The organism is Flavobacterium sp. (assembly GCF_027531705.1).
Taxonomy (GTDB): domain Bacteria; phylum Bacteroidota; class Bacteroidia; order Flavobacteriales; family Flavobacteriaceae; genus Flavobacterium.
This window is the reverse complement of sequence record NZ_JAPZSP010000018.1, coordinates 115,343-230,685: the sequence shown is the minus strand read 5'-3', so window position 1 is coordinate 230,685 and position 115,343 is coordinate 115,343. Positions and strand designations below refer to the sequence as shown.

Here is a 115,343-nt window from a genome sequence, read left to right as displayed (position 1 = left end):
TGGGCTGGATATGATTATTACCAAAACAATACGGGTTTTACTATTCAAGGAACAAAAAGCTCTCCAGTACATCCAGAAATACTCACAGAAGAGTTTAAGAATTATTGTGAGAAAGAAGAATATGAAAAACCATTTGATAATGAGTTGCAAAATCTTCAATATAGAGATTTGTTTTACACCAAAATTCCCCGTGCTTTGCGATTTAATGACAGAATAAGTATGATGTATAGTACAGAATTGCGTGAGCCTTTTTTAGATTATAGATTGGTTGAGTTAGCTTTTGCTCAACCCAAAGAAATGAAAATTAAAGATGGAAAAAGTAAATGGATGCTTAGAGAAATTGTAAAAGATTTATTAGGAAATGAAGTTGCTTTTGCACCAAAAAGACCTTTACAAACACCTCAAAGAGAATGGATTGCTGTGGAATTGCATCAGTATATGAATGATAAAATTAACGAATTTGCTAAAAATGAATTTGTTAAGCATGACGAAATAATTCGACTTTGGGATGAATATCAAAAGGGTAATCAAGAAAATAGTTTCTATCTTTGGCAGTGGATTAATTTGAATGAGATTTTAAAATGAAAAAGAACGAAGATTGGGATTTAATAATCGAAGGTAAAGCATCGCTTTTTGACTTAAAACTAGATGATGTTTGGCGTTATAGAGATTTGCTATTGATGTTTGTAAAACGTGATTTCATATCTTTTTATAAACAAACTATACTTGGGCCGCTTTGGTTTTTTATTCAACCAATTTTTACAACTATCGTTTTTACTTTTGTTTTTGGAAATCTAGCAGGAATAAGTACAGACGGTTTACCTAAATATTTATTTTATCTTTCTGGTATAACAACTTGGAATTACTTCTCAGATTGTATTACAAAAACGAGCACAGTTTTTAGGGATAATGCTAATATTTTCGGCAAAGTGTACTTCCCAAGATTGATAATGCCGTTAAGTATTGTTGTTAGTAATCTTGTTAGATTTGGAGTTCAGTTTTTACTATTTATTGCAATGATGTTGTATTTTGGAATAAAAGGAGCCAATTTTCATATGACAAATGCTGTTTTTTTATTTCCTGTTCTTATTTTGTTGATGGCATTGCTGGGCTTAGGCTTAGGTCTTATAATAACTGCTATGACCACTAAATATAAGGACTTAACTTTTTTAGTTACATTTGGAGTACAGCTTTTAATGTATGGTACAACCGTAATATATCCTTTAAGTGCTGCGCCAGAAAAATACAAATATTTAATAGAGTTAAACCCAATGACTTTTGTTATAGAAACTTTCAGATATGGATTTTTAGGAACAGGTCAATTTACCATCAACGGATTGATATATTCAAGTATAGTTACAATTACAATCTTCATTTCTGGAGTAGTGGTTTTTAATAAAACTGAACGAAATTTTGTTGATACAATTTAAAATATCTAAAGTTAATTTTAGCTAATGAGCACTGTAATAAAAGTCGAAAATCTTTCAAAAGCCTATCAATTAGGACAAATAGGAACGGGAACTATATCAAAAGATATTGAACGTTTTTTTGTGACTAAAGTGATGGGTAAAGAAGACCCATTTTTAAAAATTGGTCAAACAAATGACAGAACTATCAAAGGTGACTCGGATATTGTATGGAGTTTAAAAGATATAAATTTTGATATTCAACAAGGAGATGCAGTTGGAATTATAGGCAGAAATGGTGCAGGGAAAAGTACTTTATTGAAATTACTTAGTAGGGTTACTTCGCCAACTACAGGGAATATTAAGATTAAAGGCAGAATTGCAAGTTTACTAGAAGTAGGAACTGGCTTTCATCCTGAACTCTCTGGTAGAGAAAATATTTTTCTTAACGGTGCTATTCTAGGGATGAGAAAAAACGAAATTAAACGTAAGTTTGATGAAATAGTAGATTTTTCGGGTGTTGAAAGATACATTGATACACCAGTAAAACGCTATTCTTCAGGAATGTATGTTCGTTTGGCTTTTGCAGTAGCAGCTCACCTTGAAAGTGAAATTTTGATAGTAGACGAAGTATTAGCTGTTGGAGATGCCGAGTTTCAGAAAAAATGCCTAGGTAAAATGGGCGATATCAGTAAAGGAGAAGGTCGAACAGTGCTTTTTGTAAGCCACAATATGGCTGCAGTGCAAGGCTTATGTACTAGTGGTATTTTACTTAACAATGGATTGGTAGAGATTGCAGATAAAATTGATAATTGTTTAAAACATTACTTACAAAGTAATCTTGTGCCTTCAATTTATAAAACAGAAAAAGTTAATAAAATTAATTATTTTTCTGAAATATTTTTGTCTGATAATGAGGGCAATATAATAGATAGCAGTGTATACAAAGCGAAGGAAACTTTTTTAAATTTCAAAATTAATGTATCTGATAATGTAGGACTAAAATTTGGATGTACGTTACTCAATCATATGAATGATAATTTAATTTCTTTCCCTTACTCTGAAAATAATGGATTTAAAGAGAAAGGTAATTACCATTTGAAAATAAAATTGCCAATACAACTTTTTAAAGGAGGAAATTATCATATCGAAGCTGCTTTGTGGAAAAATGGTCAAATCTTTGATCAATGTGATGAATATATTTCTTTCGACATTATTGGCTCAACTATATTTGAACAAAATGGAGAAGGAATAAAGGGACTAATAATTAATAATGAACAATGGACAGTAAAGCAATTTTAGTTGTTGGATCAGGTTTTAGCGGATCAGTTATTTCTCGAAAGTTAGCTGAAAATGGTTTTAAAGTAGTATGTATAGATAAAAGAAATCATATTGCTGGAAATTGTTACACTGAAAGACATGAAAATGGAGTTATGGTTCATAAATATGGACCTCACATATTTAATACAAATGATAAATCTATTTGGGAATATGTAAATAATTTTGGAGAATTCATGCCTTATAAAAACAAAGTAATAGCAAATACTCCAAAAGGTATTTTTTCTATGCCAATGAATTTGCTTACAATAAATCAATTTTTTAATAAAAAGCTTACACCTTCTACTATTGTTGAATTTTTAAATGAATTGAGCATAAAAATTGAAAACCCTAAAAACTTTGAAGAACAAGCATTAATGTTTTTGGGTGAAGATTTATATAAAAATTTCTTTTATGGTTATACAAAAAAACAATGGGGATGTGAACCAAAAGAATTACCTGCTTCCATTTTAAAGCGAATACCAATTCGATTTAATTATGATGATAATTATTATAATTCTTTTTTTCAAGGTATTCCAAAAGAAGGTTATACAAAAGTTATTGAAGAAATATTAAATCATAAAAATATTCAAGTTCAATTAAGCACTGAGTACAATAAAAAAATGAATTCAAATTTTGAGCATGTTTTTTATACAGGAGCTTTAGATAAATATTATGATTATAAATTTGGAATGTTGGGATATAGAACAGTTTTTTTTGAAGAAAAAACCTATAAAGGTGATTATCAAGGAAATGCCGTAATAAATTATTGTGATGAAAAAGTTTCTTACACAAGGGTTCATGAACATAAACATTTCTCACCATGGGAAAATCATGAAAATTCTGTAATACTAACAGAGTATAGTAAAGAAACAACCAGAAACGACGAACCCTACTACCCAAAACGATTGGAAAAAGACATAGAAATTCTTGAATTATATAAAAAGCAAGTCTATATCGATGATGAAAATGTATCATTTGTTGGAAGACTTGCAACCTATCGGTATTTGGATATGGATAAAGTAATTAAAGAAGCTATAGATTATGCAAACTATTTTATAGAAAACATTAATAAAAAAGTCCAATACAAATTTTCAGATTTTCAAGAATGATTAGCAACAAAGTTTTATTTTTTTGTAATTACCCAATTGTCCAAAATGCAGGTGGACCTGTAGGTTATTATAATAAATGTATACAAGATAATTATCCTGAAAATGTTGAACTACTCAATAACGTTCCTTTACTCAAAAAAATATCTTTTTTTAAAAGAGTAAAGTTGCATTATGATAGATTTTTTGTAAATACCGATAAGAACAAATTTCCTCATGCTATTGTTTCGAACACTTTTATAAAAAAAGATATTCAAGAATATAAGTATCTTTATTTTCATGAGATTTTCTCATTATATAATGTGTTGCATCTTTTGAGTAAAGATCAAATAGTAATTCTACAAAGTCATACACCCGAATTGCCTTCGGTCGAAGCTTTAAATGAAGGAATATCTTTAGATAAATATAAAAAGATACAAGTAATAGAAAAAGAAGCATTTAAAAGAGCAAACTATATAGTTTTACCAACGTTAGAGTGTTTACCAATTTATCAGGCTTTAATTCAAAAGGATAGTAAAATAAAAACATTAATAACGGGAATAAAACCAATAAAGAATTTAGTTGAATATCCACTAAGTCAAAATTCTATAAATATTCTTTTTATTGGTAGAAGAAATGAAGTTAAGGGTTTTGATTTTTTAATAAATGCTTTTAAAGAAATTTCAGACTCAAGAAAAGACATCAATCTTTTTATTGCAGGAAAAGGCACAAAAATTATTCATGATAATATTTTTGATTTGGGTAGTACTGAAACGCCTTTTGATTGGATAAACTCGGTCGATTTTGTTTTGTCATTAAACAAAAATAGTTATTTTGATTTAAACGTTGTTGAAACAGTTTCAATTGGTACACCACTGATAATGACAACAACTGAAGGACATAATTTTTTTAAAAATAGACCAGGAATTGTCGATGTTACTTATGATAATTTCAAAGAATTTATATTGAATTCTTCTGATTTTTCTAAAGAATATAAAATTAAGAATAGAGAGCATCTATCAAAATTTTATGAAAAAGAATTGAATAATAGTGTTTATAGACAAAATCTAAAAGAATTATGTAATTCTATAATTTCTGAAAATTCATGAATAATTCAACGCCATTAATTTCAGTAATTCTTCCAGTATATAATGTTGCTAGTTATATTAATGAAGCTATAGATTCTATTTTAAAACAAACTATTCAAGATTATGAAATACTAGTAATAGATGACTGCTCTACAGATAATACTATTTCAATAATTGAAGCAATCAAAGATAGTCGAATAAAAATAATAAGAAAAGAGAAGAATAAAGGGTTAATTGATAGCTTAAATTTTGGTTTTAAAATTGCGCAAGGAAAATATATTGCAAGAATGGATGGAGATGATATTTGTTATCCAAATCGTTTTGAAGAGCAAATATCTTTTTTAGAAGATAATTCTCAATATATACTTTGTGGTAGTTGGGCAAAAGTTATTGGATTTGATAGTGTAATGAAAGTTAAAGAAAAACATGATGAAATCGTTACAGATTTTTTATTGACTAATTCAATTATTCATCCCACTGTTATGATTAGAAATAAATCATTAGAGAAATTTGAATTTGACCAATCAATGATTGCTGTAGAAGATTATGATTATTGGACAAAATTATGTTTTGAAGGTAAATTTTATAATATTCCAAAACCATTGTTATTATATAGGATTCATGATAATCAAGTTTCAACCAAATATAAAGACATTCAAATAAAAGGTGATATAAAAATCAGAATGAATTTATATAAAAAATTAATGTATGATGAAACAATTTATAAAGATTCAATTTTAATAAAAATTCTTTATTCAAACAACTACTTTAATAAAAATGAATTTGAATTACTCTTAAAATGGTTTAATGAATTGTCTATCAAAAATAAAAAAATAAAATTATTTAACGATTATTTTTTTGAGAAAACATCTAATAAAATTATTAGAAATTTAGTTTTCAATGTTTTTTTTACAAATCAAAAAAAAAATATAAATCAAAAAGATAGAATTCAAATATTCAAATTACTTCCTGTTAATGAGAAATTATTTGTATTGCGATTGAAAATAAAAGAAAAAATAAAATATCTAAGTAAATCGAAGGTCTGAATGAAATTACAAGAAAAAAGAGTTTTAATAGTTTTACACGAAGGAGCTTTAGGCGGAGCTGAGAGGCAAGCACTTGGTCTTGCAAAATATTTAACTACCGAAAAAAAATGTTATGTTGATTTGTTATTGACATTTTCAAAAGATACAACTGTTGAGTTTGATGATTTTATGAAAGAATGTGGGATATCAAATTTGATATATGTAGAAAATCCTTATTTATTTTTTAATTCTGAATTTACAATAAAAAATGTTAAAAGATTAAAATGGTCAATTGAATATTTGTATCAATTAAGAAAAAAGTTGAAGCCCAATAAATATGATATATTAATACCATATTTAAACAATACATCCAAAATCTCTTATTACATATATAAACTTTTGCCAACTGTTAAATTTACTTTTTGGCATCAACTCGGATTAGATGTTTTAGTCTATGATTATTTTGAAAAGCATGCAGCTTATAATATCCCATGTGTTATAGGAAATGCTTCTAATTGTTTTGATATATTTAAGAAAGATTATGTTTTGCCAGAATATAAGCTTAATTTACTTCCACAATATATAACTTTGAATAAAGTTCTAAAAGACAAAACACTACTCAAAAAACAATTTAATATTGATGAAAATAAAATAGTTATTGGCATGATTGCTCATTTTAGAGTTGATAAATATCAAGAATTATTAATTACCGTTTTTGCAAAATTAATAAAAAGTTTTCCTAATATTCATTTAGTAATTTTAGGAAATAGAAAAAATAGTGACGCATGCAATGATAAGTTTTTAAGTTTGCAAAAATTAATCAAAGAAAATAGTATTATTGATAATACAACACTATTAAGCAATGTTGATGTTACTGATGTATTAAATATTCTAGATATTGGTGTATTAGTATCAATGATTGAAGGTACTCCAAATTCGGTAATGGAATATATGCTCTATGGTATGCCGGTTGTTGCATCTGACCATCCTGGTTGTATAGGATTGCTTAGAGAATCTCCTTTTTTGGTAAAAAACGATGTTGACATTATTTACAATAAACTTTCCCTACTAATTGAGTCTGATGATTTAAGAATTCAGGAAGGAAATAAAAATTTGGAACGAATTAAAGAATATGATTTACCCGGATATGTTGAGAAACTGGAAAAAATAATTACAAAATATTCTAAACATGAATGAGAACCCTTTAATATCTATAATCATTCCTTGTTACAATGATGCTCAATATATTGAGCAGTCAGTACAATCTGCTTTAGATCAAACATATCATAATAAAGAAATAATAGTTGTTGACGATGGTTCTAACATAAAAACTAAAGCTGTTTTAAAAAAGCTAGAACCTAAAATCGCAAAATTAATAACTCAAGAAAATCAAGGTCAAAGTAAAGCAAGAAATGTTGGGATTAATGAAGCGAAAGGAAACTATATTTTAGTTTTAGATAGTGATGATTTTTTTGAACCTACATTTTGTGAAAAAGCCATTGCTTTTTTTTTAGAAAATAAAGATGTACAATTAGTAACCTGTGAAGCTAATTTATTACATATTGACGGTTCTGTAGAAATTTATAAGCCAAAAGGTGGAACAATTTCAAATTTTATGTATGCTAATGATGCTCTAGGAACATCCTTATTTGTAAAGGAGGATTGGCAAAAAATTGGTGGTTATGATGAAAGTATGAGAAAAGGATTTGAAGATTGGGAATTTTTTATTCGACTTTTGAAAAATGGAGGAAAGTGTTATGTCATTCCAGAAATTTTGTATAGTTACAGAAAAAGAGATGATTCAACAACAAGTAAAGCAAACAATAATAGATATACCTTACTGAATTATATTTATTTAAAACATAAAGAAATTTATATAGCAGATTTTGATAATTTTGTTGCTAAATTATTAGAATTATCTAGTCTGCAAGAGAAAAATAGATTAAAAATATTAAAAAAAATAGATTATAAATTGGGTAACATGATTTTAAAACCTGTACGTTTTATAAAATCACTTTTTTGATAAATTAAAGCTTATTATAATTTAAAATAAAACTATATCCATTACAAAACTTTAATGAAAAACTATATAATTGGATTAAATGGTATAAGAGCATTAGCAGTTTTTTTGGTCATTATATCCCATAGATTTCCAGAAAATCATATTTTACAATCATTCCCATTAGGAGCGTATGGTGTAGATGTTTTTTTTGTATTAAGTGGTTTTTTGATTTCAAGAGGGCTCTTTTTTCAATTAAACTCAAAGGAAATGATTTTCGCTCAAAAAGTAAAAATATTAAAGAACTTTTTCATAAATAGGTCTTTAAGAATATTTCCTATCTACTATTTACTATTATTGTTTTTGTTTTTAACAAAAGGAATTATTGGTAATGATTTTAGAGAAAATATATTGTGGTACCTTTTTTACGGAGCAAATTATCTAAATTATAATCAGAATAAATGGTTTGGTTCTCTAGGTCATTTGTGGTCTTTGTCAGTTGAGGAACAATTTTATATCCTATTTCCACTTTTGTTGGTTTTTGTTTTCAGAAGAAAGATTTTTATTTTTTTAATAATCTTAATCATTTCAGGAACTTTATATCCTTTTTTTATGGATGGTAAAAGTGGCATTCTGACCTTAAGTTGTATTAACGCATTTGGAATTGGAGGCTTATTTGCTTACCTAGAAGTGTATAAAAAAAATTATGTTTCTGGCTTTTACAAATGGACATTCTTTTTAAGTATTCCAATTTTGATTTTGTTAATTGTACATAACTTGTACAGTTCGATTCCGTTTTTCCCAGAGAGGTTGGCTATTTCAGTCTTAGCCATACATATTATTGCTTTATGTTACTTAAAACCAAATTCTTTTGTGGTAAATAAAATATTTAATAATAAATTTTTGAATTTTGTAGGTATCATTAGTTATGGTGTTTATTTGTATCACAATATTGTTCCAAAATATTGGAATTTTATACTATCAAAACTAAATGTTTTTTCAATCTTGAATTCAAATACTGAATTTTCATATATCGAGTTTTTATTGCAAACAGCTTTTATTATTATTCTTAGCTATTTTTCATGGATTGTTATAGAAAAACCAATTTTAAAATTTAAAAAACACACGCTTTAAAATGATTATAAACCCCACAGTAACTATCATAATGGCTACCTACAATAGAGCCCGTTATATTAAAGAAACACTTGTTTCTATACAAAATCAAACGTATGAGAATTGGGAATGTATCATTATCGACGATGGAGGAACTGATAATACTAAAGATGTTATTGCTCTGCTACTAGAAAAAGATACTCGATTTCAGTTTGTAAAACGTAAGGATTCTTATAAAAAAGGTTTGCCTGGCTGTAGAAATTACGGATTAGATTTAGCAAAAGGTGAGTATATCATCTTTTTTGATGATGATGATATTGTGCATCCACAAAACTTAGAGATAACTGTTTTGGAATTGTCTAAAAATGATGTTTCTTTTTGTAGATATATTAGAGAAGGTTTTTATGATAATTTTAATTACGATTTTGATTTTTCAAAAAATTACACCAGTTTTTTTATTGATAAACATGATGTTTTTAAACTCTTGAATCAAGAATTGCCTTTTAACTCTTGTCAAGTTTTATGGAAAAAAGAGTGTTTTAAAGATAACAAATACACGGAGTATTTATTACATGCTGAAGAATGGGAATTATATTCAAGAATTTTATCTACTGGAATAAGAGGTATTTCTATTGATAAAACTTTATTTTTTGCCCGTAGACATAGTGATTCAATGACAGGTCAATATTTTAGATTAGATACTAAAAGAACTAAATCAAATGTCGATGCTATATTATTGGTAATTCAAAATTTGCAACAAAAAAGTTTGATAACAAATAGCCTATTAAGATATTTTATTCAGATTTCTTTAGAATATAAAGAATATAAATTATTTGAAAAGATATTAGAGACCGCTAAGTTATCTTTTGTAAATCAAATTAGATTAAAAATATTTTATGTCTTTTTACCTTTAAGATTATATCTTTACCGTATTAAGAAAAAAATCGTTGCATGAAAATCCTACTGTGTTTTGGTACTAGACCCGAAGCTATAAAGATGGCTCCTTTATGTGTTGCTTTGAAAAAAACTAATTTCGATGTTAAAATTTGTATAACAGCTCAACATCGTAAAATGCTTGATCAAGTTCTCGACTTTTTTGAAATTCATCCAGATTATGACTTGGATTTAATGAAAGAAAATCAAACATTAAATCAACTTAGTTCCAAAATAATTTTTGAAATCGACAAGGTTTTAACTAAAGAAACTCCTGATTTGGTTATTGTTCATGGTGACACAACAACATCAAGTATGGTAGCTTTGGCATCTTTTCATAAAAGCATAAAAGTGGCTCATGTCGAAGCTGGATTAAGAACATACAATAAAAATGCTCCATTTCCTGAAGAAATTAATAGGCAATTAACAGGTAAAATTGCTGACTATCATTTTGCTCCAACTAGTTGGGCAGCTGAAAATCTTTACAAAGAAAATATTTCTAAAGATAATGTAGTAGTAACCGGAAACACCGTCATTGATGCTCTGTTTTTAGCTTTGCAAAAAATTAAAGATAATGAAAGTTTAATTAATGAAGATTTGCAAAAAATATTTTTAAACAACAAAAATGTTATTTTAACAACCATTCATAGAAGAGAAAATTTTGGTGCTGGCTTTGAAAACATTTGCAATGCTTTAAATACTTTAGCTTTAAATAATGATGTGAAAATTGTCATTCCTGTTCATTTAAACCCCAATGTACAAGAACCAGTAACCAGAATATTAGGAAAAAATAAAAATATTCTACTTATGGAGCCGCTTAACTATCCAAATTTTGTTTATGCTCTAAATAATGCTAAAATAATAATAACTGATTCAGGTGGAGTACAAGAGGAAGCTCCATCATTAGGAAAGCCTGTTTTAGTTGTTCGTGACACAACAGAAAGACCCGAAGCTGTAGAAGCAGGTACTGTAAAACTAGTTGGAACTGATTCTGAAAAAATAATTAGTGAGGCTCAAAAATTATTACTCAATAAAGAATATTACAATACATTTTCTAGCAAAAGTAATCCGTATGGAGATGGCAATTCTAGTGAGAAAATAATTGATTTTCTAAAAAGGATAATATGAAGTTAAAAAAAATAGTGTCTAGAATTGTTATGTGTTTGCCCACAAGCTCTCTAAGGGTTTTTTGTTATAAAAAAATGTTTGGATACCAAATTGGGAAAAATGTAAAAATTGGAAAAAGTTATATAAATTGTAACAAATTAATACTAGAAGACAATGTAATAATTGGTAGTAAAAATGTAATTTCTTGCAATGAATTTAGTATTGGAAAGAACAGTAAAATTTTTTCTCATAATATAATTACAGGATTATCTAATTTCTATTTAGGCAAAGATTCTAGGATTATTGACCATCATTTTTTTGATTTATGGAATCCAATAAAAATTGGAGACAGTACTTGGATTGCTGGTAGAAACAGCCAATTTTGGACACACGGTTCATTAAAAACAAAGCTAAATGAAGATCTTTCAATAGTTATAGGTAATGATGTATATGTGGGTTCTGGAGTTAAATTTTCTCCGGGAGTAAAGATTGCTTCAAATAACTTAGTTGGTTTAGGAAGTACTGTAAGTGGTGTTTTTAGTGAAGAAAATTCAATAATTGCAAGTAATAAATCAGTTGTAATAAAAAGCAATGTAAACTGGAAGCAAAATTGGTAGAAATGAAAATATTAGTAATTGCTGAGGATATAAGGGTCAATTCGACTTCTGCAGGTATTTGTAATTCAAATTTTATTGATGGGTTGTTGCAGTTAAATCAAAAAATAGATTTGGTTTATGATTTTTCCGAATCTGATGATTTGTCATGGTTTCAAAATCAAGAAAATCTTACTTCGTATTCTATTCACCCGATAAAAAAAGATACACTTACTAGCAAATTGGTTGATGTAGTTCCAAAAATGAATTCAGTTTTTGCCAAGATTACAGGTTTTGGTTACTCAGATTTATTGAAAATTAAAGCATGGACCAAAAAAATAAAATATTTAGTAAACAATCAGGATTATAAATGTGTAATTTTTTTAGGAGCAGGAAATTCAATGCTTAATTATTTTTCCATTTTGAAAATAAATTTTAACGTACCAATATTGGTGAATTTTCATGATCCATATCCAGATAATCAATACCCTTTTCCATATACCAAAAACAATAATGTAGCTAATAAGATTAAGTCAAAAAAAACGGATAAAATTATTACCAAAGCTACCTTTGTTAGTTTTCCGTCACAAAGATTATATGAATGGATGTCAAATTTCCATTCTCAGCTTATAAATAAAACAATAATTATTCCTCATATTAATGCTAAGTTAGTTGGATTACCATCATTAATCGAGGATGATTCTGTCAATCTAAAGCCAGATTCTTTTAATATTGTTCATGGAGGTTCTTTGTTAGGTCATAGAAATCCAGAGTTTTTAATAAAAGCATTTACAAAATTTATTGATGAAGATATTGAAAGAAAGGAAAAAGCATTTCTAAATATATTCGGAAGAATAGTTGAAGAAAATCACTTGAATAAAAAGTATATAGATAATTGTTCAAATATTGTAATTGTAAACAAACGAATTAGTTATAAAAAAAGTAAAGAGATTTTTTCTAAATCGGATGTCTTGTTGGTTTTGGAAACAGTTTCTAATGATAGTCCTTTTCTTCCAGGTAAATTTATTGACTATTTAGATGCAAATAAAAATATACTAGCACTTACTTCGCCAAATTCGGAAATTGCAAGGTTGCTAACACCTCAATATCCATATTTGTCAGAAATTGATAATATTGAAAAAATATATAATATTCTCGTAAATTTGTGGAATAATTGGAAAGAAAGTAAACTAGTTAACCAAGTGCCAAGTTATTTGAATGAATATGTTAGCATACAACAACTACAAAAATTTATAAAAAAAATCGACACTAAATGATAAAGAAATTCCTTTATGTGAAATGGATTGAATATAAAAGAAGGCAGTTTTTAAAAGAAATTGCCCAAAGAGGTTGCGTAGTATCCAATAAGTCTGCAGGTTATTGGAAGGTTAAATATGAAGGAAAAAATCTAATACCAGAAAGATGTCAGTTTCTTTCAGATGCTATTTCGATAGGTTATGCAACTACTCTTGGAGTTAATAATATTATAAGTGGAGAAGTTATAATTGGGAAATATTGCCAGTTAGGTGCTGATATTGCTATTCATGCTTCTAATCATCCAACTAGTTTTTTAACTACTTATATCAATCACAATTTATTTGAAGGAGAACTAAAAAAAAATGTGCAACATAACAAAATTATAATAGGTAACGATGTTTGGATTGGTCATGGAGCCATACTTCTTGGAAATATAAAAATTGGAAATGGAGCAATTATTGCAGCTGGCTCTGTAGTAACAAAAGATGTTGAAAATTATTCAATCGTAGCTGGCGTTCCTGCAAAAAAAATAAAAATGCGATTTTCTGAATCTGTTATTTCTGAAATTGAAAATTTAAAATGGTGGGACAAACCGTATTCTGAATTAATAGAGATGAAAGAACTTTTTTTTAAAAATTTAGAAGATAAAGAAAGTATTTACCAAGAATAAAATGAAGAAAAAAGTTTTAGTACTGTTACCAGATGGCGTTGGATTGAGGAATTTTGTTTACTCAAAGTTTCACGAATTAGGTTCGGAAGAATTTCATATTATTTATTGGAACGCAACTAATTTTAATCTTGATGAAATTGGATGTGAAGAAATAAAAATTAAAAATAAGAAGATAAATGTTTTTACTGATTTTTTTAAAAATGCCAAAACACATATCGAACTAAACTTAAATACCAAAAACGATTCTAACAAGGTCTATCAAAAATACAAGTTTCCATTTCCTAAAAATTCTTTAAAGTCTTTCCTTAAAAGTTTATTTAGTAAACTTCTAATTTTCTTATTCAATTCTGAAAAAGGATTAAAAATTATAAGAAAAATAATTAAAGCATTAGAAACTAAGACTGATTACTATAAAGACTGCATTGCAACATTAAAAAGTAGTAATCCAGATTTTGTATTTTGTACAAATCAGAGACCAGTTATTGCAATAGCTCCAATATTGGCAGCACAAAAGCTTGGTATTCCAACTGCTTGTTTCATTTATTCATGGGACAATCTTCCAAAAGCAACATTGTTATTAGAAACTGATTATTATTTTGTTTGGAGTAAGCACATGTTTAATGAGTTAAAAAAATATTATCCATTCATCAAAGAAAATCAAATCAAAATAACTGGAACACCTCAGTTTGAAAAACATACTGACTCAAATTTGATAATTGAAAAAGAAGTTTTTTTTAGAAATTATAATTTAGATGTTTCCAAAAAATACATTTGTTTTTCAGGTGATGATAGTACCACTTCTCCAAATGATCAGCTATATTTGAGAGATATTGCAAAAAATATAAAAAATCTTAACAATCTCGGAAATAATATTGGTGTAATTTTTAGAAAGTGTCCAGTAGATTTTTCCGATAGATATGATTCAGTTTTAAATGATTATAAAGATATAATAATTCCAATAGAACCAAAATGGAAAAAAATATCCGAAATGTGGGATACTGTTTTCCCTCAAAAAGAAGATTTGGAATTATTAGTAAATACAATTTACTACACCGAATATGTAGTCAATGTTGGTTCGTCAATGGTCTTTGACTACATAACTTATAACAAACCTTGTTTTTACCTAAATTATGAATTGCAGGATAAAATAGATAAAGAACATTATATAACTAAACTTTATGACTTTATTCATTTTGGTTCAATGCCAGATAAAGACAGTGTTATTTGGTTAAATTCTAGTGATGAACTCGAACAAAAATTGTTGAAAGGATTTGAGGAAAATTTGAATGTTATTAAAAATGCCTATGAATGGTTTAATGTTATTAACACGCATCCTATTGAAGACTCTTCTAAACGAATTGTTTCAACTATTAAAGATTTAATTAGATGAAGATAGCTTTTTTGACTTCAGAATATCCTCATCCAAAAACTAATTCGTCTGGAGGTATTGGAACTAGTATAAAAAATCTTGCTGAAACTCTAGTAAAACTTGATTGTAAAGTGATGGTGCTAGTTTATGGTCAAGATAAGGATGAACAGTTTACTGATAATGGAATTGTCATCAAGAAAATAAAAAATGTTAAATTCAAGGGATTGTCTTGGTGGCTGACTGCCAAAAAAATAGAAAAAACAATCAATGTTTTAGTAGACGAAAATAAAATTGATCTAGTTGAAGTACCAGATTGGACAGGTATAAGTTCATTTATAAATGTAAAATGTCCTTTGGTAATGAAGCTTCATGGTTCGGATACTTATTTTTGTCATCTTGACAAAAGACCTGTGAAATGGTGGAATAAGTTTCAAGAAAAAAGGGCCTATAAAAATGCAACTGCTATTGTTGCAGTAAGTGATTTTGTTGGAAAAATGAGCAACAAATTATTTGGCATAGAACGTAAATATGTGGTTATACCAAATGGGATTAATGTTGATAAATTTGTTTCCAAAAGCATAAAATCTGAAAATATTATTTTATATTTCGGAACAATTATTAGAAAAAAAGGTGTTCTTGAGTTGCCGCTAATTTTCAATAAAGTAGTCGAATCAAATCAAGAGGTTAAATTGGTAATTATTGGAAGAGATACATCTGACATTATTACTGGATCAAATTCTACATGGGAATTAGTACAGTCATTATTTTCTGAAAAGGCAAAAAAGAATGTTGAGTATAAAGGAAGCATTTCTTACGATAACATTAATGAAGAGATAGAAAAATCGGCTGTTTGTGTTTTTCCTTCTTTTGCAGAGGCTTTTCCAGTTTCATGGCTTGAAGCTATGGCTATGCAAAAACCAATAGTTGCTTCTAATATAGGTTGGGCAAATGAGATGATTGATAATAATCTTAATGGTGTTTTAGTAAGTCCAATAGATCATTTTGTTTTTGCACAAAAAATCATAAATCTATTAGAAAATAAAGAGTTGCAGGCAAAAATGGGATTAAATGCAAGAATGAAAGCTGAGCAAAATTTTAGTAATTTAGTTATAGCAAAAAGAAATATCGAATTTTATAAAAAGTTAACCGTTTAATGAATCTTTCTCTTGTCATTTGTACATATATGCGTCCAAAGCCTTTAGTAACGCTTTTGGATTCTATTGTTACGCAGACTAAAAAACCAAACGAAATTATCATAGTTGACGGGTCGATTAATGATGAAACTAAAAAGATACTAAATGATAGTAATTATAATCTATCAATAAAATATTTTTTGATCGAAAAAGAGCAAAGAGGACTTACAAAACAACGAAATTTTGGTGTTTCTAAAGTTAGTGAGGACATTGAAATCATTTCTTTTTTAGATGATGATATTATTTTAGAACCAAATTATTTTGAAGAGATTAGTAAATCATTTCAAGATAACAAAAATGCCATAGGTGTCGGTGGAATTGATTTAAAGGAAAATATCTATTTCGAAATTGAAGAAGATAAAAAATATAATGAAGCTGATTATTTTATATTCGACGGATGGGTTTGTAAAGAATCTGCTAGAAATAAAATAAGAAAAAAAATGGGATTAATGTCTAGTCTTCAGCCTGATTTAATTCCTGAATTCTCGCATGGACGGAGTGCATTGCCACCAAATGGTAAAACCTATAAAGTTGACCATTTTATGGGTGGAATAGCTACTTATAAAAAAGATATTTTCAATTCAATTACCTTTTCAACTTTTTTTGAAGGTTATGGTTTGTATGAAGATTTTGATTTTTGTGTTCGAGCTTCTCATTTTGGTGACTTATTAGTGAATACAAATGCTAAAGTTTGGCATTATCATGCTCCATCAGGAAGGCCAAATCAGTTTAAATATGGTAAAATGGTGGTGCGAAACGGATGGTATGTATGGCGTGTGAAGTATCCTAATCCTTCGTTTAAGGCAAAACTAAAATGGCATGCAATTACTTTACTACTAATTTTTATTCGTTTTTTTAATATCTTTACTACTTCAGAAAAAAAGTCAGCTTTGACCGAAAGTACGGGCAGATTTATTGCTTGGTTATTGCTATTTGTTATAAAGCCAAAAGAAAAAAAATGAATACTTTTAGACTTATCCAAAGTGATTATAAAAAATATATAAAATACGGAAATAACTTTTTCTCAACATTTTTTTTAACTCAAGGGTTTTGGGCTGTTTTTCATTACAGAATAGCACATTTTATCTCTACTTTAAAAGTGCCTATTGTAAAACAGTTTCTTCAACTATTATGTGTTTTTGGCCAAAAAATAATTGAAATCACAACTGGAATTTCAATACCAGCATCAGTCAAGATTGGTCATTCTTTTTACATAGGACATTTTGGAGGAATCATAATTAATTCAAATACAATAATTGGAAACAATTGTAATATTGCTCAAGGAGTCACTTTTGGAGTTTCTGGTGTAAATGAAAATAGAGGAACACCGGTTATTGGTGATAATGTTTATATTGGTGCAAATTCTGTTATAGTTGGAAAAATCAAAGTTGGAAATAATGTTCTAATTGGCGCATGTTCTCTTGTTAATTCAGATGTTGAGGATTGTTCTGTAATGTTGGGAGTGCCAGCAAAAAAGGTTTCAAACAAAGGTTCGGAAGGATATATATAAAGAGGATAAATGAAGTTATTAGTTATTTCTGCAGCACCATTAATTATTTCAGATTCGAAATGGAAGGCATATGATCCTTACATTAAAGAAATGTCAATTTGGGCTAAATATTCCGATTCTATTCAATTTTGTTGCCCGATATGGAAAGACGAAAAAAAACTTTTAGTTTCTCAAGTGCCTTTTAATTTTGAAAAACCAATTGAGTTATTTGAATTCAATATAAAATCTTTTCAAAATGCTATTCACTCTATTTGGTATTCGTTAAAAAACATAGTTATTATTTATAAAGCAATGAAAAGTGCTGATCATATTCATTTGAGATGCCCTGGAAACATTGGATTATTGGGTTGTTTTGTTCAAATATTATTTCCCCATAAAAAGAAAACAGCCAAATATGCTGGTAATTGGATTTCTCAAGATAAACAACCTTTTAGTTATAAACTTCAAAAAACAATTCTTGAGAATACTTTTTTGACCAAAAATATGAATGTTCTAGTATATGGAACGCCTAAAAATTATTCAAAAAACATAAAACCGTTTTTCACAGCTACCTATTTTGAATCTGATAAAATTGAGTTTATGTCAAAATCATTTTCTGATGGAATTAAGTTTTTATTTGTTGGAACTTTATCTGCGGGTAAAAGACCATTTTATGCAATTCAAATTGTCGAAAAGATACTGTGTCTTGGATATAAAGCTACTTTAGAGTTGTATGGTGAAGGAATGGAAAGAGACAAATTAACCAGTTATTTAAAGTCAAATAACTTAGAGAAAAATATTTTTCTAAAAGGAAATCAAACTGCCGAAATTATAAAGAAAGAATATCAAAAAGCTCATTTTATGATATTGCCTTCTAAAAGTGAAGGCTGGCCAAAAGCTGTAGCAGAAGCAATGTTCATGGGATGTTTGCCAATTGCTACAAAAATATCTTGTGTGCCGAATATGTTGAATGATGGTGAAAGAGGATTGCTGTTAGAAATGAATATAGATAAAGATGTAGATTCAATTGAAAAATTAATTAACAACGATACTAACTATAATGCTAAAGTAAGAAAAGCTCTTGAATGGTCGCAAAACTATACTATCGATAGATTTGAAGAAGAAATTAAGTTACTTTTACAGCCATGAAAATAATTCAATTGGTAGATTCTTTAGAAGTTGGTGGTGCTGAGCGCATGGCGGTCAATTATGCCAATATTTTAGCTAAAAAAATTGAAATTTCATCTTTAGTAGTTACAAGAAAAGAAGGTGATTTAAAAAAACAGCTTGAAAAAAATGTTGATTATTTGTTTTTAAACAAAAAAAATGTTTTCGATTTTAAGGCACTAATGCTTCTGAGAAATTATGTAAAGAAAAATAAAATTGATTGGATTCATGCTCATAGTAGTTCATTTTTTCTAGCAGTGTTACTAAAATTAGTTTGTCAAAATATTAAAATTATATGGCATGATCATAATGGGAATAGGTTAAAAAGTAAATCAAATATTTACTTAATTATTTTTTCTGTTTTTTTTAATAAGGTAATCACTGTTAGTGAAGAATTAAAGCAATGGTCCAAAAAGAAATTAATGACAAAAGATGTTGTTTTTTTTCCAAACTTTATTTTTGATAGCAATTCTGCCAACAAAACTTTACTTAAAGGAATTGACGGTAAGCGAATTATTTGTATTGCTAATTTAAGAAACCCTAAGAATCATTTTTTTTTATTAAAATCATTTTTTGAAAGTAAAATTTATAGACAAGATTGGACATTACATTTTGTTGGAAAAATGCATGATGATGAGTATTCAAATCAATTATTAGATTTTGTAAAAATTAATAATTTGCAACAAAATGTTTTTTTTTATAATATTTGTCAAGATGTTTTGAATGTATTAAAACAATCAGAAATAGCTGTTATAGCTTCTTATTATGAAGGATTGCCAGTTTCTTTGATAGAGTATGCAGCTTCTAAAAAAGCTGTTATATCTACTAAAGTAGGGCAAATACCAAATATAATTACGCACCAAGAAAATGGACTGCTTATAGATGTTAATGATGAATTACAGTTCAAAAGTGCTTTGCTAACATTATCCAATGATTTAGATTTAAGACAAAAATTAGGAAATAATTTATTTAAAACTTACAATCAACTATTTTCTGCAACAACAACTATTGAAAAATATATTAATTGGATAAAAAAATGAAAACCATAAATAAGGATTATTATTTTTTGCTTCTAATTATTCATGTATTAATTGGATTTGTTATTTTTCAGTTTCCTTTTACTGCAAAAATTTATAGCCTTTTAATAATTGCTATAGGATTATTTCATGTTTTTACGACTAAAGATAAAAACAATGAAGTATTGATAATCTGTTCTTATATAACTGGTGCAGAAATATTATTAAGAATGACTGAAGGTTCTGTTTTTGAGTTTGGTAAGTACTCAATTATATTGTTTTCTTCTATTGGAATTTTGTATCACAGAGTATCAAACAGATCAATAATTTATATTATTTATTTCTTTTTATTGATGCCTGGGGTTTTATTAGCTTATACCAATTTTGCTGAGAATACAGATGCTCGTTTAGCAATAGCATTCAATATTTCTGGACCAATTTGCCTAGCTTTTGCATCGGTTTATTGTATTGATATGAAAATTTCTCTTGAAAGAGTATTTGATGTTGTAAGAACTGTTTCCTATCCAATAGTCTCTACAGTTGTATATTTGTATCTATATACTCCAAGTATAAAAAACATTGTAACGAGCACTGGATCTAATTTTGAAGCTTCTGGAGGTTTTGGGCCTAACCAAGTTTCAACCATTTTAGGTTTAGGGATTTTTACTTTCTTTGTGCTTATTTTATTTAAGTCAAAAAATACACTTCTATTAATAACTAATCTCTTAATCCTTGTTTTTATTGCTTTTAGAGGTATAATCACTTTTTCGAGAGGCGGTATTTTTACAGCATTAGTAATGATTTTGATTATGTTAGTTGTTATATTTAATAGAGTTAATAAAATAACTAGAGTAAAGGTCGTTTTTCTTTTATTATTTGGTTTTATTATCGGTCTAGGTGTATGGACTTACAGTTCTTCGCAAACAAATGGATTAATTGAAAAAAGATATTCTAATCAAGATGCACGTGGAAGGGTAAAAGAGGATAGGCTAGGTGGAAGAGAAGTGTTGTTTGAGTCAGAAATTGATATGTTTCTTCAGAATCCTTTCTTAGGAGTTGGTGTTGGTAGAGCAAAAGAAGTTAGATTAGAAAATATTGGAATTGAAGCATCTTCTCATAATGAACTCTCAAGAGTTCCGGCTGAACACGGAATAGTGGGTATTATAATGTTAATATTGTTACTTGTTACACCACTCATTTTTTACATGAATAACAAGCAAAATATATTTCTTCTTTCATTTTATTTATTTTGGCTTTTAACTATCAATCACGCTGCCATGCGATTAGCCGCGCCAGCTTTTATTTACGCTTTATCATTATTAAAAGTTACTATTGCAGATGAAACCAAAACTCCTATACATAGGGAACAAACTCTCTAAGCACGGTTTCAATGTAACAACAATTGAAACTTTAGGAAAATCTTTTGAAGATGAAGGATTTTCTATGGTTTATACTTCTGATAAGAAAAATCAATTTATCAGATTAGTAAGTATGTTTTTATCTACGTTGGTTAATGCTAGAAAAGTTGATTATATAATCATTGACACCTATAGTACTTCAAGTTTTTGGTATGTTTTTTTTTGTAGCCAAATAGCAAGAGTTTTCAAAACAAAATACATCCCAATTCTACATGGTGGAAATTTACCCAATCGGCTTAAAAATAATACTGCCTTAAGTAAAATGATTTTTGCAAATTCCTACTCAAATGTCGCGCCATCAAAATACCTTCAAAGTGTTTTCTTAGAATATGGTTTTGATAATACAATTTATATTCCAAATGTTCTTGAAATTGCCAATTATAAATTTAAAGAAAGAAATTCTTTTGAACCCAAAATTTTATGGGTTAGAGCTTTTGCATCTATTTATAATCCCAAAATGGCAATTGATGTTTTTAATTTTATTAAATCTGATTATCCAAATGCAACTTTATGTATGGTCGGACCAGATAAAGACGGCTCTTTGGAAACCACAAAAAAATATGCTGAAGAGTTAGAGCTAAATGTAAATTTTACTGGTAGATTGTCCAAAGAAAAATGGTTAGAACTATCACATAACTACGATATCTTCATAAACACAACTAATATCGACAATACTCCAATAAGCGTAATGGAAGCAATGGCTATGGGATTACCAGTAATTTCAACAAATGTTGGTGGAATTCCTTATTTATTAGATGATAAAGTTGATAGTTTATTAGTGACAGATTGCGATAGCACTGCAATGGCAAATTCTATAAAATATATAATTAAAAACCCTGAAATTGCATCCAAAATCGCCTATAACGCTAGAACAAAAGTTGAATCTTTCGACTGGAATTCTGTAAAAAAGTTGTGGAATAATCTTTTAAAATAACCGTTAAAAATCTAAAAAAGCTGTTACTTTGCAAAATAAATTAGATTAGATAAATGCAAAGCAATAAAAAGATACACTTTGAAGTTTCTGAAAGAAAAATTCTTCTCAGAGTTTTTGATGTATTATCTGTTTTGTTTTTTCTGTATTTGATTTCTCAAGTGTTTGATTTTGAGTATTTCAATATTTCAAAAAGAAATTTTTATTGGACAATAGTTCTAGGGTTATATCTGAATGTTATTGGAACTGTATTTGAAATGTATAATTTGCAAGTTGCAAGTAATCAATTTCAAGTTATTAAAAGTATAATTCTAACAGCTTCAACTACTGTTCTAATTTACTTGTTAACCCCAATTTTAACGCCAACGTTACCAAGTAATCGTCTTCAAATTATTTATTTTTATCTTGCAGTTTTAATTGCACTCTTTCTTTGGAGACTTTTTTATGTAAAATTTCTGGCTTCTGATAGATTTGTCAAAAAAGTAATCCTGATTTGTGATAAAGAACAACTGGAAGAGTTAGTTCTTGGTCTAGAAAACGCTGATCCTCATTATAAAATTGTTGGCTACATAAATTCGGATGTTTCAAATGAAAAAATGAAATCTGAAAAGAGTTTTGTAGAAAATATAAAGATTGATAATTTAGAAGATTTCGTAAAAGAAAACTCTGTTTCTGAAGTTGTAATTGCGTCCCAAAAAACAGACGGAATTACTGTAAATTTATACAATCAACTAATACATCTTTTAGAAAATGGTTTCATAATTAGAGAATATACACAGGTTTATGAAAGCATCACCCAAAGAATTCCAGTACAATATGTAGCTAGAGATTTTTACAGGTATTTCCCTTTTAGCCGAAGTAATCAAAATCGATTGTATTTGTTAGGCGTTCGTATTTTTGAAATCATAATTTCATTGATTGGATTATCCGTAGGTTTGCTAATTCTTCCATTAATTCTATTAGGAAATCTTCTTGGTAATAGAGGAAAATTATTCTACACCCAAAAACGGGTTGGGAAAAACGGAAAAGTTTTTAAAATACTGAAATTCAGAACAATGATAAAAAATGCCGAAAAAAATGGAGCTGTTTTTAGCAAAAAAAATGATGCCAGAATTACAGCTTTCGGAAAGTTTCTTCGCAAATCTCGTTTGGATGAGTTTCCTCAGTTTATAAATATATTAAAAGGAGATATGGCAGTTATCGGTCCAAGACCAGAAAGACCAGTTTTTGTTAGAGAAATTGCCGAAATAATGCCTTTTTATGAAACACGCCATGTAATAAAACCTGGACTTACAGGTTGGGCTCAAGTCAATTATTCTTATGGAGCAACCATTGATGATAGTTTGATAAAATTGCAATACGATTTATATTACATCAAACACCGAAGCATTTTTATTGATATCAATATTATCGTTAAAACTTTAAGTACGGTCGTTTTTTACAGAGGTCAATAAACTCTTTTGTTGAATCCATTTTTTTACCAAAATATAAATGGCGGTTAGCATAAAAGGTAATACCAAATTCAAATGTGGTTTTGATAGCATCATCAACAAATAGACTAGCAACATTCCAAAACTTGCTAACAATAAACCTTTTAGAATTCTACCACCTTTTATAAATGGAATCAAGAGAAAAATAGGATTGAACAACAATGCATTGTAATTCAATAATAATTCTTTGTGAAGTGAATAACTTCCAACCCAAATAAAGAAAACTCCCAAAATCCCTAAAATAATCAAGTAGATATTAAATAAAAATCGCTTATTTATCAAGATGATTACTAGTAATATACTCGAAATAAAGTAGATGCTATTAAAGAAATTAAAAGTAAATTTTGGTTGCTCAGCTTGTACAACAGTTTCATTTGAAGCTACCAATGGTTTTCCATCAACACTAATTTTGTTCAAACTATTTAATAATTCTATCGGAAGAAAAAGTTGGGTAGCTCTATCATCAACTCGTTGTCCAAATATGATGTTGATTCCCAATTTATACCAAAAATAATTTTCAAAATAAGGATACAAAGTTTCTCGATAAGTCACATCTGTATTAGAGGATTTCTTAATTTGGTTAGTATCGCCCAAAACAGTGTTGAGTTTGTCAACAACCATTGTTGTACAGTTTTTATCAATAAATTTATAGGTATAATATTTCTCTTCCGAATAAAGTGAAGTAGTCAAGAGTTCTAATAAATTCTGCTTTTGCTGTTGCGAAAGATTCAGCTTTTGCTCAATAACTTCTCGTTTTTCTAATTGATATTCATATAAAAATTGATCGTAAGAACTTGCTGCAACATAATATTTTAAATCACCTTTGACAAATTTTAAATAAAAATTTCCTTCACTAAAATCAAACATTCCATAGTTGAAAACAACATCTAAACTATTGGAAACATCTTGAATTCTTATAGCTGTATGACCAAAAGTTGTGTATAATTCTTCTCCATTTCCGCATGTTAAAACACTTATTTTGGCATTTTCAGATAAAGGCGCCATTTGCGAAAAAGCAACAATCGAAAAAAGAAAGGAAAGGAATAAGAAGGTTTTTTTCAACATATAATTCTATCTAAAAATACTTAAATCAACTTTCAGCGAAAAAACATTCGAATACAAAGCGGCACTTTGGTTACCCAAATCAGTCAAAGCATAATCAATCTGAATACCTTTATACCTGAACCCTAAACCTATATTTGGCTGAAAACCAAGCTTTTTGCTTCCATCAATTTGAGTCAAATTTTGAAAATTACCAAATCCTGTTCGTAAAAAAACCATGTCTTGATAACCACCTTCAAAACCAATGGCCGGATCAATACTTACTAATTCACTCGAAATTATATCATTGGTTTGTGTAAATTGCATATTCAAATTGGCTGCAGCCAAAAGACTCATTTCGTTGTGAAACTCATATTTTTTTGACATTCCCAATTGTGCTTTTGGTGCGGTAATTTCGGTACTTTCAGGTAACTCTTGGTTTTCTCCTGGAATTGCATTTTTAATTTTGGCATATTCATCTTCGTCAATATTCCAAATATTATAGGTTGTAGTAATGTCTCTAACCATCAAACCAAAATACCAATTATTTCGTTCAAATTGAATTCCGGCATCAACACCAAATCCCCACGAATTGGCAAATTTTCCAATTATTCTTCGAATCACTTTGGCATTGGCACCATAATTCAAACCTTCTAAACGTGTTTTTCTGGCATACGAAAAGGTAAAACCATAATCGGCAGTTGAAAATTTGCTTATTCTGTTGTAATCAATATTTCCTTCACTATCAATAAGTTGTGTGGTGTTCAAAATATCATCAACACCAAATCGTATCATCGAAATTCCCCAAGCACTTCGGTCATCAATTGGTTTTGCATAAGCAGCATAATCATATTGTGCAATATTCGCAAAATAACTTGCGTGCATCAATCCAAGTTGACTGTCTTCCATGTCAACCAATCCAGCCGGATTCCAATAACCCGAATTTACATCGTGTGTGCTTGCTACCATTGTATTAGCCATACCAAGTGCTGCAGCATCAACCCCAATATTCATAAACTCGTTTGAATATTTACGAACGGATTGCGCATTTGAGGAGAAAAACGCCAATAAAAGCAATAAAAAGGTGTGTTTTTTCAAGTAATTTTATTTTTTACAAATATCATATAAAAATCTATAATAAAAAACGCACTTGTCTTCAAGTTATTGTATTAAATTTGTCAACTACAAATAATTTTAAATTTTTAAGATGAATATCAAAAAACATATTCCCAATATACTAACGCTTCTCAACTTATTTTGTGGTTGTGTAGCCATCGTTTTTATTGCTATTGGTCGCCCGGAAAATGCTTTTTTTATGGTAGCTTTGGGAATCTTTTTTGACTTTTTTGATGGTTTTTTTGCTCGAAAGTTTGGTGTTGCTGGACCATTAGGAGTGCAACTTGATTCTTTAGCTGATATGGTTACAAGTGGTGTAGCGCCAGGTTTTTTGATGTATAAAATGATTACAAGTTTAGCATATGATACGGATATATTTTCTCCTTTTGCTTCAATTGGATTTGTAATAACTCTTGGTGCTTGTTATCGTTTGGCTAATTTCAATATTGATACACGTCAATCGGATTCTTTTATTGGTTTGCCAACGCCTGCCAATACTTTGCTTATAATGAGTTTACCACTTATTGAAAACGAAATGATAACTGCTTTTTTATCCAATCAGTGGACTTTAGTCGTTATTTCATTTATTAGTGCTTATGTAATGAATGCTGAAATTCCGTTATTTTCTCTAAAAATTAAAAACTTTAGTTTCCAAAAATACAAACTTCAAATTGGTTTTTTACTAGCTTCTATAGTAATGCTTCTGACTTTACAGTTTCTTGCAATTCCTTTAATAATAATTACTTATGTGTTATTGTCGGTTGCTAATAATTTAATGGCTAAGAAATAAATTTTAGATAATTTAAAATTATTAATGGCAAAAACCACCAGAAAAACTCCAACACGTAGACGAACTTCTAAAAAGAAAAGTGGTTTTATATCTGCTAAAATCATTTTTATTTTAGTAGCATTTTTTGCATTTTCATTTGGAGTTTATCATTATCGCGAGGCTTTGTTGTTTTATTTTAGTTTCAAAACCAATAAAGTTTATAAAGAAGATAAAGTTGCTAAGGCTAGAATTTTTCAAATATTAAGCAATAACAAAGACAAAGTTGTCGGATTTGATGTATCTCAATTTCAAGGTGAAATCAATTGGTCAGAAATCGATTCGGTTGAAGGTTTTAAACTAGATTATGTTTTTATAAGAGCAACAGCTGGAAGCGATAAATTAGATTCAAGATTTGAAGAAAATTGGTCAAACGCCAGAAAGCATAAATTCATTCGTGGTGCTTATCATTATTATCGTCCAAACGAAAATTCACTTGAACAAGCTAAAAATTTTATCAATAATGTTAAACTTCGAAAAGGAGATTTTCCACCAGTTTTAGATATTGAAAAATTGCCCGAAAGCCAATCTGTCGATAGTTTAAAAGTTGGATTGAAAAGATGGCTCATTGCCGTTGAAAACCATTACAAAGTAAAACCTATAATATATTCAGGAGAAAAATATTATGAAGATTTTCTTAAAGAAGAATTTGAAGGTTATACGTTTTGGATTGCTAATTATAACTTTTGGGTGGAAGGAATTAAGGATGATTGGCAGTTTTGGCAGTTTACAGAAAAGGCTAGAATTAATGGTGTTTCTGAAAATGTTGATATAAATATTTATAATGGTTCGTTAAAAATGTTGTTTTATTTGACAGTTTCAAAATAAAGAATTACTTTTGTTTAACTTATTTTGAAAAAAGATGAACAATATAAAATCTGTTTTTAGTATCAAAGACCTCGAAAACCTTCCAGGAATCAAGGCTCACACTATTCGTATATGGGAAAAAAGATACGATGTATTAAAGCCAATGCGAACAGATACCAACATCCGTTTGTATGATACAGATAATCTTCAGAAACTTTTGAATATAACTTTACTTCATAATTATGGTTATAAAATTTCAACTATTTCAAAATATACTGATGAAAAAATTCCCGAGTTAGTCAGAGAAATTATCAATAAAAAAAGTGTAAAACATCATGCTATTAGCGAGTTTAAAATGGCAATGATGAACTTTGATCAGGTTCAATTTACCCTAACTTATGATAAATTATTGTCTGAAAAATCATTTACAGATGTTTTTTACGAAGTATTTATTCCTTTAATGACAGAATTAGGTTTGTTGTGGCAATCTGATACAATAACGCCTGCTCACGAACATTTTATTACCTATTTAATTAAACAAAAAATAATAGCTAATACCGAAAAAATTCAATACCTTGAACCAACGAAAACTAATAGGGTTTTTGTTCTTTATTTACCTGACAACGAAATCCATGAGCTAGGTTTGTTGTATTTGAATTACGAGATCATTTCTAATGGTTATAAATCTATATATTTGGGTGAGAGTGTTCCAATTGATAGTTTAAAAGAAGTTTGCAAGAATTTTGATAATATAACTTTTATTGCTTACACCACTGTAAAACCTGAACCTGATGAGATTAACGAGTATGTTACTCAAATTAAAAATGAAGTTTTAAACGAAGATGCTGAAGTTTGGTTTATTGGAAGAATGGTTGAAAATATTTCTCCCAATAAATTATCTAATAATGTGAGAAAATTTGAAACTATCAGCTCTTTAGTAAACGAATTATAAAAAAGTAAATGCAACAAGCAAAAAAAATAGCGATTATAGGTTCAGGTTTTTCTTCATTAGCAGCTTCATGTTATTTGGCTAAGGCTGGTTTTGATGTTACTGTTTATGAAAAAAATGCAACTGTTGGCGGAAGAGCACGTCAGCTAAAAGGAAACGGTTTTACTTTTGACATAGGACCAACATGGTATTGGATGCCAGATGTTTTTGAAAAATTCTTCAATGATTTTGACAAAAAACCTTCTGATTATTTTACTTTAGAAAAGCTTTCTCCTGCTTACAAAGTTTATTTTGGCGAAAATGATTCGATTGATATTGCTGATAATCTTAACGATATTGTAACCACTTTCGAATCTATTGAAAAAGGAAGCGGTAAAAAACTTGAAAAATTTATCGGTGAAGCCAAAACCAATTATGACATTGCTATAAAGGAATTGGTTTATCGTCCAGGTGATTCTATAATAGAGTTGGTCACTTTGGAAACTGCCAAACGAGTTACACAATTTTTCTCGACTATAAGTAAAACGGTAAAATCTAAATTCAAAGATTTTCGTTTGCAACAAATATTGGAATTTCCTGTTTTGTTTCTTGGTGCAAAACCATCGAACACACCTGGATTTTATAATTTTATGAATTATGCCGATTTTGGTTTGGGAACTTGGCATCCAAAAGGCGGAATGTACAAAGTGGTTGAAGCGATGGAAACTCTTGCTGTTGAGCTTGGAGTGAAATTTCAAATCAATGCAAATGTTGAAAAAATTACAACTTCCAATAATAAAACAACGGGTCTAATTGTAAATGGAAAAGCCATCGTTTCTGACGTAGTTTTGAGTGGTGCCGATTACCATTTTACCGAAACTTTGTTAGAAAGTTCGCAACGTCAATATTCTGAAAACTATTGGAGTAAAAAGACTTTTGCGCCTTCATCGTTACTTTTTTATGTTGGTTTTGATAAAAAAATTGAAAATGTAAATCATCATACTTTATTTTTTGATGCTGCTTTTGAGCAACATGCCAAAGAAATTTACGACACCAAAAAATGGCCTGAAAATCCACTTTTTTACGCAAGTTTTCCATCAAAAACGGATGATGCTTTTGCACCAAATGGAAGTGAAGCTGCTATTTTCCTAATTCCGTTAGCAACAGATTTGGAAGATACACCAGCACTTAGAGAAAAATATTTTAACATGATTATGGACCGATTTGAAAAATTAACCAAGCAATCTGTTAGAAAAAATATAATCTTTAAAGATTCATTTTGCGTAAATGATTTTAAAGAACAATACAATTCTTATGGTGGAAACGCCTACGGATTGGCAAATATATTAACCCAAACGGCTTTTTTAAGACCTAAAATTGAAAGTAAAAAAGTTGGAAATCTCTACTTTACTGGACAATTAACGGTTCCAGGTCCAGGAGTTCCGCCTGCATTAATTTCTGGAAAAATTGCTAGTGATAAAATAATTAAAGCGTACAAAATATGAAAAGTTTATTTGACAAATCATCATTAGATTGTAGCAAGAGAATTACTAAAAATTACAGTACTTCTTTTTCATTGGCCATAAAAATGCTTTCGCCAAAAATTCAAGATGATATTTATGCTATTTATGGTTTTGTGCGTTGTGCAGACGAAATTGTAGATAGTTTTGAAGGATATGATCAAGAAGAATTATTATCGGAGTTTGAAATTGAATTTCACAAAGCTTATGACAGAAAAATAAGTTTGAATCCTGTTTTGAATGCCTTTCAAGAAGTGGTGCATCGTTTTGATATGATGGATTTGGTAATTCCATTTCTTAAAAGTATGCGAATGGATTTGCACAAAACCGAATATTTAACAAAATCTGAATATGAAGAATATATTTATGGTTCGGCTGATGTTGTGGGTTTAATGTGTTTGCTAGTTTTCGTTGAAGGCGATAGAGTAAAGTATAACGAATTGAAAAGTAGCGCAATGAAATTGGGTTCGGCATTTCAAAAAGTAAATTTTTTACGTGATTTGAAACATGATAGCGAAACTTTGGGAAGAGTTTATTTTCCAAGTATTGATGTAAATAATTTGTCGCATGATTGCAAAAGAAAATTAGTTGCCGAAATTGATGCTGATTTTAAAGAAGCGTTAATTGGTATTAAAATGTTGCCAAAAAGTGCTAAATTTGGTGTTTATACAGCTTATAAATATTACAAAAGTTTGTTGAAAAAAATTGCAAAGACTGAACCTGAAGAAATTTTGAACAAAAGAATTCGTGTAGACGATTTTAGTAAATTATTTATAGTAAGTAAATCGTATGTTCGATACCAACTTAATATGACTTTATAATGGAAATTTTACTTTTTATTGCAATAACATTGCTTACTTTTTTAACAATGGAAGGTATCACTTGGTGTACACATAAGTTTGTTATGCATGGCTTTTTGTGGTATTTACATGCCGATCATCATCAACCAAAATACCAAGGGGTTTTCGAAAAAAACGATGCTTTTTTTGTCATTTTTGCTATACCAAGTATTTTATTGTTTTACAACGGTATCAATCCAGAACTTAACTTCAAGTTTTTTATCGGATTAGGAATTTTATTTTATGGGATTGCCTATTTTGTTGTACATGATATCATTATTCACCAACGTTTTAAGTTGTTTACAAGAACAAAAAACAAGTATATTGTTGGTTTGCGAAAAGCCCACAAAATTCATCACAAGCATTTAGGAAAAGAAGACGGTGAATGTTTCGGAATGCTAAATGTTCCTAAAAAATATTTTAAAATTTAATTACTTATTTTCAATCATATAAATAATAAATCCAAAAAATGCAATCATAGCCAGTAAAGCTAGATAACTTTTTGGATTGGCAAAATTTAGTGTAATTCCCATCCATTTAATCGCCTTTGGGACAAAAACTCTATCATCATCTTTATTATAATAAATGCCACCAAATTTCCAATTGTTTGAATCTTTATGCCATTTTTCAATAGTTTCTTGGGTTGGTTCTTGCATGGTTATAGAAGTTTGCTAAGTTCGTCAGGATTTTTTTGATTGTTCCAGAAAAGGTGTAAATCAACAATTTTTGCATTTTGATTGATTGAATAATAAAGTGTTGTTTGTTTTGAAATTACAAAAATATAGAGTTTCAAATTAGAGTTATATTTTCCAAGAAGTGGATTTATTGATAATCTATCCAAATTTTCAACTACTAATTCCTGAAATTTTTCAGCTTCTTTCTGATTCCATTTAAAACAAATATATTCAATCTCAGCAAGATATGTGATCTCAGAATTAAGTTGCCAGATTATTTTATAACTCATTTTAAAAAAGGATACTTTTCTCTTACTCTTTTCATTACTTCTTCAGTTGTCGATCCTTTTCCTTCTTTAGCTTCCTTTATTGATTTTTCAATTACTTTGACAAATAACGGATGATCTTCAATATTTGCGTACGTTTTCTCAGAATTATAAGCTACAGTAGGTTCTTCAACTTTAGAAATATTTGAATCTGGAGTTTTATATTTTTTATTTGAATTGTCCATTCAATTTTGATTTAAATATCAAATATACAAATTTTATTTTTTGGTATTTTGAAAAACTAAATAGAAATTTAATATAAAATATTGGTTATAAAAGTTTTTTGAGTTCGTTAGGATTTTTTTGATTGTTCCAGAAAAGATATAATTCGATTTTAATTATATCATTGTTAATACTGTAATATAAAGTTGTTTGTTTTGAAATAACAAGAGAATAAACTTGATAATTGCTATTATAAATACCTGTTCTTGGATTTTTGGATAAACGTTCTAAATTCTCTTCAACAATTATTTTAAACTTTTCAACTTCTATAATGTTCCATTTTAATAGTATAAATTCACATTCATCAATATATGAATCTATAGCTGTAATGTCCCAACTTAAAATGTAATTCATTTCAAAAAGGAAGTTTTGATTTAATTTTTTGCATAGCTTCTTCATGAGAAAAACTCAATCCTTGCTCATGTTGTTTTTTTGATTTTTCCAATAATTGTACTAACACTGGATGCAATTCAGAATCATCGGTTTTTTTCTCTAAAGAATATTCTGTAGCTGGTTCTTCAACTTTATTTAAGTCTAGCTTTTTATCTTTTTTATTTGAATCTTCGCTCATGGCAAATAGTTTTGAAAACCAAATATACAAATTTTATTTTTTGGTGTTTTGAAAAACAAAACAAAAGTTCAATACAAAAACTCCATAGCCCCGATTGCAGTGGCACGAAGTAGAACGGAAAGCGGGAAAAAGGTGAACTGATAAATCCCGAACCATTCGCTTCTAATAAACTTGAAACTTTAAACCTTTAAACTTGAAACAAAAGACTATTTTTGCAGAAAAAAATACAATTGTGAATTACCTTTCTGTAGAAAATATATCAAAATCTTTTGGCGAACGAACGTTGTTCAAAGACATTTCGTTTGGAATAAATAAAGATCAAAAAATTGCTTTTATTGCCAAAAATGGTTCGGGCAAAACGTGTATAATGAAGATTATTAACGGTGAAGACGAACCTGATTCTGGTCAAGTGGTGATTAGAAAGGAAATTAAAATGGCGTTTCTATCGCAAGTACCGCAATTGCAAGACGAATTGACGGTTGAAGAAAGCATTTTTGCATCTGATAATGAGATTTTGCACATTATAGAACGTTACGAAAAAGCGCTCGAAAATCCAGACGATACCGAAGCTTACCAAAAGGCTTTTGACGATATGGATAGACATAATGCTTGGGATTTTGAAACGCAGTTCAAGCAAATTTTGTTCAAACTGAAGTTGGAAGATTTCAAATTGAAAGTAAAAAACATGTCAGGCGGACAGAAAAAACGTCTTTCGTTAGCGATAATTTTGATTAATCGCCCCGATTTGTTGATTTTGGATGAGCCTACCAATCACCTTGATTTAGAGATGATTGAATGGCTGGAAAGTTATTTTGCCAAAGAAAATATTACGCTGTTTATGGTTACGCACGATCGTTTCTTTTTGGAGCGTGTTTGCAACGAAATCATAGAACTTGACAACGGGAAATTATACAGTTACAAAGGAAATTATTCGTATTATTTAGAGAAAAAAGAAGAACGATTAGCATCAGAAAGCGCTAGTATTGATAAAGCTCAAAATCTTTTTGTGAAAGAATTGGCGTGGATGCGAAGACAACCAAAAGCGCGAACAACGAAGTCAAAATCACGTCAAGATGATTTTTACAAAATAAAAGAAGTTGCCGAAAGTCGCCGAAAAGAAAACAAAGTCGAACTCGAAATCAATATGGAACGTCTTGGAAGCAAGATTATTGAGTTGCATAAAATTTCGAAAAAGTTTGGCGATAAAAAGATTTTAGAAAATTTTAGTTTCGATTTTCAACGTGGCGCTCGTATCGGAATTATTGGTAAAAACGGAACTGGTAAATCGACTTTCTTAAATTTACTAACTCAAACAATTCCAACTGATTCTGGAAAAGTGGTTACTGGCGATACCATAAAAATTGGTTATTACACTCAAAGCGGAATTAACCCAAAACCTGGACAACGCGTTATAGATATTATCAAAGAATACGGCGAGTATATTCCGTTGATGAAAGGGAAATTGATTTCGGCTTCGCAATTGTTAGAACGTTTTCTTTTCGATAATAAAAAACAATACGATTTTGTAGAAAAATTAAGTGGTGGCGAATTGAAACGTTTGTATTTGTGTACGGTTTTGATTCAGAATCCAAATTTCTTAATTCTCGATGAACCAACAAATGATTTGGATATTGTAACGTTGAATGTTTTAGAAAGCTTCTTGTTAGATTTTCCTGGTTGTTTGCTTGTAGTTTCTCACGACCGATATTTTATGGATAAAATTGTGGACGATTTATTCGTTTTTAGAGGCGACGGAATTGTAGAAAATTTTCCAGGAAATTATTCCGATTTTAGAGCCTATGAAGATTCAGCCGAACCAACAAACAAAGATGATAACAAAGAAAAAGTTAATTGGAAAACTAAAACCATTTCTTCTGGATTAGATTTTAACGAGCAAAAAGAATTCAATAAAATTGAAAAAGAAATAAAAGATTTAGAATTCCAAAAGAAACAAATAGAACAACTATTCTCAGACGGAAAAGTTGCTGATAACGAAATCGAAACAAAAGCAAACGAACTTCAAAAAGTGATTAAAACACTTGAGGAAAAAGAAGAACGTTGGTTTGAGTTGACTTCAAAAATGGAATAAAAATTAGTTTTCAGTCACAGTCGCAGTTTGCAGACTGAAAACTGTGACTGAAAACTGTGACTATATTAAAATCATACCTAAAATTCCTTTACAACTCCAAAAACGAACACGGAGTTCACTCGCCGTTTGTGTTTTCTTTGGTTAGTAAATGTTTTTATGATAAAAAAAAATATCCAGAATATTCCATTCTAAAGTATTACAGAAACTCACTTTTGCAAAACAAAAACACAATCGAAGTTACTGATTTTGGAGCAGGTTCAAGAGTTTTTAAAAGTAATACTAGAGCCATAAACCAAATAGCCAAAAACGCTGGAATTTCTCGAAAAAGAGCGGAATTATTATTTAGAATTGTAAATTATTTTCAGCCTGAAACTATTCTTGAAATTGGAACTTCGTTAGGTTTAGCAACTTCAGCAATGTCTTTAGGAAATAAAAAAGCAAAGATTATTTCTTTAGAAGGTTGTCCAAATACAATTAATCAATGTCAATGGCAATTGCAAAAATTCAATATCAATAATGTTGAATGTATAAATACCGAATTTTCAAGCCATCTAAAAACCTACAACCTACAACCTACAACCTATAACCTAATCTACTTCGACGGCAACCATTCCAAAAAAGCAACTTTAGAATATTTTGAACTTTTACTGCCAACAATAACCAACGATTCTGTGTGGATTTTCGACGATATTCATTGGTCAAAAGACATGGAAGAAGCTTGGGAAATAATTAAAAATCATTCAAAAGTTACTGTAACCATCGATACTTTCCAGTGGGGAATTGTGTTCTTTAGAAGTGAACAGAAAAAAGAACATTTTGTGATAAGAGCATAAAAAAAATGACAACCATTGCTGATTGCCATTTCCCTGAATTAACAATTATGTTTACTCTTTAGCTTCGGCAGTTTCTCTGCTTTTTGCTCCAATTCTATTAGTTTTAAACATTGGACCAAATTTGAATTTAATTGAAGCAATTTTGTTATTGTCTTCAGTTGTTAAACCTTCTTTTTCAACCGTGTTTTTTCTGTTATCTAACGCTTCATACATCAATTTGATTTCGTCATAATCTTCTCTTGAAAAATCTCCTTTATTGTCTTTGTAAGATTGAAAAAAGGTGTCGTAAACTTTTAAGATATTATCTTTATTTACCCACGCAAAACTCATGTCTTCACCAATTTTTCCAGCTCCAAATAATCTATCTCTTAATAATTGACTTGCACTTGGTTTTGCTGCTGCTTTTTTAACTTCTGCTTTTGCTGTTACACTGACTTTTAATTCGTCATATTTTGTAGTTGATGAATTAATTTTTTCTTGCGACGAAGTTTTAGTTTCATTGTCAAGATTTGTTATTGCATCAGATGCCTCTGAATTTTTTCTGTCAAAATCCATCTGAATTTTGTCCCAGTTTGCTTCCAATTCATCTGCATTGGCAGCTTTTAGTGAGTCAACATAAATTTCAAGCTCTGTAATTCTTTGATCAGCCAATTCTTTTTCTTTGTTTTTACAAGAAACTATTCCTAATAGTACCATCGAAAACAACCCAATTTTTAATACACTTTTTTTCATAATTAGTAAGTTTAAATATTTGATGTAAAACTAATTACAACTCTTGGCTAATATGTTATACATTTATGTCTTAAACTTATATAATTAACATTTTTGTTTGTAACAAATTCATTTTTTTACTACTAATTGGTTATCAAAGTAAATTTTAAAAATCATGGAAACACAAGGCTTTTTCAAATCAAAAACGTACAAGTTCCTAATTCCATTTACTGTAATTTTGGGGATTATTGTATTAATCAAATCTGGCTATCATTTTGGTCAATGGTTATTTCATGTTATTAATTAAACTTTCTTTCGTAATTTTATAAGCTAAAATCGTAATCAGCAATTTTCAATGGCAAATCCACTCATAAACATTACCAATATCAAAAGAGATTTCGTTTTAGGAAGCGAAACTATATACGTTCTCAAAGGAATCGATTTGCAAATCAACAAAGGTGAGTATGTAGCACTTATGGGACCATCAGGTTCAGGAAAATCAACTTTGATGAACATTTTAGGTTGTCTCGACACGCCAACTTCTGGAACATACATCTTAAACGGAAAAGATGTCAGCAAAATGCAAGACGACGATTTGGCCGAAATCCGTAACAAAGAAATCGGATTTGTTTTTCAAACATTCAATCTTTTGCCACGAACAACTGCGCTCGATAATGTTGCATTGCCTATGATTTATGCAGGTTTTTCCAAATCAGAAAGAAATATTCGCGCAACCGAAGTTCTAAAACAAGTCGGATTAGACGACCGTATGGATCACCAACCTAACCAACTTTCGGGCGGTCAACGCCAGCGAGTTGCAGTGGCAAGAGCTTTAGTCAACAAGCCATCCATCATTCTAGCCGACGAACCAACGGGAAATCTTGACAGTAAAACTTCAGTCGAAATCATGAAACTTTTCGGTGATATTCACGCCAACGGAAACACCGTAATCCTAGTAACTCACGAAGAAGACATCGCCAAATACGCCCACAGAGTAATCCGATTAAGAGACGGAATTATTGAAAGTGATAATCCAAACAAAGACCATTTATAGTCGTCATGCTGAGCACTGTCTAAGTAGGAGCGAATGGCTCGGGCTTTATCAGTAGTGGTAATTCCTGCCGCCGTTCCAATCTTTTCCAAACCTAAAAAAGGTTTAGAAAAGGATTTCCACTCTGTCAGGGCTAGAAGACAATCCATTTGAATTTTTGTTATATTTGAAAAAGATTTAAGAGCAAAAGAAACTCATAAACTTTTAACCTTTTAAACTTCTAAACTAAAAAAATGAAAGTATACACCAAAACTGGCGATACAGGAACAACCGCTCTTTTCGGAGGAACAAGAGTGCCAAAACATCATATAAGAATAGAAAGCTACGGCACTGTTGACGAACTAAACTCACATATCGGATTAATTCGCGACCAAGATATTAATTCCATCTATAAAAATGTTTTAATAGAAGTGCAAGATCGACTTTTTACAGTTGGAGCCATTTTAGCAACACCACCTGAAAAAGAAACGCTAAAAAGCGGCGAAAAACGTTTGCAAAACTTAGGAATTATAGAAACCGATATCGAATTTTTAGAAAACCAAATCGACTCAATGGAAGAATCACTTCCACCAATGACACATTTTGTACTTCCCGGCGGACATACAACTGTGTCATATTGTCATATTGCGCGTTGCGTATGCCGTCGTGCAGAGCGTTTAGCCGTGCATCTTAATGACATAGAACCTACAAATGAAATGGTAATTAAGTACCTAAACCGACTTTCTGACTACCTTTTTGTATTGGCACGAAAGTTGTCCTACGACCTAAAAGCTGATGAAGTTCAGTGGATACCAAGAAAGTAGTCAGTAGCAGTTTTAGCCAGCATTTACTGCTCGCTGAGACTGAAAACTGAAAACTAAAAAACACGTTCTTAACTTTAATCGTAAAATAAATCATTTTTTACTTGACTTTTTCAGTAATAAATTTATTTTTGCATAAATTATAAAATCGAAAGCAGATGTATTGGACATTAGAATTAGCATCTTATTTAAGTGATGCACCGTGGCCTGCAACCAAAGATGAACTTATAGACTACGCTATTAGAGCAGGTGCTCCTTTAGAAGTTGTTGAAAACCTTCAATCTATAGAAGACGAAGGCGAAATATATGAATCAATGGAAGAAATTTGGCCAGATTATCCAACTGACGAAGATTATCTTTGGAACGAGGATGAATATTAACAAAAAATAAACAAACACAACATTGAAAAGTCTCTCAAGAGGCTTTTTTTTTGTTTAAATTTGCATACCATTTAAAAAAATTAAATAACAAACCCAATTATGAGTTTCATAAATAGCATACTAAAGGTTTTTGTGGGCGATAAGTCACAAAAAGATGTAAAAGCACTACAAGGAAATATTACTAAAGTTAAATCGTTTGAAACGGCTTTAGCTGCTTTGTCTAACGATGAACTAAGAGCTAAAACGCAGTATTTCAAAGATAAAATCAAACAAGCACGTTCTGAAAAAGACAACAAAATTGACGCGCTTAAGCTTGAAGTCGAACAAATCGAAGACATCGACAAAAGAGAAGATATTTACGCAACAATCGATTCTTTAGAAAAAGAAGCTTACGAAATTTCAGAAAAAACTTTAAATGAAATTCTACCTGAAGCATTTGCTGTTGTAAAAGAAACCGCAAGACGTTTCAAAGAAAATACATCTGTTAGAGTTAAAGCAACTCCAAGAGATAGAGAATTTTCAGCAACCAAAAGCTATGTTGAATTGGAAGGAGACGATGCAATCTGGGCAAACACATGGAATGCTGCTGGAAAACAAATCACTTGGGACATGATTCACTATGATGTTCAGTTAATAGGTGGAATGGTTTTACACGGTGGAAAAATTTCCGAAATGCAAACAGGTGAAGGTAAAACCTTAGTGGCAACTTTACCTTTATACCTTAACGCTCTAACAGGAAATGGTGTGCACTTGGTAACTGTAAATGATTACCTAGCAAAACGTGATAGCGCTTGGAAAGCACCATTATTTGAATTCCACGGTTTAACAGTTGATTGTATCGATAATCATTCGCCAAATACTGCCGAACGTAAAAAAGCTTACGATTCAGATATCACTTACGGAACCAATAACGAGTTTGGTTTTGATTACCTAAGAGATAACATGGCACATTCACCATCAGAATTGGTGCAAAGAAAACACAATTTCGCTATTGTCGATGAGGTCGATTCGGTATTAATTGACGATGCAAGAACACCGTTGATTATTTCTGGACCAGTGCCACAAGGTGACCGTCACGAATTTAATGAATTAAAACCAAAAATCGAAAATTTAGTAAGTCTTCAAAAAAATATAGCCAACGGATTTTTAACAGAAGCCAAACGATTAATCAAAGAAGGAAATACCAAAGATGGTGGTTTCAATCTTTTGAGAGCTTACAGAAGTATGCCAAAAAATAAAGCTTTGATTAAATTTTTAAGTGAAGAAGGAATCAAGCAATTACTTCAAAAAACCGAGAATCAATATATGCAAGACAATAATCGCGATATGCACCTTATTGACGAAGCGTTGTATTTTGTTATAGAAGAAAAAAATAACCAAGTTGAATTAACAGATAATGGTATCAAATATCTTTCTGGCGATACCGATTCAACCTTTTTCTTGCTTCCAGATATTGGTTCTGAAATTGCTCGTATCGAAAAAATGAATCTTGAAAAAGATGCCGAAGCCGAAGAAAAAGAAAAATTATTCCAAGATTTCGCTGTTAAAAGTGAACGTATTCATACACTTACACAGTTGCTAAAAGCTTACACACTTTTTGAAAAAGATGTGGAGTATGTAATTATGGACGATAAAATTCTTATTGTAGATGAGCAAACAGGACGTATCATGGATGGGCGTCGTTATTCTGACGGTTTGCACCAAGCAATTGAAGCAAAAGAAAATGTAAAAATTGAAGCTGCAACACAAACATTTGCTACAATTACGCTTCAAAATTATTTCAGAATGTACTCTAAACTAGCTGGTATGACAGGTACTGCTGTAACCGAAGCTGGTGAGTTATGGGAAATCTATAAATTGGATGTGGTTGAAATTCCAACTAACAGACCAATGGCTCGTAAAGACAAAGAAGATTTAATCTATAAAACAACACGTGAAAAATTCAATGCTGTAATTGAAGATGTAACACAATTATCGCAAGCAGGAAGACCAGTATTGATTGGAACAACTTCGGTTGAAATCTCTGAATTATTGAGCCGAATGTTGAAAATGAGAGGTGTTGTTCACAACGTTTTGAATGCAAAAATGCACAAGCAAGAAGCACAAATCGTTGAAGAAGCTGGTAAAGCAGGTGTTGTAACGATTGCAACCAATATGGCGGGTCGTGGTACCGATATCAAACTTTCTCCAGAAGTAAAAGCAGCTGGTGGATTGGCAATTGTGGGTACAGAACGTCATGATTCTCGTCGTGTTGACCGTCAGTTACGTGGTCGAGCGGGTCGTCAAGGTGATCCTGGAAGTTCACAATTTTATGTGTCTTTAGAAGACAACTTGATGCGTCTTTTTGGTTCAGAAAGAGTGGCCAAAGTAATGGATAGAATGGGATTGAAAGAAGGTGAAGTAATTCAGCATTCAATGATGACCAAGTCTATCGAACGTGCTCAGAAAAAAGTAGAAGAAAACAATTTCGGTACTCGTAAAAGATTATTAGAATATGATGACGTAATGAACGCGCAACGTGAAGTGGTTTACAAACGTCGTCGTCACGCTTTACACGGTGAAAGATTGAAATTAGACATCGTAAACATGCTTTATGATACTTGCGAATTAATTGTAAGTGAAAACAAAGCTAAAAATGATTTCAAAAATTACGAATTTGAATTAATTCGCTATTTCTCAATAACTTCTCCAATAACTGAAAGTGATTTTGCTAAACTAAATGAACTTGAAATAACAGGAAAAGTTTATAAAGCAGCCTTGCAATATTATACTGAAAAAACAGAACGTTCAGCAAGAGAAGCGTTGCCAATTATTAGTAATGTTTACGAAAATCCAAACAACCAATTTGAAAGAATTATTGTTCCTTTTTCTGATGGTGCAAAAACATTAAATGTTGTTACCGATTTGAAAAAAGCATACGATTCTCAAGGAAAACAATTAGTAGCCGATTTCGAAAAAAATATCACATTAGCAATTGTTGACGAAGCTTGGAAAAAACATTTACGCAAAATGGACGAATTGAAACAATCGGTTCAATTAGCCGTTCATGAGCAAAAAGATCCTTTGCTTATCTACAAATTTGAAGCGTTTAATTTGTTTAGTTCTATGTTGAATGGTGTGAACAAAGAAGTGATTTCATTCTTGTTCAAAGGAGATTTGCCACAACAAGTAACTTCAAACATTCAAGAAGCTAGAGAAGAAGTTCGTAAAAAAGAAGAATATACAACTTCTAAAGACGAAATTCCAAACAGTGATGAAGCAGCGGCTCAAAACCGTGAAGCTGGACAAACACAACAACGTCAAGTTACTGAGACAATCGTTCGTGATGCACCAAAAATCAACAGAAATGATACAGTTACAATAAAACACGTTTTAAGTGGTAAAACAGAAACCATGAAGTACAAAAAAGCCGAAAGCATGCTAGCAAATGGCGAGTGGGTTGTAGTGAATGAATAAGTAAATTTTTAAAAATCCTAAAAGTAAAATTTTAGGATTTTTTTTATAAAAACGAATGATATGAAAACTAAACTAATTTCCAGCCTTATTATTGTATTTGTTTCATTACAAATGTATTCTCAAACTATTGAACCATTAAAAGTTGAGGTTGAAAAAATTTATCAATCAACTGTTGTTTTAGATTATGATGCAATATTAGATTCAACTTATCCAAGAGTTTTTGAAATATTTCCAAAGGAACAAATGAAAGAAGTTTTAATGTCAACTTTCAATGGAGCAGAAGGAATTAAAGTAAAACTTTTGCCAACGCCACCAGAATTTTCATTTGGAGAAATTTTCAAAATTGACAAACAATCTTTTTGCCTAGTTGATCATAATTTAGCAATGCAATTAACTTTGGATGAAGAAGTGGAAGATTCTGAAATGATGATTTCAATTTTCAAAAGTGCAATGGAAACTGAAAAAGTAACTTTTGACAAAGAAACTAATTCTTTTACAATTCATAAAAGATCTACCATGATTGGTATTTATGATGATTTTACTGCAAATTCTTGGAAGTTTTTAAATAAAGATAAAAACAATGTTCTTGCCAATAAATTATTAAGTGAAAAAGTTATAAAGCAACTTGGCTTATAGAAATTTGATCTTAGTTTAAATATTATACGAACTTCTTATGTAATCAACTATCTTTGTCGGCTTTTTAAAATTTAAGAATAATGTCAAAAAATAGTTTATTAAAAGGAGTTTTCCTTGTCGGTCTTGGAGCTACTAGTTATGGAATGTTAGCTACGTTTGTAAAATTAGCTTACGATGAAGGATTTACTACTGCTGAAGTTACTTCGTCTCAATTTATTTTGGGAATTTTAGGAGTTTTTATAATCAATGTTTTTCAGAAATATAGAACTGATCAAGTTGTAGAAAAAGCTTCATCAAAAAATATTTTTCATTTAATGCTTGCCGGAACATCACTTGGTATGACAAGTGTTTTTTATTACTTATGTGTAAAATATATTGATGTTTCTATAGCTATTGTTTTACTTATGCAAACCGTTTGGATGGGTGTTTTGCTCGAATGGTTTATTGAAAAAAGAAAGCCATCCAATCAAAAAATCATTTCCGTATTAATTGTTTTAGTTGGAACAATTTTAGCAACAAATCTAATTAATAATCAAATTACTATTGATTGGCGTGGTATTTTATGGGGAATGTTAGCTGCAGCTTCTTTTACAACTACTATGTTTACTGCTAATAAAGTTGCACTTGGAATTTCGTCTGCTCAGAGAAGTTTATATATGCTTCTTGGTGGTGCAATTATTGTTTTTGGATTTGGAATTTTTACACAAACCACTCCTTATGATTATTCCATATTTTTAAAATGGGGAATTTTTTTAGCGCTTTTTGGCACAATTATTCCGCCTTTATTGATGAATGCTGGTTTTCCAATAACAGGAATTGGCCTTGGAAGTATTGTTTCTGCTCTTGAACTACCTGTTTCGGTCTTAATGGCTTATCTTATTTTAAATGAAAATGTTGTTTTTTTACAATGGATTGGAATTATTCTTATTATTATAGCAATAGTAATTATGAATGTAAAATTTAAAAAATAATTCAATTTTTTTATTTTTCTTAAAATAATCACAATTTTTTTATAAGTTCGTATTTAATTAACTTAAATATTTAATTATGAAAAAACTTTTTGCAGAATTTTTCGGAACGTATTGGCTTGTACTTGGTGGTTGCGGAAGTGCCGTTTTTGCTGCCGGAATTCCAGATTTAGGAATCGGATTTGTTGGTGTTTCACTAGCTTTCGGACTTACTGTATTGACAATGGCTTATGCTGTTGGGCATCTATCAGGCGGACATTTTAATCCTGCCGTTTCTGTCGGACTTTGGGCTGGAGGAAAGTTTAAGGCTAAAGATTTGGCGCCTTATATTCTTTCGCAATGTGCTGGAGCTTTTTTAGCAGCAACAACTTTATTCTTTATTTTGTCAGGAAAAGCAGGTTTTGCTATTGATAATACAAAAGCTGGAGCATTTGCTTCAAACGGATTTGGTGCTTTTTCTCCAGAAGGTTATTCAATGGAAGCTTGTTTTGTTGCAGAATTTGTATTGACAATGATGTTTTTAATCATCATTTTAGGAGCAACAGATAAGTTTGCACATGGTAAATTTGCTGGAATAGCAATTGGTTTGGCATTGACTTTAATTCACCTTATAAGTATTCCAATAACGAATACATCAGTAAATCCTGCTCGTTCATTATCACAAGCATTGTATGTTGGTGGTGAACCTTTGTCACAAGTTTGGTTGTTTTGGGTTGCTCCAATAGCAGGTGCATTAGTTGGTGGATTTATTCATAAGTTTGTTCTTGAAGATAAAAATAAAGACTAAAAACTCAAAATATAATTCAGAACCGTTCGTTAATTCGAGCGGTTTTTTTATTTTTGGAATATGAATTTATTATTTCCTCAAGAAAAAATTGTTTTCGATTTACCAGATGCCGAAATTGAGTATCATCCTTCGTTATTCAATTCTGAAAAATCTAAGGAGCTATTCGAATTACTCAAAAATGAAATTCCTTGGCAACACGATGAAATAACGGTTTATGGGAAAAAGCATCTTCAACCAAGATTAACTTCGCTTTTTGGAAATGATGGAAAGCCTTATGGTTATTCTAATATTATAATGCAACCCAACCGCTGGAATCCTTTATTGATGTTCATCAAAAATGAAGTTGAAAGTATTTGCAATGAAAATTTCACAACTGTCTTACTAAATTATTATCGAGATGGAAAAGACAGTAATGGTTGGCATGCCGATAATGAGAAAGAATTAGGTAGAAACCCGATAATTGCATCGGTTAGTTTTGGTACTGAACGAGTTTTTCAGTTAAAACATAATACAACCAATCAAAGACAAAATATCAATCTTGAAAACGGAAGTTTATTAATAATGAAAGGAACAACACAGCATTTTTGGAAGCATCAAATTCCGAAAAGCTCTAAAGAAATAGGAGCAAGGATTAACCTTACTTTTAGAATTATAAAATAAATTTTTAAAAATTTCGACCAAAATTAAAAAGTAATTATTTTTTTTCTTAATATTGGTATATAAATTGATTATAGAATAAGAATTAACATTAAAATTGTGCTTTTCGACTAATGAAAAAAAGTAAAAGAGTAGAACTTGATAACGAACAGTTAGAACGAGTTATAAGTATGGCTCAAGAGGAAAAAAAGCCTTTTGAAGTTTTAAAAGCTGAGTTTGGTATTACCGAAAATGAAGTAACTGAACTATTGCGCAAAAGATTGTCTAAAGAAAATTTTGAGCTTTGGAAAAAAAAGGTTGCCGCAAGTAAACCCAAACCTAAGCCAGCAGTCGAAGATGATTTTGATGATTTAGATGGTAAATATTATATGAAAAATAAATTTGATTAAAAATTTAACTCTTGTTCAGCAAGAGTTTTTTTATGTAATAAAAATTGTCAAACTTTATATTTTTCATTTCTTTGCGACTTATTAAAATTATAAAATGAAAAAACAGTTAATCATTCTTGCAGTAGTATTTTCAATCTTTTCTTGTAGTAAAAATGAAGGCAATTTACACCTAACAGGAAACATTAAAGGGTTAAATAAAGGAACACTTTATATTCAAAAAATAGTTGATTCACTTTTGGTGCCAATTGACACTATAAAAATTGATGGGAAGTCTGATTTTGAAAGCCATTTAACAATTGATTCTCCCGAGATGTATTATCTTTTTTTAGATAGAGGCGTAACCAATTCGTTGGATAATAACATTCCATTTTTTGCAGAAGCAGGAGAGATTTCGATACAAACTTCTCTAGAAAATTATCTTTCGGATGCCAAAATTACAGGTTCTAAAAACCATGATAAATTTGAAGAATACAAATTAGTAAATTCAAGATATACTGATAAAAATTTAGATTTAGTTCAGATGCAATTTAAAGCTTATCAGGATAAAAAGTATGCACAAGCCGACAGTGTTGCCAAAGAACAAGATTTGGTAACTAAAAGACGTTATTTGTATGCTGTAAATTTTGCCTTGAATAATAAAGATTATGAAGTTGCTCCATTTATAGCGTTATCTGAAATTCCAGATGTTAATTTGAAGTATTTAGATACTATACAAAAAATGATGACACCTAAAGTTGCAAAATCTATGTATGGAAAAAAGTTGAAAGATTTTTATAACGAAAGAAGAAAAGTAGAGAAATAATAGAATATTCTTAAAGCAAAAAAACCATAAGTTATTATCTTATGGTTTTTTTGTATAAAAAAAAGAGAAAACTTTCGTTTTCTCTTTTTGAGCCGGCGGAGGGACTCGAACCCACGACCTGCTGATTACAAATCAGCTGCTCTAGCCAACTGAGCTACGCTGGCGACTCATTTCGAGTGCAAATATAAAGTTGAATTTTAAATATCCAAAATAAAATGCAACTTTTTTTATGCTTTTTTTTATTGTAAACTGTTGATTTTTTCAACCAATTGATTTGCAGCTTGTTCTAATTCTAAACCAATTTGTTTGAAATGTGCTTTTTTGTTTTCAACTTTTTTAGCATTTACTTTTAAGATTAAACTATCAAAAGTTGTGATTGCTTCATCAATTACAGCATTGCTCTCAGGAGTTGGTTTTCCAGTAGTAGCCATTTCATATAAGTAAACCGCTTCTATAATATCACCTAAAACAAAATTGATATCTTTTTTTAAATTTTTAACACTTGGCATTTTCTTCTATTTTTTAAAATTTGATGCAAAATTACACATAATCTTTCTAATAAAGGTTAAGAAATGTATATTTCTAACAAAGAGGCTTTTCCATCAATTTCAAATAAAGCCATTTCTGCTGGAATTAAAACCGTATCACCTGTTTTGTACTGATAACTTTCTCCTTTATATTCTAATTCAAAATTGCCTTCAACACACATATAAACTGTAAATGATTTTTTGTCTTTTTCAACTTCAATTTTTCCATCAAGTGGAATGAAATTGGTCGTAAAATAAGGACAATTTACCATTTCGTTAGAAGAATTTACAACTTTAGAATATTCTTTTTGAGCTTCAACTACATTATAGTTTATGGCATCTAAAGCTAAATCGACATGTAATTCGCGTGTATTTCCATGAGCGTCAACTCTATCAAAATCATATAATCTATAAGTAATGTCAGAAGTTTGTTGAATTTCGGCAATTACTGTTCCAGCTCCAATGGCATGAACAGTTCCAGTTTCGAGGAAAAAAACATCTCCTTTTTTTACTTTTTTAGTATCTAAAATATCAATTATTGTTTTGTTTTCAAGACTTTTTAAATATTCATTTGGTGAAGATTTTTCTTTGAAACCAACTATTAGTCGAGCATTTTCATCAGCTTGCATGACATACCACATTTCGGTTTTACCAAACGAATTATGACGTTTAGCTGCCAATTCATCATTAGGATGAACTTGAATTGATAAATCCTCACGAGCATCAAGATATTTGAAAAGTAATGGAAATTGTTTTCCAAATTGCTCATAAACTTTTGTTCCTAAAACTTCATTTGGAAATTCAGAAATGATTTCGTTTAATGATTTTCCTTTAAAAAAACCATTGGAAATAACACTAACATCGTTTTCTACAGTAGAAATTTCCCAACTTTCTCCAGTGATTTCAGAAGAAATAGGTTTGTTTAAATAGGTTTTTAGCTTGGTTCCGCCCCAAATTCTGTCTTTTAGAATAGGCTGGAATTGTAGTGGATATAAATTCATTTAATTTAATTTATTGCAAAAATGAAAAAAAAATATTTAAGATTTAATTAATTTCGGCGGATTAATTGATTAAATAAGTTTAATGACCGAAACATATAGATGAATAGTTGCTATATTTTTTAAGTATTGACAATGCTTTTTCTATATGGATTTCGGCAGACATACTATTGAAAATTAGTAGAATGGTTCCGTTTTTATCAGTCACAAAAGTTTCTCGTCCAGGAATTACAAGCAAATTATTTTGAACTCCAAAAAGTTTTCTTATTTTTTTATCATTATCAGAAAGTAATATGAAAGGCAAGTTGAATTTACTTTTAAACTGAATATGTGACCTAACACTATCTGAGCTTATTCCAATAACTTCTGCTCCTAAATCTTTAAAATCTTGATAATTATCTCTAAAACTGCAAGCTTGTGTTGTACAACCCGGCGTATTGTCTTTTGGGTAAAAGTAAATTACAAGTGGTTGTTTGCCTAGGTAATCTTGACTGTCAAAAAGATTTCCGTTGGTATCTTTTGCGGTAAAGTTTGGAATTTTATCACCAATTTTTAATGCCATTTTAGTTGCCTTTATAGGTTACAAAGTTACGAGGTGTTTCATAAAGAGTTATTTCTAGTTCTTTATTAGAATCAATATAAGTTCTTAATTTATTCCATATTACTACTGCAATGTTTTCGGCAGTTGGGTTTAAATCTGCAAAATCGGGAACATCAAGATTCAAATTTTTATGATCAAAAGCGTTTTCTATGTGTTCTTTAATTAAATCTGAAAGTATTTTCACGTCGATTACAAAACCAGTTTCTTGGTCAATTTCGCCAGTAACCGAAACGATTAATTCGTAATTGTGTCCGTGAAAGTTTGGATTGTTGCATTTTCCAAAAACGGCATCATTTCGTTCCATAGTCCAATCTTTTCGATACAATCGATGTGCTGCATTAAAGTGTGCTTTTCTTGAAACTGTTACTTTCATTTTTTGGATTTTGGAATTTAAAAATTGGAATTTATAACTTGTGTTCTTCTAAATAATGATAAAATTCGTCAAAGATAATTTTAAACCAAACTGTATAAATATCAGGATTTTGAATCATATCTTCTTTAATATCTTCAATCTTCATCCATTTCCAGCTTTCAACTTCTTCACAATTTATATTGGGTTCTTCGTTGGAATAACCAATCATAACATGGTCGAGTTCATGTTCGGTCAAACCGTTGTCAAAAGGTGCTTTGTAAATAAAATGAAACAACTCTTTCAATTCAGTTTTGAACCCCATTTCTTCATACAAACGACGTTTTCCAGCTTCAATATTGGTTTCGCCAGCACGCTGATGACTACAACAAGTATTGGTCCACAACAATGGCGAATGGTATTTGTGATGCGCACGTTGTTGTAGCATGACTTCGTTTTTATCGTTTAAAACAAAAACTGAAAACGCACGATGCAAAACCGCTTTTTCGTGCGCTTCGAGTTTATTCATCAAACCAATTGGTTCGTCTTTTTCGTTGACTAATATGACTTGTTCTTCCTTCATAAAATTTTTATACTTGTCAAAAATACGAAAAAATATATCCTTACATAATTATGACAATCAAACAACCGTTAAACTTTCCTTAATTGATGATAATTTGTAATCTGTATGACATTTTACATCGTATATCTAATGTAAATTTGCAGTATAATTTAAACTTATTATAATGAAAAAGCTTTTAAATTGTTTAATGATTGTACAATTGTTTATATTTAATGCTTGTGGCCAATCAACTAAAAAATCTGAATCAAAAAACATGGAAAACGTAATTAGCAAACCTGAAAATCCTTATTACTCTAATACAGACACAACCAAGTTGAATGTGTCAAACACTGAATGGAAAAAGATTTTGTCACCCAATTTATATGCAGTTGCACGTGAAGCCGATACCGAAAGAGCTTTTACTGGAACAATGTGGAATTCTGAAACCAAAGGAACCTATTATTGTGCAACTTGTGGAAATAAACTTTTTAAATCAGATCAAAAATTTACTAGCAGTTGTGGTTGGCCAAGTTTTTTTGAACAAGAAAATAAAAACAGTATCACTTTCAAAGATGATAATTCGTATGGAATGCGAAGAATTGAAGCCAATTGTGGCAGATGTGATTCACATTTAGGACATTTGTTTGATGATGGTCCGCAGCCAACAGGAAAAAGATATTGTATGAACGCCATTTCGTTAGATTTTGTTCCTGATGCAATTGCAACCAACAAATCAAATCTCGAGACCATAGTTTTAGGTGGCGGATGTTATTGGTGCGTGGAAGCAGTTTATGAAAACCTACAAGGTGTTGAGAAAGTTGTTTCAGGTTTTGCTGGCGGAAATGTTGAAAATCCTAGTTATGAACAAGTTTGTTCTGGTACAACTGGTGCTGCAGAAGTAGTTGAAATTACGTATGATAAAACCAAAACCAATTTGGATGAAATTTTCAAAGTGTTTTTTACCGTTCATGATCCAACAACTTTGAATAGACAAGGAGCAGATGTTGGAACGCAATATCGCTCGGTGATTTTTTATGAAAATGAAGAACAGAAAAAAGCAGCTCAAAGTATTATTGATGAATTGAATAATTCTAAAGTGTATGCTTCAAAAATAGTTACAACTTTGGAACCGTTCGTGAAATTTTATAAAGCAAAATCAGATCATCAAAACTATTATAACAACAATAAAAACCAGCCATATTGCCAAATGGTGATTCAACCAAAAATCGAAAAATTTGAAAAGGTTTTTAAAGATAGGTTGAAGAAATAATTCTATAATTTATCTATTTTAACATCAATAATTTGAGCCAGTTCTAAAATTCGGTTAACGTCTTTTATATTGGCTACAAAGAACAAATAGTTGTCACCTTGAGTATCAAAACTCAATAGCTCTAATTCTGATTTTGCTAATTCTTTTTGAATGTATGGAAATAAATCGTGACTGTAAGTTTCCTCAGGATATTCAAAGGTAAAATCTTGTTCAATCATTTCAGAAATAAAGTATGCTGCATCTTCTGGATCAAATTTCCAGTCGCTATTCCAGCAGTTTACATTTTCTAAAAATTCGTAATTATCTTCAAAGAAATTATCATCTTCTGATGGTTTTTTGTACAAGCCAAACATTTTTTTGGCTTGTTTTTTTATGATTTTTTCATCAATTTTATGTCGAGTAATCAAATTTAACAATTCTTCAAAATGATTCTGGGTTACTTCTTCAGGTAATAAATTTGTTGCAGAAATAGTTTCTGGTAATTCAATTTTCAAATGTTGGCAAACTCCAATCAAGACTGTTTCAAAATCTTTGAATGCTTTTTCTTCAATTTCATTTTCCGGAGTATTATTTTCGATAAATTTTGTATCGAGTAAATTTCTAATAAAAAAGGTAAAGTAGCGATTGTTTGAATACAAAAGTCTAAATCCATTTGTCTCTGAACTTCCTTCTTCACAACAAAAAAAGAGGATAAAATTTTGTAAAATATTTTTTGAAGTAGAGTTTACTCCGATTATATCACTGTAAAATTGAATATGGATAAAATCTATTGGATAATCTTCATCAATTAACTCCTGCGAAATGGGGTCGATATTTATTTTTGCATAAAGTTCATTCAAAACTTCATAAATAGTGGTAAAGCCACAACTTTTGACTTCACTTTTACTTTTTGGATTATCAAATGATTCTGGAAAATTATAGCGATTGATGTAAATTTTATCAAAAAAACCTTTTAGTTTAAAATTGACACTTGAGTTTTCATAATATAAATAAGAATATATCTCATTCAAAAATTCAAACGAAAGTACCGATTGATTTTCAGTTGATTTATTCTTGAATAATTTAGAAAAGAATTTTTTCATTATAAATAATTATTTTAAAACTTCTGCGATTTTTAGAGCACATTTTTCACCATCAATAGCTGCCGAAATAATTCCACCAGCATAACCTGCACCTTCTCCACAAGGATACAAACCTTTTATTTGAACGTGTTCTAGAGTTTCGTTATCTCTTGGAATTCTCACTGGCGACGAAGTTCTGCTTTCTGGCGCATGAAGAATGGCCTCGTTAGTCATATAACCACGCATCGATTTTCCAAATTCGATAAAACCTTCACGCATTATTTGAGTTAAAAATCCCGGAAAAACTTGTCCAATTTCTACAGAAGTTGTTCCAGGAACATAAGATGTTTTCGGAATTGATGTTGAAATTTTATTTTGTGTAAAATCGACCATTCGTTGTGCAGGCACTTTTTGGGTTTCTCCTGCCAAATGCCATGCTTTTTGCTCAATTGATTTTTGAAATTCCATTCCGGCAAGTGCTCCAAATTTGGCAAAAGGTTTGAAATCTTCCAATTTTAATTCGACTACAATTCCTGAATTTGCCGTGCTTTGGTCACGTTTAGATGGCGACCAACCATTGGTAACAACTTCGCCAGGACTAGTAGCACAAGGAGCAATTACGCCACCTGGGCACATGCAAAACGAATACATGCCACGACCATTAACTTGTTTTACAATCGAGTAGGGTGCAGGCGGTAAATAATCACCTCGAAAATCACACGAATATTGAATTTTGTCTATCAATTCCTGTGGATGCTCAGCTCGAACGCCTAATGCAAATGGTTTTGCTTCGATAAAAATTTTCTTTCTATCTAATAATTCAAAAATATCTCTAGCTGAATGTCCTGTGGCAAGAATGACTTTATTTGCAGAAATTATATCGCCTTTTTGAGTAGTAATTCCTTGAATTTCGTTGTTTTTTATAATAAAATCTGTTACACGAGTTTCAAACAAAACTTGTCCGCCACATTCTATAATTTTCTCACGAATATCTTGAATAATTTGAGGTAATTTGTTGGTTCCAATGTGAGGATGTGCTTCAATCAAAATATCTTCAGAAGCTCCAAAACCTACTAATAATTGTAGAATTCTATCAACATCGCCACGTTTTTTGGAACGAGTGTATAATTTTCCATCAGAATAAGTTCCTGCTCCGCCTTCGCCAAAACAATAATTGGAATCTTCGTTTACTATATGTTCAACATTTATGGCTTTTAAATCTCTACGGCGACCACGAACATCTTTTCCTCTTTCTAGTACAATTGGTTTTAAACCTAGTTCAATCAATTGCAATGCTGCAAAAAGCCCTGCTGGTCCAGCACCAACGATAATTACTTCTTGCGAATTGGAAACATTTTTATAATCTGGAAGTTCAATTTTTTGTTCAACAACAGTTTCATCTTTAAAGAAAACAGTTCCTTTTATGTTGAATTTTATAGCTTTTTGACGTGCATCAATTGAACGTTTTAAAACCACAACCTTTTGAATTTCTTTTACAGAAATATGAAACAACTTCGCAACATGTTCATTGAGTAATGATTCGTTGTGAGCAATTTCAGGAGTGACTTGAGTTTGAATTTCGCGAGGCATAAATTGATTTTTGGCAAAAGTAAGCATTTGAAATTATTTTTTTTCTTCAAATGCTCTTAAAGCAAATGAAGCTAACCAATGTTCGCCTTCATAATTTCCATCTACAATTGAAGGTAATGAAAAGTTTAAATGGTAATCGGCTACTTTTTTGAGATGTGAAAATTCTTTTGGGTATTGATTTAGTAAATAATAAAGATTCCAAGCTCTGCTAAAATTCAATCCATCAAGGTGTACAAGATGACCATCTGTTCTGTCAGAAACCTTAGCAACTTCTATATTGAAATTTTTATTAAATAGTTTTGGAGCAAACTTTTTTAGCCAAATAAAAAATTCTTTTTTAGATAAAACACGTTGCATTATGGCTATTTCTTCAAAACATGGAGAAAGAAAATCGGTTCCGCTTGGTTCCCAAGAGAAAGGGCAATTTTCATCTGTAAAATACATTCTTCTCGCGTTTATTTTTAGAGTATTTTGAAATTCAGTATTGTTAGAAAAAACTGCATAATCCCATGCATGAGTTAATCCGAAAGCTGAATTGGAATGTGTTCCTACTCGTATTGGATATAATAATTTGGGTAAAAATTCTGTATATCTTTTAATAATTAATGTTGTTAAAGGTTTTAAGTTTTGAGCTAGTTCTTTAGCAAATGGCTCATTATAGGTTTCTAGTTCCAATTGCAATTTTAGAATCCAGTTCCAACCATAAGTTCGTTCAAATGATTTTTCGTGTGGTTTATTTAGATAATCAATTTCAGATTGAATATTTTGTTTAGATAAATTTGTTTTTAGTTTCTGAATGATTTCTTCTCTTTTTTCTAACAAAGGAAATTTCTTTAGCAAAAAAACCAAACTCCAATGTCCATGAACAGAAGAGTGCCAATCAAAGCAGCCATAAAAAGTGGGATGAAGTGCTTTAGGCGATTTTATTTCTGTGCTATCAATCAGCATTTGACCTAACTTATTAGGATATTCTTGTTGTAAACATTTTAATGGTAATGAAGCAAGATGATTAGCTTGATTAATAGTTAATTCCTGAGAAAAAGTTTGTAAATTGAATAAAAGAGAAAGAATTATAACTATGTGTTTCATGATCTATTTTTTTTCAAATATAACTTTTATTCAATAAAAAAGGGCTTAGTGCGAACCAAACCCTTTGAAAATTTATGCTAAATTCTTTTAGTTTTTCACAAACTTATAATTCAATACATTTTTATTCATTTCAATTTTCACAAAATAAACACCATTTTGTAATTCAGAAACAGAAATTGAATTGGAAACAGATTTCAATTCTTTTATCAAATCACCTTTTACAGAATAAATTGAAATAGCAGTAATTTGTTCATTTGTTTTATTTTCAATATTTAAAATATTGGAAGCTGGATTTGGAAAAATTGAAATATTATTTTTCAATGCAAAATCTTGATTAGAAAGTGCACTGTTTTCTAAGAAATTTGGAATTCCATCACCATCAGCATCGTCATCCATTGGGTTGTAGTTTCCGTTTGCGTCTTCATTTATTGTTAAGATTCCATCACCATCATCGTCATTATCTAAGTAATTTGGAATTGAATCGCCATCACTATCTAACGAATTTGTATTTCTTGGGAAAACATATTCTTCTGAAGTTAAAACTAAATCACCATCATCGTCATTATCGGCAAAATTGTAAAGACCATCAGCATCTGTGTCGTCATTTGCAAGATTTGTATCTTGGTTTACATCTTCGTTAGCAGTTGGAACTCCATCAAAATCATAATCAAATTCACAACTTAATGCAGCAAGATTTACATTTATTGTTGCTGTAGTACCTAATATTCTGCCATATATAGTTTGGATATATGCCGTTGTATTGGTGAAGTTTAAAGGTAATGGATTTGTCATACTGTCCGCATCAGCTTGAGTAGCATAAAAATCTAAACCAGCATTCAAATCGTTTTGGACTACTGCAAGATTAAATTCTTCAAAACCGTCAACACCTGCGTCGCATTTTACAAAATTGTAAACGGAATTTAAAACGGTTTGTGGCTTAAAACGCCAGCCTTCATGAAAAGCTGACCATGAACTTGTATTTCTATTTGGAGCCGCAATTGCATCGTTACCAGCAAGATTTATTAATCCTGTGACACAGTTTCCGTTGTTCCACGCCGTACAAGCTTGTTTGTCTATTAATTGAACATCGATAATATTTGTAGTTTCATTCAAAATCATTTGAAATGAACTTTTGCTAGTGGAGCATGAACCAAAATGTGAATTGTTATTGTAAAAAACAACAAATTTTCTATAAGGTGCATTTCCTGAAACTCCGTAAGTTATTGATCCTTGCGCATTACTATTGTTCATGTCATGAAATGCTCCAAGAATAGAATTTTTTACAGGGAAATTAACGTTAGGAATTGTTTGATTAAAACTCCAAGGAGAACCAAGTCCAGCACTTGAGGCTCTAAAGTCGATATATCCATTTGTGCTGATTACAACTTGGTTATATGTTTCCTCATAAAATTCAAAATTAAATGGTAATGTAATTAATTGAGAATTTATATCATCAACAGTAGCTAAAACAGCTAAACTTCCAGAATATTGTTGAAAAGGAATTGGATTTACGGTGTAGCTTTGAGAAACTCCTTTAAAAGAAAAGAATGCAACTAACGCTAAAAGAATGTATTTTTGTTTCATAATTATGGTTTTTATAGTTTTAACAAAAATATAAAAATTAATTAAATAATTGATTTTTAGATTATTATTTATAAAAAATGTCAAGAAAAATAAAACTTATATGGGATTTTAGAGGTCAAGATGCAGCAAGAATTGCTGAACATCATGAAATTCATCTAAAAGAATTTATTGCAATAGAAAAATTTCCAATGGATATAACTGGTTTTGAAATTGTAAACGAACTGTATGCAATTGCTTATATGGTTGTAACTGATGAAAATATGATTCAAGTTCGGGATGCTCTAAAACCACATAGAGGTGAAGTTTATAGTTAATCTAAATCCATTTTGTAATCAGAGAATATATATGTGTCATCTTTTTTTCCTAAAAGCACCACACTTTTAAAGCTTACTACCATAGGATTATCTATTGTGTACTTGTAGATATCAATGTTTTTTGAACTTGTTGATTGTTCAAAAAATTCTCCATCTTTTGTCCACCATTTTCCTTTTTCAGTAAATGTTGTTATTTCACAATCTTGTTTTGATGTAAACATAATTACATATGTTCCATTTTCAAATCGTTGTTGAATCCAATGTTTTTCTAAACCTTCATATTGTTTATCTACTTCAAAGCCTTTCCAAATTCCGACTAAACGTTTATCATGTTCTTTTTCACCAATTGTTACAAAGCTCAGTAATGAAAACAATGAAACTATAATTGTTAAAGGAATAATTTTTCTCATTTTAATTTTTTTTAGGGATTTCTATAGTTTTTATGTAATCGTCAAGTAAGAAAAACATAAATGAATTTGTTTGTTTATCAATTTTATATTCTAATTCTTTTTGCTTTAAATATTTATTTTCTTTGGGTTTCTTTTTATTTTCTTTGGTGTCAAATAAATTTGTTTCTTCAAATGATTTTTCAGTTTCAAGCATCATTTGTCTAAATTCAAGTAGTTTAGTTTTGTATTCTTCTGTTGTTTTAAAATATTTATAATATTCAATTTTGAAGTTTTGAAATTCTTCTCCTGTAAATTTCTTAGAATTAATTTTTAACCCATTATTGATTTCAAATAATTCGTAATATTCATAAATTGAGGCGTAACCCATATGAACATATTCGATTAACTTACCAAATGGACATACAAGTAATCCAGAATAAAAATCACATTTGAAATTAGGAGAATCACCAAAAACTTCTTTGTAAATTGATATCAAAAAATATTGTTTAGAATCAGATCCATAATCTTCTTTATATATGTTTTCTACAACTAATTTATTATCTAAAAATTTAAAATAAGCAACATAACCTCTCCAATTTGCTGTTGACCTTGATTTTATTAAACTATTATCTAATGGATTGGTTTTAAAATAAGTTTCTAAAGGATTGCTGTGAATTCTTAAAGTATCCTTACCAATTATAAGATAATCTGGAACTTGTGCAGTTCCAAATAGATTAATAGAAAACATTAAAATTATAGAAGCAAAATGATATTTCATAAATAATTTTAATTCGCTACTTCGCTGATAAATTTAATTCGCATTAAGCGAAGTTCATCTATATCATAATCACCATCAAATTCTTTTAGAGCTTTTTCTATACTATCGGTTTCAGATTCCATAAAATAGTCTTGAATTTCTTCTTGCTGATCGTCGTCTAGCATTTCGTCAATCCAATATTTGATATTTAATTTTGTGCCTGAGTACACAATTTGTTCCATTTCTTTAATCAGATCATCCATTTTTAACCCTTTTCCAGAAGCAATATCGTCTAAAGATAATTTTCTGTCAATATTCTGAATAATATACAATTTGTTTGCAGAATTGGCTCCAGTAGATTTTACAACCAAATCATCTGGGCGAATAATATCGTTGTCTTCTACATAACGAGCAATTAATTCTATAAATGGTTTTCCGTATTTTTTTGCTTTTCCTTCACCAACACCATGAGTATTTATTAACTCATCCATGGTGATAGGATATTTCAAAGCCATATCTTCTAAAGAAGGATCTTGAAAAACCACAAACGGAGGAACACCAAGTTTTTTAGCTTCTTTTTTACGTAAATCACGCAACATTGCCATTAACGCTTCATCTGCAGTTCCAGATGATTTGGCGGCTGTAACTATAGCATCATCTTCACTTTCGTTATATTCATGGTCTTCAGACATCATAAAAGAAGTTGGTTTTTTGATAAAAGCCAATCCTTTTTCAGAAATTTTTATAATTCCGTATGTTTCAATATCTTTTGATAATAATCCGTCTACAAGAACTTGACGAATTAATGCCATCCAATAGCGTTCTTCAAATGCTGCTCCACAACCAAAAAACGATTGTGAATCAGTACGATGCGCCTTTATCATAGCATTCACTCTACCTATTAAGGTATAGATAACTTCTTTTGATTTATATAAATGTTTGGTATCTCTAACAACTTCAAGTAGCTTAACCACTTGATCTTTAGCTTCAACTTTGGTTTTTGGATTTCGAACATTGTCGTCCATATCAGCACCATCACCAGTTTCGCTATCAAATTCTTCACCAAAATAATGCAATAAAAATTTACGTCTAGACATTGAGGTTTCTGCATAAGCAACAACTTCTTGCAATAAAGCAAAACCAATTTCTTGTTCGGCTACTGGTTTTCCCGACATAAATTTTTCTAATTTTTCAACATCTTTATAGGAGTAATAAGCCAAACAATAACCTTCTCCACCATCACGACCTGCTCGACCTGTTTCTTGATAATAACTTTCTAACGATTTTGGAATATCATGGTGAATTACAAAACGCACATCTGGTTTGTCAATTCCCATTCCGAAAGCGATTGTTGCTACTACGACATCAACATCTTCCATCAAAAACATATCTTGATGTTTTGCTCTCGTTTTAGCATCTAAACCTGCATGATACGGAACAGCGCTAATTCCATTTACCTGTAAAACTTCGGCAATTGCTTCTACTTTTTTACGGCTTAAGCAATAAATAATTCCCGACTTTCCCTTGTGTTGCTTAATAAAACGAATAATATCGCCTTCTATATTTTTGGTTTTGGTACGAACTTCATAAAATAAATTAGGACGGTTGAATGATGCTTTAAAAGTTTTAGCATCAGACATATCTAAGTTTTTCAGAATATCTTCTTGTACTTTTGGTGTAGCAGTTGCGGTTAATCCAATAACAGGAACATTTCCTAAAAGTTTTATTATGTTTTTTAAATTTCTGTATTCAGGTCTAAAATCGTGTCCCCATTCTGATATACAGTGTGCTTCGTCAATTGCTACAAAAGAAATAGTTACGCTTTTCAAGAAATCAACATATTCTTCTTTAGCTAATGATTCTGGAGCTACGTATAATAATTTGGTAAGTCCACTTGTGATATCTTTTTTAACCTGATTAATTTCAGTTTTTGTCAAAGAAGAGTTTAAAACATGGGCAACACCATCATTAGAAGAAACACTTCTTATAGCGTCAACTTGATTTTTCATTAATGCTATTAAAGGAGAAACAACAATAGCAGTTCCTTCTTGAACTAAAGCAGGAAGTTGATAACAAAGTGACTTACCGCCACCAGTTGGCATAATCACAAATGTATTCGTTTTAGAAAGAATACTTTTAATAACTTGTTCCTGTAAACCTTTGAATTGGTTAAAGCCAAAATATTTCTTTAATTCTTTATGTATATCAATTTCGGATGAATTCATTCTTTAGTAATAGTATTTTATTAAATTTGCACATCATAAAGATACAACTTTCTTTTTTACATACAAATTTTTATAACATTCTGTTTTGAATAATAAAAAAAATATTTTAGAAATAGCTCAAAATTCAATTTTATCACAAAGTAAATCAATTGCTAAACTAGCTGATTTTCTTGATAATAATTTTATAAATGCAACCGAATCAATTTATAATTGCAAAGGAAGATTGGTTGTAACTGGAATTGGAAAAAGTGCGATAATTGCCCAAAAAATTGTTGCAACAATGAATTCTACTGGAACGCCATCCTTATTTTTGCATGCATCTGAAGCAATTCATGGCGATTTAGGAATGGTTCAAGCCGACGACATTATCATTTGTATCTCAAAAAGCGGTAATAGTCCAGAAATTAAAGTTTTGGTTCCATTGTTAAAAAGATTTGGAAATACATTAATTGCAATAACTGGCAATATGACTTCTTTTTTAGCAAAAGAATCACATTATGTTTTAAATACAACGGTTGATAGTGAAGCTTGTCCAAATAATTTAGCTCCAACTAATAGCACAACGGCACAGTTAGTAATAGGTGATGCCTTGGCGATTTGCCTTATGGAATTAAGAAATTTTTCAGCAGAAGATTTTGCAAAATACCATCCAGGCGGTGCTTTGGGTAAAAAATTATTACTTCGAGTTATAGATATGTTAGACACAACAAGAAAACCATTTGTAAATCCAGATTCGAGTATCAAAAATGTAATTGTGGAAATTTCAGAAAAAAGATTAGGAGTAACAGCTGTTTTAGAAAATGAAAAAGTAGTTGGAATAATTACAGATGGAGATATCAGAAGAATGTTAAATAAAACGGAAACTATTACCGGATTAACTGCAAAAGATATAATGACGGTAAATCCAAAAACAATCAAATCGACCGATATGGTTGTTGATGCATTAAATGTTTTAGAAGATTTTTCAATAACACAATTGGTTGTAGTTGACAACGGAGAATATAAAGGTGTAATTCATCTTCATGACATTTTAAAAGAAGGAATAGTATAATGGCAAAAGAAAAAAAAGAGATGTCATTTTTAGATCATCTTGAAGAATTAAGATGGTTATTGGTTAGAAGTTCATTTGCAATAGTAATTGTAGCAACGGTTGCTTTTTTCTTTAGCGACTTTATTTTTGAAACCATATTATTTGGACCAAAAGATCCAAGTTTTGTTACTTATACTTTTTTCTGTGAATTATCTAAGGCTATTGGTGTAGAAAGTTTTTGTGTAACCGAACTTCCTTTTGTAATTCAGAATACAGATGTTGAAGGTCAAGTTTCGCTATTGGTATGGACATGTATAACGGTTGGATTTATTCTAGCATTTCCCTATATATTATGGGAATTTTGGAAATTTATTAGTCCAGCATTATATGAAAACGAGCGTAAAAATGCTAAAACATTTATTTTTATTTCGTCTTTGTTATTTTTCATTGGTGTTTTGTTTGGTTATTATGTAATTGTGCCCATGTCTATTAACTTTTTTGCTACATTTTCTGTTAGCACTCAAATTAAAAATGAATTTAATATTCAATCTTACATCGGATTGATAAAAACATCAGTAATTGCTTGTGGATTATTTTTTGAATTACCTATAATAATATATTTCTTAACTAAATTAGGATTGGTAACACCGAAATTCCTTCGCGATTATAGACGATATGCAATAGTTATTGTGTTGATTCTTGCAGCAATTGTTACTCCTCCAGATGTTGTAAGTCAAATTATTGTAGCAATACCTTTATTATTATTATATGAAGTTAGTATTTTTATATCTAGTGTAGTTGTTAAAAACCAATTAAAAAATGAGCAATCAAGTAAAAGAATTCAATGAGTATCGTTCAAAAATGAACGAAAAACTATTAGCAGATAACAATAAAATTGTAAAACGTATTTTTAATTTAGATACCAATGCTTATGCAGAAGGTGCTTTAGATGTAAAAACCAAGGAATTGCTTGGATTAGTAGCTTCAGCTGTTTTACGTTGTGACGATTGTGTCAAATACCATTTGGAAACATCCTATAAAGAAGGAATAACCAAAGAAGAAATGATGGAAGCAATGGGAATCGCGACTTTAGTTGGTGGTACAATTGTAATTCCGCATTTGCGAAGAGCTTATGAATTCTGGGAAGAATTAGAAGAGAATAAATAATTGTTAAAACGTTAATTTGGTTATTTGTTTATTCGTTTATTTGTCAAAATATCTAACGGTCTAAAAGTCTAAGAATCTAAAATGAAATTAAGAGCCGAAAATTTAGTTAAAACCTATAAAAAGAGAAGTGTTGTAAAAGGAATTTCTGTTGAGGTAAATCAAGGAGAAATTGTTGGATTACTTGGGCCAAATGGTGCTGGAAAAACAACTTCTTTTTACATGATTGTAGGATTGGTAAAGCCAAATTCGGGAAATATTTATCTTGATGATTTGAATATTACCGATTTTCCTATGTACAAAAGAGCTCAAAACGGAATCGGATATTTAGCACAAGAAGCTTCAGTTTTTAGAAAGTTAAGTATTGAAGATAATATTTTAAGTGTACTTCAATTGACGAAACATACCAAAGAAGAACAAATTGCTAAAATGGAAAGTTTGATTGCCGAATTTAGTTTGGAACATATTCGAACCAATCGTGGCGATTTACTTTCTGGTGGTGAGCGCCGTCGTACCGAAATTGCACGTTGTCTTGCTACTGATCCAAAGTTTATTCTACTAGATGAACCATTTGCTGGTGTCGACCCAGTGGCGGTTGAAGATATTCAACGAATAGTAGCACAATTAAAAAACAAAAACATCGGAATTCTTATCACCGACCACAATGTTCAAGAAACGTTGGCTATTACCGATAAGACTTATCTAATGTTCGAAGGCGGAATACTAAAAGCTGGAAAGCCAGAAGAATTAGCTGCTGACGAAATGGTAAGAAAGGTTTATCTGGGACAAAATTTTGAACTGCGTAAAAAGAAATTAGAGTTTTAGTACAATTAATTCACTCAAAAGTAGTTATGTTAATTGTGCTTCAAGTTTACTCAATTGTGTAGTTTGTTTTTTATTGAAATCTGTAAGAACTACTCATTTATATTATCGATTTCAATTTATTTTTTTATGTTTGCAACATGCAATTATCTGTAATAATCCTGAACTATAATGTTCGCTATTTTTTAGAACTCTGTATAACAAGTGTTCAAAAAGCTACTCAAAATATTGACGCAGAGATAATTGTAGTCGATAATAATTCGTCTGATGAAAGCAGTCAGATGATGGAATCGATGTTTCCAAATATCAAATTCATTCAAAATTCTGAAAATACAGGTTTTCCCAAAGGAAATAATATAGGTGTTGCCGAAGCAAAAGGCGATTATATTTGTATTTTAAATCCTGATACCGTAGTGGCAGAAGATACTTTTGAAAAAGTATTGTTTTTTGCCAAAAAACATAATAATCTCGGGATTATCGGATGTAAATTGGTTGACGGAACTGGTAACTTTTTGCCAGAATGCAAACGAGGAATTCCAACTCCTTGGGTTGCACTTACCAAAGTTTTAGGATTATATATCATTTTTCCTAAATTATCTATTTTCAATAAATACTATTACCAACAGCTTCATAAAGATGAAACAGGAAAAGTTGAGATTTTAGTTGGAGCGTTTATGGTAATGAAGCGTGATTTATACAATGAAATTGGTGGTTTTGACGAAGATTGTTTCATGTATTCTGACGATATTGATTTGTCTTACATTTCTTTGTTGAACGGAAAATATAATTATTACTTTCACCAAACAACGGTAATTCATTATAAAGGCGAAAGTACTGTTAAAGATGGAGTTTACATGAAGAGATTCCAAGATGCGATGAAGTATTTTTATAAAAAACATTTCAATCATTCCTTGTTCTTTTTATTTTTTATGAAAATAGGAACACTGAGCTTTTCTCTTCTTAAGGTATTTCAAGGTAAACCAAAACCTCGTATTGTTCCAACCAATTATATTTTAATTTCTGATAAAGATACACTTGCTCAAAAATTAAAAAATAAATTAAAAAAAGAGGTTGAAAAAACATTGCTCAATACTGAAACGCTTGAATTAATTTCCAATATTCAAAATAAGAAAAATACAGAAGTTATTTTTGATACAAATTACATAAGTTACAAAGATATTATTGCTTTTATGGAGAACAATGTTGATCATAAATATACCTATAAAATGTATCTACCTGAAAATAATTTCTTAATTGGAAGTAATTCAAGTAATGACAGAGGCGAAACAATATTGTTAGTATAATTATTGAAAACTTATCCAAGCATAGTTATTGACTAGTTTGTAAAATCAGTATTTTTGCAAATAAGTATAACGAGTTTACTTAAAAAAAATATGGCAAAGTTTGAATTAAAGCTTCCTAAAATGGGAGAAAGCGTTGCAGAAGCAACAATCACCAATTGGCTAAAAGAAGTGGGCGACAAAATAGAAATGGATGAGGCCGTTCTAGAAATCGCAACCGATAAAGTTGATAGCGAAGTACCAAGTGAAGTTTCGGGTATTTTGGTCGAAAAACTTTTTGGTAAAGATGATTTAGTTCAAGTTGGGCAAACCATTGCAATTATAGAAACCGATGCTTCTGTAGGAGCAACACCAACTCCAGTTGCACAACCAGTTCAAGAGTCAGCACCAGCTGTTCAAGAAGTTATTAAAGCCGTTGAGGCAGCAAAAGAATTTGTGGCAGCACCCGTTTCGAACCAAAATTTTTCCGAATCCGATAAATTCTTTTCACCATTAGTAAGAAATATAGCTAAAGAGGAAGGAATTTCTATTGCTGAACTAGAAAGAATTCCTGGAACTGGAAATGAAGGACGTGTTACCAAAAATGATCTTTTAGATTATATAGCTACTAGAGGAAATGCTCCAGTAGCAGCTCAAAATACTCAAGCTGCTGTTCAAACTCCAGTAGTTTCTCCAGTTGTTGAAACAAAACCAGAAGTTCAAGTTGCAGCACCAGTATCTCAAAATGTGCAACCTACAATCCAACCAGCAGCAAGCAATCCACAACCAACGGTAGCACCAGTTTCTGTAAACGGGCAAGATGAAATTGTTGAAATGGACAGAATGCGTAAGTTGATTTCAAAATACATGGTTGATTCACTTCAAACTTCGGCTCACGTTCAGTCGTTTATAGAAGTTGACGTGACCAATATTTGGGATTGGAGAGAAAAAAATAAAAATGTTTTCGAGAAAAGAGAAGGCGAGAAGCTAACGTTTACACCAATATTCATGGAAATTGTAGCAAAAGCGCTAAAAGATTTTCCAATGATGAACATTTCGGTTGATGGCGATTATATCATCAAAAAGAAAAATATCAACCTAGGAATGGCGGCTGCATTACCAAACGGAAACCTTATCGTTCCAGTTATAAAAAATGCCGATCAGTTGAATTTATTAGGAATGGCAAAAGCTGTAAATGATTTAGGAAACAGAGCCAAAGCAGGAAAACTAAAACCAGACGACACACAAGGTGGAACATATACAGTAACCAACGTAGGTACGTTCGGAAGCGTTTTTGGAACGCCAATTATCAACCAACCGCAAGTGGGAATCTTAGCATTAGGAGCCATTAGAAAAGTTCCAGCAGTTATAGAAACTCCAGAAGGTGACTTTATTGGAATCCGCAAAAAAATGTTCTTATCACACAGCTACGATCACAGAGTTGTAGATGGTGCACTAGGAGGAAGCTTCGTAAAAAGAGTAGCCGACTACATGGAAGCTTTTGATTTGAATAGAAGTATATAATTTTAGAAGTTATTTTAAAATTTCAACCCTGTTAGAGTATTGAACTTTGACAGGGTTTTTTTAATAAAAAAAATAATTTTTTAAGTGTGTACTAAATTTAGTACATTTGATTTTTAATAATTTCTTAGCTATGAAAACAAAACTACTTTATTTACTATTTTTTGTTTCTTTTTTTCAGATAAGCATGGCTCAAAATGTAACTTTAGATACTAGTTTTGGGGTTGGTGGTATAACTGTAATTCCAATTTCTCAAACTAATGAAAATATACTTGGATTAGAATATCAATCAGACGGAAAGATAGTTTGTCTAACATCTTTTACTAATCAAAATAATAGTAATATTGTTTTGACTAGATATTCAAGCGAAGGAATTTTAGACTCATCATTTGGGATTGCTGGTTATGTTTCTACAGATATTAATTATGATTTTCCAATCAATTCAATTAAAATTCAAAATGATGATAAAATTTTAGTTTCTGGCAGAAATACTGATAACAATAACCAAATTTCAGTTTTTAGGTATGATAAAGATGGAATAATTGATACTTCATTTGGAAACTTTGGTGTGTCAAATAGTTTTGATAATTTTTATGAATGTTCAATCGATATTCAAAATGATTTAAAAATTGTATTAGCTGGAAGTTGTTTTAATAATGGTTCAGATTTTGGTATTTCAAGATTAAACAGTGATGGCTCTATAGATCAAAGTTTTGGCAATTTAGGTAAAATAAATTATAATATTGGTGGAAATTTATTGAATACAGATGATAGAGTTTGCAGTGTAAAGGTTTTATTAGATGATAAAATAGTAATTTCAGGTTATAGTTTTGCTACTTCAAATACAATTGATTTTGCAATGGTTAAACTAAATACCGATGGGACTTTAGATACATCTTTTGGAAATGAAGGAATAGTTGTTGATGATTACGGAGGTAGCGAGTATTTTGTATGTTTAAATTCTGACAGTAATAACAATTTATATGTTGGAGGTATTTCTGGTTTCAATTCTTCTTCAGGAGTAGCCATTGGTAAATATAATGCAAATGGTGTTTTAGATGCTACATTTGGTAATCAAGGAAAAGTAATAACAAACTCAACTGAGGGAACAAATTTTTCAATTTCTGACTTTTCAATTTCTGATGATGGAAAAATTACTTGTGTAGGTTATGATTATAATCAATCTACACAACTCTCAGATATGTTACTTTTAAAATATTCTAATTCAGGTATTTTGGATGTTTCATTTGATTCAGATGGGGTTTATATAAAAGATTTTAATAATTTAAGTGATGGATTATCTACTTTAAAACTAAAAACTGATGGTAAAATTTTATGTGGAGGCTCAATAAATTTTGGGACTTCAAGTAATTCGGATTCCGCACTTGTCCAATTCAATGTTACCAACCTCTCAACTTCCCTATTTTCAAAACCTCAATTTTCCGTTTCACCAAATCCATTTACAACTTCAATAAACCTTACTTTTTCACTTTCCAAAAATGAAATTTTAACTATTGATTTAGTTGATGCAAATGGTCGTCTAATTCAAAATTTGAGTAATGAAAAATCATTTTCATCAGGAAACAATTCTTTGTATCTTGATTTGCCTGAAACACTTTCTAAAGGAATCTATTTTTTAAAAATTAATGATGGTTTCGAGAATAATACAATCAAAATTATAAAATAGGTTTAAACATAAATTTAAACAAACCCGACAAATCAAAATTGTCGGGTTTTTTATTGATTTTTTAATTATAAAAAAATCCGTGTTAATCTGTGTAATCTGTGTTAAAATTTATCTTTTACCTATTTAAAATGCCTGTTTTTAAATTTTTTATAAATCTTTTTTATCAATTTTTTAAAACATCGTTAAACGGTAAATACAATATTTTATATTTGTTCCCATCAATTAATCAAAATGGAATTAAAACTCAATAAGCCTATCTGTTTTTTTGACCTCGAAACTACCGGAATCGACGTTGCCAAAGATAGAATTGTAGAAATAGCAGTATTCAAAGTATATCCAAACGGAAATAAGGAAAGTAAAACCTGGTTGGTAAACCCTACTATTCCAATACCGCCACAATCAACAGCCATTCACGGAATTTCTAACGAAAAAGTCGCCAACGAACCAACTTTCAAAGAGCTTGCATCTCAAGTCTATAACATGATTAAAGACAGTGATTTAGCAGGTTATAATTCCGATAGATTTGATATTCCATTACTAGCAGAAGAATTGCTTCGAGCTGGAGTAGATTTTGACATGAAAAACAGAGTTTCTGTCGATGTACAAACTATTTTTCACAAAAAAGAAGAACGAACATTAAGTGCCGCACTAAAATTTTATTGCAACCAAAGCCTAGAAAACGCTCATACTGCCGAAGCTGATACAATGGCAACATATGAAATCTTAAAAGCGCAATTAGACCGTTACGAAGATTTACCAAATGATATGAAAACGCTTTCCGAATTTACTTCGAGAAAAAAAGCAGTTGATTTTGCAGGATTCATAGCATTAAACGATAAAGGACAAGAAATATTTACTTTCGGAAAAAACAAAAACCAATTGGTAGAAGATGTACTCGAAAAAGAACCTGGCTATTACGGCTGGATTCAAGGAGCCGATTTTCCTCTATACACCAAGAAAGTTTTAACCGCAATCAAATTAAGAAAATTAAATACAAAATAAGTTGGTAGTCGCAGTTAGCAGTTGGCTTGAAAACTGAAAACTGAAAACTGAGACTGAAAACTGAGACTAAAAACTATGAAAATTATCTGTATAGGACGCAATTACGTTAAACATATAGAAGAGTTACAAAACGAACGACCAGACGAACCAGTGGTTTTTATGAAACCCGATTCGGCGGTTTTGCTAAAGCAACATCCTTTTGTAATTCCAGAATTTTCAGAAGATATTCATCACGAAATTGAACTAATTGTCAAAATAAATAAAGTAGGGAAGTATATCGAACCCAAATTTGCTCATAAATATTATGACGAAATAAGTGTCGGAATCGATTTTACAGCCCGCGATTTGCAGCAAAAACTCAAAGACAAAGGACTGCCATGGGAAAAAGCAAAAGCTTTCGACGGTTCAGCAGTTATTGGAGAATTTGTTTCGAAAGAAAAATTTCAATCGGTTGACAACTTAAATTTTGAATTAACCAACAACGGAAAAACCGTTCAATCAGGAAATTCAAGTTTAATGCTATGGAAAATTGATGAATTAATAGCAAATGTCTCACAATATTTTACCTTAAAAATTGGAGATATTATTTTCACAGGAACGCCCGAAGGTGTTGCGCAAGTAAAACCCAATGATATATTGGAAGGATTTTTAAACAAACAAAAACTATTTAAAATACAAGTAAAGTAATGGCCCTAAACTACAACTTAGCCAAAGTTTACGCGCTTTCAGACAATGATCCTGAATTTGTAAACTCCATTTTAGAACTTTTCGTAACCGAAGTTCCCGAAGATTTAACACTTATCAAATCTGGAATAAAAGAAAAAGATTACAAACAAGCGTACGCTTATGCACATAAAATCAAACCTTCTCTCGATTTGTTGGGAATGAACGTTGCGTACGAAGAAATTCTTCAGGTCGAAGCATGGACAAGAGCTGAAGGAAAAAGAAGCGAAATCAACGCTACTTTCGAAAGTATCGAAAATCAAATTGTAAACGCTGTCAAAGAAATCAAAAAAGATTTCGATATGTAAAATTAGGAGCGAATGGTTCGGGATTTATCAGTAATGGTAATTCCCGCTTTACGTTCCAATCTTTTTTAAACCTGACAGGTTTCTAAAACCTGTCAGGTTTAAAAAAGGATTTCCACTGCAATCGGGGCTAGATAGGTTTCCATTTTTTCTTTTGTTACCTTTGTAAAACAAATATTTATACTTAATGAAAGCCACTATTGTAACCATTGGCGACGAAATTCTTATAGGTCAAATCGTCGATACCAACTCCGGATTTATAGCCAAATCACTCGATAAAATAGGTGTCGATATTCACGAAATGATTTCCATTTCCGATAACAAACAACATATACTTGATACGTTTTCCAAACTCCAAAACCAAGTCGATTTAGTAATCATAACTGGCGGACTCGGACCAACAAAAGACGATATCACCAAAAAAACCTTTTGCGACTATTTTGAAGATACATTAGTCGAAAACAAAGAAGTTTTGGCGCACGTTACCCAATTAATAGAAAGTATTTTCAAGCGACCAATTACCCAAATGAATCGTGATCAAGCATTAGTTCCAACAAAATGCCACGTATTATTCAACAAAGTGGGAACGGCTCCAGGAATGTGGATGAAAAAAGAAAACACCGTTTTTATTTCATTGCCTGGTGTTCCTTATGAAATGAAATATTTGGTTGAAAACGAAATAATTCCCAAAGTGGTTCGAGAGTACAATCGTCCTTATATTATCCACAAAACTATTTTAACATACGGACAAGGAGAAAGTCTAGTTGCCGAAAGAATAGAAGATTGGGAAAATAATCTGCCCGAATTTATTAAACTTGCTTATCTGCCAGCGCCTGGAAGAGTACGTTTACGACTTTCTGCAAGAGGAACAGATAAAGAAATATTAGAAAAAGCAATCGAAGAAAATGTAAATTCGCTAACCAAAATAATTGGCGATATCATAGTAGGATTCGACGATAGCGAAACAATCGAAGTAGTAATAGGAAAACTTTTAGCACAAAAAAAGTTAACAATTGCAACAGCCGAAAGTTGCACAGGTGGTTCAATTGCATCCTTGTTAACATCAGTTGCAGGTTCATCAAGTTACTTCAAAGGAAGCGTAGTTTCTTATGCAACGGAAGCCAAAGAAGCTGTTTTGGGAATTCCGCACGAACTGATTGAAAAACATTCAGTTGTTAGCGCTCAAGTAGCCGAAAAAATGGCTTTGCAAGCACAAAAAATGTTCAAAACCGATTTTGCAATTGCTACAACAGGAAATGCCGGACCATCAAAAGGCGATTCTGACGCAACTGTTGGAACTGTATTTATTGCTTTGGCAACACCGCAAACAATTGTTGTAGAAGAATTTAACTTTGGTGAACCTCGAGAAAAAGTGATACTCAGAGCAGTAAATAAAAGTTTAGAAATGCTTCAAAAAGAAATTTTAAAAAATGTAGTATAATTTTTTTGCGTAATAGGTTTATTTTTCTTTTCTTTGCACCCTCGATTTGAATAACGATAAAAGATAAGCATAATGTCAAGAGTTTGTGACCTTACTGGTAAAAGAGCGATGACGGGAAACAATGTTTCTCACGCGATGAATAAAACTAAAAGAAAGTTTTCTGTAAACTTACTTAAAAAACGTTTTTATCTTCCTGAAGAAGATAGATGGATTACTCTTAGAGTAGCTGCATCTACAATAAAAACAATTAATAAAAATGGAATTTCTGCAGTTTTGAAAAAAGCACAAGCAGAAGGATTTATTAAATAATCTTTTCCAAAAATAAATAGATAGCAAAATGGCAAAGAAAGGTAATAGAATTCAGGTAATTTTAGAGTGTACAGAGCATAAAGCAACTGGTGTTGCCGGAACTTCTAGATACATTACAACTAAAAACAAAAAAAACACTCCAGATAGATTAGAGATTAAAAAATTTAATCCTATCTTGAAACGTGTTACAGTTCATAAAGAAATTAAATAATATAAGTCATGGCAAAGAAAACCGTAGCATCGTTACAAACATCTTCTAAGAGATTATCAAAAGCCATCAAAATGGTGAAATCTCCAAAAACAGGTGCATATACTTTCGTTGAAAGCATTATGACTCCAGAAGAAGTTGATGAATTCTTGAAAAAGAAATAATTAACGCAAACTTTATATAGAAAAGCTACTTTCATTCGCAAGTAGCTTTTTTTATTTTTATATTTGTGCATCATTTTATTAAGTAATAGAAAATAAATCTATTGTTTAATTGCTAATTCCCAAATTGAAATGAGTTTTTTTAAAAAATTATTCTCTTCCGATAAGAAAGAACCTGTTCTAAACGAGCAGGACAAACAGACCTTAGACAAAGGTTTGGAAAAATCTAAAACAAGTTTTTTTTCTAAGCTTACTAAAGCAGTTGCTGGAAAATCAAAAGTTGATGATGAGGTTTTAGATAATCTTGAAGAAATCCTTGTAGCTTCAGATGTTGGTGTTGATACTACTTTAAAAATCATAAAAAGAATTGAAAAAAGAGTAGCCGAAGATAAATATCTTGGAACGGATGAGCTTAATAAAATTCTACGTGAAGAAATTGCAGGTTTGCTTTCTGAAACTAATACTGGTGAAGAATCTGAGTTTGTAATTCCTATTAATACAAAACCTTATGTAATAATGGTGGTTGGTGTTAATGGTGTTGGAAAAACAACTACAATAGGTAAATTGGCAAGTCAATTCAAAAAGCAAGGTTACAAAGTTGTTCTTGGTGCTGCCGATACTTTTAGAGCAGCAGCAATCGATCAATTACAAATTTGGGCTGATAGAGTAGGTGTTCCAATTGTTCGTCAACAAATGGGAAGCGATCCAGCATCAGTTGCTTTCGACACCATTCAAAGTGCCGTTTCTCAAGAAGCTGATATTGTAATTATTGATACAGCTGGTCGTTTGCACAACAAAGTTGGTTTGATGGCCGAATTAACTAAAGTAAAACGAGTAATGCAAAAAGTTACTCCCGAAGCTCCACACGATGTATTATTAGTTTTAGATGGTTCAACAGGGCAAAATGCTTTTGAACAAGCAAAACAATTTACAGCCGCAACCGAAGTTACTTGTTTAGCAGTAACCAAATTAGACGGAACTGCAAAAGGTGGCGTTGTAATAGGTATTTCTGATCAATTTCAGATTCCAGTAAAATATATTGGTGTTGGTGAAGGAATTGACGATTTACAAGTATTTAACAAATATGAATTTGTAGATTCTTTCTTTAAATAAAATTTAAAAAAAATAGAATATTTAATAAGTGCGTTACTGATATAACGCACTTATTTTTTGCCATAATACTTCATCAAAATCTGATAGCGCAAAGTTTACGCCATCTGCAACTTCACCCATCCTGATGACTACCATTTTTTTACTTGGAATTACATATATTTTTTGATCATTTTTACCTAGCGCACAATACATGTCACTTGGAGCACTTGGAATTAGCATGTTTGGGAATTGAAATTGAGTTTGTGGTAAATGATAAGATGTTTTTCCATTCAACCACCATAAATAGCCATAAGCCTGATTTATAGTTTGCGAAGTATTGGTAGCATCGTTAAAATAAGTTTCATTCAAAACGGTAGTTCCGTTCCATGTTCCTTTGTTTAGAGCCAATAATCCAAAGCGAGCCATGCTTTTCGAGTTGCTTGTGTAGACGCTCAATCCATCTTGTTGTATCCAAGCTCCTCCAGTCATTCCTATTTTATCTCTTAATTTGGTGTTGAAATAATTTGTCCATGTTTGTCCACTAGCTTGCGCAACGACATCTTGAAGCTTTACATATACATTATGATAAGCCCAACGCTGACCTGCATCAGCCACATATTGAAGATTGGCAGGAGAAACATCATCACCCAAAGCATCATTCAATCCAGAATTCATGGATAACAAATTTTTGCAAGTAATCAGATTTTCTTTTGCAATTGGTGCACTTGTCCAACCCGTTCCTAAATAATCCGAAACTTTATTATTTATATTTAGAAGACCTTCTTGTTGCGCAATTCCGGTTACTGTGGATGTTAACGTTTTTCCAGCACTTGCCCAATACCATATTTTTGTTGCATCATGACCATTAAAATAATTTTCTAATACAATTCGTCCATTTACTAAAACTATGAACGATTTGGAATGCTTCAATTCTAAATAATCTAGTAAAGGTTGAACAGCAGCTTGATTCCAACCTAAGTCAGCTATTGATTTTGTTTCCCAAGTATCTCCAGTTAATGGTGGGAAATACATTTGCTCTGGAACATTTGGCGTTTCATCAGATGAGGAAGCGCAAGAAAGAAAGAAATTTGACATCAAAAATAAAATAAGTATCTTTTTCATAGTAGATTGGGTTTTCTATTTTGACTTTTAAAAACCAAAAAGGTTTAATCAAAAATAGTTTTATTCTTCAAATTTATATTGTAAATTTCAGTTTTATTTTGATTATGAAAAAAATTGCATCACTTCTGATTATAGGCAGTATGTTTGTTTCTTGTAAACAGGCAATTAGCGAAAAAGACATCGCTAAAATAAATGGTTATTGGGAAATTGAAAATGTTGTTCTTGCTGATGGAATCAAGAAAGATTACAAGGTTAATGAAACAATCGATTTTTTTGAAATTAAAGAAAATAAAGGCTTTCGCCAAAAAGTAATGCCTCAGTTAGATGGAACTTATCTGACTAATGACATTAAAGAAAAAATTTCGATTTCATCTGAAGGTTCTACTTTTGTTATCAATTATGAAACAGATTTAGCAAAGTGGAAAGAAGAAATTATTGAAATAAAAGATTCTACTTTTGTTGTAAAAAACAAGCAAGAATTAGAATATCATTATAAAAGAGCAAAACCTTTTTCATTAAAATAATGGCAAAAAGACTAAGTAACGAAGGTTCAATTTCAGATGTTTTAAAGCAGTTTATTGAAGTCAATAAGCTCGAATCGGGCATGGATAAAATTGACGTTGAGCAAGCTTGGAAAAACCTTATGGGAAATGGCGTAAACACTTATACAAAAGAAGTTGTTTTGAAAGGAACTATTCTTTATGTGTCATTAACTTCAGCTGTTTTGAGAGAAGAATTGAGTTACGGAAAAGACAAAATAATTAAAATGATAAATGAAGAAATGGGTAAAGAAGTTGTAAAATCAATTGTTTTGAGATAAATTTTTTGTTTCAAGTTTCAGGTTTCAAGTTTTTTTAAAATGAAAAATCCCGTCTTGTATAATAACGCGACGGGATTTTTTATTTTATTCACAATATACATAACTGCCAACTGCGACTGAATACTGAATACTAAAACTGTTCTCTACCAGCAAAGTGAAAAGCACCTTCGATAGCAGCATTCTCATCAGAATCTGAACCGTGAACAGCATTTTCTCCAATAGAAGTTGCGTATTTTTTACGGATTGTACCTTCGGCAGCATCAGCAGGATTTGTTGAACCAATTAAAGTTCTGAAGTCTTCTACAGCATTTTCTTTTTCTAATATAGCAGCAACAATTGGTCCGCGTGTCATAAATTCAACCAATTCGCCAAAGAATGGTCTTGCAGCGTGAACTGCGTAGAATTTTTGAGCATCCGCTACTGTTAATTGTGTTAATTTCATTGCTACAATTCTGAAACCACCTTCAGTAATCATATTTAAAATTCCACCGATGTGTCCGTTTTCTACACCATCAGGTTTAATCATTGTAAATGTTCTATTTGTTGCCATTTTTTGTTTGTGTATTATAATTCGGATGCAAAAGTAGTTAAAAGTTTAGGAGTTTAAAAGTTTAAGAGTTTAAAAGTTTTAAAAAGTTTAGGAGTTTAAAAGTTTAAAAGTTTAAAGGTTTAAGAGTTTAAAGGTTTAAGAGTTTGTAAGTTTAGAAGTTTAAAAGTTTGAAAAAGTTTAGGAGTTTAAAGGTTTGTTGTTTAATAAAAAACTCCCGATAAAAGTATTTATCAGGAGTTTTATATAATTAGGTTTACTAAGTATTAGTTTTTAACCACTTTAATAGTTTCAGTTGCAGTAGCTGTAGCCACTTTTGCAAAGTAAACTCCAGTTGTTAATGCAGAAGCATCAACAGTAGTAGAAGTTGAAGTTGCTACAACTTTACCTAACATATCAACTACTTGAATAGAAATAATTACATCTTTAGCAGAAGTAAAGTTCCAATTAGTATTAGATGGGTTAGGGTAAACTTTGAAGTTTGATTTAGCGAAGCTTGTAGTTGCTAATGAAGGTGTGAAGGTATACTCTTTAGTGCTTTTTTTGAAAGTAACATCGTAAGTGCCTTCTTCACCAGCTTCAATAATTATGTCATTATTAGTATCAGTTCCAGCTGGGAATTGATCACTTCCAAACGATGGAATGCTCCAATCATTATCTTGTCTAAATTTACAACCGCCAGCAACTACAGTAAGATTTGTTAAAGTATAATTTTCATCATCTGTTGTTGACATCATGTTAATATCGACTGGACCAGGATTTCCTGGAGAGTCTGGCCACCCGCCTACAGCATCACCTACAAGAGAAATACTACCTACTTTAACAAAGTTATAAGCTTTTGTGGTATAGTTGAAATATGAATTGTATGTTCCAGCTGCAGTTACAATTATATCATTATTATCACCTGCTATTGGACCATTTGGAAATGAAACTCCACCCCATGAGTTAGTCCATTCATTATTTTCTCTAAATTTTAATCCACCAGGATTACCATTACTTGTATTTACACTAAATAATTCTTGATTACTCAATTTATAATTAACTCCGTTTGAAGTTGTCATATCAATATCTTGTCCCCATCCAGCATCATTACCAGTTGTTCCACTACCAATTAATCCTATAAGTGGGTAGAGCGGAGCAGCTGTAAATACGTATTCACCTGTTTCAATGTTTACAGTTACACTTGTATAAGCACCTGCGACTACAGGAATAAATTGTGTGGCATCAACAAAAGTACCAGTTGGGAATCCAGTTCCTCCAGCAAGTTCACCATCAACTTCAAACTGAGCAGTACCATCTAAAAATGTTGTTAAAGGTAGTGTAAACGTTGTGAGTGTTTGTGCATTCATAGTTACAGTTCCACCAGTTACAGCTGTTCCTACTAATTTAACAACAGGAATTGGTGCACCTCCTGAAAAATTGTATTCACCAGTGACACTATTAAAAGTAACATCGTATGTACCAGCTAAGCACTGAATATTTGTGCCACCCTGTGTTCCTGTACCCGATGGAAATGAAGCTGACCCCCAATTAATAGCCCAAGCATTATCTTGTCTAAATTTTACTCCGCCGCAATTTGCACCTGAACAACCACTAACTTCACCAGCATTAGTAAGAACTAATCCAGTATATGTCCAGTTTATTCCATCCGTTGATGTCATTTGGTGTATATCTGTTGGGCCAGGGTTACCAGGATCTCCAGGCCATCCGCCAGCAGCTTCGCCTACAATAGCTATTGTTTGCGCATTTACACTAAAAGCAGTCATAACTACTGCCAGTAATAAAAGTAATTTTGTTTTCATAAGTGTTTAATTTTTTATTAAAAATTTAATTTTATGCTAATTTAAAGTTATTTTGAGTTAGTCAATCAAAACGTTTCTTAAAAAAAATAGCGAAAACGTTATAGTGTTGATAAAATTATCAAAAACGTAGTTTTGTCGAATAAAATTATGTAAACAAAATAAGAGAAACTCCTTTTTTACTAAATTTATAATTCTATAATTGAAAACTCATTATCTAAAGGTTTCAATTCTTTTATAATTTTCTCAAGAAACAAATCCCCAATTTCGATATAAAATTCAGAAAAATTTAATTGTCTTTCTTGCAAACTTTGGTTCGGAAATAATTCGTTTTGAAGTGAAGTAATTCTATTTAATTCTTCTGAAAGTTTTCTTTTTTGGGCTTTTAGCAATCTTTTTTCAAGATTCTCTAATCCTTTTAATTGTTTGGATTCTTGGGCTTTTACTGCTCCAATAAACGATTTGTCGGTTTGGGTTGCCAATTGATTTAAATATTCAAATTGCTTGCTTAATTGCTCTTTTTGAGAAGAAAAATCAATTTCAAAAGCTGTTTTTTTCTTGGTTTGGTTGTTGACTAACTCTTTTTGATTGGTAAATAAATCTTTCCATTTTAAGTCTAGTTTATCAGCTTTTGTAACTTGTTTTTCGGTTGCAAGTAAAACAGAATTACGAAGTAAAAGCATTGGAAAAGTTACGTTATTAGCTTCAAAATTAGCTTTCAATTCAAACCAATACGCTAGTTCACCGCCACCACCAATATAGCAAAGATTAGGCAAAACAACTTCTTCATATAAAGGTCTCAAAATAACATTTGGACTAAATTTTTCAGGATTCTTTTCTAATTCGGCTACAATTTCATTTTCAGAAAATTGTAAAGTTGTATTGTTAATTTTATAAATTCCATTTTCAAGAATTATTCGTTCGCGCAAATTATCTTCAATGTAAAATAAATTAATTTCACGAGGATTTACTTGAATAAAATAGTCTTTTAGAAGTTGATTAGTTTCCGTTACTTTTTGAAAAGAAGTTTGCTCCAAAAGCTCTTTTTTAGCATAAGGAATAAACAATTTTTTCAAATCTTTTGAATCGCCATCCAAAATCACTAACCCTTCATTTTTGAATAACTCGTTGGTTAAAAATCTTGTGGCATCTGCTAAATTATTGTTTTTTAGATAAGCATTTTCAAAAAGTTCTTTCAATTTTTTGGCATTTGAAGAATTTCCAATTTCTTTAGAAAAAACTTCCAAAACTTTATCCAAACCATCAGTAGATAATCTTCCAACTGGTCCAGAACTTTCTCGATTCCAACGAATTCTTTTTTCTTTAAAGTTGAAATAATTGATTTCGTCAAAATCATGATCTTCGGTTGCCATCCAATAAATCGGCACAAAATTGTACTCTGGATATTCCGATTTTAATTGTTTACAAAGATTAATAGTTGAAACAATTTTATAAATAAAATATAAATAGCCAGTAAATAAATTCAGTTGATGTCCAGTCGTAACTGTGAAAGTTTTAGAGTTGTTTAAAAGTTTAATATTGTTTAAAGTTGTTTCAGAAACTTCAAAATTTTGATATTGTTTTTCAAGTTCAGCAACTAAAATTTCTCTTTTGTTATTGCCATTGAAGTTGTCATTGTAATTGCTATTTTTCTCTTCAATCTGACTTTTAAAATTTTCAATTTTTGGAAAACGATTGTAAAGTGGTTGCAACGATTCTTTTTCCTCCAAATAATCTACAATTAATTGAGTGAAATAGCCCGAATTTTGATACGTTATACAGTCGTTTGGCATTTTTAAAATTTTTGTAAAAATAATGAATATTAGAGTTGATGAAGATTTGTTTTTAAATATTAATTAATTTTTAACGCTTCAATGTAAAATGGTTTCTATATTCTTTGCCGTTAGCTCTGGTAATTACAAACCAGTAATCATCTGCTGGAAGCGGCTTTTGGATATAAGTTCCATCCCAACTAATGTCATCATTATCTAACAATTTTATGAATTTTCCGAATCGATCAAAAATTTTAATGGTTAAACCAGGTTCAAGTTCGGATAATTTGATTTTCCAATAATCATTGTATCCATCGTTATTTGGCGTGAAAAAAGTTGGGTACATTAGTAAAAAAACTTCATCAGTTATTTCACCACAGTCATTTTTGTCATTTACATAAACTGTATAAAAACCACTCATTAAGTTATCAAATATTGGACTATCTTGATACTTTATACCATCTAACGAATATTCGTAATTACCAACACTTGATGGAGATAAGAAGACAGAAATTGTATTTTGATTATCTGTCCAATCTGAAGTTTCTATAGATGAAATACTTGCTGTATTTGAATTGACAACTGTGAAATTTTTTGTTTTAGAGCAAGTAATTGAACCATTATTTTTGGTGACTGTTAGTGAATAACTACCTGGTTGAGTAATCAAAATTGATTGTTGATTAGTTATACCAGTTGACCATGTATAACTATCAAATCCGTTTCCAGCATTGACATTAATGTCTTTGTTCTCACAAATTGGAATTATATCTTTCAGATTAATAACTGGATTAGAAAATAAGGTCAGATTTAATTCTACCACTTGATGGCATCCATTAGAAGAATCTATTCTAACAAATACAATATGATTTCCTGTTGTTAAAGTGTAATTAAGATTAATTTGATCTGATTGAATTTGATTTTCAGCACTTGAATTTGAGTTGTAGTAGGTGAAAATTTCATTTGTAACCGAAGGAAGTAAAAATGAATTATAATCAGAAAGCAGAATTGTTTCCAAACCATCATCTAAATCATCACAAAAGGATTTCGAATAATTATTGGCATTCAAAGTTGTTGTTAGCGTGATTGTAACCGCAATTCTATTTACACTTTCACAACCATTTATTGTTTGTGTTGCGTAGTAAGTTGAACCATTTACAAGTAAGGTTGTAGTTGGTAAAATTACTGTGCTTGATGGAGACGAATACCAGTTTATAGTATTTCCAGAAATTGCAATTTCATTTAGAGTTGCATTTTGAGTAGCGCAAAAACTTTGGTTTGCATTTCCAGTAGGAGCAGCTGTGTTTTGGATATTTATTGTTATTGGAACTCTTAAACTTTCACAACTATTTATAGTTTGCGATGCGTAATAAGTAGAGCCATTTATCAAAACAGTTGAACTAGGAAGTAAGTTACCAAGTGTTTGTGCATCATACCATTTGATGTTTTGGCCATTTATTGAAATAGAATTTAATGTTGGATTTTGTTGAATACAGAAAGATTGAGGAGAAGTTAGGGTTGGAAGAGCAACAGTTGTAATAACTATAGATTGTTGTTGCGTTTCTACGTTACCGTTTCCATCATCATATTTCCAATTTATGGTATAAGTTCCAGGTAAAGCATAGCTTAATGCATCTGTTGTTGTGCCGTTTATAATACCAGCACAGTTATCCGTAGCAGTTGGAATAGTTGAAATTGTTGTGTTGCAATCTCCTGTTATGGTTGGTAATGTTGTTTGGTTTGGGATTGGTTTAGTGTTGTCGCCCACAGTAACAGTTGTTGAAATTGTACCATCGCAGCCTCCAGTACCTGTTATTGTACACGTATACTGTCCTGAATTTATTGTTTGAGCGTTTGTTATTGTTGGATTTTGTGAAGATGAAGTAAAACCATTTGGACCTGTCCAAGAATAATTTGTACCGCCTGATGCGGTTAGGTTTAAAGTGTTGCCAATGCAAGGGTTGTTTATACTGACTTGAGGTGATGATAAACAATCTTGAAATTTAGCAATTAGACCATCTTCAAAATTACCTGAATAATTTGACTGTAAAGTACCTGATGTAGCTATGTCATTATAACTCAAAGTGTAACCCCCAACATAAAAAAAATTATTTATGTTATCACATTTAATTGAATATAAACCATCAATAGATTCCCCTCCGTAATACGTTCCCCAAATTTTTTGTCCGTTTGTATTAAATTTTTGAATAAAACCATCTGAAAAAGATCGAATACTTTGATATGAATTTGCAGTAGCGATGTTCAGATCTGATTGAGTTTGTCCAACAAAAAAGATGTTTTCATTATTGTCAATATCTAAATCATAGAGATCATCATAAAAATAAGTTGACCAAATTCTATTACCATTAAAATCAAATTTTAATAAAATCCCATCATAACCAGTATTACCAGTATGTGGAGCAATAGAAATAAATGCATTTGCAGATGAAATGTTAGAATTACTTGAAGTTTTACCTGCCAAATATATAGAGTTACTACCAATTACCAATTTATTTAAATGATCTTCGCTTTCTCCTCCAAAATATGTTCCCCATATTTGATTACCAGTGGATGAAAATTTTGAAACAAACCCATCCCAATTTGTATTTCTATTATATTGAAATGAACCTAATGTTGAAATTCCATTTGTACTGTAAGCATTTCCAGCTATATAAATATTATTTAAATTATCTGTTTTTACATCATTAATATTCTCTTGCATATCACCACCAAAATAAGTTCCCCAAATTCTATTGCCTAGCGTATCAAATTTTGCTATAAATCCATCATATTGGGTATTAAATGAATTAGAAAATGCAGTTTTATGACTTCCAGGTGTTGCAATGGCAGTTTCGCTAAAAGTAATTCCGCTAATTATTATTTCGTTTAATTCATTTACCGATAAGCAGTTAGATATATCATTAAAATTACCTCCATAAAAAGTCCCCCAAATTCGAGTTCCATTTTCATTAAATTTTACTAGAAAAGCATCTATATTATTAGCACTTCCCAAAAAGTTATAATTAAGATTTTGTTGATATGAACCTGTTGATGAAATACTATTTAGGTTACTATTTGAAAAACCTGTAATTATTAGATTATTTAGTTTATCAATAGCTAAATCTTTTAAATTATCTTGATCATTTCCTCCTAAATATGTACCCCATAATCTAGAGCCAGAACTATTCATTTTCACAATAAAACAATCGTAATCAAAAAAATTAGCACTAAATAAAGGCCAATGAGTTAATTGATGTGCACCTATTGTAGAAATATTATTGAAGGATGTAGTGATTCCTCCTGAATAAATATTTCCATTTAAATCTATAATAACTTTATTAGCTTTATCCCCACCATCTCCACCACAATAAGTTCCCCAAAGCCGAATAGGCACAGGATCAATTACCAAAGTTTTGCCATAACTTGAAGTGACACTAACAAAACTATAAACATTTTTTGCTAACTTTTTATAGTTAATGGCAACTTCTGTTTTAGATTTTCCGTTTTCAATCCAGCTCATGGGAAGTATCTCTTCCATAGCTCCAAAACGAACATTTAGTTTGATTTTATTATCTAAAAGTTCTGTTTTAGCACCATTGAATTTTAGTTGAATATCTGAAATTTTTCCATTTGGTTTAACAACAAAATTATATTCAACAGGTTTTAGACTATCATTTGGAATTGAAAAAACTACATCAATATTAGGGTAAATATTTTCATAAGTTATTTGTTTGTATTTATGAACTTTCAACACGCCTTCAGGTTTTCCAATCACATTATAGTAGTTATCATAGTCGGTTGACTTGTCTTCAGCTATAATTTTTGCATTTTTTCTGGAATTGAGAAAATCAATATCTATTCTATGGTAGATGTATTCTAGTTTATAGTCTGGAAGCTTGTTTTTTTCTCGTAATGCTTCAGGAAATGGATTCTGCTTTGCAATTTCTTTTTTGGATAATTTATGTTTTTTGGTTTCGTAAATATCATAACTAAAGCCATTTTCTCTAATTTGAACATTTAATCCATTTGTGTTCAATAGATATTTGACTTTTTTATTAGGCTTACCATTTTGATCAATAATTTGCCCTTTGTTTTCAATAAAACCAATAGAAGAGTTTTTATTTTGAGAAAATAAGGTTATTGAAAATAGTAGGATATATGAAAGTATTCTAGTTTTCATAAAGTGTATATATAAAATGTAAAGATAAAAATTTCTTACAAATCACAACAAACAAAAGTATTATAAAAACAATTACTTTTGCAAAAACCATTTCCATTGAAAGACCTTCTTCTTATAACACCACCTTTTACCCAACTGAATACACCGTATCCAGCGACAGCTTATATAAAAGGGTTTTTGAATACAAAAGGAATTTCAGCATTCCAAATGGATTTAGGAATTGAAGTGATTTTAGAATTGTTTTCAAAAGATGGCTTGTCTACAATGTTTTCAACCTACAACCTACAACCTACAACCCACAACCTTGAAAGAATCTTTTCTTTAAAAGACGATTACATCAAAACAATAGACTCTGTAATCACGTTTCTTCAAGGGAAAAATCCATCATTAGCTCGTCAAATTTGTAGTGGTAATTTTCTACCAGAAGCATCACGTTTTGCACAATTAGATGATATGGAATGGGCGTTTGGAACTATGGGAATGCAGGACAAAGCCAAACATTTAGCTACTTTATATCTCGAAGATTTATCCGATTTTATTGTAGAATGTGTTGATGAAAATTTCGGGTTCAGTCGCTATGCAGAGCGTTTGGGTAGAAGTGCCAATTCGTTTGATGATTTGTATAAACATTTGCAAAATGAACCAACATATATTGACAAAATAACACTCAAAATCCTGAAAGAAAGAATTGAAGACGTACAACCAAAATTGGTTTGTTTTTCAGTTCCTTTTCCAGGTAATTTATATAGTGCTTTTCGCTGTGCACAGTTTATAAAAGATAATTTCCCATCTATTAAAATAGCTATGGGCGGCGGTTTTCCAAATACTGAACTAAGAGAATTAAAAGATAAACGAGTTTTTGAATTTTTCGATTTTATAACTTTAGATGATGGCGAATTGCCAATTGAGTTACTAAATTCTAATGTTCAAATTCCAAATTCCAAAGAGTTTAAAAGAACTTTTCTTCTTCAAGAAGATGAAGTAGTTTACATAAACAATTCAACTCGTAACGACTACAAACAAAGCGAAGTAGGAACTCCTGATTATTCTGATTTGTTGTTGAATAAATATATTTCGGTTATCGAAATTGCCAATCCGATGCACAGTTTATGGAGCGATGGTCGATGGAACAAACTCACTATGGCGCACGGTTGCTATTGGGGAAAATGCACGTTTTGCGATATTTCATTAGATTATATCAAGTTATACGAACCCATTGCGGCCAAAATTCTAGTTGATAGAATGGAGGAATTAATTGCGCAAACAGGTGAAAACGGATTCCATTTTGTAGATGAAGCGGCACCACCAGCATTGATGCGTGAAGTTGCTTTGGAAATCATCAAACGAAACTTGGTTGTGACTTGGTGGACAAATATTCGTTTTGAAAAAAGTTTTACAGCCGATTTATGCGTTTTACTAAAGACTTCTGGTTGCATAGCTGTTTCGGGTGGATTGGAAGTGGCTTCTGACCGACTTTTAGATTTAATAAAAAAAGGTGTAACGGTTGAACAAGTGGCACAAGTAACTCGAAATTTTACCGAAAGCGGCATCATGGTTCATGCATACTTGATGTATGGTTATCCTACGCAAACGGTACAAGAAACGGTTGATAGCTTGGAAATGGTTCGACAACTATTTGAAGTAGGAATTTTACAAAGTGGTTTTTGGCATCAATTTGCTATGACAGCACATTCGCCAGTCGGAATGTTTCCTGATGAATTTGGTGTGATTCCTGAACAAAACGAAATTACTTTTGCTAATAACGACATCAATTTTAAAGACAAAACCGGAATCAATCACGATAAATTTAGTTTCGGATTAAAGAAATCGTTGTTTAATTATATGCACGGAATTTGTTTTGATTATGACTTGCAAGATTGGTTTGATTTCAAAATTCCTAAGACTAAAATTCCTTCAGATTATATTGTTTCTTGTCTTGAAAAAGAAATTGATTTTGCCATAAAACCTTCTGCAAAAATAATTTGGATAGGCGGAAAGCCGCTTGTTGAAACTTTCACCAAATCAAAAAAAGGTAGTTCATGGGAAATGATGCAATTAACTTTTCATGATAAAGTTGAAACATTCCAAGTTTCATTAGAAAAAGAAAAGGCAATTTGGTTGATAGCAACTTTAGAAACCATTTCAATTTATAACCAAAAGACAACTACTTTTTCACAATTAAAAGATGATTTTGAAGCAAATTTTGAAGATTTTGAATTGTTTTGGTATTCAAAACCAATTGCTACTCTGCGTGAATTTGCGCTTTTGATTTTATAGCAAAAAAAGCGCAAACCTTATGAGAATTTGCGCCTTTAATCTAATTAATCAAACTACTTATTACTCTTTAACCAATTTTTCTACTTTACTACCTTTTTCAGTAGTTATTTTTAAGAAATAAATTCCGTTAGTTTTATCTGAAATATCCATCGATTTAGAACTTCCAATTTGAGTAACTAAAACTCTTCCTTGAACATCATATAATTCAACTGATTTGATATTGAAATTACTATTGATATTGATTTTTGAAGAAGTTGGATTTGGATAAATTGAAACCGAATTGTCAAATTCAAAAATCGAATTGCTTAAGTTTTCAAAGGTAGTAATTGCTGAATCTGTATTTACAGGAGCATTATAATCAAAGAAAATTGAAACTGATTTGCTTACAAAATCACCAGAAACCAAGTCGTTTTTAGATTTAATTTTGAATAAAACATTTCCATGACCGCCAACTGGTGGATTGCCTTGAGCAGGAGCGAGATTAATGTTTTCAAAAATAAATTCAACTATGTTACCCGTAACTCTTGTTGTAACTGAATTTGTAGAGTTAAGTAGTTGAATTGAAGATACATCATATTGTGTTTCATCTATTTCATCTTTTATAACAACATTATCGACACTTGAATTTCCGGTGTTTTCAAAGTTAACCAAATAATGTAAATATTTCCCGATTTCATTTTCTGAAAGGCTTTCTCCTTCAATACACTCTATGCTGTTTACTACTTCTGAGTTGTTTACTGTTTGGTTATAGGTAAATATATTATCCTGTGGTGTTTCATCAGTTATGCTTGGAGAAATTATTACATTATAATTCAATATGTCTCCCATATTTAGTGGTGGCGTTTCTGTTTGAGAATTTAAGTTCATAGTTACATCAAAACTTCTGCTTTCAAATGGTAATATATTGGTATAATTCCATGTTAATTCGCCTGTTGTTTGATTTGATATTACTTCAGTAGAACTCACAAAATCAATTATAGTATCATCAAAATTTAGTTTTATGTTACCTGAAAGTGTTTGGTTTCCTTTGTTTTTATATATAACTCTATAATCTGAGTTGAAACCAGGAACAGCACTAGTAATAGAGTAAAATATTATTTCTAAATCGTTATGCATACCATTTGCTGTTATGCAAAAATCTTGATTTGTACTATTATTATTTGAATCAGGAAAGTTTACTAATCCAGTGGTTGGTGAAAAGGTAAACCATGTTGGATTCTCTATTTCAGGAGTTAATACAAAACTACCATCAAGTGTATAAAAAGTATAATCACCATTTTGATTTGTAAAAGTGCTACCCTGATTTTGTCCATCATTGATAGAAATTTTTATGTTTGGTCGAGGCAAATCATTTAAATCACATCCATTATTTTCTGAATCGAATGCTATTTTTCCATTAATTGTATTGTAATTACCACCAGGTGTAAATGTGCAATATGAATTAACTTGGGCATTAAAAGTTTCCGAGTAAGCTAGGGCGTCTTTAACAATATATAAATTTTCATCATCCACGCATACATAACTTAATTGTGGACAATCATAAGCACTTAAATTAAAAAAAGAACTAAAATCCTTCCCGTTTTTTAAATTTACATAACTTAAATTAGGTGAATTTGAAAAATCATAATAATTATAAATATTTTCTAAGCTAACGGTGCAATTGCTTAAGTCTAATGATGTAAAGAGGTTTTGACCAACACCTATACTTGATAATTTTGGTGAATTGGTTAGATCCAATTCAATTAATTGATTATCTGTACACCCCAAAGTCTCTAAGTTTATTAAGTTTGAAATATTCAAAGTTTCTAGTTGATTACTACCACATGACAAACTTTCTAAATTTACTAAGTTTGATACTTCCAATTGAGTTAATGAATTTCCATTACAAGACAAACTTTTCAGATTAACAAGATTAGACACATCAATTGAGCTCATTCCTACATTTGAGCAGTCTAAATATTCTAAGTTATTAAGAGTGCTAAAACTAATATTCCCTACTAGATTATTTTTATAATCTAAATAAGTCAAATTAGTTAAATTGTTGATGTTTAGGCTAGTTAATAAATTAAATGGACAATATAGATGTTTTAAACTTGTGAGAGTATTAATTGATAAACTATTCATTGAATTCATTGAACATGAAAGAATTTCTAGATTTGGTAAACCTGAAATAGATAATTCACTAAAATTGTTATCATCACAAATTATTGATTTTAAGCTTGTTAAGCCTATAAAATCTATAGTTGAAATACCAATTCCGCCGTAATCTTTTTGACTAGCACAGTTAAGAATCTCTAGATTTATTAAACCATTTAGGTTCAAGTTAGTTAAATTGTTGCCTTTGCAGTATAATTCTTTTAGGTTTGTTAGTCCATTTAAGTTAAGAGAACTTATTTGGTTATTTAGACAATTGAAAACTTCTAATTGATTTAAATTTGTTAAATCGATACTTGTTAATAAATTTGCGAAACAATTTAATTTTTTTAAGTTAGGGTAATCAGATAATGTTAATGTTGTAAAATTTCCGCTATTACAATCTAGTTCTTTTAAATTTGTTAAACCGCTTGATGCCATTGACGATAAATATTGACAATGATTTATGTATATTGTTTCAATACTATTTAAAGATGAAAAATTAACACTTAGTAAATTATTATTGTTTGATAGATCGAGAAGTGTCAGATTGTTTAATCCAGATATTGAAGCACTAGTTATATTTGTACTATAGCATGTCAAAATCTGTAAATTTGAAAAACTATTTACGCCAGTGATATCATTTATCTCATAGTAGGAAATAAATATTTTGTAAACATTTAGTGCTTCGGTTATTTGTATATTTCCGTCATCATTTGCATCAATTTTTATGTTTTCATCAAGAGCATTTTTTGCAATTTCATTATTTACACTTGATTGTAGTAAATATTGTTTGAAGTTTGTATCAGGAAAATTTATAATTTGAGCGTTTACCATTCCAGTGAACGACATCAAAAGGATGATTATTTTTTTCATTGGGTTTGTTTTTATTAATACTTTCATAATTTTTCTAGTTTAAAGTGATTTAATCAATTCTTGCAATTTTTCTCTTTTGCTTTGCGCTAATGGAATATTGGTATTGTCTGCCATAATCACATAACCACCATCTGATTTGATATATGATTTTAGATAGGAAAGGTTTATCAAATGGGATTGGTGTATTCTTTCAAATCCATGTTCGGTAAGCATTTCTTCAAACTCTTTTAAGGTGCGCGATATTAAAAGTGGTTTGTGGTTTTTTATAAAAAACTCGGTGTAATTTCCTTTAGCTTCACATCGAATAATATCTGAAACTTCAAACAAATGAATGCCATCACTTGTAGAAAGGGCAATTCTTTTAAAATTGTCAACTTTTTTGCGAATATTTTCGAGCAATAAATCAATATGTTCAAACGAGTTGCTTTTGCCAACTGCTTCTTTAATTTTCACAATGGTGTTTTGCAACTCTTCAGGATCAACAGGTTTCAAAATAAAATCTAATGCACTAAACTTGAAAGCTTTCAACGCATATTGCTCGTGTGCTGTAATAAATACAATATGAGCTGATGTTTTGCCTTTGGTTTTTGCCAATTGTTCCAAAATATCAAATCCAGTTCCATCAGATAAATGGATATCTAGGAAAATAACTTGTGGTTGCAATTGCTCTAAAGTCGCCACGCCAGTTTTCACACTTTCTGCTTCACCAATAATCGAAATTTCTTTAGTATAGCGTTCCAAAAGGGCTTTTAATCCTGTTCGTAAATGTTTGTCGTCGTCTATTAATACAGCTGTAATCATATTTTTAGTTTTCAGTCTCAGTTTTCAGTCTCAGTTAAGCGTAATCTACATTATGCCAACTGCAACTGAATACTGTAAACTATTTTATGTATTGTATTGGTAATCTCAATGTAACTGTTGTTCCGTTGTTTTCAATAATTTCAATTTCTGCCGATTTTGCTATGGTTGCTTCCATAATTTCCAATCGTTTTTTGGTAATTTCTAATGCCATCGATTGATGTGCTTGAACCGAATTCTCTTTTATTTCTTTTGATTTTGAAATCCCAATTCCATCATCCAAAATTGAACAAATTAGTTGCCCATTTTTTACATCAAAATTTACTTCAATTTTTCCATTTCCTTCTTTTGGAACCATTCCGTGAAGAATCGCATTTTCAACAAATGGCTGAATTAAAAGCGGTGGCAATCCCATATTAAATTCGACTTTATCACTTGATTTTATTGCGAAATCAAATTTGTTGTGAAAACGTAATTGTTCGAGTTCAAGATAGTTTTTCAGGCTTTCAATTTCTTTGTCAATTGGAATTAATGAACCTTTCGAATATTCAAGTGTCAATCGCATTAATTTTGAAAATTTTGATAAATATTTCAGTGCAGAATCAGTACCATTTTGAACAATAAAACTAGAAATAGAACCTAAACAATTAAATACAAAATGCGGATTCATTTGCAAATGCAATGCTTTTTGCTCGTATTCTGCCACTTCTTTTTGCAAGGTCAATCTTTTTTTGATTTGCCTACGATTGTAAATAACAAATATTAATCCTGCTAGGAGTAAAAGTCCGATGATAGAAAATATAGTTAGCTGGGTTAGTCTTTTGCTTTTTTCATGTAATAAAGCTTCCTTTTTTTGGTATTCAAAATCCATTTCTGCACGAACGAACTTTTTGCTGTTTTCCATGTTAGTTAGACTATCACGGGCAATAATGTATTGTTTAAAATGTTCCAACGATTTTGCTTGATTATTTTGCGCTTCATATAATTCACTCATCAATTTTTCTGAATGAAATGTTTGATCTAGCACACCAATTTCTTTTGCATAAGTCAATGATTTTTCAGCGAACTTCATCGATTCGGTGAAGTTTTTTTGATCAAAATATAATTGACCTAAATTGTATAATGCCAATGAAGCACCGTGTTTGTTCTGCAACTCGTCATATATTTTTACGGCAGAATTATAATATGAAATAGCTTTGGTGTTGTCTTTTGTTTTTTTATAATAATCACCTAAATAATTGTTTAATAAAGCAAATCCACGTGTATTGTCTATTTTTTTAAACAAATTTTCTGCTTTCGAGTAATGCTTTAGTGCTTCTGAAAGATTGTTTTGTTCAAAATAAATCACACCAATATTGGTAAGCGTAACAGGAACTGTTTGCTCCCCAATTTCAGTTTGAATTTTTAATGCTTTTTTGAGATATTCAAGAGCTTTGGTGTTGTTTCTCTGCGATTTATATGCAATTCCAATGTTGTTGTAAATTTTTGAAATGTTGTTTTTTTGACCAACCTCTAAATATAATTTTAATGCTTTATGATAATTTTCAAGCGATACATAGTAATTTCCTTGTTCAGAATAAATAACACCTAAACTAGCAAAAGCTCTAGCAAGCCCATTTTTGTATTGAAAATTTTCATCATCTGATTTTAGTAATACCTGAAATTGTTCAGCAGCTTTATTGAAACAAACAGTTGCCGTTTCATAATTTCCCAGTATAATATTTGAATTTCCAAGATTGATGTATGAGTTTCCTAATCCAAAACCATATTTGATTTGTTTAGAGTACAATGCTGCTTTTTGAGCATAAAAAGCTGTTGAATCTGGATTGATTTCTTTGTATTTATTAGCAATATGATTGTATATATTCGCTTTTGAAGTATCTACTTTAGTTACTTGTAATACTCTTTTCAAACTATCAATTTCGCTTTTTTGCGAAAAAAGTTGGTTGGAAGATGTAAGTCCAAAAAATAGAATGATTATGTGAATTTTATTTTTCAAAATAGTGCTGTTTTAACTTATCTTAGACAAAGATAGGGGAAGTTTTCATTTGTCATTTGGTGAATTAGTATTTGCGGGTTTTGAGTTAGTATTTGCCAGTTTTAATTTTTTTATAAAATAACATTGAAAAAAAACTATATCAAATGAGCAAATTATTTGACTTTTATCATATCGCAATCGATTTCGTTTTTATAAATTTACAACAAATTAAATTTATGTCTTATGAGTACTTATTATAAGCTTTCGGTAAACAATACAATAAATTTTGATTTAAACGAGAGTGACCTTAAAAATCTGGATGCCGTGAGTGTGGAAAACAACAAGTTCCATGTGCTGAAAGACAACAAACCCTTTAAAGCAGAAATAATAGCTGCTGATTTTATTGCAAAAAAATATACTGTAAAAGTCAACAACAACACCTACGAAGTAGCTATTGCAGATGCTTTGGATCTTTTAATTAAAGAAATGGGAATTGAGCGTGGCAGAACAAAAGTTGTAAACGCAATTAAAGCACCAATGCCTGGTTTAATTCTAGAAATCAGTGTTGAAGTTGGTCAGACTGTAAAAGAAAATGATCCGTTATTAATTCTTGAAGCAATGAAAATGGAAAATAGTTTCCTTTCTCCGCGCGATGGAGTTATTAAATCTATTGCTGTTCAAAAAGGAAATGCTGTAGACAAAGGACAATTGTTAATAGAGTTTGAATAGAGTATTAAGATAAAAGTATTAAGTATTTAGACTTTGTACGAAGTTGAGATACTGAAATAAATTCAATATAAATGAAAAAAATAACCAAAATATTAGTTGCCAATCGTGGTGAAATTGCCATTAGAGTAATGAAAACGGCAAAGAAAATGGGCATAAAAACGGTAGCTGTATTTTCAACTGCCGATAGAAATGCACTACACGTAAAATATGCAGACGAAGCAGTTTGTATTGGAGAAGCAGCTTCAAGTCAATCATATTTACGTGGTGATAAAATCATCGAAGTCTGTAAAGAATTAGGCGTTGATGCGGTTCATCCAGGATACGGATTTTTAAGTGAAAATTCTGCTTTCGCTGAAGAATGTGAAAAAAATAGCATCATTTTCATCGGACCAAAATCGAAAGCCATCGAAATGATGGGAAGTAAATTAGCAGCAAAAGAAGCGGTGATGAAATATGATATTCCAATGGTTCCAGGGGTTGATCACGCCATTACCGATTTGGAAGAAGCTAAAAAAACGGCTAAAGAAGTTGGTTTTCCAATTTTGATTAAAGCCTCTGCTGGTGGTGGTGGAAAAGGAATGCGTATTGTAGAAAGAGAAGAAGATTTCGAATCACAAATGAATCGAGCAATTAGTGAAGCTACTTCAGCTTTTGGTGATGGTTCTGTTTTTATTGAAAAATATGTAACTAAACCGCGTCATATTGAAATTCAAATTATGGCAGACAGTCACGGTAATGTTTTGTATGTATTTGAAAGAGAATGTAGCATACAACGTCGTCATCAAAAAGTAGTTGAAGAAGCTCCATCATCTATTTTAACTCCAGAAATGCGTAAAAAGATGGGTGAAGCTGCTGTAAAAGTAGCTCGTGCTTGCGATTATCTTGGTGCTGGAACAGTTGAGTTCTTGATGGACGACAAACACAATTTCTATTTCTTGGAAATGAATACACGTTTGCAAGTAGAACATCCTGTAACCGAAATGATTTCTGGTTTGGATTTAGTTGAATTGCAAATTAAAGTTGCTCGTGGAGAAGCTTTAGAAATTAAACAAGAAGATTTAATAATTCATGGTCATGCAATGGAACTTCGTGTTTATGCAGAAGATTCTATGAATGATTTCTTGCCGAATGTTGGTTTTTTAAGTACTTATAAATTACCTGAAGGCGAAGGAATCAGAGTAGATAATGGTATCGAAGAAGGAATGGATGTGCCAATTTATTATGATCCAATGTTATCTAAATTGGTAACATATGGAAAAACTCGTGAAGAATCTATTGAGTTAATGATTAAAGCTATTGATAACTATCATGTAGAAGGTGTTGCGACAACTTTACCTTTCGGAAAATTTGTGATGGAACACGAAGCATTCCGTTCAGGTGATTTTGATACAGGATTTGTAAAAGCGTATTACAATCCTGAAAAAATGAAAGCTAGCCTTGATACTGAAGCAAAAATTGCAGCCATGATAGCTTTAAAACAGTATGTTGCTGATAAAAAAATCTTAAGATTACCAATTATTTAATTGTATACTGTAAATTGTATACTGTATAAATGAAACTTAAAATATACAATATACAATTTACAATAATACATTATACAAAAAGAAATGGAAGATAAAATCAAAATATTAAACGATAAAATAGCTTTAGCCAAATTAGGTGGAGGCGAAAAAAGAATTGCGTCGCATCATGCCAAAAAGAAATTAACGGCTCGTGAACGCGTGGAATATCTTATGGATGAAGGTTCTTTTGAAGAAATTGGAATGTTGGTAACACACAGAACTACCGATTTCGGAATGGAAAAAGAAATCGTCTATGGCGATGGAGTTGTTACAGGTTACGGAACAATTAATGGTAGAGTAGTGTATGTTTTTGCACAAGATTTTACTGTTTTTGGAGGTTCATTATCTGAAACTCATGCTGAGAAAATCTGCAAAGTAATGGACATGGCTCTAAAAAGTGGTGCGCCAATGATTGGATTAAACGATTCTGGAGGAGCAAGAATTCAAGAAGGTGTTCGTTCGCTTGGTGGTTATGCCGATATTTTTTACAGAAATGTGCAATCTAGTGGTGTAATTCCACAGATTTCTGCTATTATGGGACCATGTGCTGGTGGAGCAGTTTATTCGCCTGCTATGACCGATTTTACTATGATGGTAGAAGGAAATAGCTACATGTTTGTTACTGGACCAAACGTTGTTAAAACGGTAACAAATGAAGAAGTGACATCAGAAGAATTAGGTGGTGCAAGTACACATTCAACTAAATCAGGTGTAGCACATATTACTTCTCCAAACGGAATTGAATGTTTGGAAGACATCAAAAAACTATTGAGTTATTTGCCACAAAACAACAGAGAAACTACGCCAAAATTACCTTACGTAACCAATGAAGAAGTTCGCGAGAAATTAGATACTATCGTTCCTGATAATGCTAACAAACCTTATGATATGCATGATGTAATTGAAAACATCATCGACGAAGATTCTTTCTTTGAAGTTCATAAAGATTTCGCAGAAAATATCATTGTTGGTTTTGCAAGATTAGGTGGAAGAAGCATAGGAATTGTAGCAAACAATCCTAAATTTTTAGCAGGTTGTTTGGATGTAAAATCTTCAATTAAAGCAGCAAGATTTGTTCGTTTCTGCGATTGTTTCAATATTCCATTATTAGTTTTAGAAGATGTTCCTGGATTCTTACCTGGAACCGATCAAGAATGGAATGGAATTATCGTTCATGGAGCAAAATTATTATATGCATTCAGTGAAGCAACTGTTCCAAGAGTTACCGTAATTACTCGTAAAGCTTATGGTGGAGCGTATGATGTAATGAATTCAAAACACATTGGTGCTGACATGAATTTTGCATGGCCAAGTGCTGAAATTGCTGTAATGGGAGCAAAGGGAGCATCAGAAATTATCTTCAAAAAAGAAATTAGTGAAGCTGCCGATCCTGCTGCGAAATTATTAGAAAAAGAAGCAGAGTATGCAGAATTATTTGCTAATCCATATACAGCAGCGCAACGTGGTTTTATTGATGAGGTTATTTTGCCAAAAGATACTCGAAGAAAACTACTAAAAGCTTTCAGTATGCTTGAAAATAAAGTGGTAGACACACCAAAACGTAAACACGGGAACATTCCATTGTAATTATTTTTATATTAGGTCAAGCCTCATTTTGTTTAATTACAGGTGAGGCTTTTTTATTGAAATTGAATTAAAAATAGCTTCAATCAAAGATTAATCGCATTTAACTTAACTTTAATTCATTTTATATTTTAATTAGTATTTCTTAGTTTGTTAAATAAATTATCTTTGCAAACCCTTTTGGGAAAATTAATGACAGATAGAAAAAGTATATGAAGTTCGATTTAGTACAGAATGATCCAAACTCCAAAGCCAGAGCAGGAAAAATCACAACCGATCACGGTGTTATAGAAACCCCAATTTTTATGCCAGTTGGAACGGTAGCATCGGTAAAAGGTGTTCACCAACGAGAACTGAAAGAAGAAATTAATCCAGATATTATTTTAGGAAATACCTATCATTTATACTTGCGTCCGCAAACTGAAATTCTAGAAAAAGCGGGTGGTTTGCACAAATTCATGAATTGGGATAGAAATATCTTGACTGATTCGGGCGGATATCAAGTGTATTCGCTTTCGGCTAATAGAAAAATAAAAGAAGAAGGTGTAAAGTTCAAATCGCATATAGATGGTTCTTATCACTTTTTTACACCCGAAAATGTAATGGAAATTCAGCGTACCATTGGTGCCGATATTATCATGGCTTTTGATGAATGTACGCCTTATCCATGTGATTTTCGTTACGCACAACGTTCTATGCACATGACGCATCGTTGGTTGGATAGATGTATCAATCATTTGGAGAAAGTTCCTGTAAAATATGGTTATGACCAAACTTTTTTCCCAATTGTACAAGGAAGCACCTATAAAGATTTAAGAATCCAATCGGCAGAATATATAGCAAACGCTGGTCAACAAGGAAACGCAATTGGTGGATTATCAGTTGGTGAACCAGCCGAAGAAATGTACGCCATGACAGAAGTAGTATGCGATATACTACCAAAAGATAAACCACGTTATCTTATGGGTGTTGGAACTCCAATTAATATTTTGGAAAATATTGCATTAGGAGTAGATATGTTCGATTGTGTAATGCCAACTCGTAATGCTCGTAACGGAATGTTATTCACAGCAAACGGTACCATAAATATCAAAAACAAAAAATGGGAAGCCGATTTTTCACCAGTTGACGAAATGGGAATCACTTTTGTAGATACCGAATATACAAAGGCTTACTTAAGACATCTTTTTGCAGCCAACGAATATTTGGGAAAACAAATTGCAACCATTCATAACCTTGGTTTTTATATGTGGTTGGTTCGTGAAGCAAGAAAACATATCTTAGCAGGCGATTTCAGAACATGGAAAGAAATGATGGTTAAAAATATGAGTCAAAGGTTGTAAAAAAGTTTAGAAGTTTAAAAGAAGAAAAAAGGTTTATAGATTAAAAATAGTTTAGTAATTTAATATCTTCCTAAACTCTTAAACTCTTAAACTCTTAAACTTTTAAACTCTTAAACTTCGAGACTCCTAAACTAGAACTATGCTAACAATATTAGATAAATATATTCTTAAAAGATATTTAGCAACATTTTCAGTAATGATATTGTTGTTTATTCCTATTGGGATAACAATTGATATTTCTGAAAAAGTAAATAAAATGCTCGAAAACAAAGTTCCGTTTAGCGCAATTGCTTCTTACTATGTTGATTTTACCATTTATTTTGCCAATATTCTTTTTCCAATATTTTTATTTTTATCTATAATTTGGTTTACCTCAAAACTAGCTAATAATACCGAAATTATTGCCATGTTGAGTTCGGGAATTTCTTTCACAAGATTCTTAAGACCTTACATCATTGGAGCTACCATAATATCAATTTTCGCCTTGTTAATGGGACTTTTCTTGGTTCCAAAAGCTAGTGCTGGTTTCAAAAATTTTAGGTATATGTATCTAATTGGTGGTGGTCAAAGTGAAATGCGTGAAAACTCAGATGTGTACAGACAAATTAGTGATAATGAGTATATTTATGTAAGTAACTTTAACGCCGAATCTAAAATGGCATTTAATTTTTCGCTCGAAAAGTTCAAAGGTGACCAATTAGAATACAAGATTTCGGCAGATAGAATAAAATGGAATCCCAAAGACAGCACTTACACTATGTACAATTACATAAAGCGAACAGTCGGACTATTAGAGGATAATCTTGAAAAAGTTGACGAAAAAAATGCAAAGTTTAGCTTCGACTTGGAAGATTTAACTCCATTAGTTTATGTTGCTGAAACGCTTAGTTTATTTGATTTAATAAAATTTATTGATAAAGAAAGAGAACGTGGCTCTGCAAATATTAATGTTTATTTGGTTGTTCTTTATAAAAAATATAGTGTTCCAGTTTCAGCTTTTATTTTAACAATTATAGCCGTAGCAGTTTCTTCCATGAAGCGTCGTGGCGGAATGGGAATTAATCTTGCCATCGGAATTTTACTTGCGTTTGCTTTCATATTTTTTGATAAAATTTTTGGGGTTTTAGCCGAAGAATCTGCTATTCCACCACTAATTGCTGTATGGATTCCAAATTTTGTTTTCGGAATTTTAGCCATTTACCTTTTACGAAATGCAAAGCGATAATCTTAAAAGTTATTTGCATCTTCATTTGATAGTTTTCATTTGGGGATTTACTGCCGTTTTGGGCAAACTTATTTCTTTGCAAGCTGTTGATTTAGTTTGGTTCAGAATGGCTTTTGCTCTCGGATTTATGTTGCTGTATTTCCTTTTTTCAAGAGAATCGTTAAAAATTTCAATTCATACTTTTTTTAGTTTTTTATTTTCAGGAATTGTAATTGCCGCTCACTGGTTTACTTTTTATGAAGCTATCAAAGTGTCGAATATTTCAATAACATTGGCATGTTTGTCAACGGGTGCTTTTTTTGCATCACTTTTAGAACCAATAATTTACCGACAAAAAATAAACTGGATTAATGTTTTTTTAGGGCTTTTTGTTATCTTAGGATTGTATTTTGTGGCTTTCGCCGAAATTATTGATAAATACGGTTTTGTAAATAGTTTCAAAAATGTTTTTAGCGATCCTAACGTAAAAATAGCAGGCGTATTGTTAGCCTTAACAAGTGCCTTATTATCTGCTTTGTTTTCAGTAATTAATGGAAAATTAGCCAAAGAACATAACCCAAATGTAATTTCGTTTTATGAATTGTTAGGTGGCTTATGCTTCTTTTCAATTTATATGTTTTTTACTGATAGTTTTTCTGAAAATTTCTTTTCCATTTCAAAATCTGATATACTTTGGTTATTTATTTTGGCTTCTGTTTGTACAGCCTATGCTTTTTCTGCCTCAATAAAAGTTATGAAATTTTTATCACCTTATACCGTAATGCTAACTATAAATATGGAACCAATTTACGGAATCGTATTAGCATTACTAATCTTCACAGAATCAGAGCAAATGAATTCTTTGTTCTATGTTGGAGCCATTATCATAATCACTTCGGTAGTTATCAACGGAATTCTTAATCTCAAAAAAGTGAATAACTAATATAGTAAAATAGCATTTGTAAAACATAAAATTTTATATTTGTAAATCAAACTAGAGCGACTAAATCAAAACTATTATGGAATATTTAGACTTCGAATTGCCAATAAAAGAGCTTGAAGATCAATTAGATAAGTGTCAAGTTATTGGGCTTGAATCAAATGTAGATGTTACCAATACCTGCAAACAAATTGAGAAAAAACTAGAAGAAACCAAACGTAAAATATATAAAAACTTAACCGCTTGGCAACGAGTACAACTATCTCGTCATCCTAATCGTCCTTATACTTTAGAACATATCACTACTTTAACAAAAGGTACTTTCTTAGAACTTTTTGGTGATAGAGGTTTTAAAGATGACAAAGCGATGATTGGTGGATTGGGTAAAATTGACGGTCAATCATTCATGTTAATTGGTCAACAAAAAGGGATTAACACCAAAATGCGTCAATACCGTAACTTCGGAATGGCAAATCCTGAAGGATATCGTAAAGCATTACGACTGATGAAAATGGCCGAAAAATTCGGAATTCCTGTAGTAACTTTCATCGATACACCAGGTGCTTATCCAGGATTGGAAGCAGAAGAAAGAGGACAAGGTGAAGCAATTGCTAGAAATATTCTAGAAATGTGCCGTCTTAAAGTGCCTATTATCTGTGTTATCGTTGGCGAAGGTGCTTCTGGTGGAGCATTAGGAATAGGTGTTGGAGATAGAGTTTTAATGATGGAAAACACTTGGTATTCTGTAATTTCTCCAGAATCTTGTTCGTCTATTCTATGGAAAAGTTGGGAATATAAAGAACAAGCAGCTGAAGCATTAAAACTAACTTCTGCCGATATGAAAAAACAAAAGTTAGTCGATGATATCATTCCTGAACCACTTGGAGGAGCTCATTATGATAAGCCTACAACTTTCAAAACCGTTGAACAATATATTATGAAAGCTTTTAATGAATTAAAAGACTTATCAACAACAGAATTAGTCACGCAAAGAATGGATAAATACAGCAAAATGGGCGAATATAAAGAGTAAAATCTTATAATTGAGATACTTAATCCGAAGCCTTATCGCTTCGGATTTTTTTTGTCTTGTTAACATGTTTTAAGTTTTTATTAACATGTTTTTCTCACAAGTCATTTTCATTTTTTTCATTTTTTGAACTACTTTAGCAACATGGAAAGTTTTAAAAATATCAACCCAATTAAAGTAGATAAAACTACAATTATCAACCTAGAAAAAGGAAAATTACCACCACAAGCATTAGATCTTGAGGAAGCTGTTTTGGGTGCTATGATGATTGATAAAAAAGGGGTAGATGAGGTGATTGATATTTTGCAACCAGATGCATTTTACAAAGAAGCTCACAAACATATTTTTGAAGCAATTGTTCAGTTATTTACCGATACGCAACCAATCGACTTATTAACCGTTTCGGCTCAACTTAAAAAAAATGCAAAACTTGATTTGGCTGGTGGCGATTTTTATTTAATTCAGCTTACGCAAAAAATATCGTCTTCGGCGCATATCGAATTTCACTCTCGAATTATTCTTCAAAAATATATTCAACGTAGTTTAATCAAAATTTCATCTGAAATTATTGAAGAGTCGTATGATGAAACTACCGATGTATTTGATTTATTGGATAAAGCCGAATCTAAATTATATGAAGTTACGCAAGGAAATATTAAACGAAGTTCTGAAACAGCACAAAGTTTAGTAATTCAAGCTAAAAAGCGAATTGAAGAAATTGCAAGCAAAGAAGGATTAAGTGGTGTGGCAACAGGTTTTGAAAAATTAGATAAAGTAACTTCTGGTTGGCAACCTTCCGATTTGATTATTATTGCTGCTCGTCCAGGTATGGGTAAATGTCTTGGCAAAGGAACTAAAGTTTTGATGTACGATGGTTCTTTAAAAAATGTTGAAGATGTCGTTGAAGGAGAATTACTTATGGGTGATGATTCAACTTCTCGCAAAGTGCTTTCTATAGCTCGAGGTCAAGAAAAAATGTTTTGGATTCACCAAAACAAAGCAATGTCTTACCGTGTTAATGAAAGCCATATTCTGTCTCTTAAAAGAAGTAGAAATGAAGGAAAACATAAAAAAGGCGAAGTTCTAAACATTACTGTAAAAGAGTATTTAGAAAAATCTGATAAATTCAAGTCTAATTATAAAGGGTATAAAGTCGCCGTCGAATTTGAAGAAAAAGAATTGCCTTTAGAGCCGTATTACTTAGGATTATGGCTTGGTGATGGGCATTCATATTCACAAAGAATCACTAATATTGATGAAGAAATTATTAAGTATTTAAATCAATATGCCGAAAAATTAGAATCTGAACTAGTTGAATACCATCAAGAAAACAAAACAACAAATTATTCAATTGTTAATAGAAATAAATTCACTTCAGAAGAGTTTACTACGTGTATTCAATCGGAATTGAGAACTTTAAATTTACTCAAAAACAAGCATATTCCGAGTAAATACCTTGTGAACTCATCAGCAAACAGGCTTCAATTATTAGCAGGAATTATTGATTCGGATGGGTATTATACTAATGAATTTAATTGTTTTGAGATTGTTCAAAAAAATGAAGAGTTGGCAAATCAAATTAAATTTCTTTGTGATTCATTAGGCTTTAGAACTTCTTTAAAAAAGAAAAAAACTTCTATAAAATCAACAGGGTTTGAAGGTGAAGCTTTTAGAATAAGAATTTTTGGAAACCTAAACGATATTCCAACAAAAGTTGAAAGAAAAAAAGCAAGAGAATGGAGTTCTAATGTTGATTGGAAAGTAACTGGAATCAAAGTAGAGTTTGACAAAGTTGATGATTATTATGGATTTGAAATAGATGGGAATCGCTTGTTTTTACTTGAAGATTGTACAGTAACGCACAACACCGCATTTGTACTTTCAATGGCAAGAAATATTGCTATCGATTTTGGACATCCTGTTGCTTTGTTCTCGCTTGAGATGTCTTCGGTTCAGTTGATTACTCGTTTAATTTCCTCTGAAACTGGTTTGTCTTCCGAAAAATTAAGAACTGGAAAACTTGAAAAACACGAATGGGAACAACTTTCTATCAAAGTTAAGAACTTAGAAAAAGCACCTTTATATATTGATGATACACCATCACTTTCTATTTTTGATTTAAGAGCAAAAGCAAGACGTTTGGCTTCGCAATACGGAATCAAATTGATAGTAGTCGATTACCTTCAATTAATGACAGCTGGCGGAAGCAACGGAAAAGGTGGCGGAAATCGTGAACAAGAAATCTCAACAATTTCCCGAAACTTAAAAGCTTTAGCAAAAGAGTTGAGTGTGCCAGTAATTGCATTATCACAGTTATCACGTGCGGTTGAAACACGTGGCTCGAGCAAACGACCATTACTTTCAGACTTACGTGAATCGGGTGCGATTGAGCAAGATGCCGATATCGTTTCATTTATTTACCGTCCAGAATATTATAAAATTGATGAATGGGATGACGAAGAACAATCACCAACGCAAGGTCAAGCCGAATTTATCATCGCAAAACACCGTAATGGTTCACTAGAAAATATCCGATTGAAGTTTATTGGAAACTTAGGTAAATTCGATAATCTTGACGAATATAGCGGTGATGACTACTTGCCATCTACAATGAATTTAGGACAAGACGACAATCCTTTTATTACTAAAAATCTTCCTTCTGCCAATGAAGCTTTCGGAAGCAATTTGAATAGTAACGATGAAGATAGTGATGTTCCGTTTTAAAAAAATAAATTTCCCGATTCGTCGGGATTTTTTATGTTTTTCTTCACATTAAATCTAGTATCTTTGACACATCCGTTTTAAATAAAAAGAATAGAATGGCATTTCAAAAATCAATACTAGCAATCCTTTTACTAATTTCCTTTTCTGTAAAGGCAAATTTTATTTTGTTGCCTATGGATGATGTTTCTCAAAAAAACCATCTAAAAGCATACGGAATTACGTATTGGTGTTTGGATAAACAATACAAAGCCAGTTGGTTGTTGAACTATCGTGGTGGTTCTTTCTTATTGCCAGATGCACCCGAAATTAGAAAAGAATGCCAAATTAGAGGTGTAAGTTTTGAAATACTTTCTGATAGTGAAGCCAACGTAATTCTCGAAGATATTTCGTCACCATCGCAAAATATGGAAACAGTTGTGTTAGAAAAAGCACCAAAAGTTGCTGTCTACACTCCAAAAGGAAAACAACCTTGGGATGATGCTGTAACGATGGTTTTGACGTATGCCGAAATTCCATTCACGCCAATATATGACGAAGAAGTATTGTCGGATCAATTGCTTTTATACGATTGGTTGCACTTGCACCACGAAGATTTTACTGGTCAATACGGAAAGTTTTTTGGTGCTTATAGAAATGCACCTTGGTATATCGAACAGAAAAGAGATGCAGAAGCTTTAGCAGCAAAACTTGGTTATTCCAAAGTTTCAGAGGAAAAACTGGCTGTTGCCAAAAAAATTCGTGATTTTGTAATTGGTGGCGGTTTTATGTTTGCCATGTGCTCGGCAACCGATAGTTTTGATATTGCGCTTTCTGCCGAAGGTGTTGATATTTGCGAACCTATGTTTGACGGCGATCCAAGTGAAGCCAGTTACCAATCCAAAATTGACTATTCTAGAACATTTGCTTTCAAGGATTATATTTTGGATAGAAAACCCGAACATTATGAGTTTTCAGATATTGATATGACCGAAAAAAGAAAACTTCCTATGGAGAAAGATTATTTCACTTTGATGGATTTTTCAGCTAAATGGGATGTGATTCCGAGTATGTTGTGTCAAAATCATACTTCTTTGGTAAAAGGATTTATGGGACAAAGTACCGCTTTTGAAAGAGAATTAATCAAATCGAATGTGTTGGTTTTGGGTGAAAACGAGTTGAATGGTGAAGCTCGCTATATTCATGGTCAAAAAGGAAAAGGGTTCTTTACTTTTTTTGGTGGTCATGATCCTGAAGATTACCAGCATAGAGTAGGTGATGAGCCAACTGTTTTAGACTTGCATCCAACTTCGCCAGGATTTCGTTTGATTTTGAATAATGTTTTATTTCCTGCTGCTAAAAAGAAAAAGCAGAAAACGTAGAATATTTTAGATAATTTCTAATAGTTCTACTGAAATTTGAATGTTTCGCCGCTTCTCGTCAGTTGTAAACTTCGGAACTGATTTTTTTCTGTTAAAGATAATATTTCTTGCGAAACGTAAACGTGAATTTACCACAAAATACGCAATCTTGCCGAACACCTGTTAGCGGTAGTTAATATTGGTATTGAGTTACTATCATTTTTTTGTTTATTTGGTAAATTAAAATATTGAAATCTACGAAATAAATAGAATTCAAGTCTCTATTTAAAATTTCCTTAGCCTTTCCAGTAACTAAATCAAACAATATTATATCGGAATTTCTCACTATGCACAGAACTGTATCAGTTAAATAATGAGTGAAAAGTTCATTATATTCCCAATATCCAAAATCAGTTTTGAATATTATATTCGGTTTTTTGTTGTTATCAATTGAATATTCACAGATAGAAATGTAATCATTTAAATTCTTATCTCTTTCATAGAGAAGCAAAATAAACTTTTCACCTTTTGAATTAAAAGTCAAATTATGGAAAGCTCCATCAAAGTCTAAATCATCCATATCATATAATAAGTCCAAATTTGATAAGGAATTGATTTGATATATTTTTACACCTTGTACCCCATAATTAGCATGAACAGTAATAAAAGAAAATTGATTTGATACATTTGTGCTTTTTAAACATTCTATATATTCATATCCATACCAGTCTTTTTCTATTTTTTCCAACTCATCATGTAAATCACTACTTAAAATTTCTTTATTGTCTTTATAAAATTTACAATTAGCATCATAGCTATGATGTTCATCTGTAAAAAAAACTTCAATAAAATTGTCATTGTTTAAATTCAACAATATTTCTTTTCTATTATTTGATAATGTTTTCTGTAAAATATTATGACCATTTATGTCAAAGAGAAAACATTGTATATTATGATAATCTCTGCAAATTATTTCAAATGAATTATTTACTATTATATATTTGAAATGAGTAATTTTTTCGATTCCAGAAAAATTAATATTTAGTTTAATTTCATTTATAAACTTCATATCAATTGTAAAAACCGATATAATCCAATTTTCAAAAAAGTAAATTTTATTTGTTTCTTTATTATAATCTATTGATTGCATTTGATTCTTGATTTTCGTTATAATTATCGCTAACTCATTTATACAAACCATAAATTATATGATTTTCTAGTATTTACAAGTCAGTCAATAACAAATATAAGTAAAAATGTTTATTGAGTTTAAATTAAAAACCCCAAATTCCACTATAGTTGTATTGGAATTTGGGGTTCATTAGCCCTGATTACCTCACTGAGGCTTTTATTTTTTATTGGTGTTCGGTGAACACTTCGTGTTTGGAGCGGCATCCTTTTCTTTTTTTCTTTAAAAAAGAAAAGATAGAGCGGATAGTAGGATTAGCTTCTAAAAAAACTATTTATTATTATCAATTATATAGTTCAAAACTTTGGTCATCAAGTGTACTCTGTCTTTTCCAGTCACATTGTGTTTGTGCATTGGGTAAGGGAAAAAATCGACTTGTTTGCCAGCTTCTACGAATTTTTTAACCAATGCTAAATTGTGTTGTTCCACCACAACATCATCGCTAGTTCCGTGAATGAGGAGCAGTTTTCCTTTCAAATCTTTTACATAATTTAGAACGCTTGCTTCGTCAAAACCTTTTTGGTTTTCAGCTGGCGTGTCCATATATCTTTCGCCGTACATTACTTCGTACCATTTCCAGTCAACCACTGGTCCGCCGGCAACACCCACTTTGAAAGCATCTGGTTTTCTAAGCATTAACGAACTCGTCATGAATCCGCCATAACTCCAACCGTGGACAGCTAAACGATTTCCATCAACATAAGGCAATGATTTTAAATAGTCTACACCTTTTATTTGGTCTTCAATTTCGTTAGTTCCACATTTTCCATGAATCACACTTTCAAAAGCAAATCCGCGATTGTCAGAACCGCGATTGTCAACTGTAAATACTAAATAACCTTGTTCTGCCATCCAATACATCCACAAATTGGCGCCATCCAAATAGGAATTGGTAATCATTTGCGCATGTGGTCCGCCATAAACATACACCATAACTGGGTATTTTTTGTTAGGATCAAAATTGCTTGGTTTAATTAATCTTGTGTATAAATCGGTTGTTCCATCGGCTGCTTTTATTGTTTTGATTTCGGCTGTTCCCATTTCGTAACCGTCGTATTTGTTTTTGCTTTCTAACAATGTGGTAGCTTTTAAACTTTTGTTATACAACAATGATTTTGAAGGTGTTGAATGATTAGAAAATTCATCAAAAATCCAATTATAATCAGAAGAAATGGCTACATTATGAACGCCTTCGTCTTTGGTAATCAGGGTTTGTTTTCCTTTTAAATCAACTTTGTAAACCAACATATTGGTAGGATTAGCACCAGTTGCTTTAAAATAAATTTCGGTTCCAGCTGTATTTGCACTAATGATTTCTCTTGCTGGAAATTTGTTATTTGTCAATTTTTTAATCAATTTTCCATCGATAGAGTAGTAGTATAAATTTTGAAAACCATCTTTTTCGCTATGCCAAACGAAGTTGTTTGATTTTTCATTTGGAAAAAAGGCATCGTGTTCTGGTTCAACCCATTTGTCGCTAGTTTCGTTTAAAATAGTTCTAACAAATGCTCCCGAATTGGCATCGTAAACATTCAAACACATATCATTTTGACCACGGTTTAATTCGGCAATCAAAACATATTTTTCGTCTGGCGTCCAAGAAAGATTGGTTAAATAATCATCAGCATTGTTTTTTGGTTTAATGAAAACCGTTTTTCCAGTTGAAAGATTGTAAATTCCAACTCTAGGTTTTTCCGATTTTTGACCAATCATAGGATATTTTATTGAAACTAATTTTCCTGGTGTTTCATTAATGTCTAATAATGGATAATCGGCAACTTCTGTCTCGTCTTTTTGGTAAAAAGCTAAATAAGAATATTTTGGCGACCAAAATATTCCACCTGAAATTCCAAATTCGTTTCTAGAAATAGTTTGTCCCGAAACAATTCCTTTGTTACTTTCATTAGTTACAGTAATCTTTTCTTTGTTTTTATTGAAGAAAAATAAATTGTTTCCTTCAGTAAATGCTAAGTTTTGTTTTGCTTTATCAAATGTTTGATTTTCGGCAGTTTCAGCAGTTTCTTGAATACTTTTTCCCGATTTTGAAGTCAAAGAATAAGTATAATATTTTCCATTTTCTGAAACTAAAATAGTTGAAGCATCTATCCATTCAACACCAGAGAAATTTCTCAATTTAGTTCCTAAAGCTGAATTGATTTCGGATAAAGTTGCTAATTCAGAAGCTTTTGAATCGGTTGTTGTAGCCGACATCATTTTGGTCCAAGCATCTGTGTAATAAACATATTTGTTAGTGTTCGGAATCCATTGAAAACCAGTTAATTTATCAGCTCCAAATTTTCTTCCTTGTTGTAAAACGCCGTCTTCTAGAGTGATTTTTTTCAATTGCGCTTGAGAAGTAAACGCAATAAATAAACTAAAGAATAGTATAATTTTTTTGTTCATAATGTATTTTGTTTGTTGTGGTAAAGTTATAAAAAAAGGATAATGTTAGTTAGACTAAAACCATTATCCTTTGTTACAATTTGTTAATCTTCTTCGATTTCAAATTCAGCATCTTTTTCCCAAATTTCCATTTCGCATGGTTTACAATTGAATTTTAGTTTGTATTCCAACTCACCTTGTTTCAAAACTAATGGTTCTTTTAGCTTGGTTTCCATAGTATCTTTATGGTATTTTGGACATTTTTCTAGTTCGTATTTGATGCAATATTTGGTAGTCATTACACGAGATTTTCCAGGATCCCATTGCAATTCGAATGCTTTTTCAATTTCGGTTACACCATGACGTTCGTAGAATTTTCTAGCTAATTTATTGGCAACATTATACATAAAATCCAATTTGGTTTCTGGATAAGGATGTGATGTTTTTACCAATTGATGTTCCTCTCTATGGTAATTTGCTAATCTAATTTCGGATAATTGTTCGAATACTGTTCTTCGCATTTCATTGATTTTTGAAATAGGAAGGAACCAATTTTGAGAGAAAACAACACTTATTTCATCGGCAACATAAGGCGTAAAACCAGTTTTCGCTAAGTTTATTTTGAAATTTTCTTCTATCGATTCGTTATTTTTAGTAGTTTCTTTTGGATGAACTAAGGTTACTGAACTTACATTTCCGTCTTCATCAGTTGCAGTTAATTCGAAACCATTTTCGTTCTCAAATAATAATAAAGAAGTACTAATTTTTCTAACGGCACTGTCTTCCCGTTCTACAATTTTGATAAAAGCAGCATCGTTATTTCTATAAATGAAAGTTCCGTCTTTAATTTCTTTTAGAACATTTGGATAGACAAATCCATTTTCAGCACGATTTACATAAATTCCGTCGGCTTCGTTGTTTTCGTTTATGAAACAAAGTCCATCGCCATTATTTAATAAATGTCCGTTTTCAATTTCATAAGAATTCCCAACCGTTTTAATTAGTTTTCCAATGTATTGACCTTTTGATTTTGGACTTTCCCAAGAACCAATGGCTTGATGTCTTTCGTTTACAAAATAGTCAGTATAACCACGATTGAAACTTTTATCTAATGAAGATTCAAAAGTGTAAGTACATTTTCCAGATGAAGCTTTTTGATATTTATCGCCATTTTGTTCTAGAAAAGCATCTAATCTCTGACGTAAATAAGACACATTATTTTTGACATAAACGATATCTTTCAATCGTCCTTCAATTTTAAATGAAATAACTCCAGCTTCAATAAGATTCGGAATTTGATCGGAAACATCAAAATCTTTTATAGATAGTAAATGACTATTCTTGATTAAAGTATCGCCGTGACCATCAATTAAATTATAAGGCAAACGACAGTTTTGCGCACACGAGCCACGATTGGCAGAACGTTCACCATTGGCAACACTCATATAACAGTTTCCGCTGAAAGAAACGCACAATGCACCAGTTACGAAGAATTCTAATTCAACATCGCTTGCTTCACTAATTTCTTTTATTTGATGCAAATTCAATTCACGAGCCAAAACCACACGTTTCATTCCAGCATCTTTTAGGAACTTTATTTTATCTGCGTCACGATTATTAGCTTGTGTACTCGCGTGAAGAACTATTGGAGGCAAATCCATTTCCATGATTGCCATATCTTGAACGATAAGTGCGTCAACACCAATATCATACAATTCGAAAATCATTTTTCTACAAGTTTCTAATTCGTTGTCGTATAATATAGTATTGATTACAACAAAAACTTGAGCATTGAATAAATGGGCATATTTAACTAATTCTGCTACATCTTCAATAGAATTGGTAGCGTTAGAACGAGCTCCAAACTGTGGCGCGCCAATATAAACTGCATCGGCACCGGCATTTATAGCAGCCATTCCGTGAATTAAATCTTTTGCAGGAGCAAGAATTTCTATTTTCTTCTTCATGTATTAAGTCCTTAAATAAAAGTGTGCAAAGGTCTTACATTTATCTGAGAAATCTAATGCTAAATTAAATTTTTATAAAAACTATTACTATGAACTATCGATGGATTAAAATTTAATTAACTACTAAAAATAAATTTGTTGAATTTCCATCGGCTGAACCTTTATTGGTGGTTTTAAATTGAGGTTCAATCCAATATTGTTCATCAATTACAAATTTGAAATAACCTTTGTAGTCTTTTGCGCCAATTTTACTTTTTGGAATTGTAATTTGATAAGAATTATTACTGGTTTTAGTAAGTTTGAATTCTGGATTTTTGAAATCCCACTTGTTGAAATCTCCAGCGACATTTATTGATTTAATAGTTTCAAGTTCTTCTTTTGTGAAAATTTTAGAACCATTATTTCCATTACCAACAATTTTATTCGATAAATCGAAAATGAAAGTTACAGTTTCTTTGTTTTGAGTAAATCCTTCAATTGTTTTTTTATTGTTTGGCTTAAATCCAATTGATTTCAAATGTTTTTCATAGCCTGATTTTCTTAAAAAATCAGCTACAACATTAGCATTTTCGTAATCTAATTCAATGATTTCTTTAACGGCTAGTTTTTTATCTTTTGCATTATTGTAATAATATTTACAAATGGTATAACCAACAGCATAGCCCAAATCTGAACATGGCAAGAGTGGATTTCCACCTGTTCCAATCCAATTTGATTTTGCTTTTCCGTTCATTTCATTGTAAAATACAGACCAAATTTCTAATTCATTTTTTTGATAAAAAGGAATGTAATTTGTTGGATAACTTCCGCAGACTATTTCTGCAACGAAATCGCATGTGCCTTCTAATATTGCATTTCCTAGTAAATTAGTTTTATTCTCGTTTTCTAATTTTTGTTGTGTGTGCACATATTCATGAATATTTAAACTTACCAATCTAGTATCATCGGATGCGTCAAAAATTTCTCGCAACCAATTGTCCTCAAAATCTGATGTACTAACGGATTTATCGCCAAGTGCAATTTCGGTACCAATTAAAACTTTGTCTTTTTGAGTTGTTCCACCTGAATTAATTCTTCCAATTAGGAAATAGATTTTAGAATCTTTTAAATCAGGATATATTTTTTTGAAGTTTAAAATTTGAGTTTCAAGCTCTTGTTTTTTAAGTTTTAAAAGTCTCATTCTTGGGCGAAGTGTTTCCCAATAGCTAGGCAATTTCTCAATTAATTCTACTAAAATTTCTGGTGAGGCATGACGTTCTTCAACAAATGCTTTTAAACCTTCGGAACCTTTATCAAAGTAAAGGCGTTTCATAATGGCTATTTTTTTCTCTTTACTAGTTTGTGCTTTAACGCTATCAAATGCAATCCAAAATCGGTCAACATCATCCATTACTATTTTTTGCGATTGGCTAAATCCAAATAAAAAAGATAAAGAAGAGACGATTAATAAAAAATATTTTTTCATGATTAGTTGTATTTATCTGAAAGACAATTTTTTTTACTATTTGTTACATATATCATTTACAATTTTCAAATGATGATTGGTATGTAATTTTAAAAACCATTCCGTTGATTTTTTATTCAAATTTCCAAAATAAGGATGCGGAAAATAACAATTTTTATCAAACGAATCCCATTCTTGAAGTACTGATTTTACTTTTTGTAAACTTGATAATAGTGATTCTTTGGTTATATTTTCATCAGGTAGAACTACTTTTGGAGCTTTGGCTTTGCCTCTTGGAATAAAACCTAAAATTGAAATAAACAATTTACTTTTATTTAATTTCCATCGATACTCTTGCGGATTAGAGTTTTTAACAGCTAAAACAATTTGATAAATAGTTTTCAAACTATGTTCAATTTGCCAACCAACTGTGGAATTCGAAATTGAAGAATTTGCCTTTTCGTAAAAAGGAATTTTAGATTCTAGCTGGGAAATGAGGTTTTGTAAATTTTGCATGGAATAAAATTATAAAAAAAATCCCAAAAACCGATTGGAATTTGGGATTTATGTATTGAAATTTAGGTTTAAACATTTCCTTCTTCTTGTTCTTTGTCTAAATATTCTTGAACAATATTGATGGCATTGGTAACCACATCGCTTAATGCTGTGATGTAACTTCCGTCTTCAGCATGGTCAATAGCGTGTTTAATTGCTTCGGTTTCTAACGGAATTACTTCGTGTGTAACTTTTCTGCCAGATTCTTTTATTCCTGAAAGAATTATATCGATAATTTCTTGTTCGGTTCTACCACGTAAATATTTTTCTTGACGAATAATAATATGGTCAAACATTCTACCAGCAATCATTCCACATTCTTTAATATCTTCGTCACGTCTATCACCAACACCTGCAATAATTCCGATTTTTTTGGTAGCTTCAACACTGCTTAAATATTCTTCAACACCTTTATATCCTGCAGGATTGTGAGCAAAATCAATTAATACTTTGAATTTTTTGAATTCGAAAATATTCATTCTTCCAGGCGTTTGCGCCGCACTTGGAATGAATGTTTGCAATGACAAACTAATATCTTCTGTTTTGAATCCTTGTAAATAAGCTGCTAAAGTGGCTGCCAAAACATTGGCAATCATAAATTTAGCTTTTCCACCCATTGTTAACGGAACGTGGGTTGCTCTTTCCACACGAATTTTCCATTCGCCTTTTTTGATGGTGATGAATCCGTTTTCGTAAACCGCTACAATTTTTCCTTCTTTAGCAAATTGTTTCACTTTTGGATTGTTTTCATCCATTGCGAAATACGCTACGTTGCAATTTAATTCGTTTGCAATTTTCAAACATTGATCATCTTCAGCATTTAAAATGGCCCAACCATCTTTTTTGATGCTGCGAACAACAGTTGCTTTTACACGAGCTAAATCGTCTAAAGTATGAATATCAGATAATCCTAAATGGTCTTCTTGAATGTTGGTAATAATTCCGATATCGCAGCGGCTGAAACCTAAACCGGCACGAAGAATTCCACCACGAGCTGTTTCAAGAACTGCAAATTCAACCGTTGGATCTTTTAAAATATATTCGGCAGAAATTGGTCCTGTAGTGTCGCCTTTTTCCATCAAATGGTTTTGAATATAAATCCCATCAGATGTTGTGAAACCTACACGATAGCCATTATTTTTTACAATATGCGCCATTAAACGTGTAGTGGTAGTTTTTCCATTAGTTCCTGTAACGGCGATTATTGGTATACGACTTGGTTTTCCTGGAGGATAAAGCATATCAATTACTGGAGCTGCTACGTTTCTAGGTAAACCTTCGCTTGGCGCTAAGTGCATACGGAAACCTGGTGCAGCATTTACTTCAAGAATACATCCACCTGTTTCTTTTAGTGGTTGAGTCAAGTTTTCCGCCATAATATCAACTCCACAAATATCCAATCCGATAACACGAGAAATTCTTTCGCAAAGGAAAATATTTTCTGGATGCATCATATCTGTTACGTCAACAGAAGTTCCACCAGTACTTAAATTAGCAGTTGATTTTAGATAAACCACTTCATCTTTTCTTGGTACGGTTTCTAGAGTATATCCTAATTTTTCTAATAAATCGGTTGTATCTCTATCAACATCAATTTGTGTAAGTACATTTTCGTGACCATAACCACGTTTTGGATCAAGATTAGTTTCGTCTATTAATTGTTGGATGTTTTGTTTTCCGTCACCTTTTACGTGTGCTGGTTCTCTTTTTGCGGCTGCAACTAATTTATTGTCAATAATTAAAACTCTAAAATCGTAACCTGTAATAAATTTTTCTACAATAATTCGATGACTGTATTTTTTTGCATAAGCAAGACCAGAAACTGCATCTTCCCAAGTTTTTACATTGATTGACGCACCTTTTCCATGATTTCCATCTAATGGTTTTAAAACGATTGGATAACCAATTTTCTTTACAACTGCTTCTAAATCTTCTTCGTCAACACAAATTCCACCACTTGCGACTGGAATGGATGCTGCATCTAACATTTTTTTAGTTTGCTCTTTATTACAGGCAATATCTACAGCAATGCTACTCGTTTTACAAGTAATTGTTGCCTGAAAACGCATTTGATTAACACCATATCCTAATTGTACTAATGAATTCGTTCCCAAACGAATCCATGGAATATCTCTTGCAACCGCTTCTTCAACAATACTTCCTGTTGAAGGTCCAAGTCTAACTCGTTCACGAATTTCACGCATTTTTTGAATATCAACTTCTGGATTATAGTCAGTTCCTGCAATTAATGCTTCGGCGATTCTTACTGATGCTTCTGCTGCATACAAACCAACATTTTCTTCGGTGTAACTAAAAACTACGTTATAAATTCCGGGAGTTTTGGTTTCACGAGTTCTTCCAAAACCGGTTTCCATTCCGGCAAGGGTTTGAATTTCTAAAGCGATGTGCTCAATAACGTGTCCCATCCAAGTTCCTCTATCAACACGAGAAAAGAATCCACCACGACAACCTTCGGAACAACGATGTTCAATCATTGTAGGAAACATTGCTTCAATACGCTCACGGAAACCTTCAATTTTGTTGGTTGGACGTTCTTCTAAATCTTCTAAATCTAATCGCATTTGGATTAGCTTTTTTCTTTGTACACTCCAAATATTTGGTCCACGTAACGCTTGAATTTTATCAATCTTCATATTCTAAAGGTATTTCGTTTTGTAATGATTGTAATGAATTTGTTAAAAATAGAAAATATTTATTATTCTGAAACATTTTTTATGAGAAAAAATACTTTTTTTATTCATTTCATTATAGTTATATTGATTTTCAAGGGATTGATTACAATTCTATAGTTTGCAAAAAAAAAGAGACCGTTATAAAACGACCTCTCTTCACAAACAAAAAACTATTACCTATATTTTTATTCACACCAAGTAACCAAATTAATTTCTACAATTCCATTACTATTTACAAGACTGTTAGACAATGTTACTGTCAGACTTCCTGTTCCACATAAACTTCCTTGAGATGGATAAGAGAAAAATTCATAAGTCCCAACTGGTAAATTAACAAAACAGTTTCCATAACCATAATCCTGTGCATTCGGGTCGCCTGGATAAAAAATTTCACCAGTTACAGTATTTTGAGCTCCAAAACCTCCATCAATAGCTTGATTTCCTTGAGAATCAACAAGTTTTAAACACACATTATATGTTTTTAATAATACTTGCAACTGTTGAATATTTGTAATGATACTATTTGAAAAATTTACTTGTTTAGTAAGTGCAGATCTTAAAGGTGAAACCAAGTTTAAAGCTAAAGTATTATTTCCTGAAGTAATTGCAGCAACAATTTGGTTAGTCAAAGAGTAAATTACATCATTTTGTTGAAGAATTTTTACTGTCAAAACATTAATTGGAGCTGTAGAGAAAGCTATTGAAGAATTTGATTGTGCAGTAGCAACGTAAGAGTCAACATCATTAGCATTTGCTTCTTTAGAATCATTGGTTTCTGTCATAACATTTGCAAAGTACACTGCGTTTGGATTTCCAATAACTTTTAATTGTTTTACCAATTGATTTATTGCAACTCTAGCAGTCGCAATGTCTTGCTTAACATTTTCAGCAGATTGAACAGCTAATGTTAAATTTTGCTCAGCAACTGTTTGAGCAAATGCTTGTCCGAAAACAAATACGCTTAGTGTTAAAGCGTAAAAAATAATTTTTTTCATAATTAAGATTGTTTAAATTAATAATGACACAAAGTTATTCTCATTATGATTTCAACTTCTATTTTTTAAATTATGATATTATTAATTGTTTGTAATACAACTATATAAATAATAGTTGTTAGAAAATAGTTACATAATATTGAGTTAATGTAGCTTCTCTAATTTTGAAAAATTTATGGAGCTTCTTTTAGCAATATTTTAGAAAAAAAGTATTTTCAATATACTATCTTTGCCTTTCAATTTTTTTAAAATGGAAACCGTTACTGAAAATACACTTCCGATTGGAAAACCAAAATGGCTGAAAGTAAAATTGCCTATTGGTCAAAAATACACTGAACTTCGCGGATTGGTTGACAAATACCAACTGAACACCATTTGTACATCGGGAAGTTGTCCAAATATGGGAGAATGTTGGGGCGAAGGAACTGCAACGTTTATGATTTTGGGCAATATCTGCACACGTTCATGTGGATTTTGTGGCGTAAAAACAGGTCGTCCTGAAGATGTTGATTGGGCAGAACCTGAAAAAGTTGCTCGCTCTATAAAGCTAATGAAAATAAAACATGCTGTAATTACAAGTGTTGACCGAGACGACCTAAAAGATATGGGATCTATTATTTGGTTAGAAACAGTAAATGCTATTAGAAGAATGAATCCTTCTACAACACTTGAAACACTAATTCCAGATTTTCAAGGAAATACTAGAAATATTGATCGTATTATAAAAGCAAATCCCGAAGTTGTTTCTCATAACATAGAAACCGTTCGCAGATTAACTCGTGAAGTAAGAATTCAAGCTAAATATGATAAAAGTTTGGAAGTTTTACGCTATTTGAAAGCACAAGGAATCCGTAGAACCAAATCGGGAATCATGTTAGGTTTGGGAGAAACTGAAGCCGAAGTTATCGAAACCATGCAAGATATTCGCAATCAAAATGTTGACATTATTACTATTGGTCAGTATTTGCAACCAAGTAAAAAACATTTGCCAGTAAAAGAATTCATAACGCCAGAGCAATTTGAAAAATACGAAAAACTAGGAAAAGAAATGGGATTCCGTCATGTAGAAAGTGGCGCTTTGGTGCGTTCGAGTTATCATGCTGAAAAACACATTCTTTAAAAAATTCCAAAAAACAAAAAACAAATTCCAAAATAAGTTTATGAGTTTATAAGACTTCTCTAACTTTTAAACTTTTAAACCTCTAAA

General features: G+C 30.9%; 106 protein-coding genes and 1 tRNA gene (1 of these 107 cut by a window edge). 71 read left to right on the top strand and 36 right to left on the bottom strand.

The features are described from left to right. The 23 genes from asnB to O9267_RS06715 all read left to right on the top strand — a co-directional run. A protein-coding gene (gene asnB / locus O9267_RS06825; protein WP_298177466.1) for an asparagine synthase (glutamine-hydrolyzing) crosses the window boundary here: on the top strand, positions 1–585 show its 3' end. The gene continues 1,113 nt to the left of window position 1, outside the view; the window shows 585 of its 1,698 coding nt (coding positions 1,114–1,698); its start codon lies off the left edge, out of view; it ends in the stop codon at positions 583–585. After that, complete coding sequence (locus tag O9267_RS06820; RefSeq protein WP_298177464.1) at positions 582–1,430, top strand: ABC transporter permease; 849 nt, start codon at positions 582–584, stop codon at positions 1,428–1,430. Before asnB ends, O9267_RS06820 begins: the two co-directional genes overlap by 4 nt. A 24-nt stretch (positions 1,431–1,454) precedes the next feature. Then, entirely contained in the window at positions 1,455–2,708 is a 1,254-nt protein-coding gene (locus O9267_RS06815; RefSeq protein ID WP_298177462.1) for an ABC transporter ATP-binding protein, read from the top strand. Continuing rightward, on the top strand, positions 2,687–3,835 hold the full coding sequence (glf, locus tag O9267_RS06810; RefSeq protein ID WP_298177461.1) for a UDP-galactopyranose mutase: 1,149 nt from the start codon (positions 2,687–2,689) through the stop codon (positions 3,833–3,835). Before O9267_RS06815 ends, glf begins: the two co-directional genes overlap by 22 nt. Further along, positions 3,832–4,920 carry a glycosyltransferase gene (locus tag O9267_RS06805; RefSeq protein ID WP_298177459.1) on the top strand — a complete coding sequence of 363 codons (1,089 nt, stop codon included), beginning with the start codon at positions 3,832–3,834 and terminating at the stop codon, positions 4,918–4,920. The genes glf and O9267_RS06805 overlap by 4 nt, the downstream gene beginning before the upstream one ends. After that, positions 4,917–5,945 (top strand): glycosyltransferase family 2 protein, encoded by a 1,029-nt coding sequence (locus O9267_RS06800; protein ID WP_298177457.1) that lies wholly within the window; start codon positions 4,917–4,919, stop codon positions 5,943–5,945. Before O9267_RS06805 ends, O9267_RS06800 begins: the two co-directional genes overlap by 4 nt. Beyond that, positions 5,946–7,121, top strand: coding sequence for a glycosyltransferase family 4 protein (locus O9267_RS06795; protein WP_298177455.1), 1,176 nt, complete (start codon positions 5,946–5,948; stop codon positions 7,119–7,121). Further along, a complete protein-coding gene (locus O9267_RS06790) occupies positions 7,114–7,947 on the top strand; it encodes a glycosyltransferase (RefSeq protein ID WP_298177453.1) in 834 nt (277 codons plus the stop codon). Before O9267_RS06795 ends, O9267_RS06790 begins: the two co-directional genes overlap by 8 nt. Before the next feature lie 54 nt (positions 7,948–8,001). Next, on the top strand, positions 8,002–9,057 hold the full coding sequence (locus O9267_RS06785) for an acyltransferase (protein WP_298177451.1): 1,056 nt from the start codon (positions 8,002–8,004) through the stop codon (positions 9,055–9,057). Between the two features lies 1 nt (position 9,058). Further along, complete coding sequence (locus tag O9267_RS06780) at positions 9,059–9,991, top strand: glycosyltransferase family 2 protein (RefSeq protein ID WP_298177449.1); 933 nt, start codon at positions 9,059–9,061, stop codon at positions 9,989–9,991. Further along, positions 9,988–11,097 (top strand): UDP-N-acetylglucosamine 2-epimerase (non-hydrolyzing), encoded by a 1,110-nt coding sequence (wecB, locus tag O9267_RS06775; RefSeq protein WP_298177447.1) that lies wholly within the window; start codon positions 9,988–9,990, stop codon positions 11,095–11,097. Before O9267_RS06780 ends, wecB begins: the two co-directional genes overlap by 4 nt. A 74-nt stretch (positions 11,098–11,171) precedes the next feature. Then, entirely contained in the window at positions 11,172–11,693 is a 522-nt protein-coding gene (locus tag O9267_RS06770) for a hypothetical protein (RefSeq protein WP_298177445.1), read from the top strand. A 2-nt stretch (positions 11,694–11,695) separates the two neighbouring features. Next, the gene (locus O9267_RS06765; protein ID WP_298177443.1) at positions 11,696–12,946 is read left to right on the top strand and encodes a hypothetical protein; all 1,251 of its coding nucleotides are present in this window, start codon (positions 11,696–11,698) and stop codon (positions 12,944–12,946) included. Continuing rightward, on the top strand, positions 12,943–13,596 hold the full coding sequence (locus O9267_RS06760) for a CatB-related O-acetyltransferase (protein ID WP_298177441.1): 654 nt from the start codon (positions 12,943–12,945) through the stop codon (positions 13,594–13,596). The genes O9267_RS06765 and O9267_RS06760 overlap by 4 nt, the downstream gene beginning before the upstream one ends. Position 13,597: 1 nt before the next feature. Next, positions 13,598–14,986 (top strand): UDP-glycosyltransferase, encoded by a 1,389-nt coding sequence (locus O9267_RS06755; RefSeq protein ID WP_298177439.1) that lies wholly within the window; start codon positions 13,598–13,600, stop codon positions 14,984–14,986. Beyond that, positions 14,983–16,119, top strand: a complete 1,137-nt coding sequence (locus O9267_RS06750; RefSeq protein ID WP_298177437.1) for a glycosyltransferase family 4 protein — start codon at positions 14,983–14,985, stop codon at positions 16,117–16,119. The genes O9267_RS06755 and O9267_RS06750 overlap by 4 nt, the downstream gene beginning before the upstream one ends. Then, a complete protein-coding gene (locus O9267_RS06745) occupies positions 16,119–17,120 on the top strand; it encodes a glycosyltransferase family 2 protein (RefSeq protein ID WP_298177434.1) in 1,002 nt (333 codons plus the stop codon). Before O9267_RS06750 ends, O9267_RS06745 begins: the two co-directional genes overlap by 1 nt. Further along, positions 17,117–17,668 carry a serine acetyltransferase gene (locus O9267_RS06740; RefSeq protein WP_298177432.1) on the top strand — a complete coding sequence of 184 codons (552 nt, stop codon included), beginning with the start codon at positions 17,117–17,119 and terminating at the stop codon, positions 17,666–17,668. Before O9267_RS06745 ends, O9267_RS06740 begins: the two co-directional genes overlap by 4 nt. Before the next feature lie 9 nt (positions 17,669–17,677). Beyond that, on the top strand, positions 17,678–18,796 hold the full coding sequence (locus tag O9267_RS06735; protein ID WP_298177430.1) for a glycosyltransferase: 1,119 nt from the start codon (positions 17,678–17,680) through the stop codon (positions 18,794–18,796). Further along, positions 18,793–19,854 carry a glycosyltransferase gene (locus tag O9267_RS06730; protein ID WP_298177428.1) on the top strand — a complete coding sequence of 354 codons (1,062 nt, stop codon included), beginning with the start codon at positions 18,793–18,795 and terminating at the stop codon, positions 19,852–19,854. Before O9267_RS06735 ends, O9267_RS06730 begins: the two co-directional genes overlap by 4 nt. After that, complete coding sequence (locus tag O9267_RS06725) at positions 19,851–21,209, top strand: O-antigen ligase family protein (RefSeq protein WP_298177425.1); 1,359 nt, start codon at positions 19,851–19,853, stop codon at positions 21,207–21,209. Before O9267_RS06730 ends, O9267_RS06725 begins: the two co-directional genes overlap by 4 nt. After that, entirely contained in the window at positions 21,169–22,182 is a 1,014-nt protein-coding gene (locus tag O9267_RS06720) for a glycosyltransferase family 4 protein (protein WP_298177422.1), read from the top strand. The genes O9267_RS06725 and O9267_RS06720 overlap by 41 nt, the downstream gene beginning before the upstream one ends. A gap of 53 nt (positions 22,183–22,235) precedes the next feature. Then, complete coding sequence (locus O9267_RS06715) at positions 22,236–23,633, top strand: exopolysaccharide biosynthesis polyprenyl glycosylphosphotransferase (protein WP_298177420.1); 1,398 nt, start codon at positions 22,236–22,238, stop codon at positions 23,631–23,633. Here the strand turns inward: O9267_RS06715 and O9267_RS06710 are convergent. Together O9267_RS06710 and O9267_RS06705 are read right to left on the bottom strand one after the other, a co-directional pair. Beyond that, positions 23,601–24,734, bottom strand: coding sequence for a DUF4105 domain-containing protein (locus O9267_RS06710; RefSeq protein WP_298177418.1), 1,134 nt, complete (start codon positions 24,732–24,734; stop codon positions 23,601–23,603). The genes O9267_RS06715 and O9267_RS06710 overlap by 33 nt on opposite strands. A gap of 6 nt (positions 24,735–24,740) precedes the next feature. After that, positions 24,741–25,778: a PorV/PorQ family protein gene (locus O9267_RS06705; protein ID WP_298177728.1), complete on the bottom strand. Its 1,038-nt coding sequence runs from the start codon at positions 25,776–25,778 to the stop codon at positions 24,741–24,743. Positions 25,779–25,917: 139 nt separating this feature from the next. Between O9267_RS06705 and O9267_RS06700 the strand changes: the two genes are divergently transcribed. From O9267_RS06700 to O9267_RS06675, 6 genes are read left to right on the top strand one after another with little or no spacing between them, the layout of a single operon-like run. Beyond that, complete coding sequence (locus O9267_RS06700) at positions 25,918–26,616, top strand: CDP-alcohol phosphatidyltransferase family protein (protein ID WP_298177416.1); 699 nt, start codon at positions 25,918–25,920, stop codon at positions 26,614–26,616. 24 nt (positions 26,617–26,640) lie between these two features. Next, positions 26,641–27,480, top strand: coding sequence for a GH25 family lysozyme (locus O9267_RS06695; RefSeq protein WP_298177414.1), 840 nt, complete (start codon positions 26,641–26,643; stop codon positions 27,478–27,480). Between the two features lie 34 nt (positions 27,481–27,514). Continuing rightward, the gene (locus O9267_RS06690; RefSeq protein WP_298177412.1) at positions 27,515–28,411 is read left to right on the top strand and encodes a MerR family transcriptional regulator; all 897 of its coding nucleotides are present in this window, start codon (positions 27,515–27,517) and stop codon (positions 28,409–28,411) included. 8 nt (positions 28,412–28,419) lie between these two features. After that, positions 28,420–29,892 (top strand): phytoene desaturase family protein, encoded by a 1,473-nt coding sequence (crtI, locus tag O9267_RS06685; RefSeq protein ID WP_298177409.1) that lies wholly within the window; start codon positions 28,420–28,422, stop codon positions 29,890–29,892. After that, positions 29,889–30,728: a phytoene/squalene synthase family protein gene (locus O9267_RS06680; RefSeq protein WP_298177407.1), complete on the top strand. Its 840-nt coding sequence runs from the start codon at positions 29,889–29,891 to the stop codon at positions 30,726–30,728. Before crtI ends, O9267_RS06680 begins: the two co-directional genes overlap by 4 nt. Continuing rightward, positions 30,728–31,177 (top strand): sterol desaturase family protein, encoded by a 450-nt coding sequence (locus O9267_RS06675; RefSeq protein ID WP_298177405.1) that lies wholly within the window; start codon positions 30,728–30,730, stop codon positions 31,175–31,177. The genes O9267_RS06680 and O9267_RS06675 overlap by 1 nt, the downstream gene beginning before the upstream one ends. Here O9267_RS06675 and O9267_RS06670 read toward each other — a convergent pair whose 3' ends face one another. From O9267_RS06670 to O9267_RS06650, 5 genes are all read right to left on the bottom strand, one after another. Beyond that, positions 31,178–31,402, bottom strand: a complete 225-nt coding sequence (locus O9267_RS06670) for a DUF5808 domain-containing protein (protein WP_298177403.1) — start codon at positions 31,400–31,402, stop codon at positions 31,178–31,180. Positions 31,403–31,404: 2 nt separating this feature from the next. Then, a complete protein-coding gene (locus tag O9267_RS06665) occupies positions 31,405–31,710 on the bottom strand; it encodes a hypothetical protein (RefSeq protein ID WP_298177401.1) in 306 nt (101 codons plus the stop codon). Next, on the bottom strand, positions 31,707–31,931 hold the full coding sequence (locus tag O9267_RS06660) for a hypothetical protein (protein WP_298177399.1): 225 nt from the start codon (positions 31,929–31,931) through the stop codon (positions 31,707–31,709). Before O9267_RS06660 ends, O9267_RS06665 begins: the two co-directional genes overlap by 4 nt. An 85-nt stretch (positions 31,932–32,016) precedes the next feature. Beyond that, positions 32,017–32,322 carry a hypothetical protein gene (locus O9267_RS06655; RefSeq protein WP_298177397.1) on the bottom strand — a complete coding sequence of 102 codons (306 nt, stop codon included), beginning with the start codon at positions 32,320–32,322 and terminating at the stop codon, positions 32,017–32,019. Between the two features lies 1 nt (position 32,323). Then, positions 32,324–32,539: a hypothetical protein gene (locus O9267_RS06650; protein WP_298177395.1), complete on the bottom strand. Its 216-nt coding sequence runs from the start codon at positions 32,537–32,539 to the stop codon at positions 32,324–32,326. A gap of 232 nt (positions 32,540–32,771) precedes the next feature. On the opposite strand from O9267_RS06650, the gene O9267_RS06645 reads away from it, so the two are divergent. Then, positions 32,772–34,628 carry an ABC-F family ATP-binding cassette domain-containing protein gene (locus O9267_RS06645; RefSeq protein ID WP_298177727.1) on the top strand — a complete coding sequence of 619 codons (1,857 nt, stop codon included), beginning with the start codon at positions 32,772–32,774 and terminating at the stop codon, positions 34,626–34,628. A gap of 56 nt (positions 34,629–34,684) precedes the next feature. Further along, positions 34,685–35,461 carry a class I SAM-dependent methyltransferase gene (locus O9267_RS06640; protein WP_298177394.1) on the top strand — a complete coding sequence of 259 codons (777 nt, stop codon included), beginning with the start codon at positions 34,685–34,687 and terminating at the stop codon, positions 35,459–35,461. Positions 35,462–35,512: 51 nt separating this feature from the next. Here the strand turns inward: O9267_RS06640 and O9267_RS06635 are convergent, their stop codons facing one another. Further along, complete coding sequence (locus O9267_RS06635; RefSeq protein ID WP_298177392.1) at positions 35,513–36,193, bottom strand: hypothetical protein; 681 nt, start codon at positions 36,191–36,193, stop codon at positions 35,513–35,515. Between the two features lie 334 nt (positions 36,194–36,527). Between O9267_RS06635 and O9267_RS06630 the strand changes: the two genes are divergently transcribed. The 10 genes from O9267_RS06630 (at position 36,528) to O9267_RS06585 (ending at position 46,098) form a co-directional block, all read left to right on the top strand. Further along, the gene (locus tag O9267_RS06630; protein ID WP_298177390.1) at positions 36,528–37,226 is read left to right on the top strand and encodes an ABC transporter ATP-binding protein; all 699 of its coding nucleotides are present in this window, start codon (positions 36,528–36,530) and stop codon (positions 37,224–37,226) included. A 230-nt stretch (positions 37,227–37,456) separates the two neighbouring features. Then, complete coding sequence (locus tag O9267_RS06625; RefSeq protein WP_298177387.1) at positions 37,457–38,026, top strand: cob(I)yrinic acid a,c-diamide adenosyltransferase; 570 nt, start codon at positions 37,457–37,459, stop codon at positions 38,024–38,026. A gap of 155 nt (positions 38,027–38,181) precedes the next feature. After that, positions 38,182–38,403 carry a DUF2795 domain-containing protein gene (locus O9267_RS06620; RefSeq protein ID WP_022828503.1) on the top strand — a complete coding sequence of 74 codons (222 nt, stop codon included), beginning with the start codon at positions 38,182–38,184 and terminating at the stop codon, positions 38,401–38,403. A gap of 99 nt (positions 38,404–38,502) precedes the next feature. Beyond that, a complete protein-coding gene (secA, locus tag O9267_RS06615; RefSeq protein WP_298177385.1) occupies positions 38,503–41,859 on the top strand; it encodes a preprotein translocase subunit SecA in 3,357 nt (1,118 codons plus the stop codon). 60 nt (positions 41,860–41,919) lie between these two features. Continuing rightward, the gene (locus O9267_RS06610; RefSeq protein WP_298177383.1) at positions 41,920–42,495 is read left to right on the top strand and encodes a hypothetical protein; all 576 of its coding nucleotides are present in this window, start codon (positions 41,920–41,922) and stop codon (positions 42,493–42,495) included. 80 nt (positions 42,496–42,575) lie between these two features. Further along, on the top strand, positions 42,576–43,466 hold the full coding sequence (locus O9267_RS06605) for a DMT family transporter (RefSeq protein WP_298177381.1): 891 nt from the start codon (positions 42,576–42,578) through the stop codon (positions 43,464–43,466). Between the two features lie 76 nt (positions 43,467–43,542). Next, on the top strand, positions 43,543–44,250 hold the full coding sequence (gene aqpZ / locus O9267_RS06600; RefSeq protein WP_298177379.1) for an aquaporin Z: 708 nt from the start codon (positions 43,543–43,545) through the stop codon (positions 44,248–44,250). A gap of 60 nt (positions 44,251–44,310) precedes the next feature. Next, positions 44,311–44,910 (top strand): alpha-ketoglutarate-dependent dioxygenase AlkB, encoded by a 600-nt coding sequence (locus O9267_RS06595; RefSeq protein WP_298177374.1) that lies wholly within the window; start codon positions 44,311–44,313, stop codon positions 44,908–44,910. Positions 44,911–45,020: 110 nt separating this feature from the next. Beyond that, entirely contained in the window at positions 45,021–45,296 is a 276-nt protein-coding gene (locus tag O9267_RS06590; RefSeq protein WP_298177372.1) for a TIGR03643 family protein, read from the top strand. Between the two features lie 94 nt (positions 45,297–45,390). Further along, entirely contained in the window at positions 45,391–46,098 is a 708-nt protein-coding gene (locus O9267_RS06585) for a DUF4369 domain-containing protein (protein ID WP_298177370.1), read from the top strand. A gap of 90 nt (positions 46,099–46,188) precedes the next feature. Here the strand turns inward: O9267_RS06585 and O9267_RS06580 are convergent. The 6 genes from O9267_RS06580 to idi form a co-directional block, all read right to left on the bottom strand. Then, positions 46,189–46,262, bottom strand: a tRNA-Thr gene (locus tag O9267_RS06580). 75 nt (positions 46,263–46,337) lie between these two features. Then, positions 46,338–46,607 (bottom strand): hypothetical protein, encoded by a 270-nt coding sequence (locus tag O9267_RS06575; RefSeq protein WP_298177368.1) that lies wholly within the window; start codon positions 46,605–46,607, stop codon positions 46,338–46,340. A gap of 56 nt (positions 46,608–46,663) precedes the next feature. Then, entirely contained in the window at positions 46,664–47,626 is a 963-nt protein-coding gene (locus O9267_RS06570; protein ID WP_298177366.1) for a type I phosphomannose isomerase catalytic subunit, read from the bottom strand. A gap of 79 nt (positions 47,627–47,705) precedes the next feature. Beyond that, positions 47,706–48,185 (bottom strand): peroxiredoxin, encoded by a 480-nt coding sequence (locus tag O9267_RS06565; protein ID WP_298177364.1) that lies wholly within the window; start codon positions 48,183–48,185, stop codon positions 47,706–47,708. A gap of 1 nt (position 48,186) precedes the next feature. Beyond that, positions 48,187–48,597: a 6-carboxytetrahydropterin synthase gene (locus tag O9267_RS06560; protein ID WP_298177362.1), complete on the bottom strand. Its 411-nt coding sequence runs from the start codon at positions 48,595–48,597 to the stop codon at positions 48,187–48,189. A 31-nt stretch (positions 48,598–48,628) separates the two neighbouring features. Further along, entirely contained in the window at positions 48,629–49,156 is a 528-nt protein-coding gene (gene idi, locus O9267_RS06555; RefSeq protein WP_298177360.1) for an isopentenyl-diphosphate Delta-isomerase, read from the bottom strand. Positions 49,157–49,409: 253 nt separating this feature from the next. On the opposite strand from idi, the gene O9267_RS06550 reads away from it, so the two are divergent. Next, complete coding sequence (locus O9267_RS06550; protein WP_298177358.1) at positions 49,410–50,405, top strand: bifunctional methionine sulfoxide reductase B/A protein; 996 nt, start codon at positions 49,410–49,412, stop codon at positions 50,403–50,405. A 2-nt stretch (positions 50,406–50,407) separates the two neighbouring features. On the opposite strand, the gene O9267_RS06545 is transcribed toward O9267_RS06550, so the two are convergent. The 4 genes from O9267_RS06545 to O9267_RS06530 all read right to left on the bottom strand — a co-directional run bounded on the left by O9267_RS06545 (position 50,408) and on the right by O9267_RS06530 (position 55,729). Continuing rightward, complete coding sequence (locus O9267_RS06545) at positions 50,408–51,487, bottom strand: hypothetical protein (RefSeq protein ID WP_298177356.1); 1,080 nt, start codon at positions 51,485–51,487, stop codon at positions 50,408–50,410. A 9-nt stretch (positions 51,488–51,496) separates the two neighbouring features. Next, a complete protein-coding gene (locus O9267_RS06540; RefSeq protein ID WP_298177726.1) occupies positions 51,497–53,056 on the bottom strand; it encodes an FAD-dependent protein in 1,560 nt (519 codons plus the stop codon). Between the two features lie 33 nt (positions 53,057–53,089). After that, entirely contained in the window at positions 53,090–54,145 is a 1,056-nt protein-coding gene (locus tag O9267_RS06535) for a DUF2891 domain-containing protein (RefSeq protein ID WP_298177354.1), read from the bottom strand. Between the two features lie 87 nt (positions 54,146–54,232). Next, a complete protein-coding gene (locus O9267_RS06530; RefSeq protein WP_298177352.1) occupies positions 54,233–55,729 on the bottom strand; it encodes a T9SS type A sorting domain-containing protein in 1,497 nt (498 codons plus the stop codon). Between the two features lie 77 nt (positions 55,730–55,806). Between O9267_RS06530 and O9267_RS06525 the strand changes: the two genes are divergently transcribed. Further along, positions 55,807–56,043 (top strand): hypothetical protein, encoded by a 237-nt coding sequence (locus O9267_RS06525; protein ID WP_298177350.1) that lies wholly within the window; start codon positions 55,807–55,809, stop codon positions 56,041–56,043. Here the strand turns inward: O9267_RS06525 and O9267_RS06520 are convergent. Genes O9267_RS06520 through recQ form a run of 3 tightly spaced genes read right to left on the bottom strand, consistent with a single transcriptional unit; the run spans position 56,040 to position 59,414 of the window. Beyond that, a complete protein-coding gene (locus tag O9267_RS06520) occupies positions 56,040–56,453 on the bottom strand; it encodes a hypothetical protein (protein ID WP_298177348.1) in 414 nt (137 codons plus the stop codon). The two genes, O9267_RS06525 and O9267_RS06520, sit on opposite strands and share 4 nt — an antisense overlap. 1 nt (position 56,454) lies before the next feature. After that, positions 56,455–57,210, bottom strand: coding sequence for a hypothetical protein (locus O9267_RS06515; RefSeq protein WP_298177346.1), 756 nt, complete (start codon positions 57,208–57,210; stop codon positions 56,455–56,457). Between the two features lie 8 nt (positions 57,211–57,218). Beyond that, positions 57,219–59,414, bottom strand: coding sequence for a DNA helicase RecQ (gene recQ, locus O9267_RS06510; RefSeq protein ID WP_298177344.1), 2,196 nt, complete (start codon positions 59,412–59,414; stop codon positions 57,219–57,221). 85 nt (positions 59,415–59,499) lie between these two features. Here recQ and O9267_RS06505 point away from each other — a divergent pair, with 85 nt between their 5' ends. The 15 genes from O9267_RS06505 (at position 59,500) to ftsY (ending at position 72,180) form a co-directional block, all read left to right on the top strand. Continuing rightward, complete coding sequence (locus tag O9267_RS06505; protein WP_298177342.1) at positions 59,500–60,465, top strand: KpsF/GutQ family sugar-phosphate isomerase; 966 nt, start codon at positions 59,500–59,502, stop codon at positions 60,463–60,465. Continuing rightward, complete coding sequence (gene tatC, locus O9267_RS06500; protein ID WP_298177340.1) at positions 60,465–61,292, top strand: twin-arginine translocase subunit TatC; 828 nt, start codon at positions 60,465–60,467, stop codon at positions 61,290–61,292. Before O9267_RS06505 ends, tatC begins: the two co-directional genes overlap by 1 nt. Then, positions 61,264–61,611, top strand: coding sequence for a carboxymuconolactone decarboxylase family protein (locus tag O9267_RS06495; protein ID WP_298177338.1), 348 nt, complete (start codon positions 61,264–61,266; stop codon positions 61,609–61,611). The genes tatC and O9267_RS06495 overlap by 29 nt, the downstream gene beginning before the upstream one ends. Positions 61,612–61,692: 81 nt before the next feature. Beyond that, positions 61,693–62,433, top strand: a complete 741-nt coding sequence (lptB, locus tag O9267_RS06490) for an LPS export ABC transporter ATP-binding protein (protein WP_298177336.1) — start codon at positions 61,693–61,695, stop codon at positions 62,431–62,433. A gap of 137 nt (positions 62,434–62,570) precedes the next feature. After that, positions 62,571–63,734 carry a glycosyltransferase family 2 protein gene (locus O9267_RS06485; RefSeq protein WP_298177334.1) on the top strand — a complete coding sequence of 388 codons (1,164 nt, stop codon included), beginning with the start codon at positions 62,571–62,573 and terminating at the stop codon, positions 63,732–63,734. Positions 63,735–63,824: 90 nt separating this feature from the next. Beyond that, positions 63,825–65,234, top strand: coding sequence for a dihydrolipoamide acetyltransferase family protein (locus O9267_RS06480; RefSeq protein WP_298177332.1), 1,410 nt, complete (start codon positions 63,825–63,827; stop codon positions 65,232–65,234). Positions 65,235–65,364: 130 nt separating this feature from the next. Next, positions 65,365–66,918 carry a T9SS type A sorting domain-containing protein gene (locus O9267_RS06475; protein ID WP_298177330.1) on the top strand — a complete coding sequence of 518 codons (1,554 nt, stop codon included), beginning with the start codon at positions 65,365–65,367 and terminating at the stop codon, positions 66,916–66,918. 231 nt (positions 66,919–67,149) lie between these two features. Next, positions 67,150–67,920 carry a 3'-5' exonuclease gene (locus O9267_RS06470; RefSeq protein WP_298177328.1) on the top strand — a complete coding sequence of 257 codons (771 nt, stop codon included), beginning with the start codon at positions 67,150–67,152 and terminating at the stop codon, positions 67,918–67,920. A gap of 75 nt (positions 67,921–67,995) precedes the next feature. Continuing rightward, positions 67,996–68,607, top strand: coding sequence for a fumarylacetoacetate hydrolase family protein (locus O9267_RS06465; RefSeq protein WP_298177326.1), 612 nt, complete (start codon positions 67,996–67,998; stop codon positions 68,605–68,607). Further along, positions 68,607–68,951, top strand: coding sequence for an Hpt domain-containing protein (locus O9267_RS06460; protein ID WP_298177324.1), 345 nt, complete (start codon positions 68,607–68,609; stop codon positions 68,949–68,951). Before O9267_RS06465 ends, O9267_RS06460 begins: the two co-directional genes overlap by 1 nt. 184 nt (positions 68,952–69,135) lie before the next feature. Then, positions 69,136–70,389 carry a competence/damage-inducible protein A gene (locus O9267_RS06455; RefSeq protein ID WP_298177322.1) on the top strand — a complete coding sequence of 418 codons (1,254 nt, stop codon included), beginning with the start codon at positions 69,136–69,138 and terminating at the stop codon, positions 70,387–70,389. Positions 70,390–70,461: 72 nt separating this feature from the next. Continuing rightward, positions 70,462–70,698, top strand: coding sequence for a 50S ribosomal protein L28 (rpmB, locus tag O9267_RS06450; RefSeq protein ID WP_298177320.1), 237 nt, complete (start codon positions 70,462–70,464; stop codon positions 70,696–70,698). A 28-nt stretch (positions 70,699–70,726) separates the two neighbouring features. After that, entirely contained in the window at positions 70,727–70,909 is a 183-nt protein-coding gene (gene rpmG, locus O9267_RS06445) for a 50S ribosomal protein L33 (RefSeq protein ID WP_298177318.1), read from the top strand. Positions 70,910–70,917: 8 nt separating this feature from the next. Next, positions 70,918–71,070: a DUF4295 domain-containing protein gene (locus tag O9267_RS06440; RefSeq protein WP_081676904.1), complete on the top strand. Its 153-nt coding sequence runs from the start codon at positions 70,918–70,920 to the stop codon at positions 71,068–71,070. A 129-nt stretch (positions 71,071–71,199) separates the two neighbouring features. Then, on the top strand, positions 71,200–72,180 hold the full coding sequence (gene ftsY, locus O9267_RS06435) for a signal recognition particle-docking protein FtsY (protein WP_298177314.1): 981 nt from the start codon (positions 71,200–71,202) through the stop codon (positions 72,178–72,180). Positions 72,181–72,213: 33 nt separating this feature from the next. Here ftsY and O9267_RS06430 read toward each other — a convergent pair whose 3' ends face one another. Next, on the bottom strand, positions 72,214–73,281 hold the full coding sequence (locus O9267_RS06430; protein WP_298177312.1) for a serine hydrolase: 1,068 nt from the start codon (positions 73,279–73,281) through the stop codon (positions 72,214–72,216). Between the two features lie 104 nt (positions 73,282–73,385). Between O9267_RS06430 and O9267_RS06425 the strand changes: the two genes are divergently transcribed. Further along, a complete protein-coding gene (locus tag O9267_RS06425) occupies positions 73,386–73,805 on the top strand; it encodes a lipocalin family protein (protein ID WP_298177310.1) in 420 nt (139 codons plus the stop codon). Beyond that, complete coding sequence (locus O9267_RS06420) at positions 73,805–74,101, top strand: DUF721 domain-containing protein (RefSeq protein WP_298177308.1); 297 nt, start codon at positions 73,805–73,807, stop codon at positions 74,099–74,101. Before O9267_RS06425 ends, O9267_RS06420 begins: the two co-directional genes overlap by 1 nt. A gap of 130 nt (positions 74,102–74,231) precedes the next feature. Here the strand turns inward: O9267_RS06420 and O9267_RS06415 are convergent, their stop codons facing one another. The 4 genes from O9267_RS06415 to O9267_RS06400 form a co-directional block, all read right to left on the bottom strand. Beyond that, a complete protein-coding gene (locus O9267_RS06415) occupies positions 74,232–74,651 on the bottom strand; it encodes a nucleoside-diphosphate kinase (RefSeq protein WP_298177306.1) in 420 nt (139 codons plus the stop codon). Positions 74,652–74,914: 263 nt separating this feature from the next. Further along, positions 74,915–76,450 (bottom strand): T9SS type A sorting domain-containing protein, encoded by a 1,536-nt coding sequence (locus tag O9267_RS06410; protein WP_298177304.1) that lies wholly within the window; start codon positions 76,448–76,450, stop codon positions 74,915–74,917. A 185-nt stretch (positions 76,451–76,635) separates the two neighbouring features. Then, positions 76,636–78,240, bottom strand: a complete 1,605-nt coding sequence (gene bshC / locus O9267_RS06405) for a bacillithiol biosynthesis cysteine-adding enzyme BshC (RefSeq protein WP_298177302.1) — start codon at positions 78,238–78,240, stop codon at positions 76,636–76,638. Positions 78,241–78,310: 70 nt separating this feature from the next. Then, positions 78,311–82,396 carry a T9SS type B sorting domain-containing protein gene (locus O9267_RS06400; protein WP_298177300.1) on the bottom strand — a complete coding sequence of 1,362 codons (4,086 nt, stop codon included), beginning with the start codon at positions 82,394–82,396 and terminating at the stop codon, positions 78,311–78,313. Between the two features lie 96 nt (positions 82,397–82,492). On the opposite strand from O9267_RS06400, the gene O9267_RS06395 reads away from it, so the two are divergent. After that, a complete protein-coding gene (locus O9267_RS06395) occupies positions 82,493–84,673 on the top strand; it encodes a radical SAM protein (RefSeq protein ID WP_298177297.1) in 2,181 nt (726 codons plus the stop codon). Between the two features lie 60 nt (positions 84,674–84,733). On the opposite strand, the gene O9267_RS06390 is transcribed toward O9267_RS06395, so the two are convergent. The 3 genes from O9267_RS06390 to O9267_RS06380 all read right to left on the bottom strand — a co-directional run bounded on the left by O9267_RS06390 (position 84,734) and on the right by O9267_RS06380 (position 90,479). Continuing rightward, positions 84,734–87,682, bottom strand: coding sequence for a T9SS type A sorting domain-containing protein (locus tag O9267_RS06390; RefSeq protein WP_298177295.1), 2,949 nt, complete (start codon positions 87,680–87,682; stop codon positions 84,734–84,736). Between the two features lie 39 nt (positions 87,683–87,721). Further along, entirely contained in the window at positions 87,722–88,483 is a 762-nt protein-coding gene (locus O9267_RS06385) for a LytTR family DNA-binding domain-containing protein (RefSeq protein ID WP_298177293.1), read from the bottom strand. A 79-nt stretch (positions 88,484–88,562) separates the two neighbouring features. Next, positions 88,563–90,479 carry a tetratricopeptide repeat protein gene (locus O9267_RS06380; protein WP_298177291.1) on the bottom strand — a complete coding sequence of 639 codons (1,917 nt, stop codon included), beginning with the start codon at positions 90,477–90,479 and terminating at the stop codon, positions 88,563–88,565. Between the two features lie 222 nt (positions 90,480–90,701). Between O9267_RS06380 and O9267_RS06375 the strand changes: the two genes are divergently transcribed. From O9267_RS06375 to O9267_RS06335, 9 genes are all read left to right on the top strand, one after another. Beyond that, positions 90,702–91,187: an acetyl-CoA carboxylase biotin carboxyl carrier protein subunit gene (locus O9267_RS06375; RefSeq protein ID WP_298177289.1), complete on the top strand. Its 486-nt coding sequence runs from the start codon at positions 90,702–90,704 to the stop codon at positions 91,185–91,187. Between the two features lie 80 nt (positions 91,188–91,267). Then, positions 91,268–92,710, top strand: a complete 1,443-nt coding sequence (locus tag O9267_RS06370; protein WP_298177724.1) for an acetyl-CoA carboxylase biotin carboxylase subunit — start codon at positions 91,268–91,270, stop codon at positions 92,708–92,710. 84 nt (positions 92,711–92,794) lie between these two features. After that, a complete protein-coding gene (locus tag O9267_RS06365) occupies positions 92,795–94,336 on the top strand; it encodes an acyl-CoA carboxylase subunit beta (RefSeq protein ID WP_298177287.1) in 1,542 nt (513 codons plus the stop codon). A gap of 209 nt (positions 94,337–94,545) precedes the next feature. After that, a complete protein-coding gene (gene tgt / locus O9267_RS06360; RefSeq protein WP_298177285.1) occupies positions 94,546–95,676 on the top strand; it encodes a tRNA guanosine(34) transglycosylase Tgt in 1,131 nt (376 codons plus the stop codon). 139 nt (positions 95,677–95,815) lie between these two features. Then, entirely contained in the window at positions 95,816–96,901 is a 1,086-nt protein-coding gene (locus tag O9267_RS06355) for an LptF/LptG family permease (protein ID WP_298177284.1), read from the top strand. Next, positions 96,888–97,823, top strand: a complete 936-nt coding sequence (locus tag O9267_RS06350; RefSeq protein WP_298177281.1) for a DMT family transporter — start codon at positions 96,888–96,890, stop codon at positions 97,821–97,823. The genes O9267_RS06355 and O9267_RS06350 overlap by 14 nt, the downstream gene beginning before the upstream one ends. A 76-nt stretch (positions 97,824–97,899) precedes the next feature. After that, the gene (locus O9267_RS06345) at positions 97,900–98,853 is read left to right on the top strand and encodes an acetyl-CoA carboxylase carboxyltransferase subunit alpha (RefSeq protein ID WP_298177279.1); all 954 of its coding nucleotides are present in this window, start codon (positions 97,900–97,902) and stop codon (positions 98,851–98,853) included. 141 nt (positions 98,854–98,994) lie between these two features. After that, the gene (gene dnaB, locus O9267_RS06340) at positions 98,995–101,574 is read left to right on the top strand and encodes a replicative DNA helicase (RefSeq protein WP_298177277.1); all 2,580 of its coding nucleotides are present in this window, start codon (positions 98,995–98,997) and stop codon (positions 101,572–101,574) included. Positions 101,575–101,669: 95 nt separating this feature from the next. Further along, positions 101,670–102,932, top strand: coding sequence for an asparagine synthetase B (locus O9267_RS06335; protein ID WP_298177275.1), 1,263 nt, complete (start codon positions 101,670–101,672; stop codon positions 102,930–102,932). Between the two features lie 172 nt (positions 102,933–103,104). On the opposite strand, the gene O9267_RS06330 is transcribed toward O9267_RS06335, so the two are convergent. The 7 genes from O9267_RS06330 to O9267_RS06300 form a co-directional block, all read right to left on the bottom strand. After that, positions 103,105–104,061, bottom strand: a complete 957-nt coding sequence (locus tag O9267_RS06330; protein WP_298177274.1) for a hypothetical protein — start codon at positions 104,059–104,061, stop codon at positions 103,105–103,107. Positions 104,062–104,370: 309 nt separating this feature from the next. Beyond that, complete coding sequence (locus O9267_RS06325; protein ID WP_298177272.1) at positions 104,371–106,503, bottom strand: DPP IV N-terminal domain-containing protein; 2,133 nt, start codon at positions 106,501–106,503, stop codon at positions 104,371–104,373. 83 nt (positions 106,504–106,586) lie between these two features. Continuing rightward, positions 106,587–108,449 (bottom strand): U32 family peptidase, encoded by a 1,863-nt coding sequence (locus O9267_RS06320; protein WP_298177270.1) that lies wholly within the window; start codon positions 108,447–108,449, stop codon positions 106,587–106,589. A gap of 112 nt (positions 108,450–108,561) precedes the next feature. Beyond that, complete coding sequence (locus O9267_RS06315; protein ID WP_298177268.1) at positions 108,562–109,914, bottom strand: DUF2268 domain-containing putative Zn-dependent protease; 1,353 nt, start codon at positions 109,912–109,914, stop codon at positions 108,562–108,564. Between the two features lie 36 nt (positions 109,915–109,950). Then, positions 109,951–110,409, bottom strand: a complete 459-nt coding sequence (locus O9267_RS06310; protein ID WP_298177266.1) for a DUF1569 domain-containing protein — start codon at positions 110,407–110,409, stop codon at positions 109,951–109,953. A gap of 68 nt (positions 110,410–110,477) precedes the next feature. Further along, positions 110,478–113,102 carry a cyanophycin synthetase gene (cphA, locus tag O9267_RS06305; protein ID WP_298177264.1) on the bottom strand — a complete coding sequence of 875 codons (2,625 nt, stop codon included), beginning with the start codon at positions 113,100–113,102 and terminating at the stop codon, positions 110,478–110,480. A gap of 224 nt (positions 113,103–113,326) precedes the next feature. Then, a complete protein-coding gene (locus O9267_RS06300) occupies positions 113,327–114,136 on the bottom strand; it encodes a hypothetical protein (protein ID WP_298177262.1) in 810 nt (269 codons plus the stop codon). Positions 114,137–114,386: 250 nt separating this feature from the next. On the opposite strand from O9267_RS06300, the gene lipA reads away from it, so the two are divergent. After that, positions 114,387–115,256 (top strand): lipoyl synthase, encoded by an 870-nt coding sequence (lipA, locus tag O9267_RS06295; protein ID WP_298177260.1) that lies wholly within the window; start codon positions 114,387–114,389, stop codon positions 115,254–115,256. Positions 115,257–115,343 lie beyond the last annotated feature (87 nt).

Bases quoted from the DNA above. Each gene is read 5' to 3' on its own strand.
- O9267_RS06820 (WP_298177464.1), top strand. From the start codon at position 582: ATGAAAAAGAACGAAGATTGGGATTTAATAATCGAAGGTAAAGCATCG.
- O9267_RS06815 (WP_298177462.1), top strand. From the start codon at position 1,455: ATGAGCACTGTAATAAAAGTCGAAAATCTTTCAAAAGCCTATCAATTA.
- glf (WP_298177461.1), top strand. From the start codon at position 2,687: ATGGACAGTAAAGCAATTTTAGTTGTTGGATCAGGTTTTAGCGGATCA.
- O9267_RS06805 (WP_298177459.1), top strand. From the start codon at position 3,832: ATGATTAGCAACAAAGTTTTATTTTTTTGTAATTACCCAATTGTCCAA.
- O9267_RS06800 (WP_298177457.1), top strand. From the start codon at position 4,917: ATGAATAATTCAACGCCATTAATTTCAGTAATTCTTCCAGTATATAAT.
- O9267_RS06795 (WP_298177455.1), top strand. From the start codon at position 5,946: ATGAAATTACAAGAAAAAAGAGTTTTAATAGTTTTACACGAAGGAGCT.
- O9267_RS06790 (WP_298177453.1), top strand. From the start codon at position 7,114: ATGAATGAGAACCCTTTAATATCTATAATCATTCCTTGTTACAATGAT.
- O9267_RS06785 (WP_298177451.1), top strand. From the start codon at position 8,002: ATGAAAAACTATATAATTGGATTAAATGGTATAAGAGCATTAGCAGTT.
- O9267_RS06780 (WP_298177449.1), top strand. From the start codon at position 9,059: ATGATTATAAACCCCACAGTAACTATCATAATGGCTACCTACAATAGA.
- wecB (WP_298177447.1), top strand. From the start codon at position 9,988: ATGAAAATCCTACTGTGTTTTGGTACTAGACCCGAAGCTATAAAGATG.
- O9267_RS06770 (WP_298177445.1), top strand. From the start codon at position 11,172: ATGTTTGGATACCAAATTGGGAAAAATGTAAAAATTGGAAAAAGTTAT.
- O9267_RS06765 (WP_298177443.1), top strand. From the start codon at position 11,696: ATGAAAATATTAGTAATTGCTGAGGATATAAGGGTCAATTCGACTTCT.
- O9267_RS06760 (WP_298177441.1), top strand. From the start codon at position 12,943: ATGATAAAGAAATTCCTTTATGTGAAATGGATTGAATATAAAAGAAGG.
- O9267_RS06755 (WP_298177439.1), top strand. From the start codon at position 13,598: ATGAAGAAAAAAGTTTTAGTACTGTTACCAGATGGCGTTGGATTGAGG.
- O9267_RS06750 (WP_298177437.1), top strand. From the start codon at position 14,983: ATGAAGATAGCTTTTTTGACTTCAGAATATCCTCATCCAAAAACTAAT.
- O9267_RS06745 (WP_298177434.1), top strand. From the start codon at position 16,119: ATGAATCTTTCTCTTGTCATTTGTACATATATGCGTCCAAAGCCTTTA.
- O9267_RS06740 (WP_298177432.1), top strand. From the start codon at position 17,117: ATGAATACTTTTAGACTTATCCAAAGTGATTATAAAAAATATATAAAA.
- O9267_RS06735 (WP_298177430.1), top strand. From the start codon at position 17,678: ATGAAGTTATTAGTTATTTCTGCAGCACCATTAATTATTTCAGATTCG.
- O9267_RS06730 (WP_298177428.1), top strand. From the start codon at position 18,793: ATGAAAATAATTCAATTGGTAGATTCTTTAGAAGTTGGTGGTGCTGAG.
- O9267_RS06725 (WP_298177425.1), top strand. From the start codon at position 19,851: ATGAAAACCATAAATAAGGATTATTATTTTTTGCTTCTAATTATTCAT.
- O9267_RS06720 (WP_298177422.1), top strand. From the start codon at position 21,169: ATGAAACCAAAACTCCTATACATAGGGAACAAACTCTCTAAGCACGGT.
- O9267_RS06715 (WP_298177420.1), top strand. From the start codon at position 22,236: ATGCAAAGCAATAAAAAGATACACTTTGAAGTTTCTGAAAGAAAAATT.
- O9267_RS06710 (WP_298177418.1), bottom strand. From the start codon at position 24,734: ATGTTGAAAAAAACCTTCTTATTCCTTTCCTTTCTTTTTTCGATTGTT.
- O9267_RS06700 (WP_298177416.1), top strand. From the start codon at position 25,918: ATGAATATCAAAAAACATATTCCCAATATACTAACGCTTCTCAACTTA.
- O9267_RS06695 (WP_298177414.1), top strand. From the start codon at position 26,641: ATGGCAAAAACCACCAGAAAAACTCCAACACGTAGACGAACTTCTAAA.
- O9267_RS06690 (WP_298177412.1), top strand. From the start codon at position 27,515: ATGAACAATATAAAATCTGTTTTTAGTATCAAAGACCTCGAAAACCTT.
- crtI (WP_298177409.1), top strand. From the start codon at position 28,420: ATGCAACAAGCAAAAAAAATAGCGATTATAGGTTCAGGTTTTTCTTCA.
- O9267_RS06680 (WP_298177407.1), top strand. From the start codon at position 29,889: ATGAAAAGTTTATTTGACAAATCATCATTAGATTGTAGCAAGAGAATT.
- O9267_RS06675 (WP_298177405.1), top strand. From the start codon at position 30,728: ATGGAAATTTTACTTTTTATTGCAATAACATTGCTTACTTTTTTAACA.
- O9267_RS06670 (WP_298177403.1), bottom strand. From the start codon at position 31,402: ATGCAAGAACCAACCCAAGAAACTATTGAAAAATGGCATAAAGATTCA.
- O9267_RS06665 (WP_298177401.1), bottom strand. From the start codon at position 31,710: ATGAGTTATAAAATAATCTGGCAACTTAATTCTGAGATCACATATCTT.
- O9267_RS06660 (WP_298177399.1), bottom strand. From the start codon at position 31,931: ATGGACAATTCAAATAAAAAATATAAAACTCCAGATTCAAATATTTCT.
- O9267_RS06655 (WP_298177397.1), bottom strand. From the start codon at position 32,322: ATGAATTACATTTTAAGTTGGGACATTACAGCTATAGATTCATATATT.
- O9267_RS06650 (WP_298177395.1), bottom strand. From the start codon at position 32,539: ATGAGCGAAGATTCAAATAAAAAAGATAAAAAGCTAGACTTAAATAAA.
- O9267_RS06635 (WP_298177392.1), bottom strand. From the start codon at position 36,193: ATGAAAAAAAGTGTATTAAAAATTGGGTTGTTTTCGATGGTACTATTA.
- O9267_RS06630 (WP_298177390.1), top strand. From the start codon at position 36,528: ATGGCAAATCCACTCATAAACATTACCAATATCAAAAGAGATTTCGTT.
- O9267_RS06625 (WP_298177387.1), top strand. From the start codon at position 37,457: ATGAAAGTATACACCAAAACTGGCGATACAGGAACAACCGCTCTTTTC.
- O9267_RS06620 (WP_022828503.1), top strand. From the start codon at position 38,182: ATGTATTGGACATTAGAATTAGCATCTTATTTAAGTGATGCACCGTGG.
- secA (WP_298177385.1), top strand. From the start codon at position 38,503: ATGAGTTTCATAAATAGCATACTAAAGGTTTTTGTGGGCGATAAGTCA.
- O9267_RS06610 (WP_298177383.1), top strand. From the start codon at position 41,920: ATGAAAACTAAACTAATTTCCAGCCTTATTATTGTATTTGTTTCATTA.
- O9267_RS06605 (WP_298177381.1), top strand. From the start codon at position 42,576: ATGTCAAAAAATAGTTTATTAAAAGGAGTTTTCCTTGTCGGTCTTGGA.
- aqpZ (WP_298177379.1), top strand. From the start codon at position 43,543: ATGAAAAAACTTTTTGCAGAATTTTTCGGAACGTATTGGCTTGTACTT.
- O9267_RS06595 (WP_298177374.1), top strand. From the start codon at position 44,311: ATGAATTTATTATTTCCTCAAGAAAAAATTGTTTTCGATTTACCAGAT.
- O9267_RS06590 (WP_298177372.1), top strand. From the start codon at position 45,021: ATGAAAAAAAGTAAAAGAGTAGAACTTGATAACGAACAGTTAGAACGA.
- O9267_RS06585 (WP_298177370.1), top strand. From the start codon at position 45,391: ATGAAAAAACAGTTAATCATTCTTGCAGTAGTATTTTCAATCTTTTCT.
- O9267_RS06575 (WP_298177368.1), bottom strand. From the start codon at position 46,607: ATGCCAAGTGTTAAAAATTTAAAAAAAGATATCAATTTTGTTTTAGGT.
- O9267_RS06570 (WP_298177366.1), bottom strand. From the start codon at position 47,626: ATGAATTTATATCCACTACAATTCCAGCCTATTCTAAAAGACAGAATT.
- O9267_RS06565 (WP_298177364.1), bottom strand. From the start codon at position 48,185: ATGGCATTAAAAATTGGTGATAAAATTCCAAACTTTACCGCAAAAGAT.
- O9267_RS06560 (WP_298177362.1), bottom strand. From the start codon at position 48,597: ATGAAAGTAACAGTTTCAAGAAAAGCACACTTTAATGCAGCACATCGA.
- idi (WP_298177360.1), bottom strand. From the start codon at position 49,156: ATGAAGGAAGAACAAGTCATATTAGTCAACGAAAAAGACGAACCAATT.
- O9267_RS06550 (WP_298177358.1), top strand. From the start codon at position 49,410: ATGGAAAACGTAATTAGCAAACCTGAAAATCCTTATTACTCTAATACA.
- O9267_RS06545 (WP_298177356.1), bottom strand. From the start codon at position 51,487: ATGAAAAAATTCTTTTCTAAATTATTCAAGAATAAATCAACTGAAAAT.
- O9267_RS06540 (WP_298177726.1), bottom strand. From the start codon at position 53,056: ATGCCTCGCGAAATTCAAACTCAAGTCACTCCTGAAATTGCTCACAAC.
- O9267_RS06535 (WP_298177354.1), bottom strand. From the start codon at position 54,145: ATGAAACACATAGTTATAATTCTTTCTCTTTTATTCAATTTACAAACT.
- O9267_RS06530 (WP_298177352.1), bottom strand. From the start codon at position 55,729: ATGAAACAAAAATACATTCTTTTAGCGTTAGTTGCATTCTTTTCTTTT.
- O9267_RS06525 (WP_298177350.1), top strand. From the start codon at position 55,807: ATGTCAAGAAAAATAAAACTTATATGGGATTTTAGAGGTCAAGATGCA.
- O9267_RS06520 (WP_298177348.1), bottom strand. From the start codon at position 56,453: ATGAGAAAAATTATTCCTTTAACAATTATAGTTTCATTGTTTTCATTA.
- O9267_RS06515 (WP_298177346.1), bottom strand. From the start codon at position 57,210: ATGAAATATCATTTTGCTTCTATAATTTTAATGTTTTCTATTAATCTA.
- recQ (WP_298177344.1), bottom strand. From the start codon at position 59,414: ATGAATTCATCCGAAATTGATATACATAAAGAATTAAAGAAATATTTT.
- tatC (WP_298177340.1), top strand. From the start codon at position 60,465: ATGGCAAAAGAAAAAAAAGAGATGTCATTTTTAGATCATCTTGAAGAA.
- O9267_RS06495 (WP_298177338.1), top strand. From the start codon at position 61,264: ATGAGCAATCAAGTAAAAGAATTCAATGAGTATCGTTCAAAAATGAAC.
- lptB (WP_298177336.1), top strand. From the start codon at position 61,693: ATGAAATTAAGAGCCGAAAATTTAGTTAAAACCTATAAAAAGAGAAGT.
- O9267_RS06485 (WP_298177334.1), top strand. From the start codon at position 62,571: ATGCAATTATCTGTAATAATCCTGAACTATAATGTTCGCTATTTTTTA.
- O9267_RS06480 (WP_298177332.1), top strand. From the start codon at position 63,825: ATGGCAAAGTTTGAATTAAAGCTTCCTAAAATGGGAGAAAGCGTTGCA.
- O9267_RS06475 (WP_298177330.1), top strand. From the start codon at position 65,365: ATGAAAACAAAACTACTTTATTTACTATTTTTTGTTTCTTTTTTTCAG.
- O9267_RS06470 (WP_298177328.1), top strand. From the start codon at position 67,150: ATGGAATTAAAACTCAATAAGCCTATCTGTTTTTTTGACCTCGAAACT.
- O9267_RS06465 (WP_298177326.1), top strand. From the start codon at position 67,996: ATGAAAATTATCTGTATAGGACGCAATTACGTTAAACATATAGAAGAG.
- O9267_RS06460 (WP_298177324.1), top strand. From the start codon at position 68,607: ATGGCCCTAAACTACAACTTAGCCAAAGTTTACGCGCTTTCAGACAAT.
- O9267_RS06455 (WP_298177322.1), top strand. From the start codon at position 69,136: ATGAAAGCCACTATTGTAACCATTGGCGACGAAATTCTTATAGGTCAA.
- rpmB (WP_298177320.1), top strand. From the start codon at position 70,462: ATGTCAAGAGTTTGTGACCTTACTGGTAAAAGAGCGATGACGGGAAAC.
- rpmG (WP_298177318.1), top strand. From the start codon at position 70,727: ATGGCAAAGAAAGGTAATAGAATTCAGGTAATTTTAGAGTGTACAGAG.
- O9267_RS06440 (WP_081676904.1), top strand. From the start codon at position 70,918: ATGGCAAAGAAAACCGTAGCATCGTTACAAACATCTTCTAAGAGATTA.
- ftsY (WP_298177314.1), top strand. From the start codon at position 71,200: ATGAGTTTTTTTAAAAAATTATTCTCTTCCGATAAGAAAGAACCTGTT.
- O9267_RS06430 (WP_298177312.1), bottom strand. From the start codon at position 73,281: ATGAAAAAGATACTTATTTTATTTTTGATGTCAAATTTCTTTCTTTCT.
- O9267_RS06425 (WP_298177310.1), top strand. From the start codon at position 73,386: ATGAAAAAAATTGCATCACTTCTGATTATAGGCAGTATGTTTGTTTCT.
- O9267_RS06420 (WP_298177308.1), top strand. From the start codon at position 73,805: ATGGCAAAAAGACTAAGTAACGAAGGTTCAATTTCAGATGTTTTAAAG.
- O9267_RS06415 (WP_298177306.1), bottom strand. From the start codon at position 74,651: ATGGCAACAAATAGAACATTTACAATGATTAAACCTGATGGTGTAGAA.
- O9267_RS06410 (WP_298177304.1), bottom strand. From the start codon at position 76,450: ATGAAAACAAAATTACTTTTATTACTGGCAGTAGTTATGACTGCTTTT.
- bshC (WP_298177302.1), bottom strand. From the start codon at position 78,240: ATGCCAAACGACTGTATAACGTATCAAAATTCGGGCTATTTCACTCAA.
- O9267_RS06400 (WP_298177300.1), bottom strand. From the start codon at position 82,396: ATGAAAACTAGAATACTTTCATATATCCTACTATTTTCAATAACCTTA.
- O9267_RS06390 (WP_298177295.1), bottom strand. From the start codon at position 87,682: ATGAAAAAAATAATCATCCTTTTGATGTCGTTCACTGGAATGGTAAAC.
- O9267_RS06385 (WP_298177293.1), bottom strand. From the start codon at position 88,483: ATGATTACAGCTGTATTAATAGACGACGACAAACATTTACGAACAGGA.
- O9267_RS06375 (WP_298177289.1), top strand. From the start codon at position 90,702: ATGAGTACTTATTATAAGCTTTCGGTAAACAATACAATAAATTTTGAT.
- O9267_RS06365 (WP_298177287.1), top strand. From the start codon at position 92,795: ATGGAAGATAAAATCAAAATATTAAACGATAAAATAGCTTTAGCCAAA.
- tgt (WP_298177285.1), top strand. From the start codon at position 94,546: ATGAAGTTCGATTTAGTACAGAATGATCCAAACTCCAAAGCCAGAGCA.
- O9267_RS06355 (WP_298177284.1), top strand. From the start codon at position 95,816: ATGCTAACAATATTAGATAAATATATTCTTAAAAGATATTTAGCAACA.
- O9267_RS06350 (WP_298177281.1), top strand. From the start codon at position 96,888: ATGCAAAGCGATAATCTTAAAAGTTATTTGCATCTTCATTTGATAGTT.
- O9267_RS06345 (WP_298177279.1), top strand. From the start codon at position 97,900: ATGGAATATTTAGACTTCGAATTGCCAATAAAAGAGCTTGAAGATCAA.
- dnaB (WP_298177277.1), top strand. From the start codon at position 98,995: ATGGAAAGTTTTAAAAATATCAACCCAATTAAAGTAGATAAAACTACA.
- O9267_RS06335 (WP_298177275.1), top strand. From the start codon at position 101,670: ATGGCATTTCAAAAATCAATACTAGCAATCCTTTTACTAATTTCCTTT.
- O9267_RS06330 (WP_298177274.1), bottom strand. From the start codon at position 104,061: ATGCAATCAATAGATTATAATAAAGAAACAAATAAAATTTACTTTTTT.
- O9267_RS06325 (WP_298177272.1), bottom strand. From the start codon at position 106,503: ATGAACAAAAAAATTATACTATTCTTTAGTTTATTTATTGCGTTTACT.
- O9267_RS06320 (WP_298177270.1), bottom strand. From the start codon at position 108,449: ATGAAGAAGAAAATAGAAATTCTTGCTCCTGCAAAAGATTTAATTCAC.
- O9267_RS06315 (WP_298177268.1), bottom strand. From the start codon at position 109,914: ATGAAAAAATATTTTTTATTAATCGTCTCTTCTTTATCTTTTTTATTT.
- O9267_RS06310 (WP_298177266.1), bottom strand. From the start codon at position 110,409: ATGCAAAATTTACAAAACCTCATTTCCCAGCTAGAATCTAAAATTCCT.
- cphA (WP_298177264.1), bottom strand. From the start codon at position 113,102: ATGAAGATTGATAAAATTCAAGCGTTACGTGGACCAAATATTTGGAGT.
- O9267_RS06300 (WP_298177262.1), bottom strand. From the start codon at position 114,136: ATGAAAAAAATTATTTTTTACGCTTTAACACTAAGCGTATTTGTTTTC.
- lipA (WP_298177260.1), top strand. From the start codon at position 114,387: ATGGAAACCGTTACTGAAAATACACTTCCGATTGGAAAACCAAAATGG.